We start from the raw sequence: 115,343 nt of genomic DNA, 5'->3' as shown, positions 1-115,343 counted from the left end.
AATGGAAAGGCCACTTTCCAAGCGACAATCGAAGTGGCGGAACTGATGGGTGCTGAGACGTATTTATACGCAGCGTTGAATGGACATGATTTCATCGCAAGAATCGATTCCGACACATCGATCCGTCCATCGGACACGATTCCGCTCGCATTCGACATGGAAAAAGCACATTTCTTCGATGCGGAAACAGAAGAACGCATATATTAATAAATTGGAAAAGGGTTGCTCTCATGTTGAGAAGCAACCCTTATTTTGTATAGTAACTTTTATTGTTGAAGTTTATGTCCATCTAAAGATCCGTGATCCGGATTCTATTGAAAATGATCAATGCCGCGGTCATTTTCCACTGGATGTCTTCTATCCTTAAGCAACGCAAGCCCTACCTTCTCTTGCGTCCTTGCGACCCTTTAGCCGCGCCAGTGTGAATAAGTGTCCTCAAAAACAGTACGTAGAATGCCATGTCAAATTAAAAGTTACTATGGCGTTAACTAATTAACTATAACATACATTCAAGTAAAAGACAAGCATTGTGTGAAAATGAGCATGGAAGTTAGACATATTCCCCGGGAAATATGCTTTTTCCGACGAATTTCTACTTGTTTTATAAATTAAGAATTTCATTAAATAATTGATTGGGGGAAATATCTTTAGCTGGAAAAATAGTATATTTTTATAATGGGATAAATTGATGGTTACGGATATAACCTGCAAGCAAGCCAGTTATCGCAATAGTATTGTCACTAATTCTACATCATTCTTGTTGTTTACATGACTCTATTTCCTATATAATAAAAATATCTTTCTTAAGGGAGTTGGGGATGGCTTGAAGCCGAATTCAAAATTTGCAACGAAGATTGTCGTCCTTGTCGTTTTGGTCATTGGAATTGCAGCAAGTGTCGGATGGTATGTCTCGGGTGCAAATAAAGGAATGAATGTGTCGTTTTCTGAATTTGAGAAGACGATTCAGGCTCAAGAAGGAAAGCCGTTGTCCTTGAAGGAAAAGGCTGATGGCAGTTTGCATCTGGAAACGAATGATGGACTGTATGTAACACAAGTCCGTCCACAAAGCCAACTTGCAGAACAATTAGTTGAAAAATATAATCTTTCATATACATTTGCCGATGCAAGCCAATATAATGGTTTGATTATCGGTGGTTTAATCTTAGCAGCTTTTTTGACATTGGTTATTCTACACAAGAAAGGGAAGCTCGGGGTCGGCGTTTCTTCGATGAAGAACGGAGCTTCGAAGGCGACACCACTTCCTAATATTACGCTGAACGATATCGGTGGGCTTCCGGAAGAGATGAAGGAAGAGATTCACCAGACGCTTTCGATCATCAAAGATCCGAAACGTGCAACACAAGTCGGTATTCAAGCGCCAAAAGGGATTCTTCTGTATGGGCCTCCGGGGACTGGAAAAACATTGCTTGCCCAAGCAATCGCCCGTGAAATCGGTGCTACTTTCTACTCTTCCAGCGGATCTGCATTCACGGAGCTGTTTGTCGGGGTCGGCGCTTCTCGCGTGCGCACATTATTCCAAAATGCCCGTAAAAATCGTCCGGCCGTAATTTTTATCGATGAAGTTGACGCGTTAGCAGGCAAACGGAAAGAGCATGGCGGTGAAGAGTCCGAAAAGACATTGACGGAGCTGCTTGTACAGTTGGATGGCGGCAACGATAATGATGGGATCTTGTTCATCGCGGCGACGAACCGTAAAGACATGCTAGATGAAGCGTTCCTTCGTCCCGGTCGTATCGATTATACATTCAATGTACCGCTACCGGACACGCATGGCCGTCGTGAAATTATCGACATCCATACGAAAGGCCGACTGTTAGCTCAAGAAGTGTATGCATCATTGGATGTATTGGCTGAGAGCACGTCAGGTTTCTCCGGCGCGGAGTTAAGTTCTTTATTTGAAACAGCGAGCAAACGGGCAATCCGTGACGGCCGTGATGAGATTGGTAAAGGCGACCTCGATTTCGCAATCGATAGGACGATTCTTGGCAGCACGTCGCGAACGTTGAACGATCCTGATACGAAAAGAAGAGTCGCGATCCATGAAGCGGGCCATGCGTTAATCGCAGCGCTAACAAAGCCGGGTTCTGTCCGGAAAGCGACAATTATTCCGCGTGGACAAGCGCTTGGCTATGTGGCTCCGATTCAGAAGGAGCTGCATTTGCAGACAGCAAGCGAGCTGCTCGATCAAGTGAGCATGATTCTAGCGGGGGGCGTTGCGGAGCGGCTTTACCTCGGAGAGCATAGCATCGGCGTAAGTGGCGATGTACAGCAGGCGAAGGATATTATTGAGCGGATGGTAGACACGGGCTTGCTTCAAGAAGGGTTCATGCTGACGTTCAATAAAGGTGAAAAGGAATTGAAAATGCAAGCTCTCTTCGGTGAAGCATTGCAAAAAACTGAAACGCTTATCCAGGAAAATGCTGCGCAGTTTGAGGAATTGGTCAATGTCTTATTCCAAAAAGAGACATTGGATGGCTCTGAAGTCCAGGAAATTGTTGATGGCAAAGGTGTAGAAGAAGCGAAAGAGCTTTTTACCGTATAATTGAAAACTCCTTAGTCCGATTGGGCTAAGGAGTTTTTTGGTTACAAAAATAGGACTACTCGCAACGAAATCAACGCGGCTCACAACGCATTCAAACTCGCGCAACACAACCAACGCCCCACGCAACACAATCAAACTCGAGCAACACAATCAACATGGCCTGCAACGCAATCAACGTAGCTCACAACACAATCAACGCGGCTCACAACGCAATCAAACTCGCGCAACACAATCAAACTCAGTCCCCAACACAATCAACGCCCCACGCAACGCAACTAACAATCCCATTGCCATTGCGCCTAATCTCACAAATCCATCCGTGAAAAATATGTCGAAAGTTTGATGTAATAATAGCGAAATATTACAAAAAGTCGCATGGTCTCACTATAGATGCAATGATACGATAGGTGTGCAGTCTATTAGTCTACTAAACTTTTATGGGAAGGGAGCGGTTTGCGGTCAATCTCCACGCAGTTCACCATATTTTCAAAGATGAAGGGAGAATGGTTTTATGCGTAGTAAAAGGTGGAAGAAGCATTTAAATGCTTTTTTGGCGGCTGGACTTGCTACAACGGTTGTTGTGCCGTCAATTCCTGCCGTTGCTAATGCGGAGTCGGTGGCAACGGATCTTATCATTTCTGAATACGTTGAAGGCAGCAGTTTCAACAAAGCGATTGAACTTTATAACGGAACGGGACAGGCTGTTGATTTGAGCAGTTATTCGCTGGAGCTGTATGCGAACGGTGCAACTGCGGCGACTGCGAAACTGGCATTGTCAGGTACATTGAATGATGGGGAGACGTATGTTTTATACCATCGTGATGCAGCTTCGGAAATAAAGGATAAAGGAAATTTTGAAAACACGAGCGTCATTAATTTCAATGGAGATGATGCGCTCGTTCTTAAAAAAGGCGGCACGGCCATTGATTCATTCGGTCAAGTTGGGGTGCGGTCAAACTGGGGAACGGATGTGACACTCATTCGGAACGCTTCCATAACGAGCGGAGATACGAATCCTGGGGATGCATTTAGCAGCGGTGATGAGTGGACGGCTTATCCGAAAGATACATTCAATTATTTAGGTGCTCATGAAATGGACGGTTCAGAACCTGGCGAACCGGGAGATCCTGAAGAGCCAGGCGATGACATTTCAACAATCGGAGATGCACGCACGAAGGCACTTGGAGAAACGGTAACAATCAAAGGAACTGTTGCGGCCAAATTGAAAAATACGATTTCAGTGCAGGATGAGACAGGTGGAATCGCTGTCAGGCCGACAAGTTTGAATGTGCAAGTCGGTGATGAAGTCACATTAACGGGAAAGCTAGCCGATTACCGTGGCTTGCTGCAGTTGGATGGCGCAACGATTATTGATGTTACCGCAGGAACCGGAACTCCTGAACCTATTATCATTACTGGATCAGAAGTCGGTGAAGCTACGGAATCGCAACTTGTCACTGTAAATAACGCCATACTATCGGATGAACAAGCTGGCAGCGGCTGGGCAAATTTTACAGCGACAGATGGAACGGGTGAATTCATCGTTCGTGATGAGACGGCGTCACTAGGACTCACTGTCGGGACAGCTTATGATTCAATCACTGGAATCGTCCAGCAGTTCGACAATGATTATCAGATTATACCGCGTTCGACGTTGGATATTATCGTAGACAGCTCGGTCATCCAACCCGTCAATGCGAATCCAGCTAGCGGAACGTTCGTAGGTGGTGTGAAGGTTTCCTTGACGACATCTATGCCTGGCGCAAAAATTTTGTACACATTGGATGGAACGAATCCGATCGAAAACGGGGTAACATATTCTTCGCCGATTGATATCCATGAAGACACGACAGTGAAGGCAGTCGTGAAAACGGATGATGGGCGTTTTGGCGACGTATCGACTTTCACGTATACCATTACGGAAAGCCTGCAAATCCATGATATACAAGGAGAAGGACATACATCTCCATTTGACGGGCAAGTTGTTGAAGGTATCGAAGGGATTGTCACGTACAAATATGAGCTGAACGGCTCGACATATTATCACATCCAAACTCCCGATGATAAGCGAGACGGCGATTTAAATACGTCCGAAGCGATCGTATTGTATAGTGGCAGGGATGCTTGGAATCTAGCGATAGGAGATTTAGTTTCCGTCACTGGATCAGTGAGCGAATATGCAATCGATGGATATGCGGACCGCCAGGAAACGGACTTGAAAACGACACAGATCAACGTCCGTGACGACCGTGGAGGCAAGGTGCGGATTATCGAGCGCAATGTCCCGCTTCCAACTCCATTCATTATCAATGAAGAGAATTTGCCACAAGAGAAAATTGCCAGCCATCAGTTGACTGAATTTGATCCGACAACATATGCCGCTGATTTCTGGGAAAGCCGTGAAGCGATGCTCGTACAAGTCGGCAACGTGAAAGCGGTAGCGCCTCAAGAACATGGCGACCTTGTAACGGTATTTGAAAATACCGCAACAGAAACAATACATGGCGGCCTCCTTTACAAGGAAAATGATCAAAATGCTGAGAGGGTGCAATTCAGACTCGAGCCAAACGGGCCGGCACGTGATTTCGAAGTTGCAACAGGAGACCGATTCGAAGGACCGATTACAGGAGTAGTCGGCTATTCATTCCAAAACTACAAAATCTACACTTCTTTGAGTGACATGCAGCAAGCGCATTCGAAAGGTGCAGCTATTCCGGAGAAGACGACGATTGTGAAAGATGCTGACAAGCTGACGATTGCCTCCTACAACTTGGAGAACTTCTCGAACAATACAAAAACGACATCAAATGACAAAGCGAAGAAATTAGCTAGAGCATTTGTACAGGACATGCAAAATCCTGACATTATCGGCGTAACCGAAGTACAGGATAATAATGGACCGGACGCAGGCGATTCCCGTGCGAATGAAAGCTATGAACGCCTCATTCAAGCGATTGTCGATGCGGGTGGTGTCCAGTATGAATATGTCAATATCGACCCGGTAAACAACGAGGATGGCGGACAGCCAAACGCCAATATCCGCGTCGGCTTCCTATACAATCCTGCACGCGTTTCGTTGACAGAAGGCAATCCGAGCGGGAATGCAACGACAGCGGCTCACTATGAGGACGGCAAGTTGACACTTAATCCTGGGCGTATCGCTCCGAATGATCCAGCGTTCAACAGCAGCCGGAAGCCGCTCGCTGCACAATTTGATTTCCAAGGCGAGTCGGTCATCACAATCGTGAACCATTGGAATTCCAAATCAGGAGATACTCCTTTATTCGGATCCATTCAGCCGCCGGTCTATGGAAGCGAAGTGCAGCGGAAACAGATTGCACAGCTTGTTTATGATTTCATTACTGAAATTAAAACAGATAATCCGGAAGCGAATATCGTCTCCCTCGGAGATTTCAATGACTACCAATTCGCGGATGCATTGAAAATCCACGAAGGAAGCTTAATGACGAATATGATCAACCACGTCGAACCGGCTGACCGCTATTCGTACGTTTATCAAGGAAACTCTCAAGTACTCGACCATATTTTAGTGTCGAATAATTTGGTTGATCAAACAGAAATCGACATTTTACACATTAACGCAGACTTTACGGACATGGCGGGACGTGCAAGTGATCATGATCCTGTCATGGTGCAAATCGGCTTCGAAGCTCCAGTCGTTTGGGAGCCTGTTCCAATTAAAAAAGTATACAATCTCATCAATGAACATAAAAAGCAAATTATGATTGCGGAGCCGAGTGTCTCTGTTTATATGGACGCGCAATCATCATTGAAGGACGGCATGTACTTGAAAGGGGACTATGCCGAACTGACGGGTGAAGGGTTCAAAACGAATACCGTCATTTTGCAGCCAAAGAAAAAAGGCTTGATCGTTGACATGAAAGGGACGGAAATGGGCCATGTCATCGTAGAAGGCACACATCCTCTCGAAATTCGAGGTGCTGAAAATATTAAGAAAATCGATTTTGTCAAAGGTGCAAACCAATCTGACATCATTTTTTACAACTCGAAAGGCAAGAGAATTAATGTGCCGGCAGTGAACAACGCGCCTATTATTACGAAACCGATTCCGAACAAGCAAGCAAAAGTCGGCGAGGCGATTTCAATCGCTCTCTCTGAATATTTCACTGACCCGGACGGCGACAAGCTGACATTTTCCGCGACGAAAGGGACAATCGATTTAAATACGAACATCTTGACTTTGCAATTGGAGGAAGGAACGCACATCGTCGGAGTGACGGCGAAAGATGGGGATAAATCCGTAACGGCAAGCTTCTCAGTCACTGTCACAAAAGTGGAAGTGCCTGCGGATGGCTATTACAAAAATGCAATTGGCAAAGAAGGGCAGGAATTGAAGGCGGCTCTTCACGATATCATTTCCGATCACCGCCAGCTATCCTATGCAGAAGTATGGGAAGCGTTGAAGGAGACGGATAAAGATCCTAACAACCCGAATAACGTTATTCTGTTCTATTCAGGTGAACCCCGCTCCAAAGATCGGAATGGCGGAAATGTAGGCGACTGGAATCGGGAGCATGTATGGGCTAAATCGCACGGCGACTTCGGCACAAGCAAAGGGCCTGGAACGGATATCCACCATTTGCGTCCGACCGACGTCCAAGTGAACAGTGCACGCGGCAACTTGGATTTCGACTATGGCGGCAGCTCGGTGAAGGGCTGTGATGGGTGTTTCAAAACCGCCAATTCATGGGAACCACCGGATCGTGTAAAAGGTGATGTAGCGAGGATGCTGTTCTATATGGCAACCCGTTACGAAGCGGGCGACCGTGTTGATTTGGAGTTGAATGAACTGCTCAACAATGGCAGCAATCCATATCATGGAAAACTTTCCGTACTATTGGAATGGCATGAAATGGATCCGGTAGATGCATTTGAAATGAACAGAAACAATGTGATCGAGCAAATTCAAGGCAACCGGAATCCTTTCATCGATCATCCTGAATGGGTGCAGTCAATCTGGCAAACTGCCGGTTCTAGCAATCTGAAAAAAGCATCATAATAAAGAGTGGACCAGGGGTGAAATATACTCTGGTCCTTTTTTGTCCCTCTAAAAGTACTTTACTATTTCATTTAAATTTCCAACACATATAGCTACATTCCTATACAAAAATAACGATAAGAATCCTTCTAGCATACAAAAAAAGCAATTTAGCCAGCATTACAATAGTCTTGAAATAAGTTATCTTAAATTCTAGATTTTCAAATTATGGAAAATGATTCATTAGTTGCGAAACGTATCGAAAATTATGCTATTCGACCTTATTTTCCATTGTAGGATTAAAAGTGAAAGCCTTTTGGTAAATCTTTCAAAGTTACAATTTCCCTTTGGTCCAATGACTATTGTCTTAGTGGAATTCGAGTGCATCCGTCACTGTTTTGACATACATTCTTCACAATGATATTAATTATGAACATAGGAATCTGCCAATCGGATGAAAGACGGAAGGTTTCTGGATTTCGGTAGGATGAAAGAGGGATTGGGATGTTAGAGGCAAAGAGGCGTGCAGCTATATTTTTGATATTGGCCTTCATATTAGCTGCTGTGACAGGTTATCTCGTGCTGGAAAAGGTCAAAGAATTGAATGCGGAGTTAGGGGGCATGACATCGATTTATATTGCGAAAGGGTCGATTCCTTCCCGTTCACCGATTGAAGCTTCACAAGTGACGAAAATGGATATCCCCAATAAGTTCGTAACGGACAGCCATATTCTTTCCGCAGATGAATTCGAACATCAAGTATCAATCGTTCCATTGAATCCAGGGGATATCATTACAAAAAACATGATCAAACCAGTTTCTAATCTGCAGGATGCCAATAATCGCCTCGTCACGATGTATCGGACGGATAAGATCCAGTTCGATCAAGTGCTGACGGCTTTGGACCGCGTCGATATCATCGTATCGACAAATAACAATGGGAAGAAAAAGACAGAGGTCTTCATGAAAGACGTGTTAGTCGCATATGCGCAAGGGACGAATGACAGCTTCTCCGGCATCGCAGTAGAAGTGACGGCTGATGAGGCACCAAGTTTAATACATATGCAAAATTACGCAGAACATATCCGTGTGTTGAAGGCAAACGTCGGACAGGCTTCGTCATTTGGAGACGAAATAGAGACTTCTGAAGGTGACGGAAAATCGGAAGTGAAGGAAGAACCGAAAGAGAAGCCTGAAGAAGAGACGGAAGGTTCGGCAGCGAAAGAACCAGAGAATAAAGAAGGTACTACTGATAAAACGGAGCAAGCAACAAAACAGAAGACGGAAGATTCAGGAGAATAAAGGTGAACAGTCACTTATCGAAGGGTGAGGCAGTTGGAAAATAAGTTGAATATTATGATCGTCTCCGATGAGGATGCACTCATGTCGCAGTTAAAGACCATTGCCGAGACAAAGTCGGAGCAAGTCATTGGTGTACGTTCGAACGAAGCAGTGAGGGAAATGAACCGGGAAATGGCGCATATCGTCGTTTTTGGCCAAACGGATACCGATACATCCGTCGAAGTTGTTCAAATGCTGAAGATCATCAATCCGAATGCACTCATCCTGTTCATAGCGAATGAATCCGACTTCGGCTTACTTCGCAACATGACGAGGGCTGGTGCTGATGAATTCTTCGTCTTTCCTGAAGAGGCAGGCCTCTTCTCAAGCAGATTCCCGAATATCGTCAAAAGCTATGCCACTAAACAAACAAAGAACGAAGAGTCGGCTACACCGACTTTCGGTCGCGGTAGAGGGAAGATCATTTCGTTTTATAGCGGGAAAGGCGGAAGCGGTTGTTCATTACTTGCCGCTTCATTTGCCCAGACGATGAAACTCGAGTCATCTGCAGAAGTGATACTCATCGATTTGAACGGGCAATTCGGTGGCGTGGAAACGTTGCTCTCCATTGAATCAAACCGTTCACTTGCAGACTTGCAACCGGTTATTGAAGAGTTGAATGAAAGCCATATTAGAAACGTCTCTCAAACGCAGGAGCATTCAAAAATGGAAGTGCTGATCAGTCCGTGTGATGCAGAAATATTGGAAACGCTAGATGAGGAATTCATCGCAAGACTGCTTAGAACGTGCAGGAGATCATTCGATTATGTTGTTGTCGATTTGCCTTCCACCATCAATGGACTAGTCGTAACAGCGATGGAGGAGTCGGATAAGATCTATTATGTTCTTACTCCGGACACCCCTTCATTGAAAATTATGAAGCAGTACGAGGAGCTGTCCGAAAGACTTGGGCTCGTCCTTACGAGCAGGATGGAAATCGCTCTGAATAAATTATCGAAGAACTACGAAGTGAAACAGAAGGATTTAAAAAATGTATTGCGCTACCCAATTATCGCTTCGATCAGGCAGGATACAAAAGGTCTTCAATCATTCATTAATCAGGGGCAGCCAATACGGAAGCAAGCTAAGGAAAGAAAACTGATCCCGTTTGCAAAAGATATTCGGAAATTCGCCCGTCAAGTCGCAAAGCAGTAGGAGGTGGTGAAGGATGAGCTCTTTATTCGAACGGCGCAAAGAGAAGTTGGCAAAACAGAGTTCAACGAATTACAAGTATGAAAATCATCTAGTCGATGAATTGGTCGACCATTACAAAGCGAGATTGCTGAGAGATACGAATCTGGAGGCGCTAACCCAATTGTCATCAGGGGAAATGCGTCTACGAATCGAGCAATATGTCTCCCATTTCATGTCCGAAGAGAAAGTGATCATCTCACGGAATGATAAAGATCTGTTGATTACAAGAATTCTCGACGAAGCGGTCGGATATGGGCCGCTGGAGCCGCTCATCAAAGATCCAACGATAACGGAAATCCTTATCAACGGATTCGATGAGGTGTATATCGAAAGAGCGGGTCGCCTTGAAATGGTGGATGTCGCATTCAGAGACGATGAACACGTCAGGCATATCGTCGATCGGATTGTTGCCCCATTAGGAAGGCGTGTCGATGAAAGCTCCCCGATGGTTGACGCCAGATTGCCCGACGGCAGCCGTGTTAACGCCGTCATTGCGCCAGTCAGCCTATCAGGAACATTAGTCTCAATCCGGAAATTCCGGGAAGAACCTTTCCAAATGGAGGATCTGCTCAGGTTCGATTCATTGAATGAAACGATGGCAAAGTTCCTGCAAGGTGTCGTGAAAGGAAAGATGAACACCCTTATTTCCGGAGGTACGGGCTCAGGGAAGACGACATTATTGAACGTCGTCGCTACAGCTATTCCGCATGGCGAACGGGTCATCACAATTGAAGACTCCGCCGAGCTACGCCTCGACCGGCCGAATGTCGTTGGGATGGAAGCGCGGCCAGCGAACGTGGAAGGCCGTGGAGAAGTAACGATTCGTAATCTCGTACGGAACGCTCTGCGGATGCGTCCAGACCGAATCATCGTCGGAGAGGTCCGAAGCGGGGAAGCGTTCGATATGCTTCAGGCAATGAATACGGGACATGAAGGGTCCTTGACAACAGTGCATGCTAACTCCCCTGCAGATGCGATGCGACGTGTTGAGTCCATGGTCATCATGGCAGGAATGGATCTCCCATCGACTGTCATTCGTGAATACATCGTCGGAGCGCTTGATATCATCATCCAGGCGACTCGCTTAACAGACGGTACCCGTAAAATCATCTCGATTTCGGAAGTGCAGAAAAATGAAGACGATGGCACGTTTCGGATTGTTGAAATCTTTAAATTTAAGCGGACCGGCATGCTGGAAGACGGGACAGTCCTTGGACACTTCACAGCAACCGGCGAAATTCCTGCTTGCCTTGATCGCCTCAAGATTTTCGGCATCCATATGGATAAGTCGGACTTCAGAGTGAAAGAGGAGGTTGCGACATGGTAGCAGCATTCGTTGCCGCTGCGACTGTCTTCATATTCCTGATTGCAGTCTATTTCTTGCTGGATTACCGAAAGTCGAAAAGAGAGTGGCGGAAGGAAGTCGAACAGTTTTATTTGGATGGTGAAAAGCGAAAAAGTGTCATTATCTTAATCGGTACGAAATTTGATGAGACAGAGACTGCGAAGGAATTGGAGCCGAAACTCGCGGACGCCAACATTCCATTCACCCCATCCGAGTTCTTTGGTGCTCTTATTGTCGGGTACATGGGAATCGTCTTCATGCTAGTCAACTTATTCAACCTGGATTTATTGCCAGCCCTGGTTATTGGAATGCTGCTTATTGAAGGGGCACGACGGCTTCTATTCCTACTACGAAAAAACAAGAAGAAACAGATGCTCATTGACCAGTTGCCCGAAATATGCAGAATACTCGCAAATTCAACCCGGTCAGGGATGACATTGAATCAGGGAATTCAACTGGTCACGCAGGAAATCAATGAGCCGGCAAAAAGAGAGTTCAAACGGATGGCCCATGAATTATCGTTAGGCATTGAATTCCCTGTAGCGCTTAGAACGATGGAAAGACGGATTGACCATAAGGAATTCCAACTGTTCGCAGCTACGATGCTTATCCAAAAAAAAGCGGGAGGCAACTTGTCCGCAGTGCTTGAGGAAATGAGCCAAACGTTGGATGAACGGAAGCTTTTAAAGCAAGAAGTGAAGACGATGACCGCGGAGCAACGATATGTATCTACACTCGTTCCGATTATCCCGATCTTCCTAGTGCTTATGATGAACAATATTATTGAAGGTTTCCTTGATCCATTATTTTCAGGAATCGGATTGATCCTATTGACGTTCTTCCTCTTCGGGACGGTCCTGACATTTGTCATCGTCAGGAAAATTACGAATATCAGGGTGTGAATGAATGGATGGCGTAATTGCATTATTTACTTTTTTAGTTATAGCAACAATCGGAATCTCGTTACGAGCTTACTATGTATATTTGAATGCAAAACGTAGTTTACGTGAAGAAATTACCGAGTCAGTCTACATCGAAACATGGATCCGTAAAAAGAAATCACGTAAAGAAAAAATATTGGAGAAATTATTTAAGTTTGCTGATGACTTTTCCGATCTCGGGCAACGTATCAATTTCTTCAGTGAAAACGAAGAGGTAAAAAAGCTGCTCATTCAAGCAGGATATCCGTATGGATTGACTGTCGCACGTTTCCAAGGGTTGAAGATTTTCATGCTGATTGCAGGATTTTTCATGGGAGGCATTTTATTCATCCTCGGATTTCCGATGTCCCAATTTATGCTAATTCTTATGCCGATTGCGGGTTTTGTAGGGACTGTCTTTTGGCTCCGATCGAAGGCGAATAAAAGGCAAGAGGAGATTTCATACCAGCTTCCTGACTTCCTCGATACGATGAGTGTCACGTTACAAGCGGGGGTTGGGATGGATCAGGCGCTTCGCGACATCGTTCATTATTTCGAAGGGCCGGTCAAAGAGGAATTTGGTCGCTTCATCCAAGAATTGAGTGTCGGTGTTCCACGGGCAGAGGCTTATAAATCATTGCTTGAGCGGAATGACAGCAAGGAATTTCAGATACTAATCAAATCCTTAATGCAAGGGGAGCGCCTAGGTGTTCCGATTGCGGACACGTTTAAACAACAAGCCGAAGAGATGAGGAAACTGAAAAAAGAGATGATCAAGGAGAAGGCGGCTAAAGCTTCGCCGAAAGTGACGTTAGTGACTACTTTCCTCGTACTGCCTTCTGCCCTCGTCCTTATCGGAGGCTTGATGATTATAAATATATTCAATCAGAACAAAGGGATTTTTGAGTTATTCAACTAAAATACATTTATTTCAAGGAGAGAATTGAAAATGAAAGAAAAATTGATGATGGCTTGGACAAAAATGATGTTTCCGGTAAAAAACGAAAGAGGAGCGCAGTCGCTTGAATGGTTAGGGATTGCGGCTTTGCTAATTTTGGTGTTAGGTATTCTATCGACTGCATTGAGTGGTGAGAAGGAGAGTATCGGTAAATTGGTAACGAAGATCGTTACAAAAATTGACGGTATGGTAGGTGGAGATTAATACGAATCGCAAGGGATAAGGAGTAGTCATGAATAGAAAAAGATATGTTGCATTCATCCTCATGCTCATGCTCCTTTTAGTGTTAGCAGCATGCAGTGATAATAAGAAGGAAAATGAAAAAGTTGTCGCAGATGAGCCAACAACGTCAGACAAAATCGATGACAACGGAGAGAGCGAAGGAAATGCCGAAGATGATAAGGTATCCGAGGAAGATGCAGTTGAAGAAGTGGCTGCGGCTCCTCTGCCCCAATCATTGGCGGAACTTGAGGCATTGCCTGCTGGATACACGGAATTTATCTCTATCCTCGATGAAGAGGGACAAAAGAAAATTGATGAGTTGACGGAGCATTTGCCTGACATTTCAGGAGAGCGTTCCCAAAATGAATTGGATCATTATTACAATGAATTGCTCGCAGTCTTCCAACAAGATTACAAAGGTCCTGATGAGCTGATCGCAAAATTGAAATTCCAGTCGATTGGCAGCCCGGATATTGAGAATCCGCGAATGCAATTCAAGGAAAATATGAATGTTCTCGTCATTTTAGATGGTTCTGGCAGCATGGGGAAAAATATCGGTGGCCAAACACAAATGGAAGCGGCGAAAAAGGCAATCGTCCAATTCGTCGAAAATCTGCCGAAGGAAGCGAATGTCGGTCTTCGTGTTTATGGACACAAAGGGACTGGAAGCTCTGCCGACAAGGCGATGTCCTGCTCGAGCAGCGACTTGCTCTACCAACTACAACCTTATGAAAAAAGTGCATTCAAACAATCTCTCGATCAAGTGAAGCCGGCAGGTTGGACGCCGACTGAGCTTGCCATAACAGAAGCACAGAAGGACTTAGCTAATTTCAACGGAGAAAATAACACGAATATCGTTTATCTCGTCAGTGACGGCATATCGACGTGCGATGATGATCCGGTTGCGGCTGCGAAAGCTCTATATGATTCCGAAATCACGCCAATTATCAATGTTATTGGATTCAATGTCGATCATGATGGACAACGCCAATTGAAAGAGGTTGCCAATGCGGTTGAAGGGACATATCAAGACGTTCAAGATGCTGCTTCCCTTCAAAAAGAGTTGGATCAAGCGAACGAAATAGCAAATCAGTGGGCAGCGTGGAAAAAGAAGGAGACAACCAGTCTGGAACATCAGAAGCTGAAAAAAGGATTGGAGATATCTGGTTATGACGTGGATGAATACAGAAAAAGTTTAGACGAGAGATCTCAAGTCGGCTTCACACTGCAATATTTCTATCAGACGAAGAAAATCATGTCCCGTGAAAGTCATGATTATCTCCGTTCAAAAAACTCGGAATACCATGATTGGATTGAATCACAATACGATGCTCTTAAAGCCGATTTAAAGCAGATGAATGAAATGGAATACAGCAAAGCGATTCAAGCACTCGAAGAAAAGTATTTACAAAACTCTCCTGATTAAGAAAGGAGGATGAACTTGAATAGTAGACGGATAAGGAGATTCTACGCCATATTCATGCTGACAATCATCTTGTCATGGACAGTATTGCCTGGAATAGCAATGGCAGACTGGTTGAAAGCTGGAAAAGCAATTGATATTACAGAACCGATTACCGGGGGCGAGCCAATCACGGGTGTTCAGCCTATGACAGTCGGCGAATTCATGGCCCCTGGAGAGGTCTACAAATATGGCAACTCATTTGAGGGCAACTTTACTCTAACTTCTGGGACGATCATCGTTCCTATAACCGCACAGAACAATGGATTATTTTTGATTCCTAGTACATTGAACGGTACAGAATACGGTGAATTCCTAAAAGCAGGAGATAACATTTCGGGAGGACAGACGCCGACTGACGGGCAAGTTCCAAACTTTAACGGAAAACCCCCTGCAACCGGAGAAGTGGTGAGCGGCGGTGAAGGCCCGAATGGAGGGAACTCCGGCAACTCTGGTGACAATATAACTGGCGGGAACGGTCCAAACGGCGGTAATGGTCCTTCCGGAGGCGATGGTCCAAACGGCGGTAACGCTGGAACCGGCGGCAACGGTCCGGAAGGAGGCAATGGCCCGAACAGCGGTGATGGTCCCAATGGAGGAGATGGCTCCACCGGAGGCGACGGTCCAAATGGTGGTAACGGTCCGAATAACGGAGACGGTTCTAACGGAGGCGACGGTCCGAATGGCGGAGACGGTTCTACTGGAGGCGACGGTCCAAACGGCGGGGAAGGCTCGACGGGAGGCGACGGCCCGAATGGAGGAGATGGATCCACCGGAGGCGACGGCCTGAATGGCGGAGACGGTTCCACTGGTGGTAACGGTCCGAATGGTGGAGACGGTTCTACAGGAGGAGATGGCCCGAACGGAAATGGATCCACTGAAGGCAACGGTCCGAACAGTGGTGACAGTTCAGGTGACGGAACAGATTCATCTGGCGGTTCAACTGGTTCGGGTGACGGGACTTCCGGTAATTCGACAGGTGGAGGTCCTACTAGAGAAAATGCCCCTCCGGATAGCGAGGAAAAAAGTCTTGCAGAGCATGCCAAGTCTTTAAATAGTTATCAAAAAAGTTTTTTTAAAGCTTTAGATGGTACGTTATCGATGATTGCAGGATTCAAGATTACAGATTTGAAAACGCACAAGGGAAATCGAAATCTGTATCGCGTTAATGGAAAGGCCCAAATTCTAAAAGGCGACAATCGTTTTAGCAAATGGGTGAATAAGCGGTACTCTGATTATCTTAACTCATTTGACAATAGGAAAGACGTCATCATCGGTAATAACGATGGAGTATATAAGCCTCGGGATGGTAAAGAGATCAAGAAGAAACACATAAGTGGATTCATGAAGGAAATCGGATCACCAAAAAAGATTGTTAATGATGTCAAATCATATTTTAAGAACAACTGGGTGCCGAACAAAGATTTCTTCAAAATGAAGACAATTATGAAAGGCAATGGCATATTGAATGTTGCATTAAGTGTCACCAGCAATCTTTCTCAAGGTAAGACAGGTACCTCTTTGGCAGCTGGTATAACAAAGGACGTTATCGTAGGGGCTGCTACAACAGCAGTTAGTGCTGCTGCCGGTGTAGGAGCTGCAGCTCTATCTGGAGCTGCGTTTGGAAGTGTTGTTCCAGGACTAGGTACGGTAGTAGGGGTCGGAGCGGGACTTGCATTTGGATTACTTACCCAAACGAATACGGGCAAAAAGATTACAGGTGCAATCGAAGCAGGTGCAAAGAAGGTATTCGACGGAGCAGTAAATATGGGGAAAAGCTTGTTTAAGAAGTTCGGTTGGGGGTCATAGGGAATGGGAAATCCGTTCAAGGCAATGATAATGGGATACTTTCTTCCACTACTAGCGGCATCGATTGTAATATTTATACCAGATTACGATAGCAATGCACTAGTATGGACTATAGCGATTTTTGTTATATTGCTAACGATGCCAATACTATTATCATTCCGATTCCCGACCAATAGGGAGAAAGCGTATAAATTGACACTCACGTATCAATTGTACGCTTTCACCTTCTTTTTCGCATTCCCATTGCTCAGAGTGTTGCAGGATCATATTGTAATTCAATTACTTTTAATTGGTGTATTTGTCGGCATGTACTTTGTAGCACGTATTGATCAACGATCAGAGATTCCAGTCGTTTACCCTGATTCGGACAAGGTGAAGTGGATCGCCTACCCTTTTTATACAATACCTTTCGTGCTTGCAATTCTTGGAGTAGGGGGTAATATTTCGGCAATCAGGATTTTATTCGATTACTTTGGTACAACTACAATGATGCCTTATTTTTCTACCATTATTTATCTGTTTTCATGTTGGCTCATGTTTCTATTTAGCTCACTTGCCTATAAGTCCCATGTAAAGGAAGGGTATTTGGAAAAATGAAATATATACAAGTTCTCGGCATTGTAACATTGGCAATGATTGTATTCAGCTTCATTATGGTTCTCGCTATTCCGAACTTTTTGGTTCATTCGACGGTTGTCATGATTTTTTCATACGGATTATTAGGGTATTTGACTAGGTCATTTCATTTTCCATACTTTTCTGCTTATATGTTGGCATGCGCATTAGTTGTTTTTAATACCCTGTTTTCTCAATTCTTTTATGGCCTTCCAATGTTGTTTGAACCGGATATTGCGCTGTTTAGTTTTGTGAATGCGACTGCAATTGCAATAGCGAGTGTGTTCGTTTTTAGGAAGGTAGAAGCAAGGAGGGCTCATAGTTGAGAGAGGCTGCATTTTATTACAATGAACAGCTACTAAAGATTATCGGGTACGGTATTTTGGTGATGGTTCCGGTTTGGCTGGTTTTCTCCAATTATAGCTTAACCTTGTTATCTGTCGATTGGGGCGGAAGGGAAAGCCTCGTTAACCTATTGTTGAATATCCTGCTATTTGCTATTTTCGTACATCCATTGTACTTACTATATAAAAAAGTAAGTGTGGATGAAGAAATGGAATTTAAGGAAATGGTGAAAAGCTTTGTTTGGTCGATTGGACCGATTTTAGTAGTAGGCATTTTAATTTCTGCTTTGGTGTATGGTGGTATTTTCGCATTTTATATTCCGGGGTTTGTAATTGCCCCGCTGTTGTTCATATTGCCTTTCATGTATCAGCACGATACTTCATTACACAATTGGATAAAGACATCCATTGAATTTTACCTAAACAATTTTGCGCAAGTATGGATTCAAATCATCATTTGGTCATGTTTTACTACATTATTATGGTTTGGCGTACTTTATATCACTTCTTTCTTGGAAATGAATTATGTTGCATTCAACGTAACAAGGCTGGTGTTTTCATTAGTGGTTTTTCCTTTTGTAGTATTCTCTTTATCTGAAAAACTACTAAGCATGACTGAAGAGGTGGAAGAAGAATGGGCGAACTGACATTTAAAAAGACAAATACTGCGATTGCTGTTTTGTTGACAAATGTGACAATGGGCGTATATTTGCCGTATTGGTTCATTTCAAGGAGAGATTCGATCAGCCAACTTGGAAAAGTGCAACTGAATTACAACTGGTTAAAATTCCTGTTTGTCATGTATGCGTTTCTCGCATTCTATTTTGTCATCGGAGGCGCATTCCTGACTGAGATGGGTGTTGATTTTATGGATACATTCAATATTATCATCACATTCATCGGACTTGGCATTACATATTATTCTGTGTTTCGTGTTGCAGAGGCGATTGAAGAGAAAGCCGGGGAAGAGATTTTCAACCGTGTGCTTTTGATTTTATTTCACATCTGGTATTTGCAATACAAAATCAACAGATATGAGTGATTGAAGGGGTGTTTACGCTGAAAAAATTCAAATCCATCCGCAATGAAAGAGGATCGATGAGCATCGAGTTCATAGGCATTCTCCCTTTTTATTTCCTGTTTTTCCTATTGCTTTGGCAAGTCGTCGCTTCGGGTTATGCGGTGCTCAGTTTGAAATCCGCTGCGAATGATGGGGCGCAAGTGTATGCATTGACGGGCAGTGAGATCAAAGCGAGGGAAGCTGTAAACGAATCGATCGGCAATAGCAGCTTGCTTACAAATGCGACTGTCACTGTCTCTTCCGGTGGGAACGGCCTTTTCGACTTGAAAATTTCAGCGAAGCATCCTCTAGTGTTCATCCCTGAAAAGTGGAAGACGACAATGTCTGTTGCGATTGACTCCAAAGCTGCAGGCAAGGTGATGCTCGAATGAAGCATTTGAATAATGAACGGGGCAACGGACTAGTTTATATGCTTTGGATCATGGTCGTATCGATCGCCATCTGCGTCATCGTCTTGAACATTGCGAAAGTTTATGCCGTGAAGCAACAGGCGGCAAATGCTACACAATTGGCTGCACTTGCCGGAACATCTGTATTGGTGAACGCCGCGAAGGATGCGATAGAGGAATTTGACTTGCAGTTCGATGCTGAGGATGTGAAATTGCAATTAGAAGTAGACGATGGAAAATCTATTGGTGTTCTTGTTGACGAAAAGGCAGAAGAGTATCAGAATAATGGGCTGGCAAAGGATATTGCATATATCAATGCTATGAATGATATTCTGACGCCAAGGATGGCCGCATATGGTCTGTTAAAATCCAAGATGGATATTCATGTAGGTGGAGTCCATGGAAAGTTCAAACAGACGGTACGCGACGTAGTTGAGAAAAACGGCGGCAACGAGGATCGGATTGTAGTTACCTTCACAACTGACTTCCGTGTAGAAGTGGAAGCAGACGTAACATATGAATCGATTACAGACAGTACCGAGCAATACATCAAAAAGATGACAGATGAAGTACCTCAAAAAGGTTATGGCCCGTCATTAAAGTTTTTACAAGGTGTATCGACCGGTGGATGAAAAAGATGAAGGAAAACATTACATTTTCCCTCATCTTTTTTAATTTGCTAGTTAATTTTAATAACCATGCGACTTGCCGGAAGTGTCGGCATGCGGACAAGATCGATTGACAAATCCTGGTCTTCAACGACTGTATAATCAAGTTCATTTACAAGAAATGAAAGACTTGCTTTCATAATCGCGACGGTTATATCCTCGCCTGGACAACGGTGTCCCCGCGCAGGATCTCCACCGCCTTGCGGAACAAAGTTATAAAGTGTCACTTTCTCCTCGAAAAAGCGCTCTGGCCTGAACACCTCAGGATTCTTCCAACTCTTCGGATCGTGATTTGTTCCGTACATATCGACAAGCACCGTATCGCCTTTCGAGAATTGGCATCCTTTCCATTCAAAATCATGGCGGACCATCGCACCTAGAAAAGGTGTAAAAGGGTAGTAGCGTCGAACTTCCTGAGCAAACGCCTCAAAATAATTATCATCTGCTCCATTCAACCTTTCACGGAATTGTGGATATTCATGCAGAGCGAGTGCTTCGAATACAATGAACCGGGCAACCGCCACGATTGGACGCAGGACACTGATCAATTCGACCGCTGCAATTTGCGCATCCAGCAACTGCCCATTCTCGTCACGGTGAGTAGCAATAACTTCTAGCGCGTCATTGGCACCGGTGACTGCCCCCGAACGAAACTCCTCAATTAGTGAACGGATCCAGTCTTCAGTCCGTTTCCGTGCATTCCGCCCTTCCCGATATCTTGGTCCGACTCCACCAAATGCGTCAATCATTGCTCCTAAGTCATAGGCTCTTTGTGACACTTCCGACTCTTTCAGCGGAACACCCGCCCATAAACAAGCGACCTTACAGAGGACCTCCTCGGCTTCATCGAATAAAACGATATTCTGCCCGTTTCTCCACTGCCTTGTACGTGATCTCCATTGCTCGAGCGTCAATTCATGCACTCGCTTTATTGCATTGTCCGTCATAAGCGATAAAAACATCAATTTCCGAACTTGATGCGCCGTTCCATCGAGCGTCTGCACACCGCCTTCCCCGAACAACGATTTCTGTATCCGCTTCGGAACAGCACCTGACCGTTGGAACCGCGAAGCATCATACATTAATTCCACTGCATCCGGACCTGTCATACAAATCATCTTTTTCCCCATCAATCTCGTCTCAAAAATATCGCTTCCAAGTTCATCAAAACGATTCCGCATAAAATGATACCCTTCCGTCAGTAAATCGAAAGTATGATCAAGGCCTTTGTCTATAGGTATTGACATTCAAATTTCCAACTCCTATTCACACTGTGATGATGTAAATATTCCCTGTTTTATGAGTTGTTAACATTGAAAACAATGTATTGATGCTTAAATACTAGTCAGAAATGATTAATTCATCAAACTCATTTTTATATTCTAAAAACATATTGTGTTTCGATGTAACTTCATTTAAGATTGTTAATAATTATTCACGAAAAAGTGAATTAATAGTTTACTAGGGGGGCAGAGGATGAAAAAAAGAAATCTACTATTTTTCGCAGGCACGCTTGTAATGATGCTACTTTTAGCTGCGTGCAGTGGTGGGGGAGAAAGTTCGACCGACGGTGGAAGCGGAGATTCATCCGCAGGAAAGAGCGATGATAATCGTACGTTAACGATTGCAATGGGGTCGGATATTGTAAGTTTTGATATCCACAATCATAACAATACATCGACAGAAGCAGTTCACGACAATATGTTCAACTATCTTTTCAAGAGGGATGATAACAACGTCATCCAACCGGAATTGGTGGATACATTTGAACAGTTGGATGAATTGACGGTACAAATGAAATTGAAGGAGGGCGTGAAATTTCATAATGGTGATCCGCTCACTTCTGAAGACGTCAAATTCACTCTTGAGCGTGTTGCAACAGACGATACATTGAAGGAATATCCGAACTATAAGCAAATTAAACAAGTCGATATTGTAGATGAATTAACTTTCAATGTTGTGACGCATGCTCCTGAGCCATCTTTGTTCCATAGATTATCAAGATTAGGCTCTGGAATGCTTCCAAAGAATTATATTGAGGAAAATGGCTGGGATCACTTCCTTTCTAATCCAGTTGGAACAGGTCCATATAAATTCAAAGAGTGGATTCGGGACGACCGGATCGTAATGGTTCCTTTTGAAGATTATTACGAAGGAAAAGAAGATGAGTGGGACGAGGTTGTCTTCCGCGTCATTCCAGAAAACTCTACAAGGGTTTCCGAGCTATTGACAGGAGGAGTCGACATCGCTGTCAACGTTCCACCTAGTGATTGGGATCGTGTAGATAAAAATGACGGTACGTCAATGAAGAAACAAACTTCGAACCGTACGATTATGTTGATTCTACGTGCGACAGAGGGCTATCCGACTGCTGATGTCCGAGTTCGTCAGGCGATTGATTATGCCATCGATGATGGTTCGCTTGCTGAGCATGCATTGAAGGGAGGCGGAATTCCGACGCGAACACGGGTTGGCCCTGGAAACTTCGGACATAACCCTAAATTATATGACACCTATAATTATGACCTCGATAAAGCGAAATCGCTTCTTGCAGAAGCGGGCTATCCGGACGGTTTTGAAATGACTTTGCATTCGCCTCGCGGGCGTTATTTGCAAGATGCCGAAGTAACTGAAATGATTGCTGGCATGCTTTCACAAGCAGGCATTAAAGTTAACATCGAATTCATGGAATGGAGCAATTTCGTTGAAATGCGAACCGCTAAGAAGAATAAAGATGCATATCTTCTTGGTTTAGGCAACTCCATGTTCGATGGTGCCTATTCAGTTGACTGGTATCGTGCAGAACGTTTCGAAGGAGAAACTGATTATAAGAACGATGAAATTGAGGAATTGCTAAACGCATCGGCAACAAATATGAATCCTGATGAACGTGAAGCACAAATCCAAAAAATTGAGGAAATCGCGGCAGAGGATGTGCCACATGTCCAGCTTTACCAAGAAACAATTAACACTGGGGTGAGCGACCGAATTGAATTCAATCCTACTCAGGATGAAATGATTTACGTTCCGAAAATCAAACGGAAATAAAACCTGATTGCCTGGGCCGGGGAGAAAATTTCCTGGCCCATGTATTTTATTATGGCGACACGTCATGTAATCGAATAAAGGAGGCCACTATGATTAAATTTCTTCTGAAACGGATTCTTGAATTCATACCCGTTCTGCTGATCATCTCATTCATTGTCTTTTCGCTTGTTTTCGTAGCGGGAAATCCTGTGGCCTTAATGCTTCCAGAGGATGCGAGTCAGGAGGACATTGAACAATTGACGATAGCGTTAGGGCTTGATCAGCCGTTTATCGTCCAATATGGCAAGTATATGTTAGGTCTAGTTCAAGGGGATTTCGGAAAATCATTCAGATACAATACGGATGCTTTACCGTTAGTACTTGAACGATTGCCAGCCACATTGGAATTGGCGGCGGCTTCTATGATTATTGCTATCATCATAGCAATTCCACTTGGCATATGGTCTGCAACAAAGAAAAACTCTTCGTTGGATCTACTTGCTACGGGTGGTGCTGTAATTGGTAAAGCAATGCCAAACTTTTGGCTTGGAATCATGCTTATATTGTTGTTCTCTGTCACTCTTGGATGGTTTCCCGTATCGGGTAGAGGAACAATCGCGCATTTGATACTGCCCGCAATCACACTTGGAACTGGGATTGCAGCAGAAATGACGAGACTTATCCGATCTAGCATGGTGGAAATCTTAAGCCAGGATTATGTAAGAACCGCAAAAAGTAAAGGGCTTCGCGATTTCTTTGTTGTCTATAAACATGCTTTCAGAAACTCTCTCATTCCAGTAGTCACGATTACTGCCTTGCAAACGTCAACACTAGTTGGTGGGGCATTAATTACCGAGACGGTATTTTCTTGGCCAGGTCTTGGCCAGCTCCTCATTCAGGCTGTAAATACGAGAGACATGGCAATCGTGCAGGCGAGCGTTTTCATTATCGCTATACTAGTTATCTTTATGAATCTATTAGCAGATGTTGTCTATCGAATTTTGGATCCGCGGATCAAGTACAGTTAAGGAGGGTTTTCAAATGTCTGCAAATCTACAATCACATGCTGCGGAAAGCCATGCCGGTGTACTAAAAAGCAAAAAGGAGAATATACTTGTCCGGTGGACGAAACTGCTCTTAAAAAGCAAGACAGGAACAGTAGGTTTTATTATTGTCTTGTTTGTATGTTTAGTGGCGACATTCGCTAATTTCTTGGCTCCGCATGATCCTGCTGCCATTAATCCCGCCAAAATGTTAAAGCCCCCGTCCTGGTTGGAGGGTGGAGAAAAGGCACATCTTCTAGGCACAGATAATCTCGGCCGGGATATATTAAGCAGAATCATCTACGGATCGAGGGTCTCCTTGCTCGTAGGCATTGCATCGGTTATCCTTGCGGGAATCATCGGTATCGTCGTTGGCCTAGCATCAGGGTATTATGGCGGCTGGTTGGATACAATCCTCATGAGAATTGTGGATTCCTTCCTATCCATTCCCAATATTTTGTTCGCATTGGTTTTCTTGGCAGTCTTCGGACCGAGCGTACCGACACTCATCATCGTTCTCGGAGTGACGAACTGGGTCGCATACGCCAGGATTGTGAGGGGAGAAACGCTTTCCATAAAGGAAAGGGAATTTGTAAGGGCAGCACGTTCAATTGGAGTGCGCAACGTCAAGATTATTAGTCGTCATGTGCTTCCAAACGTCATATCCTCATTTATTGTCATATCGACATTGAGTGTAGCGACAACAATTATATTAGAAGCTTCTTTGAGTTTCCTAGGACTAGGCGTTCAACCTCCAACCGTTTCATGGGGAGGGATCTTAAGCGATGGGCGTGACTATCTTGCGACAAGCTGGTGGTTGGCAACGTTCCCTGGGGTTGCCATTACAATTACTGTTTTAGGAATTATTTTCTTAGGCGATTGGCTCCGAGACGTGTTGGATCCACGTTCGCAAAGCAGAGGTTAAGGAGGTGCAGTGAGATGAAGACAGGAACAGCAATATTGGATGTGGATAATCTACATACCTATTTCAGGACAGAGCATGGTGTCATACCTTCTGTAAATGGGGTGTCTTTTGAAGTAAGGGAAGGTGAAACGCTTGCTATCGTAGGTGAGTCCGGATCGGGTAAGAGTGTCACTTCGCTTTCCATTATGGGATTGATTGATTCACCTGGAAAAGTGGAGAAAGGGAGCATTCTTTTTGAAGGCAAAAATTTAACGACACTCGGAAAAAAAGAGTATCGAAAGTTGAGAGGCAATGAGATAGCTATGATATTCCAAGAACCCCTTTCTTCTTTAAATCCTTTATTCACTATAGGGAACCAATTATCCGAGTCTATTAAATTGCACCAGAAAGTAGACAAAAAAACAGCAAAAGTGAAAAGCATTGAAATGCTTCGCCATGTCGGTATCCCACGTGCGGAGAAAGTTTTCAATTCTTTTCCACACGTATTAAGTGGCGGTATGAGGCAACGCGTCATGATTGCTATGGCTCTATCATGCAATCCGAAATTATTAATTGCGGATGAACCGACAACAGCATTGGATGTAACGATTCAAGCACAAATATTGGAGCTAATGAAGAAACTGGCAAAAGAAAACAGTACGGCTATCCTCTTGATCACACATGATCTTGGCGTTGTCGCCGAAATGGCGGATAAAGTCGTTGTTATGTATGCAGGCCAAGTTGTAGAGCATACAGACGTTTATACATTATTCAGCAATCCAAAACATCCTTACACAAAAGGTCTGCTCAATAGTACTCCGAAATTTCATGAAACAGAAGAGGTTCTTGCCTCCATTACTGGAACGGTCCCGACACCGTCAAATATGCCGAAAGGATGCAAGTTTCATCCGCGTTGTCCGTTTGCGACCGACTTATGTTCATTAAAGGAGCCGGTATTGAAAGAAGTCGCTTATGAGCATAAAGTTAGATGCTGGTTGTATGAGGAAAAGGAGGATGCTATTTAATATGATGACGAGCATAGAACATCCGCCTTTATTGACAGTCGAAGGATTGAAAAAGCATTTTGAGCTATCGGAGGGCTTCGGCAAAAAGAAGCTGCTGAAAGCTGTTGATGGAATCGATTTTACCGTCGTTGAGGGTGAAACGTTAGGAATCGTCGGCGAGTCGGGCTGTGGAAAGTCAACAACCGGAAATTTACTGATCAATTTGCTCGAAAAGACGGAAGGCAAAATCATCTTCAACGGAAAAGATATGGACAGCCTTTCGAAAGAAGAGGTTCGGAAATCACGTGCCGACATACAAATGATCTTCCAAGATCCGTTTTCTTCATTGAACCCGCGTATGAGGGTCGTAGATATTATCGGAGAACCGTTAAAAACTCACACGAACATGAAGAGAAATGAAATCCGCGAAGAAGTTTTTAGGCTGATGGATGCTGTGGGGCTCGACAGGACGTATGGAAAACGGTTTCCGCATGAATTCAGCGGCGGGCAACGGCAACGTATTGGAATTGCTCGTGCGATTGCATTGCGCCCTAAATTAATTATTTGTGATGAACCAGTCTCCGCTTTGGACGTCTCTATACAAGCACAGATTTTAAATCTTTTGATTAAACTGCAAAAGGAATATAAGTTAACATTTATTTTTATTGCCCACGGCTTGCCTGCAGTTAAATATATAAGCGATCGGATTGCCGTCATGTATTTAGGGAAAATAGTAGAAATTACTACGAAAGCACAACTCTTTACTAAACCAATGCATCCCTACACGGTTAGCCTTGTTTCTGCAGTGCCGCTTCCTGATCCTTACATTAGGGATCGGGAAAGGGTGATTCTTGAAGGAGATATCCCAAGTAATGTGGATATCCCGGCAGGCTGCAGGTTTCGGACAAGATGTCCCTATGCGGAGAAAAAATGTGAATTAGTTGAACCGGAACTGATGGAATTGGAAGCCGGACATTTCGCGGCTTGCCATTTCCCGTTGAACACGGATGCCTCTACTGTACAGACGGGGGAAGAAGGGATGGGAAATCATGAAGGAATTTTTGCAAACGAAACAAACTGAGATGCTTTCACTATTAGAGAAGCTTGTCAATATCGATTCCGGCTCAAATCACAAAACAGGAATTGATAAAGTGGGTGGAATATTAAAAGAGGCTTATGAAGAATTAGGTTTTGCTGTCGAGGTCATTGAAGAGGCTGAAAACGGGAATAACATGGTGATTACGTATCAAGGCAGCGAAAGCCCAACAATGCTAGCTGTTGCACATATGGATACAGTTTTCCGGAACGGGACAGCGAGTGAAAGGCCGTTTACGATCGAAGGAGACCGAGCGTATGGACCTGGTGTTATTGATATGAAAGCGAGCCAAGTATCACTTCTATATGCACTTAAGGCACTGAAGAAAAATAACCAAGGTGCTCTTGAAAAGGTACAAATTGTCTTAAATGGTGATGAAGAAATCGGCTCGCATACATCAAGACCAATCATTGAGAAATATGCAGAGGGGAAAAAATACGCACTAATTATGGAGCCGGCAAGGAAGGATGGTTCACTCGTAACCGCACGTCGTGGAGCAGGTCGTTATTCCGTTTATGTGACTGGAAAAGGCGCACACTCAGGCATTGAACCGCAAAATGGCATTAGTGCAATTGAAGAGCTTGCCCACAAAATCATCAAATTACACGCATTGACTAATCACGAAGAAGGGATTAGTGTAAGCGTCGGTTTAATTGAAGGAGGGGAGTCAGTCAATACGATTGCTCCGTCAGCAGCTGCCCATGTGGATGTGCGAATCACATATGCGGAACAAGCGGAAGTGATTGATCGAAAGGTAAGGGAGATATGTGCATCATCGGATGTTGCTGGCACGACAATCAAGCTGGAAGGCGGCATTAATCGCCCTCCAATGGTGAAAAACGAGCAAACGATTCAGTTCCTTGAACTTATTAAGGAGACGGGTGACGAGTTAGGAATCACAATAACTGATGTTGCAACAGGCGGAGGATCAGATGCCTCTTTCACTTCAGCAATGGGAGTTTCAACGATAGACGGTTTAGGTCCTGTTGGCGGAAACGCACATAGTGTAGATGAGTATTTAGAAATTCCTACCCTAGTAGAAAGAACGAACTTACTAGCAGAAGTGATTCGTAAACTTGCAAATAAATAATGAAAAAAGAGGTTCCCGACAATCAATGTCAGGGAGCCTCTTCAACTTTCTCATAAATCCCTTCATTTACATAATAAAAGAAATTATCATCAGACATGAGCAATCTCAATTCAGTATCACCTTCAACGCTGTTTACAGTACCGTAAATGAGCAATTGACCGTTTTCAGGTGAGAAAAAGTAATCAGCATCACCTTCTGGATTCCTATAATGGTCACCTTTAAATTTACTGCTGATTTCGTTAAGGTCTTCTTCATCTGCATCTACTGCTATAAATGTCAGCTTTTCATCGAAGTAACCGACCGTCATGCCGAGAGCAGGGTAGTAATGATATGTGTCTGCATCTCCCATTGGCTCTTCCTCCAAGATTTCCGGATCTCCCCATATCGCCTGTGCATCTGATGGTGAATCGCCCAAAGTCAGTCCATACACTACTAAATTGTCATCATCCATATTAAAGATGGGCGGCTTATTTTCCGCGCCAATATTTTGGTTGGTGTCTTCTTCATCTTGACCTTCTTCGTCCTGCACTTCTTCTTCAACTTCTAATTCATCTTCCTCAGTGATTGGCGTTTGTTCAGTTTTTTCTTTTGAACAACCGGCAACAAGTAGTATTGAAGCTAGCAATAAAAACCATAGCGTACGCTTCATTTATATACCTCCTTCAATAAAGATATAGGAACCAGGTTCTAATAAGATTATCCAATACCTCCGCCGGCTTATCAAACAAAACTAAAAAAGCAGCCCGTCATGATTGCGGGCTGCAATGTCAATTCATTTCCAAATGGGTCCTCAACTCGTTCTTCACATCTTCAAGCTCATCGGAATCCGTCATATAATACCAAATACCATCCATCCGTATCCCTTCGCCTTTCTCAAATCGTATCTGTTCGACAGACTTTGCGGCGTCCCGGTAGTTTTTTTGTACGTCAACCATTTCATCGAACGTCATATTTGTTCTTACATTATTGCCGATTGCCTCAAAAATACTTTTATATTTCAACAAACTCGAGAGCGTCGCACCTTTTTGTAAAATACCTTGAATGACTTGTTTTTGCCTGTCTTGCCGTCCGAAATCTCCTCGTGGGTCATCCATTCGCATGCGGACAAAAACGAGTGCTTCCTCTCCATTCAATGAAAGTTCACCTTTTGGAAATGAATACTGATCGACATTAAATTCGAGCGAATTCGTGACAGATACTCCACCGACAGCATCAATGATTTCCTTGAAGCTTTCCATATTCACTTGGACAACATAGTCGATCGGAATGTCGAGAAAATGCTCTACAGTCGCTAATGACATTTCGATGCCGCCAAATGCATAGGCATGATTCAGTTTATCTTCGAACCCCATCCCGACAATCTCACTATATGTATCCCGCGGGATGCTCAGCATTTTCGTGGATTGAATGGTTGGATTGACGGTCAGGACAATCATCGTGTCGGAACGGCCTTTGTCTCCCTCTCTTTCGTCCACACCTAATATGAGAACGGAGAAGGGGTCTTTTTCTTGAATGATGATTGGGTCCTCCCGTTTTTCGGAGAAAGTACGCTCAATTGGCTCATGGATCTCTTTCGCCGTTTCCGTCAATTCATTCACGAAAAACAGAGCGTAGCAAACGATGATGACAAAAAGAAGACAGACAATCCCTCCCAACCAAAATAAAAGCTTTCTATACGTTTTTTTCTTCACTTTCGTCATTTATCTCTCCCGCCGCTCTTTTAGAATAAATAGAAATGCTTCTTAGCAGTTTACGCGGAGAATAAAAGAAATAGACACTTGCGACGTTGTCGGAATATTAACTATATATATTGTAATCTGAAATATCACTTGCTAGAATATGAATTAGACAGTGAAAAGTAAAGGGGAGATTGTCCATGTTCATGACGGAAGTGTTGGGGGAATACGCAAAAAGTCAACCGGATAAAATTTTCACGGTATATAACGGCAGAGAGTGGACGTATAGCGAGTTTTATGAGAATGCGAAGAAAGTGGCGGGGCATTTCCAAGCGGAGGGGTACGAAAAAGGGGATATTATCGCACTTTATGCGTTGAATTCCGACCTCTTTCTCGTCAGTTATTTTGGCATTCAATTGGGCGGGTTTACCGTCATGCCTGTCAATACGAAATTGACCCCGAGAGAAGTGGAATACATTTACAACCATTCAGAGGCAAAAGCGATTATTTATGATAAAAGATTGGAAGACAGCGTCCAACAGTCGAAGCATCCGTTCAAAGAAAAATTATCGATCGGGGGAGAAGGGGATATCGATCGATTGCTCGCAAGTGATGCTAAAGCGTATGAGCCTGTAACATTGAACGGGGAAGATACAACAGTCGTCATGTATACGTCCGGGACGACGGGCAAGCCGAAAGGGGTCATGCTGACGCATCAAAACATCATTTCGACCGCAGAAATTTGGTCGGAAGCAATGTCAATTACAGAAGCCGACAGGATGATTATTTCAACGCCGCTATTTCATTGCGCAGCCTCCCATGTGTTCATGATTCCTGTAACGTATAAAGGTGGGACGGTCATTATCGAGGAAGCCTTTTCGCCGAAAGGAACGCTTGATTTATTGCAAAAAACAGCGCCAACGATGTTTTTCGGTGTTCCGGCGATGTATACCATTATGTTGAACTTGCCGGAAATAAAAGACTTGGACCTTTCATCATTACGACTGTTCTGCTACGGAGCCGCACCGATGCCGTATGAAATGGTGAAAAAGCTGAAAGAAACATTCCCGAATGTGAAAGTGCAAAATCTGTATGGACAAACGGAGAATTCGCCAGCAGCTTCGACGTTGAAAGATCATTTGGCGCTCGACAAAATCGGCTCAGTCGGAGAAGCATTGCCACAAACTGAAATCCAAGTTGTCGATGAATTCGGAGAACCGCTTCCGACGGGTCAAGTCGGGGAAATTGTCATGCGTGGTCCTCAAGTGATGAAAGGCTATTTAAAAGACGAGGAAGAAACGAAAAGGACGATTAAAGGTGGCTGGCTTTATACAGGTGATCTAGGCAAGCTGGATGAAGACGGGCTTCTCTATATCGTTGATCGGAAGAAAGATATGATTATCCGCGGTGGGGAAAACGTCTATCCTGTGGAAGTGGAAGAAGTGCTATATCAAATTCCAGGACTGTTCGAAGCGGCAGTCGTAGGCGTTCCGCATGAAGTGCTAGGTGAAGTTCCGAAAGCGTACGTCGTCGTAAAAGATGGAGCGACCCTCACTGAGGCAGACGTAATCAGCTATTGCTCAAAAAATCTAGCGAAATATAAAGTCCCTGTAGACATCGAATTTTTGGCTGAACTTCCGAGGAATGCGTCAGGAAAAGTGTTGAAGCATACATTGCGTTCCAACGTACACTCCACAATATAATAAAGGGGCCCCTTTTTAAGTCAAGGGGCTCCTCTAATTTCAAAAACGCATAATAGTCGTGTCTATATCTTTTACATTCCTTTCAATTTATCCGCGAAGTCCTTCAAACTCATATTCGAATGGACGCGCTGCCGGTTCAGTGCATAAATCGAATCGCCACGATGGACATTGCCTTCCTCGATTGTGAAAGCGATGGAGATGCCGGCATCTTTCAACGCTTGGACGGCTTGAGGGCTATTTTTTCCGTATGGATATGCGTGCGCTCGCACTTTATGACCGCCCAATATTTCTTCGATCGCATCATTCGCTTCTTTCAGGTCCGCACCGATGGAATAGCGGGATTCCGACTGCATATAGCTCAAGCCGGTACGAGAATTGAACATATGGAAAGAATGTGTATGATTTTCATAGGAATATACGTCTGTTGTCTTTTGCAGATCATATTCGGAAACCATTCCTGGCTTGCCGATTCTGCTTGTGATCAGAAAAGAAGTCGCCTTGAGTCCGTTGCGCTTCAGAATAGGATAACCCAATTCGATTGTTGATTCATAGCCGTCATCAAATGTAATGAGGACGGATTTTTCGGGGAGATTGAGCTTGCCTTGCACCCATAATTCCAATTGCCTCGGCGTAATTGTTGTCCAATTGTTCTTCTTCAAATAAGCCATCTGCTCCTCGAAGTTCTTCACTTCCAGTACGGATACATTATCGCTCAGTTTGACTCTCGTCAAATCATGGTACATAAGTACAGGAATTCCTGAGTCAATCTCGATATCCTTCTTTTCAATATAAGCCGTCTTTCCACCGAAATTGATTGGATAATAATTGCCTTGAGCCCGTTGAAGGTGAATGGTCAGATTTGGCTGCAACTGTCCGATCGCCTTTGCCTTCTTGTTGGGTGAGTTCAAAATCGGGACATGCTTTTTCGTATTTGCCCGGACAGGATAGGCACCTTTCAAAGAACCATAGCTATCTTTGACGGCCTTCGCACGCTTCTTTGAAAACATTACTTCATCGCCGCCGATAACCGTGTGATAATAACGGTCCGTTTCCTTCACGATGGAAGTGGAAGTGCCTTTCATGAAAACTGCGACTTTCTGTGATTGGTTATAAACTGGTGTCGTTTCTGTGATGTTGACGGTTTGTACGCTTCCCGCTTCTGGCAACAAAGGAAACGCCAGCACGAATAGAAACGTCAACCAAAAAACTCTCTTCAAAATTCTTACTCCCTTTCATTTCCCAGCCCGATGATGAACATGGAAAAACCTTTGTGAACAAGTTATCTTGTCCACAAAGGTTTCATGCACAATCATCTAGGTACGATATTCACAGTCCGTGCTGCGCCGATCTGTTTACCATCACGGTCATATGCTAGGAACTGTGCTTCTTTATAATATTGAATATTTTCCATTTCATTAATGCCTCGGATGAATCGATAATTGTTCTGTCCTCGATGTACCAATTCATAATCGATATACCCTTTTGTCGATTCAAATCGGACGATGACTTTTGCAATTTCACCGCAAGTCTCGCGGATATCCGTCTCCATGAAAACGTCGTTCGCTGTAATCTTCACGGAAGGAGATACGAATATTTGGCTTGCTGATGAACATGTCGGCAGCTTTACACCACAAGTGATTTCATCCAAAATCGATTGATAGACGAGTCCAAGGTCGATGCTGTCTGATATGTGGTAATAAGATCCGCCTGTATCAGCTGCGATTTTTTTAAGAAGTGCAGTGTTCAAATTCTTCTCATTGCCTAGTCCGACTGTGAATACTGTGATGTCCTTCGATTTTGCTAAAGCTAACGCGGTAGCAATCTGTTTCTCGCTCGACTTGCCGTCCGTCAATAAAATCGCAACTTTTCTGCCGCTGCTATTCATTCTGTTGAATGCATCTGTCATCCCGGCGCCGATATTTGTCCCGCCATTTTCACGGACTCGGTAAATTTGCGATTGTACACGTACCCAATTGCCTTTTTCAAGATATTGCGCCGAGGAGTTAAAAGCGGTCGCGACATTGCTTGATGCTTGCAAGCTTCCAATCAGTTCTTCTGTTTTCGATACTCTTAACCGATTCCGATCATTCTTCTTCATGCTTCCGGAAGAATCAATGATAAACGCCATTTCAGGCATTTCCGCAGTACAGCTCGGATTGATACGTAACCTTGCATCATGCGACACTTCTATACTATGGCTTTCATTCAAGACCCCGATCAGTTCGTTAGGATATCGCGAATCCGATGGAATCGCTTCGGCGATAATTATGTCCCGCGTAGGCTGTGCCGTTTGGATAGCAGATACAGAAGTTGTTGCAACACCATTCCAGAAAGAGACGGTGTCAGATGAAAAACGTAATCCACCTGTTGAACGGAAATGCACTTTTCCGTTAAAGTTACGAACAATTTCCCCACCCGGCAAAGCAACAGTTGCCCGGATAGTAGTCCGTTTCTCGTAAATCGGTGTGCCATCGTTTTCAGATCCGATATACACATCATAGGTTCCTGCATTTTCCAATCGCACTTCCGCTTTCGGAACATAAGATAAATCCACATGAACCGATTTCGTCAAACAAGCTGTATTTCCAAATGCATCCCGATCCAACACTTCAAATGTGAGTGTGTCATTTAAGTAGGTTTTAGAAGGGGGTGCAGTCACTTTAACTGTAATATCAGGTCCATCAGTTCCACTAATGATGGAAGTCCGCCCTCTATTATAATAGTTATTTGATTTTTGATCGTAATAATATTCTCCGTCTAATGCTGCACCTGCACTCGATGTAACTCGCACAGACATTGACCGATCGTACGGTATCGTTTCCCCGTTGCAACCTCTAAAGGAAACAGTGACATATGTCGAATCGACGCCATTCGCAATCAATTCACTTTTCTCCACGTCAATCTCCGCTGTTTCAATCGGATTGAACACGACAGGCGGTTTCGTTTGCCCGCCTGGAGCAGGGAAGTAAACCGTTCCATCGTCCTTGAAGTTTTGTGGAAGTGGATAACTGCCATTATCGCTTCCCGACGCTTTTTTCTTCAATCCGATAAGGTCGGATGACCCCGTTTTCGAAAGACGATGCAAAAGTTCTACAGCTTCTGCGCGTGTGAGGGATTCATTCGGACTAAAATCCTTGAACGTATTTTTTCCGGTCCGGCCGGTTGCCAAGTCTTCTGAGTACAAATAATAGACGGCCTGTGCTTCGCTTAGGTCATATCCGTTGAAAGCTGCGATGATTCGTGCTGCCGTTCCTTTTTTTACCGCCCAATCCCGTGCGAACGTCCTTGAGACGCCTTCGAGAGGCATATGTTTACCTGCTAAATAGCGATAGTTACCGCTCGATTTATGTTCACCCTTATTGGCAGGGAAGGCGTCCGGCGACGTGGTATCGAACCGTACGAGCATCATGACGAGCTGAGCTTCTGTAATCGGCTTATCAGGTGCAAATGTGCCGTCCGGATAGCCGCTCGTCAATTTTTGTGAATACGCCCAATCGACGGATTCGAACGCCCAATGTCCGGGCTTCACGTCCTTGAATGGGCTAGCGGCTTCGGTCGCTGCAGGTGGCAATGTAAGAATCATCACTACCGCCAGCAGTAAAGCCAATATCTGTTTCCATTTCATCCAATTCCCCGCCTTTCTTAATTAAAAAACAGGATGTCGTCCCGGTAATTTTGCTGCAGATCGTTTTCAAGGAATTGAAGGAAACGGTCTGTCAATGCCGCTGCTTGGGCACGTGTCAACGGTTGTTGCGGGTTGAAACGGTTGTATTCATCCCCTGACACGAGTCCGAGTTCCGTGGCGACGTAGACACTGTCTTTCGCCCAATCCGAGATTTTATGATCGTCCTTGTAATGAGTACGGAAGCCGGGGCTCGGTGCGCGGCCTTCCATCCCTAAGGCCCGAACGAGAATTGCGACTGCTTGCACACGTGTTAATGGTGCGTCCGGATTGAACTTATCTGGAGTGACCCCAGTTGTAATTCCTTTTTCCACAGCGCTTTCGATATATAAATAATCTGGGTCTTTCACATTTAAATCACTGAAAATCGGCTTCTTCGGCGTTTTCTTTTTGCTTTTAGGCTCTTCAAGAACGCGGATGTCGACAGCTTTCAATATGCCAACTGTATATTGATATCGTTTCATCGGTGTGTTTGGTGAGAAAAATTGCGTTGATTCATCAAATACACCAAGGGAATAGAGCTTTTCGATATGATCTTTCGCCCAATGTTTATTCAAATCACGGAACTTCGGAACGATGAGTCGCTCAATCTTCGGCGTACGCTCCTGATTCAAATGGATTGTCCCGGTTCCGCGCCCAAATGGAAGATTATACGTATACTCGCCAATCATATTCGATTCGCTGACAACAGCGTGTCCGCCTGTGAAGCTCGAAAGGGAAGGATCATGCGGTTCGTACTGCAACAATCGGCTTTTGCTGTCGGATACTTTGCTCGTCACAAACCCTGATTGACCGTTCGACTTTACAATTTCATAGTCAATCAATTGTGTTTCAGTAGCTCCCCAGAAATTTTCATAGCCCATATCTCTACCAGTGAAATGAACAGTGATCAAGTCTTCGGTCTTCGAGGAACCTTCCTTGACTTTATAAATTTTTCTTCCAACGACATTGCCGGAATAATAATCGGAAGCAGGGCGGTTATCAATGACAGTACCTTGCGAAAATTGGTAGTCGTCAAGCGTATATGTCGTTTTATTCGGCAAGGTGATTTTTTCGGAATAGCTTTTTATGGAGCCATTCGATGTCGTCTGTCCTTTATCTTCACGCTTTTCAAGATCGGCGACATAGACAACGCTCCTAGTTAACTTCTCACCTTTGCTACCAGTCAATGTGAATTTATACGTTGAAGAAATCGTTCCTTTATTCTCTTTTTCAGTGATTGTCGCTTTTCCGGAAAAGCGGATGGGATCTCCTGTTAAAAAGAACACTTCTTCATATGTATACTCGTTCGCGACACCGCCGTTATAATCTGGCGGTTTCGCTTCCGCCCTCGGTACGAGGAGGATGAGGGAGATGAGAAAGGCACACGCAAACGCCAAACGCCGATTCAATTTTTTGTGGGAATTAATAAACATAATTTTTTCGATCCGCCCTTTTCATAGAATCGGAAGCGGCCAATAGAGAGCCGCTTCCATTCATTATTAATCAACTAAAATGATACGTCCCTTTACGGTCGATTCATGCAAAATATATAATCTATCATTTGCTTTCAATTCTTTTGCAGAAATGACTTTACCATTTCGAATGATTGTCGCTTGTTCGATGTCCATCCGGTAAATGCTTCCTACTTCTTTCCAAGCCATTTGCTGCCAGCGACTTACATTACGGACGTTGATGACGCTCGGGTAAGTTGTAGAGACACTTTCCAGCCTGCCAACTGATACCATCGGGGCGGCTGTATATTGCCATAGCCTATTTTCTATTAAATGCAATGCGACGACATCGCCGTTCTTCACATAGAAATAGCCGTATCTGCCTGTCTCAAATTTCAAGTCCATTTTCGGAATGAGGCTCAAGACAGAATTGTTCTTATCTTCAACAGCGACGGTGTCATTGCTGAACGAGAAGGAAGCGCCAGATGCATACGTCCATCCATTGTTCTTCAACTCGTACGCATTGCCAATCGTCAATCCGTAATCGCTAACGGATGAAATTGATCCGAAATAGATTTGATGATCGATGAGGTTCGGACTATCCAAACCGTCATTCGCAATATGGATTACATTTGCGTAACGGCTTTTATTCAATCCGTCCGTCAGAACGAAAGCAGTGCCTGCTGCCTGCAATACTGCTGGGTCGACCAGTCGCCCGTTTCGGATGAGGATCGTTCCATCATGATATTTGAAAATGCCGGATTGGCGGAGGCCGATTTCCTTTTTCTTCGTATTGACGGAGGCTAAAGGTTCATTGAATGTACGCTCGTTCTCTTTTTGGATTACCATTCGTTCAATGACTTCCTTGCCGAATTGCTTAATTGTGACAAAATGGATTTCTTGGCCGGCATAGTAGCGAAGCCGGTCAGAACGGATCGGTTCATTGCCGACGTAGATCGGCGTCTTTGTCGAATACGTATAACTGCTTGTGCTCTTATATGTATGATCTCGCCAATGCCAGTTCTCGAAAACCTTTTCGTCTTTTAATAGAAGTTTATGATTCGTCTGGTCGATCCTTTGGATAGTGCCTTTATACAATCCTTCAATTTTAATGCCTTGTTCGATGATTTCGACGGTACTTAACCGGTTCGTATTATATTCCGGCAACGTAAGTTTAACGCGGTCACCTTCGAAAAGGACGCTCAAATCCTTTAACGTAGTCCCTTTAAAAAATTCAGTCCGGTTTGAAATGAAATATGTACTTTCTCTTCCATCATCGAGTTTAACGGAAATGAATTTTCCGCTACGGTCAATTTGTGTAACTGTCGCAGTAATCACTTTGTCGCGTTCGTTAATGACAGCTGATTGTGTACCGGTTTTTCCGTGCATCGCTTTCACGCGGCGCAAATTGACGTCTGCTTCAATCTCCATTCCAAGTTTGAATGCCTCGATTTTTACGGGGCGGGAATCAATCGTCAACTTTGCGAACGAATCGATATTCAGTGTGATTTCCCGTCCTTGATCATTCCGGATCGTCACATCTTTCAATCTTCGTTCTGTTTTGTCTTTATCAAGTTGGACTTCGTCATATGTTACTCCTACAAATGTCCCCTTAACAGGAGCGTTTGCTTTTACTTCGCTAATTGGCGCTAGCCCTGCTATGAAAAGAAAGATAACAATGTAGAAAGAAAACTTTTTAAGCACTATGCCACCTCCAGATTAAGTATCTTTAGTCTATTTACTATATCGGTCAAAAGCAGCTAATTGTTAGATGGATTTTGGATTCGAATATTTAGGTCGTTAATAGAGTAATAGAAATTGGCTTGCATTCTGAAAATTTGTGCTGTATTATTGTGAAAGTTATTAGATAATTAGTAGGGAAGGATGATACATATGAAGGCAAGGAAGTATGGACTATTAATTGGAAGCGCTTTATTGGGTGCTTCGATACTTGCAGCATGCGGTGATTCAGACAAAGAAGGAGATGCTGGCAGCAAAGGAAGCGCCGATGGACTTGAAACAAGAATCGTAACAATTGCAACTGGTGGATCATCGGGCCCATATAACATTATCGGAACAACCTTGGCAAATGAGTACTCGAATGAATTCGGGGTGAACTCAAAACCACAGTCAACCGGTGCGTCTGTTGAAAACATCAACTTGATAAAAGAAGGCAAAGTTGAAATGGCGTTTGTCATGAGTGACGTATTGACTGAAGCAGCTGAAGGAGTTGGAAATTTCCCTGAAAAAGTCGATAAGGTTCAACAAATTGCTGCTCTATATCCAAACTATGTACAAATCGTAACGACTGCGGATTCTGGCATCAAGTCAATTGAAGATTTGAAAGGCAAACGTGTTGCTGTCGGTGATCAAAACTCAGGCGTTGAAGTGAATGCCCGCAATTTACTTAATGGATTCGGAATTACGTATGATGATTTGAAAGTCGATTACCTTGGTTATGCAGAAGCGGCTGACGGTCTTAAATCAGGGAGTATTGATGCAGCATTCCTTACGAGTGGACTACCGAACTCTTCAGTGATGGAGCTTTCTGCGAGTATCGATTTAGCTTTAGTATCCGTTGACCCGTCAAAAGTTGAAGAAATTGCAAAAGATCAACCGTATTTCGTCTCCTTAGATATTCCTGCCGATACATACGGAAATGCGGAAGCGATTCCGACTGCGGCAATTATGAATGCATTGGTCGTCAGCAGCGATTTAAGCGAAGATGATGTATATAAATTGACGAAGAAGTTTTTTGAAAGCTTGGACACTCTTGGAAACTCCCACCAAGCTGCAACTGAAATTACTCTTGAAGGTGCTCAGCAAGGCATGGTAGCACCTGTTCACCCAGGTGCTCAAAAGTATTACGATGAGCAAAAGTAAGATTTTCCTAAGCGGGAGCATGGTCGTATTCATGCTCCTTCTTTCTCTTTTTTTGATTAGAATCCCTACTATTCAACTTTCTTATATTGGTGGTAGTTTTTATTTATACGAGGATGAGTTTGAACTAGGTTGGATCCATTCGGTCGAAAAGGAGCCTTGGTTCGAAACATATGAACGGCAGGGTAATGATCTTTATTTGACAACTACGAAGTTCAAGACATTCGGTGCAGGTGTTCCCTCATCGAAAGAAGTGATCGAAATGGAGGACGGATTTGTCCATATGATCGTTAATGAAAAAATGGATGAAATCCGGCTGGCGGTTTCAAAAAATGTCCAGACCACTTTGTACACGAAAAATAGTGAAATCCATTTATATGAACTTGTTAATGACTACGACACAATTGTTATCCAAGTCGTTAAAGCGTCATTATGGAATTTATTAAGAGGTGAAAAAATTGACTAAACAAGCAAACAGGCCTCCAGTTTTAGAAGAAACCGAAGTGCTAACTGAAGAACAGCAGGCGGAGCTTCTCGAGAAGTTTGATACGGAATCGAAAGTAAGAAAACTTACTGGGAAGAAAGTCGCGATTTTCGTTTCGGTCATTGCTGTCTTTTATTCTCTTTTCCATTTATACATCACGTTCTATCCAATGCCTGCACTCCAACAGCGTGCAGTTCACGTTGCTGTCGGTATAGCGCTGATCTATCTTATTTATCCAACTTATAGCAAGCAGAACCGGAGCAAAGTAGCAGTATACGATTGGTTGCTATTCATATTAAGTTTGGCGACTGCAGGTTATTTAATAAAAGAATATACAGCCATTGTGACAACACGTGGTGGAATACCTAATACGATGGATATTGTTATGGCAATTTTAACAGTCGTACTTATTTTGGAAGCTGCTCGCCGGGTAACGGGGTGGATCCTGCCTGTATTAGCGCTCATCTTTTTGTCTTACCCATTCTTCAGCCATATGAGTTGGGTACCGACAAAAATGGCAACACGTCCATATGACTTGGGCGATATTTTTGGTCAGATGTATTTGAAAACGGAAGGTCTCTATTCAACAGCGATTGGTGCTTCCGTATCGTTCATTTTCCTTTTTATCCTCTTTGGTGCCTTTTTGGCAAAGTCGGGAATGGGACAATTTTTCAACGACTTGGCTCTTGCACTTGCCGGTCATAAGCAAGGCGGACCAGCAAAAGTAGCGGTCATCTCTAGTGGTTTCATGGGAAGTATAAACGGGGCCGCCGTAGCGAATGTCGTCGGTACTGGTGCGTTCACAATTCCTATGATGAAACGGGTCGGTTATTCAAAAAACTTTGCAGGTGCGGTTGAAGCAAGTGCTTCAATCGGAGGGCAAATCTTGCCCCCAATCATGGGAGCGAGTGCTTTCATCATGGCGGAAACAACAGGTGTGAAATATGGGACAATCGCTTTGGCTGCCCTTATTCCTGCTGTCTTATATTTCCTTGCGGTTATCATGCAAGTGCACTTTCGGGCTGGCAAGGAAAATTTAAAAGGGATTCCGAAACCGGATCTACCAAGAGTAAAAGAAGTCATGAAGGAACGCGGACATCTATTGATTCCGATTGTTTATCTTATTTTCCTTCTTTATCGTAACGTTCCAATCGGCCATGCAGCATTTTATACAATCGTTGCAACGGTCATCGTTGCGGCACTTAGAAAAACGACACGGATGTCCATTAAGGATATTGTTGCTGCGCTGGATAGCGGTGCGCGCCAATCACTTTCTGTCATGGTTGCATGTGCGGTCGTTGGTGTCATTATCGGGGTAGTAAGCTTGACAAGCTTTGGGAATGTCATGACTTCTTCAATCGCAAGCCTTGGAGCAGGTTCGTTATTGCTGACGTTATTCTTTACAATGCTGGCATCCATGATCCTTGGCATGGGACTTCCTTCCATTCCGGCGTATATTATTACTGCGACAATGGCAGCGCCTGCTTTGGCGGCATTTGACGTGCCAATCCTAGTTGCGCATATGTTCGTATTCTATTTTGGTATCTTCGCGAACATTACACCGCCTGTTGCATTAGCAGCATTTGCAGGGGCGGGCATTTCGGGTGGAGATCCGATGAGAACCGGCTTTACAGCGCTTAAACTTTCTGCTGCCGGCTTCCTCATCCCATACATGTTCGTTTATAATCCTGCCATGTTGATGATCGATACGACTGGAGTGGCTATGAACGCACGAGAATTCCCGGTTGCGGCAACGATGGATATCGCGATAATTACAATAACGGCAATCATTGGCGTTATCGGGTTAAGTGCTGCAATTGAAGGGTATTTCAAAACAAACTTGAATTCACTCTGGCGAATCGTACTGGCAGCAGGAGCGCTTATGATGATAATTCCGGAAACAATAACGGATATTGTCGGAATCATAATTGTTGGAGCTATGTTTGCATTGAATTATATGAAAAACAAAAAAGAAGAATCGGCTTCGTTGCAAACGAAATGAGAATTATAGAAAAGCACACCGCTCGTCAACCATTTTCATAGGTTGATTGGTGGTGTGTTTTCTTTTGCAATGCTATCGAATATTACTTACGGAATCTACTGACAACAAGTATAATAGTAGAAACTCTATTCAGAAACGGGGAACATAACTTGTTAAGAATTCAAATGCAACGCTTCATCATGCTGTTTGCCATTCTTTTTATCATGCTGCCGCTCACACATGTCGCTGCAGCAGAACCGATTGATGAGATTCGGCAGCTTATTAAAACATATTATATTGATAATGTTCCTGAATCGGTATTATCGAGAAGCACCGGAAAAGAGATAACAAATGGACTGGACCCGCATTCCGAATACATGTCCAAGCAGGAATATGAAGCATTCATTAACGGAATCGAGCAACGTATCGTCGGGATCGGTGTCGTACTGGAGGAAAGTGAAAGAGGCATAAAGGTGATATCGGTCATTACGGACGGCCCGGCTTTTAAGGCAGGAATTGTTCCCGGCGACGTCATTACGCATGTAGACGGGAAATCGCTGAAAGGGAAGTCGGTGCAAGCGGCAGTGCCGTTGATCAGCGGAAAAGAAAACACGGATGTCACCCTCACAATTGAAAAAGAAAAATCGGAAAAGCTTTCGAAAATGACGATTCGTCGGGCTGAAATCCATTTGCCGACGGTCGAGTCGGAAATGCTCGGTGGCAATATCGGCTATATAAGACTTAACAGTTTTGCAACAGAATCGAGCAGCGAAATGGAAAAAGCCGTTCGGTCCCTTGCTGGCGCTGACGGGTTCATCGTTGACATCAGGAATAACGGGGGTGGCTATATTACCGCTGCGCAGGAAATCGCAGGATTCTTCCCGGGAGTAGAGCAAGCTTTCCAATTGCGAGAGAAAAACAAAAAGCCCAAAATTTATCCGTCTGTATATCAAAAACAGAAAATCGAAGGGCCTGTATCATTGCTTGTCAATGAATATAGTGCAAGTGCATCTGAAATGCTAGCGGTCAACTTGAAAGAGCAAAAGGCTGCTACACTGTATGGAGAAAACACATACGGAAAAGGGACGATGCAATCGATGTTCGAGTTCACCGACGGCAGTGTGTTGAAAATGACAACTGCCCGTTTTTATTCACCGCACGGCATTGCAGTGGATAAAGTCGGCGTCGCGCCACACGTTAAGACACCTGAAAATGAAGAATTGTCCACGGCGCATTATGACCAGCTGCTAGCTGCATTGAACGGCTATACGAAATTTCCTGCATTGGAAAACGTAAAGCCGACGAAAAGATTTACTGTGACGATGACGAAGGAAATGGATTGGAGTCAGCTCGGAAACCGATCGGTCAAGTTAATTGAAATTGGTGGTAAAGAGAGCAGTGTCCGTATTGAAGAGAAGGATGGCAAGACGATTGAAGTGATTCCTGAAGTGCCATTGCTTTCTGGCAAAAAGTATATGCTGATTATCCATCCGGCTTGGAAGGATAAGCTTGGAAATGGAATGAAGAAAGGGATCTATTTGGATGTGACAGTAAAATAAAGAAGGGAGTGAGAGCTTGTCCGTTAATGAATGGATGGGCTCTCATTTTCATTATAGGGAGACTCTGTATCTCGCTTAGAGAAACGGATGGATCGACGCTTTATCTCTTTTTCCAGAAGAGTGATGAATTGCGGGCAAAGATTTAGTGCAATCGCTTTTTTATACGAGTCCAAAAGAAAATCATCCGGTATACTGTACAATTTGGGTCTCCTCCTTGTCATCATATCGTTTCCGGTTGCATATCTTGAAGTTTGGCTCTTTTACCTTATCAAATTTCAATTGTAAGAACAACCGTTCCGATATCCACAGTTGACAGTGGATAAGTTGTGGTTAACTTGTTTGTAAATAGCATAAGTCAAGCGTAGTAAGGTGGATAACGTGGACAATTTTATCCACAGATATGGATAAGCGCGAAAAATGTCGAAAGATTTTTCTGAAATTGCATATTTGTGTGAAATCCTATTGATGTTATGACGCAATTCACATAATATTATATAAAAACTAAAAAGGAAGTGGGAAAGTGTTTCAGTTCGACACACTTGGCCAGGAAATTGTAGAAGAGCTCTCCCACTTGATACAGGAACAAGTGATTCTGACGGATCGCCGAGGTTTCATCCAAGCAAGTACCGATCCGGAAAGGTTGAACCAATTCCACGAAGGTGCGCTGTTAAGCTTGCGGGAAAAAAAGATTCTTCATATGACGGATAAGGAGCTCAACCAGTTACAAGGTGTGCGTAAAGGCGTTGTCCTGCCGATTGTCATTGAAGGGAATCCGATTGCCGTACTCGGTATAACGGGGGATCCACAGCATATCCATCCCCAGGCACAGCTCATTTTGCGGGTTGCGGAGCTGTTCATCCAAGATGCAATGAAGAGAAAGCAGAAAGAGGAGAAAGTGCGCGACTTGGAGTTTTTTGTGTTTGACTGGCTCACCTCATCAAATAAAGATATCCGTTTTCGTGAACGGGGAGCTGTGCTTGGCATCGATGTCAATATCTATGTGCAAGTCGCCGTCATTGAGGTGATGAACACGGAAGACCAGTTTACAATTGACGAAGTGGATAGTTTCAAATCCAATCAAAACATCCATCCCGATCTGCAAATGATCAGATGGGGACAAGATAAGATCCTTATACTGTTGCCGGATATGAATCAGGACATGCTTAAAAGCGAACTTGAATATTTCCTATTATCTATTAAGAGGAGAAAAAAGATAATCGTCGCGGCAGGAATCGGTGGAAAAACCGATTGCTTTAATTTATCGAAGTCATTCCTTCAAGCGGAAAGGGCGGCGAATGCTTCGAAGAAATTGAATCGAGTTCTTTTCGAACATGAGCTTCGCTTTGAGTTGATCCTACAAAGCATCGATGAATCGACACGCGAGGAATTTATTCAGCGTACTATTGCTCCGCTGCTTGAGGATAGGGAGCTCCTTCATAATCTCCAAGTTTGGTTCAATGAAAACCAATCGATGCAAAATACCGCGCAAAAACTGCATATCCATAAAAACACACTTTCATATCGATTGCAAAAAGTCGAGCAACTAACCGGATTATCCGTTTCGAATGTCCATGACGTTCTTCTCCTTTATTTTGGAATCCGACTGCTGGATGAAAGGAAATAAAGAGGTCCCTTTTGAATTCAAAGGGATCTTTTTTTATATGCCAAAATATTCTACTTAGTATGGATTTTTTGTTTGTAAGAACAAAAAAATGTCGAAATAAGAGTGAAAGGTTGTGCATGCACCTATATCTTCCTAATCGTTGCACTATTAAAATTAGACAAAGAATTAGAAATTTGAAGGAGGCTGCTTCATGGATGTGCAAGTGAAGGAGCAATTGATTGCCATTACTGGCAGTGCTCATGCAAGGACGACAGTAGCGCAGAAATTGGCGTATTCCTATGATGCGACCGCCAACTTCCAAGCATTGCCGGATTTAGTCCTTTCTCCTGCTTCCATTGAGGAAATTCAAGAGATTGTGAGAGTTTGCAGTGAATACGGCGTGCCGATCGTTTCCCGTGGGTCTGGAACGAATCTTGCAGCGGGGACGACGCCGACTTCAGGGGGGGTCGTTATTCTATTCCACCGGATGAATCGAATTTTAGAGTTGGATGAAGAGAATTTAACGTTGACCGTCCAGCCGGGTGTCATCACGCAAGCGATCAATGAAAAGGTTGCGGAAAAAGGGTTGTTTTATCCTCCCGATCCGAGTTCGATGAGCATCTCAACAATTGGAGGGAATGTGAGCGAGAACTCAGGCGGCTTGCGAGGATTGAAATATGGCGTTACACGCGATTACGTGAAAGCATTGAAAGTCGTACTGCCAAGCGGTGAATTGCTTACGACGGGCGGTAAACTTGCAAAAGATGTGGCTGGTTATGATTTGACGAGCCTGTTTGTCGGTTCGGAAGGGACACTCGGAATAATTGTGGAAATTACATTAGGTCTAATACCGGCACCTGAAACGAAAAAGACGTTATTAGTGTTTTACGACACACTTGAAGAGGCTGCGCAGACGGTTTCATCAATTATAGCGGCAAAAATTGTGCCTGCGACGCTTGAGTTTATGGACCAAGGAACAATTGAAGCGGTTGAGGAGTTCATGAAAATCGGCTTGCCGACGAATTGCGAAGCGATGCTTCTGATTGAACAGGATGGGGACCCTGCAATCGTCGAAAGAGATATGGAGCTCGTTCATAAATTGTGCATGGAGCACGGTGCGACGTCGACGCAAATGGCGAAAACGATTGAGGAGGCAGCGCAGTTGAGCATTGCGCGAAGAGTCGCTTTATCCGCCCTCGCGAGGAAACGGCCGACGACTATTCTTGAAGATGCGACCGTACCTCGTTCCGAAATTGCGAAGATGGTGAAGGCAGTACAAGAAATCGCTGTGAAATATGATCTGCTTATCTGCACATTCGGCCACGCGGGAGATGGCAATTTGCATCCGACCATTTTGACAGATGTGAGGGATGATGCAGAAATGGCAAGGGTCGAAATGGCGTTCGCGGAAATCTTTGACCACGCTATCAAACTTGGCGGCACGATTACAGGTGAACACGGAGTCGGGGAAATGAAAGCGCCCTATCTGGAATGGAAAATCGGCAAGGCAGGAATTGACACGATGAAAAGCATAAAGCAGGCAATCGATCCGCTCAATATTATGAACCCGGGGAAAATATTCGCCAAATCCTCGAAGAAAAGGGTAGTGGTGCATCATGAGTAGTGCACAGGCTGAGCTGATCCGGCAATCATTCGTTACGCATGTTGATGAAAACAGGTTGATGGACTGCATGCGCTGCGGCTTCTGTTTGCCGGCCTGCCCGACATATATCCATTCCGGATACGACGAAACCCAGTCGCCCCGAGGAAGGATTGCCCTTATGAAAGCGGTGCGAGATGGGAACGTCGAATGGGATGGTTCCATTGAAGAGGCTTTCGACCTTTGTCTAGGCTGCAGGGCGTGCGAACCTGCATGTCCCGCCGGTGTCCAATACGGAACGCTTATCGAGGAGACACGTGAGGCGATTGTATCCGTCAAATCGCAATCATTGAAAGAGAAAGCAATCCGTAAAGGAGCATTCGATCATCTTTTCGCAGACCAGCGAAAGATGAAAACGGCAGTGAAACTGGTGACATTCTATCAAAAATCGGGATTGCAGAAAGTCGTGCGGAAGGTCGGTTTCATGGAGCTTTTCCCGCCATTCATGAAAGATATGGAAAAGTCGCTGCCAGAACCGCCGAGAAAGCGACGAGTACAAGCTGCATCAATCGAAAAGAAAACGACGGTCGCCTTTTTCGCAGGTTGCCTTATGGATACGATGTTTCAAGAGACAAATCGGAATACGATCGACTTGTTGGAACGGCTTGGCTGCGAAGTCATCATTCCTAAAGGTCAACAATGCTGCGGGGCCTTGCAAGGACATAGCGGCGAAATGGACCGGGCAAGGCGAAACGCAAAAGCGAATCTTGAAGCATTCAATCTTAACGGTATTGACTACATCGTCAACAATGCAGGAGGTTGTGGTGCGTTTTTATCGGAATATGACAGGTTGTTTGACCAGGATCCGGCGCTGTTCGCGACGGCACAGCAATTCGTAGAAAAGCAGATTGACATATCCTCGCTGCTCGTGAAGCTTGGCATTATTGAGGAACTGTTAAAGCAACCGACAGCAAATACGACAGAAATCGTCACTTATCAAGATTCATGCCATTTACGGAATGTGAATGGGGTGAAGGATGAGCCAAGGGAAATGCTGAAAGCGGCTCAAGGTAGTTTATTCGTTGAAATGCCCGGTGCGCATTTATGCTGTGGTTCCGCCGGTGTATATAATTTACTTCAACCAGAAATGGCTTCACGAATTCTTGGTTCGAAAATGGAAGAGGTGAAACAGGTTCAAGCAACGACAATCATTACAACGAATCCAGGATGTTTGCTGCAAATGAAAGTCGGCGTCGAAAGGGAAGGATTATCTGGAACTGCACGCGCCATGCATGTTGTCGATTTTATTCACGAAAAAATAATGGGATCCAATGGAGGGAAATGAAATGAAGTTAAAAAAAGGTAGAATTTTAGGGGCAATCGGTCTAACGGCAATGCTCATGCTCGGTGCATGTTCAAAAGATGATACGGGCAGTGCAGCAAGTGATAAAAAATACAATTTGAAAATGTCTGTAACAGTAAATGACTCTTCAACATGGTACCAAGCTGCAGAGAAGCTTGCCAATGACTTAAGGGACGAGACGGACGGCAGGATCAATATCGATGTGTTCCCGAATGAGCAATTATCAGGCGGCGACCAAGGGAAAGGCGTCGAGTTGCTCGCAAAAGGGCAAACAGATCTAAGCGTCCACTCCACAATCATCTATTCCATTTTGGATGATCGATTTGGGGTAGCAAGTGCTCCATTCCTTTTCAGCGAACATGCGCAAGCGGATAAGGTATTTGCTGGAAAAGGCGGAGAAATGATCGGTGACATCTTGAATGAAAAAGGCGTTGAATTGCTTGGTTTCGGAGAAAACGGCTTCCGCCAACTGACGAACAGCAAGCAGGAAATCAAATCGCCTGCAGATATGAAGGGTATGAAAATTCGCATCCCGGGCATTAACATGTACACCGATTTGTATCGCGCATTAGGTGCTGACCCGACGACAATGGCTTTCTCTGAAGTATTCACATCATTACAGCAAGGAACAATCAATGGACAAGAAAATCCGATCGACGTCATCCATTCATCCAAGTTGAATGAAGTACAAGATTATTTGACGGAGTGGAACTATTCCTATGACCCATTAGTGTTTGGTATTAATAAAAAGCTTTTCGACTCAATGAGCAAGGAAGACCAAGAACTGTTCAAAAAGTTAGGGAAAGAAGCCGCGGCGTACCAAGTCGAGCTTGCACGTGAAAAAGAAGCGAAGCAAATTGAAGAATTAAAAGCAGCCGGCATGCAATTCTATCAGCCTACAGACGCTGAAATGGAAGAATTTAAGGCAGCAGTTCAGCCGCTTTACGAAAAATATACAGATATCTGGGGCGAAGATTTGCTGAAGGCGTTCCAAGATTATTAATTAAGTGGGGGAGAACATAAATGGAAAGAGTGATTAGCAGATTAGAAGAGTGGATTGTTGTAATCGTTTTGTCCATTATGTCCACCATCGCCTTTGTCAATATCGTTTCGAGGGGTCTTCTAGGCCACTCGTTCTCCTTTGCTGAGGAAGTTACAGTGAACTTGTTTGTAGCACTCACTTTCGTCGGGACAGCCATAGGTGTGCGTCAATACGCACACCTTGGCTTTACGCTTATTTATGATCTGGCGAATATTGTTGTTAAAAATATCATTACGATTCTTGTTGGCGTGTTGATGTCGCTGTTATTTGTCATTCTTATTTATTTTGGAATCCAAATGCTAATGTTCCAGATTGAAATGGGACAGAAAACACCGGCACTTGGATGGCCGCAATGGGTGTTCTCAATGGCAATGCCGATTGGGGCGGCTTTGTGCCTATTCAGGACAGTGCAAGCGACAATCAAAGAATATCGCGAGCAAAATAGGAAAGGGGAGCAATCGGTATGATGGCATTAATTTTATTTGGTCTCTTTTTCTTGCTCGTAATGCTGCGGCTGCCGATTGCTGTTGCGCTTGCTATTTCGTCCATTGCTGTGCTGTTTACAGGCAGCGGGATGTTCGGCCTTGAACTGGTTGCAGATATTATGTATTCAAGCGTGTCCAAGTTTACGTTGCTTGCTATCCCGTTTTTCATTTTGGCGGGGGTCATTATGGAGCAGGCGGGCATTTCAAAAAGGTTGATAGATTTTGCGCAAGCATTAGTAGGACATCGAAAAAGCGGTATCGTCTTCGTTACCGTTATGACCGCAATCTTCTTTGCAGCGATCTCTGGATCAGGTCCGGCGACAGTCGCCGCAATCGGAGGAATCCTAATTCCAGCCATGGTGAAGAACGGTTATAAAAAGGAAACTGCGGGCGGCCTAATTGCAAGCTCGGGCGCAATCGGCATCATTATTCCTCCAAGTATCGCCTTCATCGTGTTTGCTGTCGTTGCGGGGGATCAGATTCCGGTTTCGATCGGACGCCTATTTATCGCTGGTATCGTCCCGGGGTTATTGCTAGGCGGCGCTTTCATCTTTGCAGCGATGTATGTCAGATGGAAGCAAGAGCGCAAAGAAGGTCCTATTCAAGGAATTGTCCTAAATCAGAAAGCTACCGGCAAAGAGCGAGTAAAGGCGTTTGTCGATGCACTTTGGGGATTATTGATTCCCGTCATCATTTTAGGTGGGATTTATGGCGGCTACTTCACACCGACAGAAGCTGCGGTCGTCGCAGTGTTTTACGGTCTTTTCGTCGGCTTCGTCATCTATCGTGAACTGAATTTGAAAAAGCTCTATGACATTTTAGTGGCGGCTTCCGTTCAGACTGCGACAGTTATGTTCATCGTCAGTGCGGCGTCTGTCTATGCGTATATCATTACGACGGAGCAGATTGCGAGACAAATATCTGATGCAATGCTTAGTATTTCGGAAAATCCGATCATCATCCTGTTGCTCGTCAACGTCTTGCTGTTGATTGCAGGGATGTTCATCGATGCGATTTCGGCCTACTATATTTTCGTTCCGATTTTATTGCCGATTATGCTTCTATTGAACGTAGATCCGACCGTTTTCGGCGTATTCATGACCGTCAACTTGGCGATCGGTTTATTCACACCGCCAGTAGGGTTGAATCTGTTCGTCGCGGCAGGCATATCAGATACATCGATCGGAAGGCTATCGATTGGGGTACTTCCTTTTATCGTCGCTTCGCTCATCATTCTAATGCTCATAACGTTTATACCGCAAATATCGACATTTTTACCAGATCTGTTAAACGTCAAATAGGGGGAGTTTGGCATGAAACTTAAGGGGCAGACAGCAATCATTACGGGAGCGGCGAGCGGCATCGGTGCCGAATCCGCCATCCGTCTTGCAAGAGAAGGTGCAAATATCGTCCTGATCGATTTGAATCCTTGCAGCAAAACGGCAGATTCCATCCAATCGGAAAGCCCAGACTCGAAAGTTTTGGAATGTCTAGGAGATATCCGCGACCCGGAATTTGTAAAAGCGGCAGTGGCACGGTCTTCGGATTTGTTCGGAGAACTGCATATTTTAGTGAACAATGCGGGGACTTGCGGAAGATTGGGCATTGACACGATGACGCTAGATACTTGGGACCGTGACATGGACACGAATGTCAAAGCCGCATTTCTGTTCATCCAGGCGGTCGTATATCCGCATATGGTTGAACAGCAATATGGAAGAATCATCAATATCAGTTCTGTTTCTGGGATAAACGGCGGAGTCACTTCCGGCGATGGTGCGAATGGCCGTTCCGGGCCAGCTTATGCTGCATCGAAAGGGGCAGTTATTGCCTTGACGAAATGGACTGCAAAAGAATTAGGTCCTCTCAATATTACGTGCAATTCCGTGGCACCGGGAGCAACTGAGACGGGGATTACTTCGGGGATTCCTTATGATGTCAGTCAGCAAGTGATCAAACGGATGGGATCGCCCGCAGATATCGCGGAAGCGGTCCTATACTTCGCATTGCCGGAATCCGGCTACACGACCGGACAAGTTTTAAAGGTGGATGGGGGCTATAGCTTTGGATAAGCGAATTCGAGCTGTACATGATAAGACATCTAATCGGATTGCCGGGCGTTTAATGAAAGGAATAGATCTATTTGAAGGCATCATAGGTGCTTGTAAGGAGTTCGGGGTGGAAGCGGCTCAGTTTCAATGCCTTGGATCTCTTCAGCACGCGACATATGTCCAGCTGGATCAAAATGAAGATGGAAGTTTGCAATACTCATCAGAAGTTGTAACCGATACACCTGTAGAACTGTTGTCTGGTACAGGTTTTGTCGGTCTTGATATGGAAGGGGAAATGGAAGTCCATTTTCATGGCATGTTTGTCGATTGCAATAAGAGCTTAAACGGCGGGCATTTTATTGACGGAAAGAATCCGGTCGCTGTCACGATCGAGTTCGTACTATTTCCATTGAATGACATACGGATGCAACGGGGATTGGATGAAATTTACGGCATTCCTGTTTTTCAATTTAGGGAGAAGGAGTGAGGCACATGGAAACATTGGGGAAGTTGGCAATGAAATCAGCCGCCGCCTATCCTGACAAGGTGGCAATAAAAGATAAAGACCGGTCAATTACATACCGGGAAATGATGAAACGGGTTTTTGCCCTAACGTCATTTTTCCATGAGCAGGGGTTGAAAAAAGGAGATCGAGTCGGAATTTTAATGGCGAATCGTCTCGAACATATTGAACTTGATGTTGCGACAGCGCTTGCAGGAGTCATTAAAGTCCCATTGAATTATCGTCTTCATCCGAAAGAGCATGAATATATGCTGAAGGATGCCGATGTAAGTCTCATTATCGGCGATAAAGGATTAATTGAACCAATCGGGACGGGTGTCGCTGTATTGCCAATCGGTGAGGAATACGAAAAAGCGGTCGATGCGCATATCGGAAGAAGTCATTTGGAGGAAGTCGGAGAAGACGATCTGTTTGCGATTATGTATACATCGGGAACGACTGGCAATCCGAAAGGCGTCATGCTGTCACACCGCAATATGATATCCGGCGCTTTATCGCTAGCAATCGCTTGCGATACGACCTACGACGATATAATTGGGCATGTTGCTCCATTGACGCACGGAAGCAACTTTTTATCGCATGTCGCCTGGCTGTATGGCTTGACACAAGTCGTATTCGATAAATTCGAACCTGAAGAGTTCGTCAATGACTTGGCTCGAGAACAGGTATCGACGATTTTCCTTGTGCCAACGATGGTGAACTTAATGATTCAGCATCCGAATTTCAATCCGACAAAGTTATCGACATTGAAAACAATCAATATGGCAGGATCGGCAATTGCAGCGAGTAAACTTGAACAGGCATTATCACTCGCCGGTCCGATTTTTGCCCAAACATACGGGCAAGTAGAAGCGCCGATGTGCATTACGATGATGCCGAAGAATGAAATGGGGAAGAGGCTTGAGTCGTGTGGCCGTACAGGACTTTTCGTCGACGTGAAAATCGTCGATGACGAAGGGAATGAAGTCGCAGACGGAGAAGTGGGCGAGATTATTTGCAAAGGGTCCCTCGTCATGCAGGGCTATTGGAATAATACGAAGGCGACCGAAGAAACATTGAAGGACGGTTGGCTCCATACAGGCGATTTAGGTTGGAAAAGTGCAGAAGGATATCTCCATATTGTCGATCGGAAAAAAGACGTCATCATTTCAGGAGGCGTTAATATTTATCCGCGTGAAGTGGAAGAGGTTCTCAATTTGCATGCCGGCGTGAAGGAGACTTGTGTCATCGGCGTTCCCGATGAGAAATGGGGCGAGAATGTCGTCGCGTATGTCGTATTGAATGGAACCGAGGAAGTAACAGAAGAGGAACTTGTTGCCTTATGTATCGAAAACATGGCAAGCTTCAAAAAGCCAAAGGAAATCCATATCGTGAATGAATTGCCTAAGAGCTCATACGGAAAAATCCTGAAACGGGAACTCCGAAACAAGCATGAGGAGGTAAAGGCATGACAAATGTATATGTCCACGGTATCGGGATGACTCAATTCGGGACGTTCGTCGACCGTTCAATGAAGGAAATGCTCTTGGAAGCTTGCATCCAAGCGTTGGAGGATGCGGGCAACCCGAAAGTCGATGCTGTATTCGTCGGTAATTTCATGGGGGGTGCCATTTACAATCAAGAGATCCTCGGTGCCATCGTCGCTAATGAACTTGGTCTAGGTTTCATTCCGACAGCGAAAGTCGAAGGGGCTTGCGCTTCAGGCGGGATTGCTTTGCGGCAAGGAATCATGGGGATTTTGAGCGGGGAATATGAAACTGTCCTAGTGGCAGGTGTGGAGAAGATGAAACACGCATCAACATCTGATGTCACACAGGCGATTAATGCCGCGATGGACAATGATTCAAATGAAAAGCAGGCGGGGTTGACGTTCCCAGGATTTTTTGGTGTCTTGGCAAACCGTTATTTCTACGAAACCGGTGCTTCGAAAAAACATTTAGCGATGGTTGCGTTGAAGAATCGTGAGCATGCGCTAAATAATCCGCTTGCGCAATTCCAAAAGCCGGCGACGCTTGATGAAATCATGAACGCACGAATCATCACGAATCCATTAGGCCTATTCGACTGCTCGCCGATGACGGATGGTGCAGCAGCGCTCGTCATCTCGAAGAAGAAATCGGACGTTCATATCCGTTCATCCGCACAGAGCTCGGGACCGACGCAAATGCAGGATGCGGCTGATCTACTATCGATTCCCGCCATCCGGGAATCGGGACGCCTCGCTTATGAAAAAGCAGGTGTCGGGCCGGAAGATATCGATGTCGTTGAAATCCATGATTGCTTTTCAATGACGGAAGTGCTCGCAATCGAGGAATTGGGCTTCTTCAAAAGCCGCGAAGGATGGAAGGCGGTTGAAGAGGGACGGACAAAATCGACAGGGGATAAACCGGTCAATACGAGCGGTGGATTGCTGTCGCGCGGTCATCCAATTGGGGCGACAGGAATCGCCCAAATTTATCACCTTGTGAGGCAGCTTCGAGGTACGGCTCCGAACCAAGTAGATGGAGCGAGGCTTGCATTGGCGCAAAACTTGGGCGGTACTGGTTCGTATTCAACTGTGCATATTTTGGAGAGGATGTGATGATATGAAGATATTCAAATGCAATTCATGCAATTACGGAAGTGTCTCGTCGAAATATACATGCCCCGAATGCAGAACCGGCAAGCTTGAAGAGAAGGAAGTATCTCCGAAAGGAACTGTTTTCAGCTTTACGGATATTCATATCGCTCCGGCGGAATTTGCTGGCATCGCTCCTTACACGATCGCTCTCATTCAGCTCGACGAGGCCGATGTGAAAGTGACTGCCAGAATGGATAGCCCCGTGCAGATCGGTGATAATGTCGACTTGGAAAAGGTCGAGAATGGCGCTTATTTATATACGAAAATATGAGGGCTTGTGCTTGAAATCGGCTTGGTCGATTTTAGGCACATGTCTTTTTATAAAGGAGAGAATCCGTTGAAAGCTTTGCAAGTGGCGACAGGAATCGTATCGAAATATTTGCCTGTATGGATTGTCCTTCTATCTGTAATCGCATACTTGGTCCCTGATTTCTTTATCCTGATCCGCGGTTTGACAGGTGTTGGGCTCGGAACGATCTTTCTTCTGATGGGACTGTCTTTGTCGACAGATAAACTAATGGCGGTCATTAAAAATCCGAAATTCGCCTTTATCGGCGTCTTCCTCAAGTGGACGATGACAGTCGGTGTATCGATAGCGATCGCTTATCTGTTCTTTAAAGATGAAGCGGAAATTGCGACAGGCGTCATTTTGGCGGGGACCGTTCCAAGTGGTACGTCCGCCAACATTTACACATTTATCGCAGGTGGCGAAGTGGCATTGAGTATAACAATGGCAACGATGGATACATTTATCTCGCCGGTCTTGACACCGACTCTCGTTCAAGTGTTTGCGGGGAAGTTAATACCGATCGCATTTTGGCCATTGTTCCTCAATATCATTTACATTGTGTTCATTCCATTATTGGCTGGATTGTTCATTCAATGGAAGTGGACAAAAAAGGTAGAAGCCGTCAAACCATATACATCGGTCCTCTCCCAGCTCGCTTTATTTATCGTTATCTTGTCAGTCATTTCTAGTGCACAGCAATCATTGCAACAAAATTTATCAGTATTGCCATTGGTGTTCGTAGCAGTTGTGCTCCAAGTGTGCATTCCGATGGCCGGCGGCTATTTCATTGCGAAGTTATTGAAGGTCGCTGAGCAGAATGCGCGCGCTATTCTGTTCCATACGGGCATATGCAATACTGCGCTTGCGGCGACACTCGCAATGGAGCATGTCAGCTCACTCGCCGCCGTGCCGGCCGTCGCCAATATGGTCGTCAATCTGACTGTTGGAGCGCTCGTCGCAAGTCTATTTGATAACAAATTTAAATTGCCGAAGACTGAATCTGTAGTTATGAGTAAATGAATTCAGCACGACGGAGTATGCAGCCCCTTGATAGTTCATACGTTAAAGTATTAGCTATCAGGGGGTTGCATGTTGAAAAAAAGGATAATGAACGTTGTGGCAGTCATTTTACTATTGCTCATCATGGCGTCTTGCGGAGGGAAATCAGCAGTCGGTCAATCTGCCTTAACCCCGAAGGACGCTGTCGAACTGGCAACCGCATGGACAGGAGCAGAAGCGATTATTAAGGCCGGTGGATTATACAAGGAAGGTGAATATAAGACATTTGCCTACAAAGGTTCGGAATATCGTTATTTGGCGTCCTACTTGGATACCAAGAAAAAATTGAGAGCAGAGTTGCAGCAATTCGTGACGAAGAAGAAAGCGAAGCGGTTCTTGAAAGAAAACGGCGTTTTGAAACATGAAGGGAAGTTGGCGTCACCAGAAACCGAGGCGCCAGCCGACTCATTGCTGCTATGGGATATTGCAACGGCTAGGGAGCTGAAGTCGAAGAAAAGAAAGATGATATTAGAAATTACAATCCCAATCGGCGACACCCGAACCGCTGAAAAAATGATTGTCAGCTACGTCTATGTGAAAAAATCTGGCTGGCGCATCGATAAATTTAATGAATGAATAGCAGTCTCTTTTATTCCATCAAAAATCTTACTGAAAATCGCCATTCCACCAAACGATCTTCTTCCATTACTCCAAATTTTACTCATTAACCATTCTAGTCAACAACGAAATAAAAAATATTTTCAAATTGTCATATTTCCTTCAATATGCAATATATCGCTAATGTAAGCGGATACAAAATTAATCATAATTCATAATTGAACAATAATTATAAAAAGACTGTTGACGGGAGCAAAAATCCGATATATGATAGCAACAATCTATTTAGATATGTGATTCATTTCACATAATTCATTCAGTTCGTAAGGTCTTGGATGATTTGATTAGGAGAGATTGCAATGAGAAGTGACATGATTAAAAAAGGGATCGACCGTGCGCCACATAGAAGTCTGCTTTATGCGACTGGCGTCAAAACGAAAGATTTGGAGAAACCTTTCATCGGCGTCTGTAATTCATATATTGATATTATTCCAGGCCATAAACATTTGAATAAATTTGCTGAAATTGTTAAAGAGGCAATTTGGGAAGCAGGAGGAGTTCCGTTCGAATTCAACACGATTGGTGTAGATGATGGAATCGCGATGGGGCATATCGGAATGCGTTACTCGTTGCCGAGCCGCGAACTGATTGCCGATTCTGCCGAAACGGTCATTAATGCACACTGGTTCGATGGAGTGTTCTACATTCCAAACTGTGACAAGATTACGCCAGGCATGCTAATGGCGGCAGTCCGGACGAATGTTCCTTCTGTATTCGTCTCCGGCGGACCGATGGAAGCCGGTGTCTCGTCATCAGGTGCTCCTCTCTCCTTAACTTCTGTATTCGAAGGGGTCGGCGCATACAAATCCGGCAAGATGACAGCGGAAGAGCTTCTCGACATTGAAAACAATGCATGTCCGACTTGTGGATCGTGTTCGGGAATGTTTACTGCGAACTCTATGAACTGTCTCATGGAGATGCTAGGATTAGCGCTTCCGGGCAATGGAACAATCGTCGCCACTTCCGATGAGCGTCATAAACTCATCAAAGATGCGGCAAAGCACTTGGTCCGCATGGTGAAAGAGGGAGTTAAACCACGGGATATCGTCACGAAAGAAGCGATCGATGATGCTTTTGCACTCGATATGGCGATGGGTGGATCGACCAATACAGTTTTACATACATTGGCGATTGCACACGAAGCGGAAATCGAATATAGCGTCCAAGATATTAACAAAGTTGCCGAACGGGTTCCGTATTTAGCGAAAATCATGCCGGCATCTGATATATCAATGGATGATATTTTTAAAGCAGGCGGAGTCAGTGCCATCATCAATGAGCTTACAAAAATACCCGGAGCCATCCATCCAGATCGAATCACCATTACTGGGAAAACGATGAGGGAAGATGTCAAGGACTATCATATTACAAACGATCAAGTCATCCGGACGAAAGATAATCCATACAGTCCGGTAGGCGGCTTGTCTGTCCTATTTGGAAATATCGCTCCAGACGGCGGAGTCATCAAAGTTGGAGCAGTTGATCCATCCATCAAGCAATTCACTGGTGAAGCGATCGTCTTTGATTCCCAAGAGGCTGCGCAGGAAAACATCGACAACGGTACTGTCCGTGAAGGGCATGTCGTCGTCATCCGATATGAAGGTCCGAAAGGTGGGCCGGGAATGCCGGAAATGCTAGCTCCAACGTCGGCCATTCAAGGAAGAGGTTTAGGAACGAAAGTGGCGCTCATTACAGATGGCCGTTTCTCCGGTGCATCCCGAGGAATTTCCATCGGCCATATTTCTCCGGAAGCAGCTGAAGGGGGTCCAATCGCGTTAGTCGAAGATGGAGATATTATAGACATCGATTTAACGAACCGCACAATCGAGCTGAAAGTTACAGAAGAAGTGCTGGCGGAGCGTAAAGCGAAGCTGCAGCCATTTGAACCGAAAATTAAAAAAGGCTATTTAGCCAGATATTCCAAACTCGTTACGTCCGCAAGTACAGGCGGCGTCATGAAGATATAATAATTCGATGATGGGGCAAAAGGGGATAGATTCTTGCATTCACAGAGAGCCGGTCGTGCTGGAAGCCGGCAATGCAACTATCCACGATATCACCCCGGAGTGGAGTGCTGAAAAGGAAACTTAGTAGGCAGTCCCGGGCTTGTTAACAGCAGGCTCGTTATCAGCGAATGGTTGTTATTTAACGGCCATTCACGAGGCGGCGGATGCTGCGAACAAGGGTGGTACCATGAAAAGCTTTTTCATCCCTTATACGAAGAACAAGGTTTCTTTGTGTGGGGAGAAAAGGCTTTTTCTTTTTAAATAAAATAATCAAATAGAAAAGTAAGGAGGAGTCCGTATATGAGTGCGGAAGTTCAAACGAAGCAGGCAGTAATGGAAATGGCGCCTGAGTCTACAGGTGAAAGACGGAATATTCAACCGATGGATGGTTCTGCTGTCTTGATTCAAGGGTTAAAAGACCAAGGTGTCGAAGTTATTTTCGGCTACCCCGGAGGAGCTGTCCTACCAATTTACGATGCATTATACAAGGATCCGATTCCACACGTGCTTGCCCGTCATGAACAGGGAGCCATCCATGCTGCGGAAGGCTATGCGCGAGTATCCGGCAAACCGGGCGTTGTCATTGCGACATCTGGACCTGGCGCGACAAATTTGGTGACAGGAATTACGGATGCGATGATGGATTCATTGCCGCTCGTTGTTTTCACGGGGCAGGTGGCTAGCACCGTCATCGGGACGGATGCATTCCAAGAGGCAGATGTCATCGGCATTACGCAGCCAATTACAAAACATAACTACCAAGTGCAGGACGTCAAGGATCTCCCGCGGATCATCAAAGAGGCATTCCATATCGCTTCAACAGGCAGACGCGGCCCAGTTGTCGTCGACATTCCGAAAAACGTGGCTACAGAAATTTTCGTCACGGAGGAGGAGCGCAATGCCGAGGTGAATCTGCCAGGATACCAACCGACGACTACTCCGAATTACTTGCAAATACAAAAGGCGGCAGAAGCGATCCGCTTTGCACGGAAACCGCTTATCCTCGCTGGTGCGGGCGTACTGCACGGCCAGGCGATGGAAGAACTGAAAACATTGGTTGAAACGAAACGGATTCCAGTAACGAACACATTGCTTGGTCTTGGCAGCATTGCAGGAGATCATGAATACTTCCTTGGCATGGCAGGCATGCATGGAACATACACGGCAAACATAGCGATTAGCGAATGCGACGTGCTGATCAATGTCGGCGCTCGATTCGACGATCGGTTGACTGGCAATCTGAAATCATTCGCACCGCATGCAAAAGTGATACACGTCGACATCGACCCTGCGGAAATCGGAAAGAACGTACCGACAGACATCCCGATTGTGGCGGATTCGAAAGAAGCATTGAAAGCATTGCTCAACCAGGAATTCGAAGCACCGGACACTGCAGATTGGCTATCATACTTGAGCGGCTTACAAGAAGAGGCGCCGTTATGGTACAACACCGATGAGCATGAAATCTTGCCGCAAGAAGCCATCCAAATGATCCATCGCATAACGAAGGGCGATGCAATCGTCACGACGGATGTCGGACAGCACCAAATGTGGGCGGCTCAATATTATTCATTGAACAATCCCGATCATTGGGTTACGTCAGGCGGTCTCGGAACAATGGGCTTCGGATTTCCTGCAGCAATCGGAGCGCAAATCGCGAAGCCGAATGAACGGGTCGTCGCAATCGTCGGCGATGGCGGATTCCAAATGACAGCACAAGAACTATCTCTTTTACAAGAGATGAGGATCCCGGTAAAAGTCGTGATTTTGAACAACGGAGCGCTCGGAATGGTGCGCCAATGGCAAGAGACATTCTACGACGAACGCTACTCGCAGTCATTGATTCCCGTCCAGCCGGACTTCGTCAAGCTAGCGGAAGCGTATGACTTGAAAGGGTACCGCATTACGAAAAAAGAGGACGCTGAACAGATCTTCCGGGAAGCCCTCCTATCAGATGAACCGGTGCTGATCGATTGCCGAGTAAAAATGTTGGAGAACGTCTATCCGATGGTAGCGCCAGGAAAAGGACTACAAGATATGATCGGAGTGAAGAGCAAATGAAAAGAGTCATTACGGTTACAGTCATTAATCAAAGCGGAGTATTGAACCGGGTGACAGGATTGCTAATGAAACGGCAATTCAATATCGAAAGCATCACCGTCGGTCATTCCGAACAGCCGGGCATGTCGAAAATGACGTTCATCGTCCATGTGGAGGATGAACAGAAAATCGAACAGCTCGTCAAGCAGCTGCAAAAGCAGATTGATGTCATCAAAGTGAATGACATTACTGATAAAGCGATCGTCATGCGGGAACTCGCACTTGTAAAAGTCGTCTCACCGCCGCATGCGCGCAGTGAAATTAACAGCATCGTCGAACCGTTCCGCGCAACGGTCATCGACTCAGGGAAAAACGTCGTCACCTACCAAGTGACCGGCGCACCGGAAAAGATCGAGGCATTCATCGATCTCGTCAAGCCTTATGGCATCAAAGAATTAGCTAGGACCGGAGCAACGGCATTCACCCGTGAAATCCAAAAGGTCAACTCACCACAGTTATCCATTTTAAAATAATAGATAAACCCAAAATCGAGGAGGAACTAACAATGGCTAAAATGTATTACAACCAGGATATCAATGAAGGACTACTACAAGGAAAAACGATCGCGGTTATCGGCTACGGCTCACAAGGGCACGCACATGCACAAAACTTGAAAGAATCAGGACATAACGTAGTTGTCGGCGTCCGCCCAGGTAAATCTTTTGATCAAGCAAAAGAAGACGGACTTAATGTAAAAACAGTTGCCGAAGCGGCAGAACAAGCAGACATCATCATGATCTTGCTTCCAGACGAAAGACAAAAGCAAGTGTATGACGAAGAAATCAAACCAGCATTAAAAGCAGGCAAATCACTCGTGTTCGCACACGGATTCAACGTCCACTTCGGACAAATCGTGCCACCAGCAGACGTTGACGTATTCCTCGTAGCGCCAAAAGGACCAGGACATCTCGTCCGCAGAACTTATGAAGCAGGCGCTGGCGTACCGGCACTATTCGCAGTATTCCAAGACGTTTCAGGCCAAGCGAAAGATGTAGCGCTTGCTTACGCAAAAGGAATCGGCGCTGCGCGTGCTGGCGTACTTGAAACTTCATTCAAAGAAGAAACAGAGACGGATCTATTCGGCGAGCAGGCGGTGCTTTGCGGCGGATTGACTTCACTCGTCAAGGCAGGTTTCGAGACATTGGTGGAAGCAGGTTATCAGCCTGAACTTGCCTATTTCGAAACGATGCACGAACTGAAACTGATCGTTGACCTCATGTATGAAGGCGGCATGTCCGGAATGCGCTATTCGATTTCCGACACTGCTGAATGGGGCGATTACGTATCGGGACCTCGTGTCGTTGATGCGGACACGAAAGCTCGCATGAAAGACATTCTGACGGATATCCAAGAAGGGAAATTCGCGGAAGGCTGGATTGCTGAAAACGAAAACGGACGTCCAAATTACAATTCGTATGAGGAGTCGGAAGCGAAGCACCAAATCGAAGTAGTTGGAGAAAAGCTACGTGAGATGATGCCGTTCGTAAATAGTGGCAAGAAAACAAAACAGGAGGAAGTGGTGGGTAGTGCGAAAAATTGACATCTTTGATACGACACTTCGTGATGGTGAACAATCAGCCGGCATTAATCTGAACACGGCAGAAAAGATGGAAATTGCCCGCCAACTAGAACGTTTTGGCGCTACGGTGATCGAAGCAGGATTCCCTGCTTCCTCACCTGGTGATTTCGAAGCAGTGCAGCGCATTGCAAATACAGTAAAGAATTCGACAGTGACTGGCCTTGCCCGCGCCATGAAAAGTGATATCGATACATCATGGGAAGCGCTGAAAGGCGGACAGCAACCACATCTCCACGTGTTTTTGGCAACTTCTCCGATCCATATGAAGCATAAATTGATGAAGACGCCTGACCAAGTCGTGGATATTGCAGTGGAGGCCGTAAAATACGCAAAAAAATTCTTTCCTCTCGTTCAATGGTCAGCAGAAGACGCATTCCGTTCCGACCCTGCATTCCTCGTCCGGATCATCAATGATGTAATCAAAGCCGGTGCGACAACGATTAATATCCCTGACACGGTCGGTTATGCAACGCCGCAAGAATACGGTGCTCTATTCAAATTCTTAAAGGAGAATGTGACGGGCATTGAGCGCGTAAAGCTATCTGCACATTGCCATAACGATCTAGGAATGGCTGTCGCAAACTCCATCGCAGCGATTGAAAATGGTGCCGATCAAGTCGAAGGCACGATTAACGGGATCGGTGAACGGGCTGGAAATGCAGCGCTCGAAGAAATTGCAGTCGCCCTCCATATCCGCAAAGATATTTATGGATTTGAAACAGGCGTCAATTTACAGGAAATCAAACGCACAAGCCAATTGGTCAGCCAATTGACAGGCGTCGTCATCCAGCCGAATAAGGCGGTCGTCGGAAAGAACGCGTTCGCACACGAATCAGGCATCCACCAAGACGGCATGCTGAAAAACCGGGAAACATATGAAATCATCACTCCGGAACTGATCGGTGAAACGACAGCTCCTCTAGCACTTGGAAAGCACTCCGGACGCCACGCATTCAAGGATCGCGCCATCACGATGGGATTCGAGTTAAGCGACGCACAATTGAATGAAGCTTTCGCGGAGTTCAAGAAGCTCGCAGATCGCAAAAAGGAAATTACCGAAGACGATCTATTTGTTCTCTTCACAGGAAAGCAAATTGCGAACGCTGATGCGGACATTTATGAACTGACAAATGTGCAAGTGCAATACGGAACTTCCAACGTTCCAACAGCGACCATTTCAGCGAATATCCCTTCCGGGGAGAACGTCGTTGTTGCAACAACAGGCGCAGGCTCCGTCGAAGCAATCTTCAATGCACTCGAGCTGCTCGTGAAAGGGCAAGTCAACATACTGGATTACCGCGTAACTTCTATCGGCAAAGGGCGAGATGCTCTAGGGGAAGCCGTCGTCAATTTGCGTTTCAACGGCGAAACATTCACTGGGCGCGACATCTCCCAAGACGTCCTGGAAGCATCGGCAAAAGCATACTTGAACGCGATTAATAGGAAATTAGTGAAAGATCAAGTGAAAGTGTTGGAAACAGTCAGTCAATAACGATTTTATACATCATTGAGTCGGAAGATTATGCAAACGGGAATGACAACAAGGAGGAGAAGTTCAATGGAAAAAAGAGTAGCTGTACTACAGGGCGATGGAATTGGACCAGAAGTGACGTCGGCGGCTGTGCGTGTTCTTGAAGTGGTTGCAAGACGATTCAACCACACATTCCAATTTAATTACGGTTCAATCGGAGGAGCGGCTATTGATTCATTCAATAATCCGCTTCCGAAGGAGACAGTAGAACTCTGTGAATCAAGTGATGCAGTACTCTTAGGGGCAGTCGGTGGTCCTAAATGGGATAACAACCCTTCGGAATTGCGTCCTGAAAAAGGATTGCTCGCCATTAGGAAGCATTTCGACCTATTTGCGAACTTAAGACCGGTAAAAGCAGTCCCTTCCTTGCTCCAAGCTTCTCCGCTCAAAGAGGAAATCGTTCAAGAAGTCGATATGATGATCGTCCGTGAATTGACGGGCGGCATCTACTTCGGCAAACCGAGCCGCAAAACAGAAACATCCGCAGTCGATACGCTCGTCTATACACGTGAAGAAATCGAACGCATCGTTGAAAAGGCATTTGAGCTCGCACGATTAAGACGAGGAAAGGTTACATCCGTCGACAAGGCGAATGTATTGGAGTCTAGCAAGCTTTGGCGCGAAGTCGTTGAAGAGAAGCGGAAAGGCTATCCGGATGTCGAAGTAGAGCATCAACTCGTCGACTCGGCTGCCATGAAGTTGATTACGAACCCGAAAGCCTTTGATGTTGTCGTTACTGAAAATATGTTTGGCGACATTTTGAGCGATGAGGCTTCCGTCATTACCGGATCGCTTGGCCTGCTTCCATCCGCAAGTGTTCGCTCGGATGGGTTCGGTCTTTATGAACCGGTCCATGGTTCGGCGCCAGATGTTGCCGGCAAAGGGGTTGCGAATCCGGCAGCAGCCATATTATCAGCCGCAATGATGTTGCGGTATTCATTCGGAATGGAAACGGAAGCGGCAGCGATTGAAAAAGCAGTCGACACAGTGTTCGAGGATGGTCATTTTACGATTGACCTAGCGGGAGACTCAGACCGTGCCCTTTCAACAACAGAATGGACGGATAAAGTGATTAACGAGCTTGATCTGCAGTTCGTCTCAAATAGCATCATGTTTTCCTACGTGTAATGTATATAAGAAAAGCAAAATGAATGAGAAAGGAGATGCTCAAATGCCGAAGACGATCATCGAAAAAATTTGGGATCAACACGTTGTATACGAAGAACAGGGGAAACCTGACCTATTATATATCGACCTTCATTTATTGCATGAAGTGACTTCTCCGCAAGCGTTTGAAGGCTTGCGGCTGGCAGGGCGGAAAGTGCGCCGTCCAGACCTCTGCTTCGCGACAATGGACCATAACGTTCCAACTCGGAACTTGCCGACAATCAACGATCCGATTGCTAAAAAGCAAATTACGACATTGGAGAAAAACTGTGAGGAGTTTGGCATTGCACTTGCGGACATGGAGCATCCGGATCAGGGAATCGTCCATATTATTGGCCCAGAGCTCGGTTTGACGCAGCCCGGGAAGACGATTGTTTGCGGAGATAGCCATACTTCGACGCACGGTGCATTCGGAGCCATCGCCTTCGGAATCGGCACGAGCGAAGTTGAACACGTCCTTTCGACACAGACGTTGTGGCAATCAAAACCAAAAACGATGGAAATACGGATCAATGGAAAGCTTGGCTTTGGTGTCACTGCAAAAGACGTCATCCTTGCGATCATCTCGAAATTCGGCATTGACGTCGGAACAGGACATATCGCCGAGTATACAGGCGAAGCAATCCGCTCCATGACGATGGAGGAACGCATGACCATTTGCAATATGTCAATTGAAGCAGGGGCGAAAGCCGGTTTGATCAGCCCGGACGAGACGACAATCGAATATTTGAGGGGACGTCGTCATGTCCCTGAAGGAGAAGCGTTTGAAAAGGCAGCCGAGCAATGGCTATCTTTGGCAACTGATGAAGGAGCAGTATACGATACAGTTCTTGAAATCGATGCAGATGAAATCGAGCCATTCGTTACGTGGGGCACGAATCCTTCTATGGGTTCAGGCATAAGCGCGCATGTCCCGTCAGCTGATGATTTTGACAATGAATCCGATAAAGAAGCACTGAAAAAAGCGCTCGCTTATATGGGGCTTGAAGAGGGAACACCGCTCTCTTCGATAGAAATCCAACACGTCTTCATCGGTTCCTGCACGAACGCCCGATTAAGCGATTTACGGGCTGCTGCGGAAGTCATTACGGGACAGAAGGTGCATCCGAATGTGACAGCAATCGTCGTTCCAGGTTCACGCACGGTGAAACGGCAGGCGGAAGAGGAAGGTTTGGATAAAATCTTCATAGAATCAGGATTCGAATGGCGCGAATCTGGTTGCAGCATGTGCCTCGCAATGAACGATGATGTCGTTCCAGCAGGCGAAAGATGTGCATCGACATCGAACCGAAATTTCGAAGGCAGACAAGGCGCTGGCTCCCGCACTCATCTAATGAGCCCTGCAATGGCGGCGGCGGCAGCGATTTCGGGACGTTTCACAGATGTTCGGGAAATGAAATTGGCCCACGTCTAATAAACAAAAGCAGCTAGCGCCCATAGCTGGATGAAGAAAGGATGATTCCATGAAACCGATTAATGAAGTGCGCAGCGTCATGACCCCGCTCGATCGAAAAAATGTAGATACAGACCAAATCATATCGAAGGAATTTCTGAAACGGATTGAACGGACCGGCTTCGGAAAATACCTTTTCTATCATTGGCGTTTCCAAGCCGACGGCACAGAAAACAGGGAATTCGTCTTGAACGACGACCGTTTCAAAGACTCGAAAATACTCGTCGCGCACGATAATTTCGGCTGCGGTTCCTCCCGGGAGCACGCGCCATGGGCAATCCTTGACTATGGATTCGAAGTCGTCATCGCACCGTCATTCGCGGATATTTTCCATAACAATTGCTTTAAGAACGGCATCTTGCCGATTCGTCTACGCGTTGAGGAAGTCGAAGAGCTGTTGTCAAAAGGCCAATCAGATTCGTATTCGTTGGAAATCAATCTAGAACAGCAGACGGTAAAAGGCGAGGACGGCAAAACATATTCATTTGATATCGACCCTTACTATAAACAAATGCTATTGAATGGTTGGGATGAAATCGCATTGACATTCCAATACGAAGAACATATCTCCGAATACGAAAAACAGCATGCATAATTACAAATCCACCTTCCATCACTGCGGGAGGTGGATTTTTGAATGAAGTTCTTTATTCTCGTAATAAGTTTTAAAAATAGTTCTCATTTTCGACATCTAATCTATTACATTCTCTGTCTACTACTGTCGAAATAGTGTACAATGGATAAAAACATGCAGATAAATGACTATGACATATATACTAATTTAACAAGGGGTGGGCATGTGTTTGTTTCTGTATTAAATGATCGACAATCCTTCTCGATGCAAGTCCGGGATACGAATAGCACGTCAGGCGACGGGTGGAGAAAAGTGTGGGGCAAGGAAGCTGCCGCCATCAATCCGCTAGCGGCTGTGAACCAAGGACGGAATTCCCTAATCCTAGAGGCAGTGCGTACAAATGATTGGTCGGACTACCATAACTTCCAAGCAAAACAGCATCCTGCCTGGTATGACAACGTCGGCGGAGTCATGAAGCAAAATAAGCTCTATTACGGCAATCTCATCGATGTGCAAAACCGTTCGTTAAAAGAAGCGATCCAATCAGGCGATAAGGAGGAAATTGCAAAACGGCAAGCGCACATGAAAGAGCTAATTGCCGATTTCAAAAACGCTCCGGGAGAAGTGCCGCACGTTATTGCATTCGCTCAAGACCCGGCATTGGCAGAAGCGCATGGCATTCCGAAGCCATCGAGTGCTTGGTTTAACTCACCTTACAATAATGCACTTGCTGCGTCACAAGGACGTTTTGAAGATAAATACTGGTATGAAAACCCTTATTTCGCGGATCATCCAGACGAAATGAACTTTGCATTAGAAGCTGTGAAAGAATATAGACCGGACATCGCAAAAATTGCAGCCTCCATTAATAAAGGCGCTTATGAGCGAAATGTTGCATCTTCTTCATTTAACGCGAAGCCGGTCGAACAAGTAGTTATTGAAGAAGTAAAAGAAAATAATCAAGTGGAAACTGCTGGAGTTGTGGAGCAAGCTTCAACTGCACTTGCCGAAGCGACTGCAGTGAAAGTGGAGCAATTTGCACGCCAGTTCAGCACACAAAATCTTGCGATGGAGATGTTTGCGAAAAAAGAGCAGTCACATACGCAAACAACCTTCGATGCTTTGCGAGACAGGTTAAATCAACAAGCGGCCGAACGAAAATATAGCATTGTATGACAAGAAACGTGCAAGCTGACCAGCTTGCACGTTTTACATGACTCGAATAATTACGCAGAAAATCAGCAATATAAATATAAATACCGCGAAAAAAGCATAAATGAATCGAAAGAAGCATAAACGCATTTGAAAATGCATAATTCGCCAAAAAAGCTCATAAACGCCTATACATGCGCATAAACAGTCAGAAAAACTCATAACGCATAGAGAACTAACTAGCAACCTCCTAAAATCTAGGGGGTTTTTGTGTCGAATTTTATGGTATGATAGGACAAGATTTACGATAAGGAATGTAGTAGGAGGGTGAAAAAGTAGTGACGAAAAAGAGAATGACGACGGTCGTGCTAACGAGCGTATTATCTTTAGCGTTATTGTTATTCGGATGCAGCCCAACGGATGCGAATACAATAACGATCGACCAAAACTTTTCTGACATACATAATGAGTTTTGGGCTAAAAACGAAGTGACGCAGCTTGTCGATATGGGCATTATTAATGGATATCCTGACAAGCAGTTCAGACCGGCTCTTGAAGTATCGCGTGGTCAGGCGGCGAATCTCCTGTCAAGCGCGCTTCAATTACCGGAAGCCCCGTATGAACCTGTTTTCAAGGACGTCAGCAGCAAGTCTTCCCATTTAAAAGGGGCGATGACTACATATAAGGCTGGGATATTCCTTGGAAAAGAGGACGGTACATTCGGCGTCGCTGATTCTTTGACACGTGAACAAATGGCGACGGTTATCGTGCGTGCCTTCGACCTGCAAGATACAGGCGAAGAAATCCACTTTAAAGACGAAAACCGGATTAGCGCATCGCATAAAGACGGTGTAAGAATCCTTGCACAGCACGGAATTACGACCGGAAAAGAAGATGGCACATTCGATCCGAAAACAGCGGTAAACCGTGCAACATATGTCGTTTTCCTTCATCGTGCGATGGTAGAAACCGGAAAGATCGAAGAAAGCAAAGAGATCGTCTTTAATAAGCCACAAACGCTTGGAAACTATGAAACGGTCCGATATGAACAAAATTTTGTTGAAGTACCGATTTCAGGGGAAAATAAAACATATCTTCGTTCCAATTATTATTTACAATTTGCTGGTGAAAAAACGAGAAAGCACGCCCATTCAACAGATACAACTTACACATATAAAGTGGGCGGATTGTCTCCAGCCGAAGTTAATGTAACAAAACGTCTCCTCGAAAACGGCGACTATTTCATTTTCACGGAACTGAGAAATTCTCAACGAATGCCGATTACAATCGATGTCATCCAGACGGAAGGCAATGTAGAAAAAGGAATACTACGGGAATACAGCCGCTATCCGATTAAAAAAGAAACAGACGGCACTTTTGGTTTCGATCTGACGACGTATCCGACAGGCGTATTTGAAAAAACAACAGAAAATGGTGACAAAGCGCAACGGATGATCGGTAAAGCATACCGCTCAAAAGAGCTGACAAAAACGTATCCGAACGGCGCAAGCAGCCATACGCGCGAGTTGTTGAATGAAAGCGAGTCTTTCAGCGGCATCCTTCTTGGAGATACACAGCTTTCTGTCTATACGTTGAAGTCGAGCGGGTATGATATTGTCGATCAATGGCTTCTCGTTTCCGACGAGCTGCTCTTCTCCAGCCATCAAAGTATGGATCGATGGATGCTTGAATCCGCTACTTATTATAAGAAGCGTAATAAATGGTATACAGCAAACGGACCGTACAATAAGATGGCGACGACTATTGAACCGATGCCTAAATCAGGCAGAGGATATGGCCGTAACTTGCTGCTCGTGAAAGAAGATCGTACGATGGCGATGTATAATGAAACGAAAGAGCGCTACTTTGAAAGCTTACTATACAATTCATTCGCGAACCTCGATATTTTCCGTGGAGACCGAACGTATTGGGAAACCGAAGTAACGAGCACATACTTAAAAAATCTGTTCGGCATTACAGCTCCATTCGTGGATACAAGATTCAACGAACAGATCGCTTTATTCCTTTATAATGGAGGGAAGGCGTTTGGACATGACGACTATACGGTCGGCTTGAAAAATTATGCAAACCTTCTCGTATCGCAAAAAGGGAAAGGCAATATTATTAAAGTCGATGCAAATTCGTTTTACATCCAAGATTACTTCCCGGCGAAGCAAAACGTGAAGACACATAGCTCGATGAACCATCTGCTTGGGGGAATGAACATCCTGTTGCTTGCTTACAAGGAACTTGGCGATCCTGTCTACTTGCAAACAGCGGAAAGCATTCAATCCGCGCTTGAGAAGGATGCCAATAAATGGATTCGACCGAACGGTGATATTTGGTACAAAATTTCGCCGGACCATACATTTGTCGGAGAGGATTATGTGCATTTGACATTGGAAGATCTTATCCATTCATATGAAATGTGGTCCGATATCGATCCATCCAAAACGGCGGTCTTTGAAAAGTTGATCCGCTCGAAGGCGGGCTATATGGATAAGAATAATAAAGGTTACACAACGAAAATTAAGGAAGGCCTCGACCGTATCGGCATGCCGGAATTATTGCCAGCAGGTGTTGAGCATACGGACGCACTATAAAGCGTAGGGCGACCAAAGCTGGATTGACCATAATAAAAATAGAAAGTCCCGTACGATGAAAATATCGTACGGGACTTTTTTTAGTTGATTTTATTCACTAGGTCGGAGCGGATCCATCCATAATCGGACGGAGGGTTAATATCCGCTAACACTTTATACCATACATATCCGTCGCTGCCCGCGACTTCTTCGACGATGACGACTGGATAGCCGAATGCCGCATTTAAGCCAGGATTTTTCGGTTTGTAAGTAAATAACTTGTTGTCAGAACGGACTTCAGGGCTCGTTCTTACATTGACCCCTTCAGGGCCGGTATAATTAATGCTGCCTAGTTGTACCTGATTATAATCACGTCCGCCGAGGAATGTATCCATTTTCCACATATGGCCCGCGATTTTACTGCCCCAGTTCGGGTCGGATGCGTATCTCACGTTGATGCCGACAGCTTTATTGCCCGGTACCGCGCCGTTCGCATGGGCGCCAAGCGGATTCGCATAATTCAAGTTCATATAGCGTTGGATGAACGCATTGACACTATTTTCAGGAGTCGCATATACTTCTCCCATTTCAGGGGAAGAATCAAAGACTCTGATTCCGAAAATATTATTCTTCGTCTGTGCATTGGGACTGATGCCGTAATCACTTTCATGGATTGCCGCAGCAAGGATGAACATTGCGTTGACACGATATGTCTCTTCCACTGATTTCAAATAATCCCCTAAGCCGATCAGCTTTGATTTGACCGTCGCATCTTTGTAGCGTGCGATGCCCGTGCTTTGACGGTCTGCAAGCGCCCAATTGATGTACGAATCAAGTTCGGCAGCTGTATAGGACGTCGGCTGCCTTACGGATTGGAATTGGAAATATGGGTAATAGGTGATGACATTCTTCGATCCGACTTCTGCGAAATGGACGCCATCGAAACTAGTATACTTCTTCCCGTTTGCCATGCCAGGTCCTGCAGGGCCGACGTTGTAAACGCCTCTCGTCTTGTTGAGATTATCATAGGTTGAGTGCGTCAGTACGCCGTTGATTACTTCATAGAAATCATAGCCCGTAACAAGTTCTGTCGGGACGAGGTCAACTTCATTATGCCTAGCGTAGAATGTAGAACCCGCAAATTCAACGATTGCATAATCAGCACCGCTTCCGATGTATTTCATCTCGCGGCCTTTCGTAATATACGTCACTTCATTCCGCAATGTCTTATCACTGTAAAGGGATGTGTATTGCTTCGAGTTTTGCGCGCCAAATGCACGGCCCGCCTTCATTTTAATGACATCGCTTCCTTTTTGGATGACCCGAATGGATGAAGATGCATTGTAGACTGCCAATGCATCTTCATATGTTTTGTACAATGCGATTGTTGGGACGACTTGACCATTAGAAATCGAGCTTACTTTGTAAATTTCCGGATCCACTTCAGGCGTCTCCGGCACTGAAGGATCTGTCGGTTCAGTCGGCTTCAAAAGCTCTGCCGCTGCATTCATTCTGAAAAGGAATGCTGCCGCATGGGCGATTGTTGCGCTGTCTTGCGGTTTGAAATAAACACCGTTCTTCTGATGATCTCCTCGGATAATGCCTAAGTACACTGCCGCTGATACAGCTTCGCGGAAGTTAGGCGAAATCTTATGGGTATCTTTGAATGTGAAGTTCGTCTTTTGAATAGGAAGATCCATATAACGGAATGCTTTATATATCATTCCCGCCATTTGTTGACGAGTGATCTTATCATTCGGTCTGAACGTTCCATCGGGATAGCCTGAAAGCAAACCCGCTCCAGCCGCGTTTTGGATTTCGATTGTCAAACCTGAACCTGCTTTTAAATCTTTGAACGTATATTTCGTAGATGCAGGCAATTCCAAAGCGCGTGCGAGATACGAAGCAAATTCGCCTCGAGTGACAGCTTTATTCGGATTGAATTTACTGTCTGTCCGAATAACATTTTTCTGGATCCAATAATTTAACTCCGTTTCCATTTGGTGTCCCGAGACAGAGCTCGCTTCCACCGGATTTTGGAATAGAGGAGCAAACATTAGTAGCATGATCAAGGCAAAAGTTATTATTTTTTTCACCGATAAACCTCCTTTTGTACATCATCTATTATAATATCAGATTCTTTATGAAATAATAAGGTGTAATTTGGTGAGATTTACCGATTTACTAGAAATGAATTGTTCGGATAGTTTGCTAGGAGTGAAAAGGAGAGGGTTTTTGGCAAGTTCATGTCGATTTTTTTGAAAATGCAACTAAACGGTAAGCCGCAACGTCGTATAAGATGCTATAATGACTAAGGGTCATGCCCATTAACCTATTGGAGATCATTCGTGGAAAGGGTTTTATTGTTAATGACAACACTTACAAACAAATTGAAGGAAAAAGATACAGTTTATTTCTTAGTTGCATTGGCGGTCGTCGTGGTCGCACTTTTCCTTCCATCGTCCATTGCACTCGTCGCGACATCATTGTTTTTTGTTCTTTTTGCATTTTTCAGGCCACAGCAAAGCCTATTATTTCTCGTCATCTATGTAAGCATCCGCCCGTTGCTCGTGGAAGTGAACTCAGGGCTGAAGTTGATCGGTGATTTGATCACTTTCATAGCGTTCATCAAGATTGTCATTTCAAGCGGACGTAATTGGAAAACATTGTTTTCATTCAAATGGTTCGAATGGGCGTTTTTCGCACTACTGATCGCAGGATCGATCAGCGGATTGCTTCAAGACGTTCTGCCGCAAGCGATCATCTTCCAAGTTCGGACATTTGTCATTATGTACTTGCTTTATTACATCATCGCAAGAATGACGTTGCCAGATGACTGGTTGAAAAGACTCGCTTGGGTAACGGTTTGGACGAGCATGATTTCCTCCATCCACGGCCTCATTGAAAAGCTTTCGATGCGCCAGTTGCTATTGCCCGATGTGTGGAAATATAAAACGTTAAGCTCAACGAACTTCGTGCGCATTTACGGATTGCCAGGCAATCCGAACTCAATGGCATTATTATTGCTTTTCGGAATTATGTCGTTGCTATTTTTACAACACATTTATAAAGGCGAAAAATATAAGTGGTTCTTGAACATCAACCTAGTGCTGTTCGTCGGGGTCTTCATCTTAACGTATTCACGAGGAACATGGATTTCTGCTTTTGTTCTTGGAGCGATTTTCATTCTGATGACCAAGAATTGGCATTTGCTGAAAAAGCTTGTTATCGCAGGTATCGCTGCAATTATCCTCATCTACTATCCGGTGAATTTAGGCGTTAGCTTTGTCGCAAAACTTGGGGTTGAACCGCCGGAAGATCCGGCAGGCAGCATCGCCGGACGTTTCGGCGAGACGTTTAACGAGCAAAACTTGGCGCTCATGTCTGAAAGCGGCCGTTTCTTCTATATTAAGAAAGGCTTTGAAATCTTCAAGGAATATCCGGTCGCAGGTTCAGGATTCGGCTCGTTCGGCGGATCCGCTACATTATCGTATGGATCGCCGATTTACGATCATTACGGAATCCGTTCGGATATTTACGGAGGCAAGTATTTCTATTCGGATAACCAATATATTCAAATCATTACGGAGACAGGAATTATCGGCGTAATCTTATTCGCAGCCTTTCTGCTCGGCATGCTGTACCTGTTCTGGAAGGAACGGAAAACACCGATGGGCAAATTCATGATTGCGCTTTGGTTCGCAACTGGCTTCTCCGGCTTTTACTATAATATATGGGAGCTGAAGCTTTACACGATGTTCTACTTCATCCTGTTCGGCGTCTTCGCTTCCATGACGAATCAATACACGAAATTCAAAACGAAAGATATTTGACTACTCACCATCCGGCCACTTCGCCGGGTGGTCTTTTTTATATAATGAAAAAATCTACTATAATTCCATTCTAAAAAATCCTCAGTTAGTCTCCTAGTATTGTAAGCAATAATGACGATTTCTTCCTGAATCAAACAGTATTTACCAATCGAATTACGTCGGAATCTAGACAGGACAACACTTTGTCCGCTATTTCCTTCTTATGGATTATAGTAATTTGTCGAAACGTTTGGTAAGCTGGACATTGATTCATAGAAAGGAAGGTGTCGACTTATCATTAATAAAGTAGATTCATTGAAAAATTTCGGGAAAAAGGTCGCGATGACAGCGGCTGCTGTTTCACTTTTAGTGGCAGTGCCAGCTGGAGCATCTGCGAACACGCAGACAGTGGATAGCTATCCGGTTTCTTCCGGAGTGACGTATACGCATTACACACATTCGGGCACGAACCATATTAATCATGTAAGTGTCAATTTGAATGACCCTTACACGAAGCTCGATGTCGGATTGCCATCCCCGCTAGCAAAACGGGACGCGACGACAACACTTGCAAATCGGGATACACGTGATGGGAATCGTGTAGTTGGAGCAGTGAATGCATCATTTTTCGACATGAAGTCAGGATTGCCAATGTATTTGATTTCGCAAGGAAATGAAATCATCAACGGCGGCGTCATTTCAAGTTCCCGTGAATATTATGTGAGCAAGCCTATTGCCTTTGGTGTCATGAATGACGGCCGTGCAGAAATTGATGAGTTCAATTTCGACATTCGCATCAACCATCAAGGCACGGATTACAAGATGACCGGGTTGAACCGCGAAAGGCAAGCTGATGAAACCATTGTATTTACACCACAACATATTTCATCTACGACCGGGTCTAATGAATTCGGTATCGAAATCGTCGTAGATACCGGTGAACCAATTACGTCTACATATTATGGGCAGCAATTGACTGGAAAAGTTGTGCAAGTGAGAGATTATGGATCAAAAGAAAAAGTCACGATTCCAAAAACAGGATTTGTCATTTCCGCACATGGATTGAAGCCGTTGGAACGATTAAAAGGGATTAAAGTTGGGGAGACCGTTTCTCTTAACTTATCAATAGACTCGAAGTGGATGGATTCATCTTTCATGTTGGCAAGTGGGCCAATGCTGTTAAAGGACGGCAAGCCATACATTACGATGGATACATCGAACTGGCGTGCAAAAGCGATGACGGCACGCACGGCAATTGCCATCAGCAAAGATAAAAAGAAAGTCGACCTCATCACAGTGGATAACAAAAGCGGATATAGCAACGGCATGACACTGACACAGTTCGCGAATTATTTGGCATCCCAAGGTTACGACCGTGCCATCAACTTTGACGGCGGAGGTTCGACGACGATGGGCATCCGCAAACATGGCAGCAATACGGTCGTTCTTGCAAACCGGACGACTGATACTAGCCAGCGGAAAGTATCAGCGATCATTGAAGCGATTAGCACTGCACCGCTCAGCGATCCAGCGCATATTAGTGTTTCACGTGGACAAGTTGGTGAAATGCTCGTTGGTGCTAGCGTTCCGTTGACAATCAACTACGTGTTGGATACGTATTACAATCCGTTGAAAGTGGATGCATCCCAATTGTCAATTACGTCCGCTAACGGCAAAGCATCCGTTTCAGGTACGACATTTACGGCAACAGCAGCAGGAACTGATCGCATTAACGTCCAATACGGCACTGCAACGCAATCATTCCCGATTACGATTGTTGATGCACCTGCAAAGTTGACGATTTCACCAAGTACTTCGTCAATCGAACCTGGATCGACAGTGACTTTCAAAGCAACGGCAACCGATGCACAAGGAAAGCCGGTCATTTATTCTCCTGAACAATTGACATGGAGCGTAAGCGGTGATGTCGGTGCTATTACAGAAACAGGAACGTTCAAAGCGTCTAAAGTGCCTGGCAAAGGGTCCGTAAACGTGAAGCTCGGAACGAAAACAGCATCACTTCCAATCGAGTTGTCCGATGGAATGCCTGCATTCACGGATATCCCGTCAGATTATGCATACTATACGGAAATCCGTTTCTTGAAAGACCTCGGTTATATTAAAGGAGATCTGGACGGCAAGTTCAACCCTGGCCAGACGTTATCAAGGGAACACGCCGCTGTTATTTTAAGCCGCGTCTTCAACTTGGATACTTCTGTTAAAGGAGCTCAAAAGTTCAGTGACGTTCCGACGACGCATCGTTACTTCAACGAAATCAACGCCATCGCTGAAGCGAAACTCGTCGGAGGTAAAGGGGACGGTACATTCGATCCTGCTGGTCAGTTGACGCGTGCACAAATGGCTGCAATTCTCGTGAAAGCTTACGAGTTGCAAGGGGAGTCCGAGAAGAAATTCAAAGACGTGCCTTCAAGCCACTGGGCATACAAACAAGTTCATATCCTTGCAAACCATAAAATTACGACAGGGAATGAAAAAGGGAACTTCGAACCGAATAAACCGGTAAACCGCGCACAATTCAGCGCATTCCTATACCGCGCCATTAATAAATAATCATGAAAATGCCGTCGGATCGTTTATACGGTCCGCGGCATTTTTTTCTTTACAATCGAAGCATGATATAATAAGTACATTATTTGTAGAAGGATGTTGGATTATGAAAATAGGAATTGTAGGGAATTATGGAAACGATAATAACGGGGACGAAGCGATCTTGCTTAGTCTTGTAAAACAAGTAACATCCACTTTCGATATTAATACGTCTCAGCTCACCATTTTCAGCAATAATCCGCAACAGACGGCCGAGAGATACGGTGTGGAAAGTTATCCGCTCTATTATAAAAAAGGGAATGCTGTCAAGACGTTCATCGAGACATTCCGCCAAAATAAGAGAGTCGTGAAAAAGCTGGACTTGCTCATTATCGGTGGAGGCGGCATCTTGATGGACTTGTACCGCCGGGAAGCGCCGTTGTACGGATCGTATGCGATGATGGCGAAACAGTCGAAAACGCCATATGTCATATATGGATGCGGGGCAGGCCCATTGCATACGTCGTTAGGAAAATGGTTCATCCGCTATATGTGCAAACATGCTGAAAGTGTTTCTGTCAGGGATCCGGAGTCTGCACAGTTATTGCGGTCTATCGGTGTCAACGAACAAGTAGATGTGATCGGCGATCCTGCGTTTTCATTACGTGAAGAAGGCGCTTCAGATAAATCTATTGTACCGACTAAAATTGGTGTCACTGCTGTCCCTTATTACAACGCCGACTACTGGCCGGAAGGGAATCCTGATATTTATCAGAAATACGTTGAAGGCATGGCGAAAAATCTAGATAAGCTCGCATCTGGGCGTGACGTCGAAATTTCATTTTTCGCAACGAAGTTTCCGCAGGACGCCAATGTGACAAAGGATATTCAGGAGTTGATGACTGAGCGTTCGAAAACGACAATCATCGATGAAAACTTATTGCCTTCTAAAATATTGGAAGTGACAGAGCAGCAAGATATCGTCATCGGAACTCGGTTGCACTCATTAATATTAGCGACGTGCACCGAAACTCCAGTAATGGCGATTTCATACCATCATAAAGTGAAAGACTTCATGAGTTTGGCTGGGCTGGACCGTTTTTCATTCCCAATCGATGAACTTCATGAAAACGACGAGTACTTCCTCGGTGCGTTCAATGAAATGAATTCTGATTGGAAGGAGACTTTGCAGCAAACCGAACAGCTATCGAAGAAGCTGTATGATGAAGCGATGAATGGAACTGTTCAATTTACGAATGCGTTGAATAAATGATAGAGTGTGCCGCCGGATAAATAATTATCCGGCGGCTTTTTATTGAGTAAGTGCACAAGAAATCAAATCAGCGCTCAAGAAGTTCGTCTTCGCGCTCAAAAAATCCACCCGCGCTCAAGAAATCAATTCGGCGCTCAAGAAGTCCACCCGCGCGCTCAAGAAGTCCACCCGCGCGCTCAAGAAATCGAATCGGCGCTCAAGAAGTCCACCCACGCGCTCAAGAAAACAAATCCGCGCTCAAGAAGTCCACTCGCGCGCTCAAGAAAACAAATCCGCGCTCAAGAAGTCCGTCCCCGCGCTCAAGAAATCGAATCGGCGCTCAAGGTTCCGCCCCCGCGCTCAAGAAATCGAATTTGCGCTCAAGAAGTCCACCCTCGCGCTCAAAATACCACCTTTTGCGCTCAAAGCCGCAACCTAACACGCTAAAACTCCCACCATCAAAACCCCAGCACACACTTCACATCATTCACATACGATTGGCTCACCGGCAATCCTGTACCATCCACTAACGTCACAACGAGATTCGACGAGAAATCGCGCGAAATCCGTGAAATCTTAGCTGTGTTCACAATATAAGAGCGGTGAATGCGCAAGAAGATTTCAGGCAGCCGCTTTTCCAATTCTTTCAGCGTGCTCGACACACTGAATTGACCGTCCTCTGTATAGAAGAAAGTCTTTTTCTGATAGCTTTCGATATGGGTGATCTGTTCAATCGGTACAGGGTACCATTCGTCGTCGAGCTTTCCGGTGAGAATCCGTAATGGATTAATTTGATCAGGAGTAAGGATGACGACAAGTGCAGCTTGTTCCCCGTTTATTTCAATCGGCATCCAATCCCCTTGCAGACTAGTTATTTGATGCAAGATATCCGCACGTAATTTTTTCTCCATTCATTTATCTTCCCCTTCATCGATTTCATCACGCTATTTTCTCATTCATCCTCTAAAACTGCCTTTTTGTCGGAATGCACAGACAGTTTTAATATTCTGTTATATAGTAATGTATAACAACTTTAACTGTTGTGGAACAGTAAGAAAGTATCAATTACTCTATTAATCGAAAGGTGTGGTGTGAAATGGCGAAACAAAAAGGACGAATGGAACAAATTGAGCAGTTGGAAAGAAGCTGGCAGGAGGAAGAACGTTGGTCGGGAATCGAGCGTGGATACAATGCCGAGGACGTCATCAAATTACGGGGATCTGTTCAAGTTGAGCATACGTTGGCGAAAAGAGGAGCAGAGCGGCTCTGGAAATCACTTCACGAAGAGGATTTCATCGCTGCGCTTGGCGCACTGACGGGCAATCAAGCCGTACAGCAAGTGAAAGCGGGGCTCCAAGCGATTTACTTAAGCGGTTGGCAAGTGGCGGCGGATGCGAATATGGCGGGACAGATGTATCCCGATCAAAGCCTCTACCCGGTGAACAGCGTGCCGAATGTCGTGAAGCGTATCAATCAAGCGTTGCAGCGCGCAGATCAGATTGATTATGCGGAAGGCAGGACGGACGAATTTGATTGGTTCGCTCCGATTGTCGCTGACGCGGAAGCGGGATTTGGAGGTCCACTAAATGTGTTCGAATTAATGAAAGCGATGATTGAAGCGGGAGCTGCAGGCGTCCATTTTGAAGATCAACTTGCCTCCGAAAAGAAATGCGGTCACCTTGGAGGAAAGGTGCTTCTACCGACGCAGAACGCAGTCCGGAATTTGATTTCGGCGAGACTAGCAGCTGACGTATTAGGCGTTCCAACAATCATCATTGCGAGGACAGATGCCGATGCAGCGGATCTGATTACGAGCGACATCGATGAGCGCGACCACGCGTTCATTACTGGAGAGCGGACGCCGGAAGGATTTTACCGGACGAAAGCCGGTATTGAACAGGCGATAGCCCGCGGCCTTGCATACGCGCCATACGCCGATCTCATCTGGTGTGAAACGTCGACGCCAGATCTTGAAGAAGCGAAACTTTTTGCGGATGCCATCCATGAAAAGTTTCCAGGCAAAATGCTCGCCTATAACTGTTCGCCATCATTCAACTGGAAAACGAATTTGGATGACGAAACAATCGCCAAATTCCAACGGGAGCTCGGCAAGATGGGCTATAAATTCCAATTCGTTACGTTGGCAGGCTTCCATTCATTGAACCATAGCATGTTTGAATTGGCCCACGGTTATAAAACTGAAGGGATGGCTGCTTATTCAAAGCTGCAGGAAGCTGAATTTGCGAATGAATCAAAAGGATATACGGCAACCCGTCATCAGCGCGAAGTCGGAACGGGCTATTTCGATGAAGTTGCGCAAGTTATCTCGGGAGGCACGTCTTCAACGACGGCTATGAAAGGGTCAACGGAAGAGGCGCAGTTCGTCTAATCCAAATCCATACATGATACGAAAGGATGATTCAACTGACTACTCAACGGACGCGTTTCAATTTGGATGTGCTTGGTGAGATGACTGTAGCAACGGAGGAGATTTTAACACCGGAAGCGCTTGAATTCATTTATAGCTTGCATGAACAATTCAATGGTCGGAGGAAAGAATTGCTTGCAGCGAGGGAATTGAGGCAACAAAGATTTGATGCTGGCGAGAAACCTCGCTTTCTGGAGGAAACGAAGCATATTCGTGAGGGAGATTGGACGATTGCACCGATTCCATCTGATTTGCAAGATCGGCGGGTTGAAATTACAGGACCTGTCGATCGGAAAATGATCATCAACGCACTTAATTCCGGGGCAAAAGCGTTCATGGCGGATTTTGAAGATGCAACTTCGCCTACTTGGTCGAATATGGTTGATGGACAGCTCAATCTGAAAGACGCTGTGAGACGGACGATTTCATTTGAGCAGGCGTCCAATGGAAAGAATTATTCTTTGAATGAAGAAACAGCTGTGTTAATGGTAAGGGCACGTGGACTGCATTTGGACGAAAAGCATATTCATATCGACGGCGAGCCGATGGCGGGAGGGTTTTTCGATTTCGGACTTTATTTCTTTCATAACGCAAAAGAATTGATGGAGCAGGGCACAGGTCCGTACTTTTATTTACCGAAGCTCGAAAGCCATTTGGAGGCGAGGCTGTGGAATGAAGTATTTATCTTCGCACAGGAAAAGTTAGGTATACCGACAGGCACGATCAGGGCGACGGTGTTAATTGAAACAATTCCGGCTGCATTCGAGATGGATGAAATTTTGTATGAATTGCGTGAACACATAACGGGGCTGAACTGCGGTCGTTGGGATTATATTTTTAGTTTCATTAAAAGACTTCAGCGACATCCCGATGTCATCTTGCCGGATCGCAGTCAAGTTACGATGACTTCACCCTTTATGAGAGCTTATACACAGCTTTGCATCCAGACATGCCACCGGCGGAACGCATTTGCGATGGGAGGGATGGCGGCACAAATTCCTATACGCAATAATCCTGAAGCAAACGAGGAAGCATTCAAAAAGGTCGCGGAAGATAAGCGCCGTGAAGTGACGGATGGACATGATGGAACATGGGTCGCACATCCCGGGCTTGTCCCGGTGGCGATGGCTGAATTCGATGCGCATATGAAAACGCCGAATCAAGTCCACAGGAAACGTGAAGATGTGCAATTGACCGCGTCAGATTTGCTGGAAGTGCCGTCTGGGACGATAACGGAGGAGGGATTGCGGATGAATTGCAGCGTCGGCGTCCAGTATATTGCTTCTTGGTTGAAAGGGAATGGAGCTGTTCCAATCAATCATTTAATGGAAGATGCAGCGACTGCGGAAATTTCCCGCTCCCAAGTATGGCAATGGATCCGTCATCCTCAAGGTCGCCTAGTGGACGGCAGGAAAATCAATATGGAATTGTTCAAGGAAATATTTGCAGATGAAATGAAAAAATTAAAAGAAGCAGTAGGCGAAAAGGAGTTCCGTTTCGGCAAATTTAACGAGGCAGCCGATCTGTTCGTCGAATTGACGTTGCAAGATGAGTTCGAGGAATTTCTGACGCTGCCTGGCTATACAAAATTATCATAGGAAAAGGAGGAGGTTCATAATGGTGAAAACGACAGGCGTGAATAGGAAATCGAAAAAGTATTGCCAAGAATGCGGGTGCGAAATCGTCGAGAAAGTTGAATCCCTGCTCTATGAGTGCGAGCGCTGCATCGGCAAACATAAAGAATAATGACGTGGCCCGGTCTCCTTGTTAGGAGAGCGGGTCATTTTAATAAAAGGGTTTCACTCCCTCTCTGACGAATGATGATGATATGATAGAAGGGAAAATAAAACGTAAAGGGGATGTTAGGATGCGCAATGAAGAGATGCTTTTAATTCCTGGACCTACACCGGTCGTCGATTCAATTTACGATGCAATGGCAAGTGAGACGAGAGGGCATACGGATCCTCGCTTCGTCGAAATTTACAAGCGTTCGATTGAGCGGACGCGCGAGATGTTCAATACGGACGGGGAAGTATTTGTCATCGCCGGATCGGGGACAATCGGGATGGAAATGGCGCTCGTTAATACGGTGGGTGCCGGAGAGCGGCTCTTAGTCATCAGCCATGGTTATTTCGGAGACCGTTTCATCCAGCTCGGGAAGGCATTCGGAATTGAAATCGATGTCCTCCAAGCTGAGTGGGGCAAACAAGTTGCGGCTGAAGAAGTGGAGCGTCAATTATCGGAGCATACATACAAGGCGGTGACGATCACGCATGCAGATACGTCCACCGGAGTGGCTGCCGACTTGGAGATGCTTGTCCCGATCGTGAAAAAGCACGGAGCGCTCGTCATTTTGGACGGGGTTTGCGCAACTGCTGCGATGGAAGAGGATATGAGCAAAGAGTATGGCGAAGCAGGATATAAGATTGACGTCGTCCTGACTGGCTCCCAAAAAGCAATTGGTGTTCCACCGGGACTTGCGATTGTCGCATTCAACCAAACTGCATTGGAAGCGCGTAAACAGCTCGGACGTATTCCTGCCTATTACTGCGATATTGAAAATTGGATTCCAATCATGCATGATCCGTCCAAATATTTCGCAACTCCTCCCGTAAACTTGATTTATGCTTATGACGAGGGGATGAAGCTTGTCCTTGAAGAAGGATTGGAAAAGCGTTATGCAAGGCATGAGGCATATGGACGCGGTGTGCGCGCCGCACTACGGGAATATGGCATGGCGCCATTGGCGGACGAAGAAGTTGCCGCTTCGACATTGAGCTGCTTCCATTACCCGGAAGGGGTCAATGACGCTGAATTCCGTGCTGCTTTGGCCAAGGAAGGACTCGTTGTCGCAGGCGCGTTGGCGCACTTGGCGGGTAAAGCATTCCGCATGGGCCATATGGGCAACACATCGGAACAAATGCTCATTTCAGCAATCGAAAAAATCGGCGAAGCGTTGAAAGAAACCGGTCGCGATGTGTCGATCGACCAAGCAGTGAATCAATTCAAACAAGCAACAGCATCGCTTGTTTAATAAAATTAAGCCCCCCAATTTCCTTCACTTGGAAATTGGGGGGCTTTTCAATCCTCCTGAAACTCCTTCAACACTTTAACCGCCACATCCGGCACATCTGTAAATATCCCGTCTGCACCGATTTCAATCATATGTTTAATGTCCTTTTCTTCATTCACCGTGAAAGGGTGGACATGCAGTCCTTCTTCGTGTGCAGTCTTCACTAACTCTTCTGTTGCTACTGTCTTATCGATACCGATGCCAGAAGCATACTTGGCGACTTTCCCCAATCTCTTTTTCGTTAGCATCGTTTCATTTTTCGCCGAATACAGTTGTATAAGCGGAATGGCCTGCTCCTGCTCATGGATTTTCTTCAAAGAGATGGCATCGAATGATTGCAGAATCACTTTTGGCATGTCTGCGTCATCCAAAGGTAACAGCCCGAACTCCAGCAGCTGCCCAAGCAACGCTTCCTCGATTCCAGGGTAAGAGGCAGGTGTTTTCAGTTCGATATAGTAATTGACGTCATCTTGGAAATACGAAAAAATCTCCTCTGTACTGACAATCCGCAACGAGTCAAAATCCAGTGGGAAAGAAACGGGCAGCTTACCGTCGTAACTCGACTCGCGCTGTATGTCCTTCAACTCTTGAAATTCGACCTGTGCTACAGTCTTGTTACCGTTCGGCGTATGCACAATCGAATCGTGCATCGAAACAAGCTCCCCATCTTTCGTCATATGAACATCCAATTCAATATAATCGGCTTCCATTTGGACTGCCAATCCATAGGATAATAAGGAATGCTCCGGCGCGTAGGCGGAAGCCCCGCGGTGAGCAATCACTAGAAATTTATCTTCAGGTAAAGAAGCCGCTTTCGAGGTAGTTGAACAAGCTGCTAGAAGGGCAAGTAAGACAAAAAGTATCCCTTTTTTCACGAATATTTCCTCCTTGATCGTAAAGTAATTGTAAAGAATGAGAAAAAAGGAAGGAATTGTGACTTCTTTTAGCGAAGTGTGTTGTAAGACTACTTTTTCAGATTACTAGAAAATTTTAGCGGAAAGGATTTTGATCAATGAAACAGGTTGAACTGATAGACGTCTCTAAATCATACGATAAACAAGTGGACGTTATATCCAATATAAACGTAACAATCGAGCCCGGCGAATTTTTTGTACTTGTCGGTCCTTCAGGCTGCGGTAAAAGTACGATGCTCCGTATGATTGCTGGCCTTGAAGAAATTACAGGAGGAACACTAAAAATCGGCGATAAAGTCGCGAATAATCTATCACCTGATAAACGTGACCTTTCTATGGTTTTCCAGAACTATGCGCTTTATCCGCATTTGTCGGTCCAGCAAAACATTACATTCGGCCTCGATGTAAAAAAGATGAAAAAGGAGGAACAGCGGAAAAAGGCGAAAGAAGTGGCAGAAATGCTAGGCTTGACCGAATATCTAGACCGGAAGCCGCGAGAACTTTCCGGTGGCCAGCGTCAACGGGTAGCCTTAGCTCGAGCGATTGTCAGTGAAACGCCAATTTGTCTCATGGATGAGCCGCTCTCGAATCTTGACGCGAAGCTGCGTGCCCATATGCGTTCCGAAATTAGAAGGATCCAAAGAAGTCTCGGCATTACGATGATTTACGTCACCCATGATCAAGTGGAAGCGATGACGATGGGTGATCGAATCATGATCCTCCATGAAGGGAAGATTCAGCAAATCGGCAAGCCGATCGACATTTACAATTATCCTGCAAATCCATTCGTCGCGACGTTCATCGGATCGCCTCCTATGAATCTCGCAAAGGCGGAATACAATGAATCGACTAGACAGCTTGATATCGGAAATGATTTCAAGCTGAATGTCCCTGTCGATGAAATCGGAACATTGCCAAGGACATCCATGACAGTCGGAGTTCGTCCTGAAAACCTCCATCCTGTAACGCCTGAAACTGCGACAGAGGACGTTTTCCATGTCGAAGTGACGAACGTTGAAATCCTAGGGAATGAAACCGTCTTTTCATTCAAACTCGGCGAGGAGGAATGGATGGCTAAATGGACCGGCCAATGGCATATCGGCATCGGCGATCGCCTGCCAGTTCGGATGGAATTTGAATCATTGTCCATCTTTGACGAACAGAGTGGAGAGCTTGTTAAGAAAACAATTGACTATGGCAACTATGTTACGCAGCAAGAGGTGTCGCCATGACACGGTTTGCAACAATGTGGAGGAAATCCATAGACGGCCGGACAGCTGCCCTTTATTTATTGCCATCTATCATTCTGTTTTCCATTTTCGTATTTTATCCGATGTTTCGGACGCTCTATTTAAGCTTTTTCCTGACAGATCAAACGGGTAATGCCGCCATCATGGTCGGGTTTGAAAACTTTCAATATTTGCTCGGATCATCTGAATTCCAGAATAGCATGAAAGCGACAGGGCTGTTTGTATTGTATACTGTTCCGATTACAATCATCCTGGCGTTGTTCTTTGCATTACTTGCCAATGAAAAATTGAAGGGAATTGGATTTTTCCGGACGATGTATTCATCGACGATGGGTATCTCCGTCGCTGCGTCATCCGTCATTTGGCTGTTCATGTTCAACCCGAGCATCGGGATGTTCAACCGTTTGCTGAGCGTCTTTAATTTCCCGCAAATCCAATGGCTTCTCGATCCGGAATGGGCACTGTTATCCGTGTCGATTTCGACAATTTGGATGAATATCGGTTTTTCATTCCTCATTCTTTTAGGTGGTTTGCAAAACATCGACGAGCATCTTTACGAGAGCTCGAGAATCGACGGAGCGGGCTATTTCTATCGGTTGAGACGCATTACGTTGCCGATGCTGTCACCGACGCTGTTTTTCATCATTACGATTTCCTTGATTAACGCGTTCCAGACATTCGGCCAGATCGATATTTTGACGAAAGGCGGACCTTCGCAGTCGACGAACTTGATCGTCTACTCGATCTATCGGGAGGCGTTCATCAACTATCAGTTCGGGACTGCCAGTGCGCAAGCCATCATTTTATTCCTCATCATATTAGTTGTCACCATCCTCCAATTCAAATTGGGTGAAAGGAAGGTGCACTACCAATGAAAATGGGGCTCGCTTCGAAAATATGGATTTATTTCTTATTAATTATCACTTCGGCATTCGTCTTCTTCCCGGTATTGTACGCATTCATGATTTCATTCATGACGGGTCCGGAGATCATCCAAGGAAAGTTTTTCCCGGAATCGATCAACTTTGACAATTACGTTAAAGTGTTCAGCCGGTTGCCGTTGCTGAACTACTTGCTGAACAGCTTTATCGTCTCTGTGAGCGTCATGCTCGGTCAGCTTGTCGTCTGCAGTCTTGCTGCATATGCGTTTGTCTTCTTTAAGTTCAAAGGGAGGGATTTCATTTTCTTCCTGTTCATATCGACGATGATGATCCCGTGGGAAGCGACGATGATTCCGAACGTGTTCACGATCCGCAAGCTCGATTGGTTCAATACGTATCAAGGGCTCACATTACCGTTTTTTGCGCTTGCATTCGGCACATTCCTTCTTCGCCAGCATTTTCTTACGATACCGAAGGAACTGCATGAAGCTTCTCAAATCGCAGGGCTCAGCCGATTCCGCTTTTTCTGGCGGGTCGTCCTCCCGATTTCGAAAACAAGCCTTGTCACGTTGGGCGCGTACGGCTTCCTGACAACTTGGAATATGTATTTATGGCCGCTGCTCATAACGACAAACCAATCTGTTCGGACTGTACAAATCGGCCTGAAGCAGCTGCAGTCCCAAGAAATCGCAACCGAATGGGGGGTGGTCATGGCAGGAGTCATTGTAGTCATCATACCGACGCTGCTTTTACTGTTCATCGGACAGAAGCAGCTGCAAAAAGGGTTATCCCAAGGTGCGTTAAAATGATCAATTCTACCAATTAAAAGGGGTGCATGTAATTTGAAGAAACTACTCAGTTCTTCTCTATTTTGGATGCTGATTCTTGCGGTTGCGATTTTGACGGCTTGTACGAACAGCGACAGCGATAAAAAGACGGATGAACCAACAACAAATGACTCGTCATCCGGAACGGAAGGGACGAATGCTGATAGCGCTGCAACCGGCGAAAAAGTGACAATCGAATTCTGGCATGCGATGTCAGGCACTGGGCAAGAGTCAATTGACGCCATCGTTAAAGGGTTCAATGAATCCCAAGACAAATACGAAGTGAAGGCGGAATTCCAAGGATCCTATGAGGAATCGTTGACAAAGCTACGTGGAGTCGGCGGAACGAAAGATGCTCCAGCCATTACACAAGTGTTTGAAGTAGGAACAAAATATATGATCGACAGCGGCTATATCGAGCCGATGCAGAAATTCATCGATGAAGATAATTATGATCTTTCCCAGCTTGAGGAAAATATTTTGAACTACTACCGTGTAGACGGCGAGTTATATTCAATGCCATTCAACTCCTCAACGCCGGTAATGATCTATAACAAAGATGCATTCAAAGCAGCTGGACTCGATCCTGAAAAGGCACCGGAAACGTTCTCAGAAGTGATTGATGCGGCGGCGAAGCTGAAAACAGATGAAATGTATGGATTTTCCATGTTGACGTACGGTTGGTTTTTCGAGCAGCTCGTTGCGACGCAAGGCGGCTTGTATGTCAATGAAGACAACGGAAGATCTGGAGACGCGACAGAAGCTTTATTCAATGGACCTGAAGGGCTGAATGTATTCCGATTCCTCGATACGATGAACAAAGCTGGCACATTCGGTAACTTCGGAACAAACTGGGATGATATCCGTTCCGCATTTGCAACGGGCAAAGTAGCGATGTATATGGATTCGTCTGCTGGTGTAGCGGGAGCTATCAAAAACGCTCCGTTTGAAGTAGGGGTCGCTTATATTCCGCATGCAGATGAAGTTCAACGTAATGGCGTTGTCATCGGCGGTGCTTCGTTATGGATGTCGAAGGGCATTGCAGAAGAAGAGCAGGAAGCGGCTTGGGAGTTCATGAAATACTTGACTACACCTGAAGTCCAAGCGAAATGGCATCTCGATACAGGCTACTTCGCTATCAACCCTGCAGCCTATGACGAGCAAAGCGTTAAGGATAAGTGGGCGGAATTCCCACAATACAAAGTAACAGTGGATCAGCTTCAAGACACGATTCCTGGCCTTGCAACTCAAGGCGCGCTTATTTCTGTTTTCCCTGAATCGAGACAGCAGATCGTAACGGCCTTGGAAGAACTATACCAAGGAAAAGATCCGCAAGAAGTGCTTGATAAAGCTGCAGAAGGAACAAATCGTGCGATGGAAATTGCGAACAAGACAAAACAATGACAATAGGCTGTCCGGTAATCGATTGTTGATTGCCGGACGGCTTTTTCGGGATGAAATGAGTGAATGTGAATTCATCCCTATTTCCAATTATGATATTGTATAGAATAGTAGATTACTAGAAATGGTTTTACGTGCAATATCGCACTTAAAATAAAAATTACAGTAGGGGAGATGGAATCATGTCTTTCATTCGAAAAGCGGGAATGTGGATTGCTGTCATGGCACTTGCATTCAGCGGTTTTTCAATGTCTGTCGCAAAAGCGGCGGGAGCTCAAGATGTGACACGCGGGGAATTCATAGCAGCCGTCGTGGAAGCGCTTGAACTGGAATTGGGAGATGGAAGCACGATCGAATTTACGGATGTCGACGAATCGTTGGCTCCTATCATTGAAGCGGCACAACAACACGGACTTATAAAAGGTGCCACTTCGACCGAGTTCAAACCTGATGAGAAGCTGACTCGTGAGCATGCGTTTCTAATCGCATCGCGTGCAGTGAAGTCGGAGGAAACCTATCCGGTCACGTTATTAGATCGTTTCAAAGATAAGGCGGACTTCAAAACTGATGAACTAGAAGAACTGGCGAAAAGTGTCGGTTTGGATCTGTTCAGAGGTTATGAGGATGGTACTGCGAAGCCGCAGCAAATCGTAACAAATGGACAGGTGAAGAAAATCATCGACAGGATGCTCGCAGTATATAACGCAGCACCTGAAGTGGATGAAACAAATAAGGACGCAATCGCTCTTCGTATACTCGGCACGAGCGATTTGCATACGAACTTCGTAAACTATGATTATTATCAGGACAAGCCGACGAATGAATTCGGATTGGCGAAGACTGCTCTTCTCATTGAAGCAGCTCGTGCAGAAAACCCGAACAGTCTATTATTCGATAACGGTGACTTGATTCAAGGAACTCCGCTTGGCGGATATAAAGTGTCTGTCGATCCGTTGGAAAAAGGAGAGTTGCATCCTGCATTAGCAGCACTGCAAGCTCTTGACTTTGATGCTAGCACTTTAGGTAACCATGAGTTCAACTACGGACTCGACTATTTGGATCTAGTATTGGCAGAATCGCCATTCCCAATAGTAAATGCGAATGTCTATGATGCTGAAACAGGAAAGAACCGCTATACGCCTTACGTCATCATGGACAAAGAAGTCGTGGATGGCAATGGGGAAACCCATGTGCTGAAAGTCGGCGTCATCGGAGTAGTAGCTCCAGGCATCATGCGTTGGGACCGTTCCCATCTTGAAGGGAAAGTGACGGCAGAAGACGCGGCAGATACGGTTGGAAAATTCGTTCCAGAAATGAAAGAAGCAGGAGCAGATGTCGTCATCGTACTTTCCCACTCAGGTATGGGAGATGAAATCCATACGAAAGAGGAAGACGATGTTGCCTACCAAATTACTGCAATCGACGGAGTCGACGCAGTTTTAACAGGCCATAACCACTCCGTATTCCCTGGCGATTATGCAGATCTGAAAAACGTTGACAGTGAAAATGGTACTGTCAATGGGACGCCGATCGTTATGCCAGGCAAATTCGGAAGCCATTTGGGTGTTATGGATCTAGTTCTTGAAAAAGATGGGGAAAGCTGGAAAGTAGTTAGCGGCAAAGGGTCACTACGTGAAATTGATTCCAAATCCGATGCTGCTTCGGAAAAAGTGATTGCAGCTGTGAAAGAAGCTCATGAAGGCACGATCGAGTATGTCCGCAGCCCTGTCGGCAAAACGACATCTGCAATAACGAGCTATTTTTCATTAGTGAAAGATGATCCTTCCATTCAAATCGTAACAAATGCACAAAAATGGTATGTAGAAGAGCAATTGAAAGGCACAGAGTATGAAAGCTTACCGATCCTTTCGGCAGGTGCACCATTCAAAGCGGGCGGACGCAATGGAGCAAACTATTATACTGACATTCCTGCGGGACAAGTTGCCATTAAGAACGTCGCTGATTTGTACGTATACGACAATACGGTGAATGCAATTGTTCTGACCGGTGCGGACGTGAAGGAATGGCTTGAAATGTCTGCGGGTCAATTCAATCAGATCGATCCTGCTTCAACAGAAGAGCAAGATTTGGTCAATCCTGAATTCCGTACGTACAATTTCGATGTGATTGATGGGGTGACATATGAAATTGACGTCACACAACCAGCGAAATATGATTATGCAGGCAAAACGGTCAATGCAGATGCAAACCGTATCGTCAATTTACAATACGACGGCAAGGAAATCGATCCTGAACAAAAATTTGTCGTTGTTACGAATAACTACCGTGCTAGCGGAAGCTTCCCGGGCGTCGTTAATGCAACCGATAAAATCGAATATGCATACGAAAACCGTGAAGCGATCATGGATTACATGATTGCAGAAGAAACGATCGACCCGTCAACGGATGACAATTGGAAGTTCGTTCCGGTCAAAGGCGATGTAAAAATCGTATTCGAAACAGCAGAGAAAGCGAAAGACCTCATTCCGACAGATAGCGGAATCGAATTCGTCGCACCGACGAAAGATGGCTTCGCGAACTTCTCCATCCAATTGAAATAAGGAAGTTGAATATGAAAGAGCAGGGGAAACCCCTGCTCTTTTTCTCATCTACATCTAAATTTCGGTAAGTGATCATAAATCTCTGCAAGTGATCATAAATCTCCGCAAGTGATCATAAATCTCGGTAAGTGATCATAAAACTCCGCAAGTGATCATAAATCTCCGCAAGTGATCATAAATCTCCACAAGTGATCATAAACCTCGCCTTTCTCTTCCTCCTACTGTCCCTTCGATTAAAAGACAGGATTATGGGTATCGTTAAGGTAAGAATGAAAATGGAGGAGCTGTTCACCATGAAAGACAACCGTTTTCAAACGAATCCTAATGATGAAAAGGGTGAAGGATTCACAGGAATGCCAAACGCTAAACGTTACCCGGACTTCGAGCCCGAACAGGACGCGGACAAGCAAATGATGCAATATCGTAATTCAACCGAATGCAGAGAACAGCCAACGGACCACAAATGGGAACAATAATACGAAGACCTATGCTTATTCCCGACGAAGCGTAGGTTTTTTTGCATCTTCCATATTTTTCAAAGTTGGAGTATAGTGTGAAAGAGACTACTACTTTACGACTGGGGATAGTTGTTTGAAACGTATTGCTATATTGTCCTTAGCATGCAGCTATTTATTAACTGGGTGTATGAAAAATAGAGAAGAAATCGTCCGTCCCGATGACTTTGCCTTACTGCAGTGCAATCCGTATGTCTTGGATTTACATGATAAATCATCCGACATGACAATCGGCATGATCGGGGACATCCTGTTGCATTATCCGCTCTATACATACGATAACTATGACAATTCCTTCAGTGCAGTGAAAGATGAGATGAGCGGAACCGACTTTCTGCTTGCGAATCAAGAATCGCTGCCAGGTGGAAAGGAGCTAGGTTTGTCCGGTTATCCGCTATTCAATAGCCCAAAGCATATTATTCGAGATTTGAAAGCGAGTGGGGTCGATATGCTATCTATCGCTAACAACCACACGCTTGACCAGAAGGAAAGCGGCCTATTGAAAGCAATCGGGCATTTGAATGAATATGAAATGCCGTATGTCGGTGCGTATAAGTCTATTGAGGACCGGGAAACTAAGCGGATCTTTGATGTGAAAGGCGTCCACATTGGCGTTTTGGCGTATACATACAGTTTGAATGGAGCTGCTATACCGAGAGGGAAGGGCCATTTAGTTTCATTAATTGACAAAGAACGCATAGAAACAGAAATTAAGGAAATGAAGGAAGAAGTCGATATTACAGTCGTCTCCATTCATTGGGGCGATGAATATGCGTTATATCCTTCTGCGCGCCAAAAGGAGCTTGCTGAGTGGCTTTCGTCGGAAGGGGTCGATATCATTTTCGGCCATCATCCTCATGTATTGCAGCATTACGAGAAAATAGGGAATACGGAAGTGTTTTATTCGCTAGGAAACTTTTATTCCGCCCAACAATTCGATTCGACAAATATCGGCGGTATTGCAAAAGTGCACGTATCAACTACCGAACTAGCAGGGAAACGCTTCGTGCAAATAGATAAATCGACATTTTATCCGACAGCTGTCGTCAAGGACGATAATAATAGATTTATAGTCGTACCGTTGAAGGATGCCAATACTCAATCTAATTTTAATGAAGAATGGGCGACGAACCATGTTGGCCTTCCATCTAAATAAAACATGCCCCCGCTCGCTCGCGAGAAGGGGCATGTTTTGTCTGTTACTCTGCTTTTTTCACTTGTTTCGTATTGTAAATATAATTCGAAACGATTTTTGCTGCTTGTTGATGCGTTGTGAATTGTTCTGGCATAAATTTACCTTCATAGCCTGAAGCAATTCCGAGCTCATGCAACATGGAGATTGCGTTTACCGCATCATCTGCATACTTTCCGAAATCGGAATAAGGTGCTTTCGCAGAAGCTGTATACTTCTCACCAGTGTAGTTTTCAAATGCACGCTCTAGTATTAAAGCAAATTGTGCACGCGTCACTTTATCGTTCGGGTTGAATTTACCGTCATTGCCTTTTACGATGCCGTTTTCGTAGGCAGCCGCAATATCAGCTTTCAAATCGTCGGATAGACCGTTGAGATCTGAGAATGGCGCTTGACCTTCAGCTTTTAATCCATTTGCTTTAACGATCCATGATACCATTTCAGCGCGAGTGATATGCTTACCAGGCTTGAACGTGGAATCTTTCGTCAAAATATCTCGATAGTAGAGATCAGAGATGTATGGATAAGCCCAATGGCCAAGTGATACATCTTTGTAAGGAACAGTCGCGATTATTCGACCTTCAATTCCTGTTGTAACTGTACCTAACGACTTAATATGATTTGCAAGGTTTTCCCAGTCGCTAAAACCAGGTTCGCTTGCACGGCCATCTTCGTATGCTTTGCCAAGAGCTTCAAAGCCGTCTCCACCTTTAGCAGTGAAAACGTTCGTTGCTGCTTTGTACATCTTGTCCGCTTCGACTTCTTCGCCATTGATTTTCAATGAAACGACTCGTTTTCCAGGCTCTGCAGTACCGTCAAAGACGACTTGCATGCCAGCGACGTGAAGAAAACCGCCACTTTCTTTCGGGTATTCCTTGACAGAATGCTCGAATGTTTCACGAAGCTCAGCTCCGGTCAATTCCATGATTGCAAGGCTGTTGCCGAATGGCAGGACAGTGAGGACCTCACCATAAGTGACTTCGCCCTTATCAATGGAAGTACGGATGCCACCGCCGTTTTGGAATGCTATGACAACTTCCGGATCGACTTCCTTCGCTTTTGCTAACATTCCGTCTGTAATGATGTTTCCAAGATTCGTTTCACCTGCACGGACGCCGCCCAAGTCGCGCAGCCCGCTTAGGAACACATCTGCAACTCCGCCAGTCGGTGAGTTTTTAATTGCTCCAACCTTATCGGCATATGGTTTTAGCTTCTCTTCTGCTTCAGCGTCTTTTTCTCCTTCTTTGGTGTCGACTGCATGAAGCACTCCATTGTACTCTTTAATAACTCCATTTTCATCGAATGTAATATCCAATTGTCCAAGGAATTTTTGATGTTCGTTTGCTTGTACAATGACGACAGGTCCTGCTTCTCCTTCATGTACAAACGGTTCATCTAATTTGGAATGCGTATGTCCGCCGACAATAATATCAATGCCTGGGACGTTAGCTGCGAGCAATTTATCATTATCGATAGCATCACTATCATTGAAGCCGATATGTGTCAAAGCAATGATTTTATTGACGCCAAGCTCTTCGAACGCTTCAACTGCTGCCTTTGCTTCAGTGATGTAATTCGTAAACTTTATTTCTTTCGGACTGGAAATATCGACAGTTTCTTCAGTCGTCAAACCAAATATTCCGATTTTCTCCCCATCAATTTCCTTTACAATTCCGTTAAAGATTTTGCCGTTTTCAGGCTCAGCCGTCACTTCTCGAAGCTGAAGGTCTTTGAAATTATTGTCGGCTGAGAAATCGACGTTTGCTGAAACGAATGGGAACTCTGCTTTCTTGATGAAGTCGGCAAGTCCTTTATGTCCGTCTTCCGAACTGCCTAGGTCAAATTCATGATTTCCAAAGGTCATTGCGTCATAACCAAAATAATTCATGAATGCTAGGTCCGCTTGTCCTAGGAATTCGTTGAAATAGAGGGAACCCGAGAACACATCACCAGCATGCAACAAGACATTGTGCGGCACTTCCGCACGTTTTGCTTTCAATAGTGCAGAGAAATAGGGGATGTTGTCCAACTGCGCATGGGTGTCATTCGTGTGGAACACAGTCATTGAGAAATCTTTTGACGCTTCTTCTGCGGAAACGGCAGCAGGGGTAATTCCCGCCATACTGAACAGCAACATGGACGCAGCCGCGCCTTTAAAATACTTCGTTGACATAATGCACCTTCCTTTTATGGGTTTTTCTTCATCAGTATTCCAATATAATTAACAGAGCTGGAATAATGATGAAAACTATTCATTTTAAGTTTATCATTATCATATTTAAAGGACAAACGAATTTTCCGTAAATATATAGATTCATAGAAAAAGCCGGAAAGAAGTACATTCACTTCTTTCCGGCATAATAGATCATTGTACTGCGTAATATTGTACAAGCCCTTGATAGATCGCTTCTGCGTAAATTTCTGCATATTGATCGCTCGATAACTTCTTGAAATCATCAGGATTCGTAATGAAACCGAGCTCAACAAGTACAGCGGCAACATTATTATTACGAATAACATAGAAACGTTGGTCGCGAACACCGCGATCGTTCATATTGGCGTTTTTCACAAGATTTGTTTGAATCTTGCTTGCCAACAGCTTGCTCTCAGAAGCATTCGGATTTGTGGAAGAGTCATAGTATACTTCCGATCCTTTTGCTGCTGATGAGCCAGCTGCATTCACATGGATGGAAACGAAAGCTTCTGCGTAATGCTTTTTAGCGAGTTCTGTCCGCTGTTCCAATGTCAAATACGTGTCATTTGAACGCGTCATCACTACTTTTGCGCCTGCATTCTTCAACTTGCTTTCTACAAGTTTACCAACCTTTAATACAACGGACTTTTCATTTAATTTATTGCTCGACGCGCCAGGGTCTTTTCCGCCATGGCCAGCATCGATAACGATGATTCGATCCTTCAACGGGTTGCCCGTCTGGTTGATAAGCTTCAAATAATTTTTATGGACATAACCAGAACCGCTTTGCAAATTGATTTTAGCCCAATTGCCGTTAATCGATTCGATATCCACTTTTTGATTGAGGGATAGCTTTCCTACAATTGCTGATGTGCCATCAGGTGATTTTCTGACATTCAAAACTTTAGTGGTAACTTTTCCGACCAATCCGCTTGATGGAGAGGAGTTGTCCCAATCTTCCTCAGGATCAGTTACTTCAGGATCAGTTACTTCAGGTTCTGATACTTCAGGTTGTTCTGGTTCCTCCATAGCTACATCATCGTCGGATGGTGTTTCAGTTCCGACTTCAACTGTGTAACGGCCATGGATATATCCGTTTTTACCGTCGATTAGGATAAGTAGCCAGTCGCCTGTCTGTCCAATAACTTCGACGATTTCACCGTCTTTCAATCGACTGACGACATCACCGGTAACTGCCGGATGAGTACGGACGTTCAAGTTGTCTCCGCCAGTTGACACTTTTGCAAAATACGTTCTCGAAGTTTGTTCAGGCAATTTGACCGTTAGCTTATAGTCGTCATTCAAAGCACGTGCTACAAACAATGCAAATTGCGAACGAGTTAACAGATCATTCGGCAGGAATTTGCCTGCATCTCCTTGTGTAACACCACCGTAGTACAATCCGTTAATTTGCTTTGCGTAAGCATGGTCTTTCATGTCGGTGAGCATTAACGGACGATCGACTGTCACATTCTCCGAAAGATTGAAAGCGACGGAAAGGGCATATCCCATTTCATCCCGTTTCAATTTTTCGTTCGGATCAAAGCTTCCGTCGGCTTTTTTCTTGAAATAGCCGAGTTCAACTGCACGGCTCGCAAATTCATACTGCTCAGTGCCTGGCTTTAGATCTTTGAACTGAATGTTTGGCGTAGGCATGTCCTTTTTGCCGGAAGCGATGACGAGCATCTTCGCCGCATGAGCACGTGTCAAATTGTTGCCGGGATTGAATTTTTCTGCTTGATTGACGATACCCAAATCAGCTATGTAATGTACTTGTTCGTAATACTCTTTCTGAGGTGAGATATCCGAGAATTGAAACTTTGCCGAAGAATGTCCAGGGACGATGGAAACAAGAGCGAAAAAAAGTAAAGCAACAGCTGCCCATTTAAACGTTTTCATGGTGTCCTCCTAAATAAGATGTAGATTAAGTTTACCAGTTTTATCAACGTAAATCTATAGAGGATTTACTATTTTAATAGAGTTATTCTGAAAAAAACCGAGTGTCCAATACTACGGAACACCCGGTTTTTAGGCTATCAATGAAGTCGATCAAGAATCTTTTGGAATTGCTTTTCAGTCAATTTATCGTTAAGACCGAAAGATCCATCTTCATATCCGCTTGCAATATGGTTATAGGCTAGTATATTAATATATTCATTAGCCCAATGATCTGCAGGAACATCAGTATAAGATGTATTTGTAGAACCTTGTAAATTGAAAGCTTCTACGATGACTTTTGCCATTTGCGCACGAGTCAATGAATCATTTGGATTGAATTTCCCGTCATTTCCGGTAAATAGCCCGGCACTTGCTACTTTCGAGATTGCCTCATATTGAGGATGATCTGCCGCTACGTCAGAGAATGATATATCAGTAGCGTTTGATTCCAGGCCAAGTTCAGTTACGAGCGTCTCTGCTATTTTAGCGCGAGATACATAGACAGGTGTAGTTGCCGTCGGTTCTTCGAAGGCGACTGTTTTTTCATTCTTGAAATCCGCGACGCGACGGGCGCCTAAATAACGTTTTCCCCAGTATGCAGGGTCGTTGACGGAAGAAATCATAACACCTTTGGATGTCGAAGCATGGATGAATCTGCTGGAACCGATATAGATTCCGACGTGTGAGACTCTGTTCCCGAAAGTGTTGAAGAAGACGAGGTCTCCAGTTTTAAGATCGCTTTTCTTAACAGCTGTTCCCATAGCAAACTGTTCGCCAGTCGATCTTGGAATATTGATGCCTTGCTTTTTAAAAACGAATTGTGTATATCCTGAGCAGTCGAATCCGGAAGTGGTTGTGCCTCCATAGGCATAAGGCGTTCCTATAAAGGTCCGCGCTGTACTGACGAGCGAAGTCGGTGAATTCGCTGAGGCCATGGCTGGTACGGACGTTGCTAACAAAAAGCATGCCAAAAACGAGAAAAACAGTTTCTTCATATGGTTCCCAAATTCCCCTTTCGCACGTTTACATACAGTGTGCTTTTATCTGAGAACATCCTACCATAGCTAAACCTTCATTTCGGTTACAGTTACATTACAATAACGTTACATTCTTCGACTAGTGTCGAAAAGGCGCTCATACCAACGTTTTATAAAGGGTGAATTTTGTAGGAAAGTTTAATTATAAAGACAATCTACTGTTATTTTTCAATTTTCATCAATATTTTAGGTATTTCACCCTGAGTTTCTTCGTAGCAAAAATGGTATATGACAGACATGTTACAAAAATGAAAGGAACATACTTATGGTATAATCGTTTAATGTGTATAGAGTACAGACTTACAGTAGATGGGATGAGAAATAAATGCGCAGAATCGCAGTTTTCAGTAATATGTACCCTTCGGAAAAGCACCCGACATACGGTATTTTCGTTAAAAATCAAGTGGAGCTGTTACGCTCAAAAGGAATTCAAGTCGATCTTATTGCAATCGATGAGCCGGGAAAAGGGAAAGCCGCCACTTTGAAAAAATATATGGCCTGGTTTCTGAAATCAATCGGCTTTTTATTACAGAATAAAAGGCATCTATCATTGACGCATGCACATTATGCATTTCCGACAGGAGTTCTTTCATTAATAGGGAAGAAGCTTTTCGGAATTCCATACGTTGTAACTGTGCATGGCGGTGATATTGATAAAATGGCCGCAAAAAGTGAACGTATCGCGGGTTATACGCGAAAGGTCCTGCAAGGGGCGGATGCAGTCATTACGGTAGGGGAACGATTGAAGAATGATGTCATTACAAGATTTGGTGTAAAGGAAGAGCAAGTCCATGTCATGAGCATGGGAGTCAACATGGAGATCTTCCAACCGATGCCGAAGGAAGATGCGCGTAAAGAGTTGGGCATCCCTTCGACCGAAAAACTTCTATTGTTCGTCGGGAATATGATCGAAGCGAAAGGCGTGCTCGACCTTGTCGATGCGTTCAACATCGTGCAAAAAGACCATCCTGAAGCTGCACTTCATATGATCGGATCGAGTAAAGACGAAAGATTCATGGAGACGTTGGCGAAGCGGCTGCTGTCGAATGGTGTCCGGATTTCCCATCAGGAACCGTTGCCTCAGAAGGACATTACAAAATGGATTGCAGCAGCGGATGTTTTCGTTTTGCCTTCCCACCATGAAGGCTTTGGTCTTGTTGCACTCGAAGCGATGGCGGTAGGTACAATGGTAGTTGGAACTGACGTCGGAGGCCTTTCATTCCTGCTTGGCAATGAAGCCGGTATTCTCGTTGAGCCGAAAAAACCGGAATCTCTAGCGGCCGGATTAAAACAAGCATTGGAAGAGCCGTCGGAAGCAGGAAAGAAAATTGCTGAAAAGAAAGTGGCGGAACATACGTATGATGTCATTGCCGAACGATTGACGGCAATCTATGATGCTGTGTCGAAAGGGAAGAATACAAATGAGTAAAATGATGAAAATCATCGGCACAGTTGCCATCATCAATATTGCAGCTCGGCTATTTGGCTTTTTGCGTGAAGTGGTCATCGGGAAACAGTTCGGGACAAGCGCAGCTGCGGATGCAATTGCTACTGCCTATACGATTCCGAATTTCATTTACCTCGTCGTAGGCGGCGGGTTGACGACGGCTTTCATTTCCGTCTATCATTCCTCCAAAACCGACAAAGCCATTTTCGTCAGAAGAATGTTTACGTCGGTATTGATGGCCGCAACAATTATCACGGTCCTTGCTGTCATTTTCGCAGGACCATTATTGCGGATCGCATTTAATGATTTAACGCCATCACAATTTGAATTGACATATACGCTATTCCTATGGATGATGCCTTCCACGATCATTCTTGTCCTTTCGACATGGATGAGCGGTTTATTGAATCTGAACGACAAATTTAAGCTGTCGAGTATTGCGATCCTCGTTTACAACGCTGCTTTCGTCATCATTTCTGCACCGCTTGTCAAATGGTACGGCCCGACTGCATACGGAATCGGAGCACTATTAGGTGCGGTGCTCATGGGCGTCTTTTTATTCGCAGGCATCAAAAAAAGCAAGCTTTATTCACTGAAGCCGACACTTGGCAAGTCGGAAGACGTGAAGCGAGTATGGATTATCGCATTGCCGATTCTACTAGGCGGCGCATCGATGCAATTCTATGCGTTCATCCATAGAATTGCTGCCGCAGGATTAAGCGAAGGCGTCATCTCAGCTGTCAACTACGCGTCCAAGCTGAGCAATTTCCCACAAGCGATTATGATGACAGCTGTCACGACTGTCATCTATCCGATGTTAAGCAAGAAGGAAGGCGAAGGGGATAATGAAACAGTTAAGAAACTGTATAAAAAAGGAATGCTCCTGCTAGCGGCATTAATTGCACCAGCCACTGCAGTCGCCTATTTCTTCGCTGATCCGCTCGTTCGACTCATTTTCGAACGTGGAGAATTCGACGAAGCATCGGTGTTAATTACAGTTCCGATTTTCAAGGTATTCGCGTTGTCAATGTTCTTCCTTGCGGCGAACACATATGTGACCCGTTTTTATTACGCAAAAGGCAACTCGATGCTGCCTGTTATTTTCAGTCTCATCAGTGTGCTAGGCATTAATATTGCTATCATTTATTTGTTCATCGATTCTCTCGGTCCTACAGCAATTGCATACGGAACCGTCATCAGCTCAGCTATCAACTTGCTCATGCTTGTTATTTATGCAAGAGTGAAATGGAAGCTGTAAACAAAATATCCCGCCGCAGAATCGACTGCGTGCGGGATATTTTTTTATCTATTATTCCAATTCGATTTGAGCTATTCTGAATAAAAGAAGAAACGAGAGTAGGAGAGATGACAATGTCCATTGAAAAACAGATAGGGGAATGGTTCGCCCATTTTCATACGAATCCTGAAATTAGTTGGAAAGAGGTTGAAACGACGAAGAAGATAGCTGAAATCCTAACGGAAATGAATGTGCAGCATCATACATTCGATGATGTGACAGGCGTGGTGGCGGAAATCGGGAGCGGGGATCGGATCATCGCAGTACGGGCCGATATGGATGCGCTATGGCAAGACGTGGATGGCGTATACCGGGCGAACCATTCGTGCGGGCATGATGCAAATATGTCGATGGTGCTCGGTGCGCTCTCCTATTTGCAAGAGCGGCAAATCGGCAGCCGCATCCGTTTCATTTTCCAGCCAGCGGAAGAGAAAGGGAATGGGGCTAAATCAATGATCGAAAGAGGAGCGATCGATGGCGTTTCCCATTTATTCGGCGTACATTTACGGCCACAGGAAGAGACCCCTTTCGGCAAAATCTCTCCTGCAATCCATCACGGGGCTGCGCTATTCCTTGAAGGGAAAGTTACAGGAGTAGATGCTCATGGTGCGCGGCCGCAGCAAGGAAAGAATGCGCTTGATCCGATATTCGCGATTGCGCAATTCCTGAAAACAATCCATTTCTCGCCATATGAAGCATATTCCGCAAAATTGACGAAAGTACAGGCGGGTGGCGAAAGCTTGAATATCATTCCGGGGAACGCAATGTTTGCGATTGATACACGGGCTCAGGCAAACTCAGTGCTGAATGAATTGAAGGAGCGCATCGATGCGGGAATCAAATCGATTGCACAGCTATACGGTGTACGTATCGATTTGAATTGGTCTGATTATACGCCTGCCGCAGAAGTGTCCGAAGAAGCCGCTTCAATAGCGAAAGAAGCGATTGTGGAGGCGCTTGGGGAAGAGGCGCTTGCACCTGCGATTATCACATCAGGCAGCGATGATTTCCATTTTTATACGATTCACAACCCTGAGTTGAAAGCAGCGATGATCGGGGTAGGAGCCGATTTAGGCCCGGGTCTCCACCACCCGAATATGACATTTAATCGAGATGCGCTCGACATGGGAGCGAAAGTGTTGGCGGCGACGTTGGCGAAAGCTTCATTTGAATAAAAACGAAAACTCTATCTACCGGACGATCGCCGGAAAGATGGAGTTTTTTAATTTATCATCTATTACGTTTAATCAGAATTAAGTGAAATTTAATTGCTTATTGAGCATATTTAAGTATAATTATTGGTAGACTCCTTTTTTCATAGCGTCAATACCTCTATAAGAGCTCCACTTTTCTTCATTTTTGTAAGCGCTTACGAGAAGGGAAAATGAAAAATGAGGGGGAACGACAGTGAAAAGAAATCGTGTAAAAGTTTTAGTGTTCATGCTGCTAGGTGCTTTGCTTGTGTTATCTGCATGTAGTGGTGGAGGGAAAAAGAATATTGCAATCGGCCCGCCGGCTAGTGAAACGAACAATGTATCCAAAATCATTTTGGATGCTTATGGAATTGGTGACGGCGACTATACAGCATTCCAAGAAGGCTTTGGAGATGCAGCTGACGGCGTACAAGACGGTAATATCGACATCTCAATCGGAATTTTAGGCCTTCCTGCGGCAAGCATTGAAAGCTTGCAAGCATCTGCCGGGGACGTGAAAATGCTAAGCCTATCAGATGAAGCGATTAAGAAGATCGAAGAAGAATCGGGCTACAAACGGTTCACAATCCCTAAGGAGTCCTATGAATTCCTGACAGAAGATGTGGAGACTGTAACAGCTTTCGCTATCTTAATGGGTAATACGGACACAATTGACGAAGAACTTGGCTATGAATTAGCGAAAAGCATGATTGAAAACGCAAGCGAAAATACGCATGCACAAGCAAAGCAAATGATTTTGGAAAATGCATTGAATGGTGCTGAAGGGCTGTTAATCCACCCTGGCGCGAAAAAGTATTACGAGGAACAAGGATTGACGGTCGACAATGAAGTGGCTGAATTGACAGCTACAGCAGGGAATCGAAAAGAAGAATTTACGCTAGGCACAGGAAGCCAAGGAGGAACGTATTACCCGCTTGGCGGTGAGATGGCAAACCTTTGGAATAAGTATATTGACGGTATTAACGTCACAAATATGGAAACAGGGGCTTCTGTAGAAAACTTATCGTCAATTAGCCAGGGCCAGATGGATTTAGGTATGACGGTCCATGTCCCTGCACTGAATGCTAGAAATGGAAAAGCTGATTTCGAAGGCAATCCTGTGGAAAACGCAGCGTTCATCGGACATATTTATCCGGAAGTTGTTCAAATCGTAACGAGAGAAAAAACAAAAATCAGCAGCTTTGAAGATGTGAAATAAAGGTCAATTTGCAAAGGGGAACCGGTTCATTCAACAGAATATAGTCAAGTCAAGAAAGGCGGCAAAATATGAAAAATCATAAGGTGGTAGATGCACAAGAGATACTTGAGAAATTTGACAAGGAAAGTCAATTCCGTGTTCAAATCGGTAGATGGGCATACGTCGTTACCTTTCTTGCAGTTTCACTCACGATTTTCCATCTATATACGGGGGCAACGAGTGTTCTGCCATCGCAACAGCAAGGAGCTATCCACCTTGGTACGGCTCTAGGAATCATATTCCTTCTTTATCCGGCAAAGAAGGCATGGAGGAAAACGCAGAAAAAAGTCCCTTGGTATGATGTGCTGTTGGCGTTTACAGCAATGTATGTGGCGTATCATAAAATATTTTTTTACGATTCAATTCTCCAAAGCAGGGTTTCGGGCTATAGCTCATTGAATATCATCATTTCAATCTTGGGCGTATTACTCGTATTGGAGGCCACTCGAAGGACAGTAGGTCTGCCAATCGTCATCGTTGCGAGCATTGCGATGTTATACGCAATGTATGGAAACCTCGTTCCGACTCGTATCTTATCCCACCAAGGATTTGCTCTCGATCGGACGATGACGAACCTTTGGTATCGTGAAAGCGGTGTTTTCGGAACTCCGATCCAAATTTCCGCGAAATTCATTTTCCTGTTTCTGTTTTTCGGGGTTCTTCTTGTCAATACACCGATCGGCAGGTTCTTCAATAATCTGGCGTTTTCATTAACCGGGCGTTATACAGGCGGAACCGCGAAGACAGCTGTTGTAGCAAGTGCACTTCAAGGAACGGTATCTGGAAGCTCTGTCGGAAACACTGTAGCGACTGGAAGCTTCACAATTCCGATGATGAAAAAGGCGGGTTTTAAGCCGGAATTCGCTGCAGCAACAGAAGCATCCGCTTCGACAGGAGGTCAAATCATGCCTCCTATGATGGGTGCTGCCGCTTTCATCATGATGGAGTACCTTGGCGTCAGCTACTCAACGATTATGCTGGCTGCTCTGATTCCAGCTATCCTGTACTTTACAGGGATTTTCATCGGAACGCATTTCGAGGCAAAACGGCTAAAAATTCATGGGCTGCCAAAGTCCGAGCTTCCGGTTTTCAAAAAGATATTTGTACGAGATGGTTATATGATCATTCCTCTCTTAGTCATCATCGTTACAATTATGTCGGGCTTTACGCCGCAACGCGCTGCATTATTCGGAATCCTATCGGCTGTTGTTATCTGGATTTTTAATGCGTTTTACAGAAAGGAATCCGAGTTTAGTGTAAAAAGAGTCATTTATGTACTTGAGCAAGGAGGTAGGGTCGCTCTTCCTGTCATATCGGCTGTCGCAACAGCCGGCATCATCGCCGGTGTTGTAAGTATGACGGGATTAGGCGCAAAATTTGCAGCGGGTATTATCGCCCTATCAAATGGCTATTTAATTTTGGCGCTATTCTTCACAATGATTGCTTGTATTGTGTTAGGAATGGGATTGCCGACAACCGCTAACTACGTTGTTACTGCAACGATTGCGGCTCCAGCGCTTATTAATGAATTCGGCATTGCGCCGATTGCTGCGCATATGTTCGTCTTCTATTTTGGTATCGTAGCGGACATAACGCCGCCGGTCTGCTTAGCGGCCTATGCAGGAGCAGGGATTGCCAAGGCGAACCCGTTCAAGACTGGAGTAACCGCTGTAAAGCTGGCGATTGCCGCTTTCATCATTCCATATATATTCATCTATAATCCGATTCTCGTATTTGTTGACGTCACTCCAGTGAAGCTCGTAATTTCCATCACAACCGCGTTAATTGGCATGATGGGAGTCAGCAGCGCCGTCATTGGATTCTTCGTACGGAATGCACGTATGTGGGAACGATTTGTCCTATTTGGTGCCGGTTTGATGCTTATCATCCCCGAGCTAGTATCAAGTGCTATTGGACTTCTGCTTATCGCAATCATCTGGTTCATTCAGAGGAAAAGACCGGAAGAAGAGGAAAAGCAGGCTATTAAAGAAGTTGTTGTATAAGATAAAAGCTGTCGCCCGAAAACAGGTGACAGCTTCAGAGTGTAGACAAAGTCGTTTTTGGACTTTGTCTACACTCTTTTTAAGGCAAGTGGCAATGTGCAGGAATTTCCTCAGCCTGATTGAAAACGCTTGCCAGCCTAGGCGCGAAGTCGAGCGAAGACGCGAATAGAACTAAAGTTCATGAGCGGACGAGCGAGACGAGCAACAACGGATGCGAGCGTTTGTCAACAGGCTGAAGCTGTCGCCCGAAACGAGGTGACAGCTTTTTACGTATTTTACATGAAGAAATTCTCTTCGCCTATACGGTTATACAATCCGCTCTTTTTGAACAAAGATAGTTTCTGCTTCGGCAATTTCTTCACAATGATTCTCACGTTCTTTTTGCTAGCGCTATCTAATAAAGCGGATAACGCAGCTTCGCCCGTCGCGTCGATCATTGATAAGTGCTCCAAATCTAAAATGATATTAGCCGTCCCATTCGAAAGGAGATCGGGCATCTTATCCTCAAACGTCTTAGCCGTACCGAAAAACAACGGTCCCTCGATACTATACTTCGTAACGTCTTCTCCGAACTTATGAATTTCGACATCGGAAACTTTATCCATCGCAATATGAAGCTTGCCACTCATCTTACGCAAGAAGGAAAGAGCAGCCAATAGGATCCCGACTTGAACAGCTACTGTCAAGTTAATAAATATAGTAAGTATAAATGTTATCAGCAAGACAATTGAATCGCTGGATCTGACAGATAAAATATGAATGAATGCTTTTCTTGCACTCATATTCCAAGCGACAAACATTAATATAGGAGCCATTGCTGCTAATGGGATATAGGAAGCAAACGGAGCAAATACTAAAATGAATAACAAGACGAAAACACTTTGGATCATGCCTGATACTGGACTGACAGCGCCTGATCGAATATTTGTCGCTGTTCGCGCAATCGCTCCCGTCGCGGGAATGCCACCGAATAACGGTGTAATGATATTCGCAATCCCTTGACCGAAAAGTTCCCGTTTCGAATCATGTTTCAGTCCTTCTTTCATGCCATCTGCAACGACTGCCGATAATAATGATTCAATTGCGCCTAGCGCGGCAATGATCAATGCAGGCTGCCAAAGGCTAACGAGTTTGGACAATGTGATTTGGGGAAGTTGAAATCCCGGCAATGATTGAGGAATACCGCCAAACGCTGTGCCGATCGTCTCCAGTTTTCCAGGATACAACAAGACGGATACGATGGTTGGAATTAAAAGAGCGAAGAGCAGCAACGGAATTCGAGGAGCGACTTTCGGCAAAATGAAAATCATAGCTAGACCAATTACAGCGGTAAGTACACTGAAGACATTCACCGTATGGAGATGCTTGGCGACATCGATCATATTTTCATGAAAGAATTCCTTGCTTTCCAAACCTGAAAGGCCGAGGAAGTTTCCGAATTGCCCTGTGAAAATGATAATTGCAATACCTGAAGTGAAACCGATCGTTACAGATCTTGGAACAAAATGAATGAGGTTGCTGACGCCTGCAAAACTCATGATCACTAGGAAAATACCAGCTAGAAACCCGGCAATTAATAGGTCTTCGTAGCCGTATTGAAGGACAATTGCTAGAAGGATAGGGATGAATGCACCCGTCGGACCGGCAATTTGAAAACGGGATCCACCTAAGAGGGCGACGAGAAAACCAGCAATGATCGTCGTATATAAACCATACTCAGGTTTAACGCCTGAGGCAATTGCAAAAGCCATCCCGAGTGGAATGGCTACGATACCGACAGTAATCCCTGAAAGTAAATCTTTCCGAAATCCCGACGCATTATAATCAACAAAACGCTGATCTTTGAACAAGGCGGTCACACTTCTTCCACTGTATTTGTAAAAATATTTCCTATCTTCATTATAAGTGAAAAATGCAGTGCTGACAAGGTCCCATGCTAAAAGTCAATGGTCCAAAGCTTACTACAACTGAGGGCAGCCGCAAAAGGTCAACTCTCCCTGACTTTCAGGGCAGCCCTTCAAAAATTACGCAAGTTCAGTTTCTTTCAATACAATATAATCATATCCCAATCGTTTCACTAGTTTCGTAACATGCGGCTGCTCGACCCGTGCAACCCGCAATGCTTCCTCCTGAGCAAACGCCTCGCGAGTCTCACCGTCGAAAAGCATTTCACCATTGCTGAAAATGATTGTACGCCCGAATGTTTCCGCGACAAAATCCATGTCATGCAAAATGCAGATGACAAGTTTGTCTTTTTCATAGAGCGAATGAATCATTTCTTTCACCTTCGCCTTCCCCCGTACATCCTGCCCCATCGTCGGTTCGTCGAAAATGACAATATCCGTATCCATCGCGAGTATCGACGCCATCGCAACCATTTTCCGTTCCGCAAGGCTCAAGTCATACGGATTTTCTTCCGCTTTATCGGCAAGACCAACTAGCGCAAGCATCTCTCTTGAATTTGCAAGAGCTTCTGCATCGGTTTGGCCGATATTCAATGGACCGAACATTACTTCATCAATCACTTTATGTTTGAATATCTGGTCGTTTGGATTTTGGAAGATGAGCCCGATTTGGCTTGCCAACTTTGCAGCGGTCATTGCAGATATTGGCATTCCATTCATTAATATTTCGCCGGAATCAGGTTTTAATAGTGCCTTTATTAGTTTAACGAACGTCGTTTTTCCTGCTCCGTTTTCCCCGATGATCGCAATTGGCTCACCACTCAACGAAACGTTCAGTCCGCGAATGACATCCCGTCCTTTTTCATAGCTGAAATGAAGATTCCGGACGGTGAGTGTCGGCGTCATTATTTTATGTGAATCCATTTGATCTACCGGCTTAAATTGAATTTCCCGATGCATTGGCATTTCATTCAGAGATATTGGATAATATCCGGTTGCATCATTTCGCAAGCCGAGAGCTCGTGCGATTTTTACATACATAGGAGGCTCGACTCCGAATGCATGCAAATCGTCTTTTGAAAAGACTTCGTCGGGCTTTCCGTCCTCGATTAACTTCCCATCATGCATCAAGAGAATCCTATCAGCGTATGCCGCAAGCTTTTCCATTTTCTGCTCCACCATAATGATCGTCATTCCTACATCTGCCAACTTTTCAACAATGCGGAACACTTCTTCAGCGCCTTGCGGATCAAGCTGGGAAGTCGGTTCGTCAAGAATGAGGATTTCAGGTTTCATGGCAATGACGCTAGCAATGGCGACACGCTGCATTTGTCCTCCAGATAACGAAAATGGATTCTTCTCTTGCAATCCTTCAATATTAAGCAGCTTCATACTTTCACGAATCCGTTCATGCATGACATGGCGCGGTACGCCTTGATTTTCCAATCCGAATGCAATTTCATCATAGACAGTGAACTTGGCTCCTGTCATTTGTGAAAAAGGATTTTCAAGCACAAGTCCGACTCGTGAGGTAATTTCACTTATGTCATGCGATAAAACATCCTTGCCGTCAATAAAAACATCTCCGCCATAGGAACCTTTAAAAAAGTGGGGGACAAGTCCGCTCAACGCGTAGCATAATGTCGTCTTTCCAGCCGTATTCATGCCGGCGACTCCAATGAACTCACCTTTTTCCACTGTAAATGAAATATTATCGAGTGCGAAATGGGGGCTATCCGGATACTTATATTTCAAATTCTCTACACGTAAAAGACTCATGAACTCACCCTCCATACGATGACAGCCAAAAAGAAGGCGATCAATGCAATCCGCATCGGCACCCCATATCGGTAGCTTGCCCTCTCATATAAAAACGTCCGTCTCACTTTGGCACTGAATCCGCGTATTTCTAATGCGATAGACCGTTCACGTGTTTCTGTAAGGGAATTCAGGACGACGGGACCTAGGAGGGGAAGGAATGACTTGAATCGCATCCAAAGTCCGCCTTCTGTCTCCATTCCACGAGCCCGCTGCGCATCAGTTATTTTGCCGGTTAGTGCGACCATTTGCGGGATGATCTGCAGAACTGACAGCAGCACATAACCGAACTTCGGCGACATACCTTTTTGAAGCAATGCCTCTACAAGATCATCAGGTTTTGTCGTTAAAATGAGCACACCGAAAGCCGCGACCATATTGACGACCCGGAGCGTGATAAGAAAGGCGATCGCAAAGCCTTCCTTATAAATCGTTATCGGGCCGATATCAAATAGAACCGTCATGCGATCAGGATGAAAGAAACCTTGAACGATGATGATGGATGCGATTAACAGAAAGCTGACCCCGATGATCGGCAAAATGTATTTGATTACTTTACCGATCATCAAGATGATGAAAGTGAACAGAAGGATTCCGAGCACGGCTAGATGGTCCGAGATGATATATGTTGATGCTATGGAAATGAAGACGAATAATAGCTTTGTCAAGGGATCCACGTTATGGACCGGTGAATTCCTATGCACGTACAATGTCATAATGTTCATTCGAATCCCTCCTGCAGGCAGTGCTTACAATCTTTCAATCTCACTTTGGTTGTTATACATAAGTTTCACGTTCTTCGGCAACCCTTTGAAGATCAAGAAACTGAGCAGTACTGTGACCACTTTGTCGGGTACATCGACGACGATGCTGTCCGCGAATGAAGCGAGCCAAAGCGGCATGTCTTTTGCAAGCATCGTTGCAAATAATGCATCGCCCCAAACGTTCCCTGTCGTCCCTTCCCAAAAAATAATATTGAGAGGAGTTGATACGATCGCCGCGATGAATCCAACGACGACCCCAAGAATGATTGCTTTGCCGATATTCGAAATCCACCCTCTATACGCCATGACCCCGACAACGATTCCGATGACTGCCTGGGTAATTGCATATACGAAAGATACTGGGTCCGTCGTGAACCCATAGACGATATTATTAACAATCCCGACAATGGCGCCGACAAGCGGACCTGCAAGCATACTCGCAAGTGCTGTCCCAATGGCATCGACCCATAATGGCAGCTTCAAAACGCTTGCAAACAGTTTTCCTAAAAAGTTGATGCCGACCGCTGCTGGAATTAATACAAACGCAGCCGTTGAAAATTGCAAAGACCACATACGCTTCTTTTTCATTCTTATTCTCCTTTTCTTTTGTAATCATGATAGATGTCAAGACACATGACTATACTAATCTAATATGAAGAAATAGGGAAGCGATTTTTAAAAATATCTCCTTATTCTCATCTTATGCGGGCACTTCTGCTTGGGCGTCTCGACTTACGGACAATAAAAAAGACCAAGAGAAGTTCATCTCTTGGTCTGATGCATATTATCTAACTGATTGAAGTTGAGTGAAGCGGGTGAAGCCGACGAATTTGTCTCTCCAGTAAGCGGAATCGACTGCCGCAATTTCAACTTTTTTTGTTCCGGCATGAATGAACTTGCCGTCACCTATATAAATACCCGCATGCGAAATGCCCTCGCGATACGTATTTTCAAAGAAAACGAGATCTCCTGGAACTGGCTCGTCCACATGCTGCGAATTCATGAACATGCTGATCGTGTCTAACCTCGGTAATTGAAGCCCTGCATTTGTAAACACATAATAGATGAAACCGCTGCAATCGAACCCTTCAGGCGTAACGCCGGCCCATACATAAGGTGTATCAAGAAGCGGCAGTGCCACTTCGACTGATGCAATTTGAATGTCTTGGGCTGATTTCGACAAGTTCGGTAAAAGGGGCTTGTCCTTTTCTTCGGCCGGTTTGAAGAAGCTTGTAGATGAAGTCGTCTTCGCGACTGTCAAGCTTTTATTGATTTCTTTCGTACTGATAGCGTTTTGTTTCTCTGGCTGCTTCGTCACAGCAGGCTTTTTTACAAGTAGTTTTTGAGAAACTTTTATGGAATCAGTCGTAAGATTGTTCATTTGTTTCAATTCGTCTACAGTCAACTTATGCAGGGAAGCGATTTTCCATAGGGAATCACCGGTTTTAACAGTGTACTCTTCAGTGGCGGCTTCCGCATTGCTGGCAGCGATGCATGTCGCAAGAGCAAAAGTGGCCATCACCGAAAAAACTTTCTTTTTCACTCATATTTCCCCCTCTTAGACAAACTTCTATAATTCTATTTTACTAGTAATCTATTCGTAACACAAGAGGGTAGAAAGCTGGCGAAACGTGAAATTCTGTGGAATAAAAAACGCTGTTTAATGTTTCGTAAACAGCGTGAACGTACTATTAGAATGTATATTGTTTTAATAAGTTTTCAAGCTTCAGCGCAAGACCGATATTTCCTTTCACTTTCAATTTTCCCATCATGAAAGCTGCGGTTGAATTCAAGTTGCCCTCAAGCAATTTCTTAAAGTCGCCAACACTCATCTTCAATGCACAATCGACGTCACCCGGGTCGCCATGAATAGTCTCCGCTTCACCATCTGCAAACTTCAAGCCGTACATGCCGCCATCCTCACCAGCTAAATCGAAAGAATATGACGCATTCATTCCCTCGATTGGTCCTTTATTAGCGCTCAGCTGTGAATCAATTTCAGTCCAAATCTCTTCCATCGTCAATTTTTCCAAATTCATTGGGGAACACCATCCTTACCGTTAAATGAGTGACTATTCATTCAGTATACCATATACTTCGAAAAGAATTATGTAAAAATACGTATTATCTCTCAAAAAAATTGGAATTTTGTCGATAGAAAGGGGTAGGTATAGTAGTAGGTAGAAAGGGGATGCATAACGCCGATGAATCGTACTCAAGAAGAACTCAACTTAATTTTAGAGGAGCTTCAAAAGAAGCAGGAATTCATATTTAAGCAGGCGAAGCAGTCGGACCTTTCACGAAAATCGATTGCCCCTGTCTTAGAAGAATTATGCATTCGCATATCAAAGATAATGGCTTGCGATCGTGTGAGCATTTGGTTATTTAATGAAAAACGAACGCTCTTGACCGCACAAAATACATTCCACAAAAATAGATCAACTCATACATCTGGAGAAATAATCCGTGCCGAAGAGTTGCCATCTTATTTTGAAGCGGTCCAACAAGAGCGGATATTAGCGATTTCAGACGTTTCAACAGATCAGGCAATGAAAGAATTGCTGCACAATCCATTTTACGCTGATAAGGAAGTGAAATCGCTTATTGACGCTACGATTATCTTAAGTAGAGGGATTGGTGGTGTTATCTGCTGCGAGTCGGTTCATTCGAGAACATGGACATATCTCGATAAAGTCCTAGTTGCATCCATTGCAGATATGCTCTCATTTATTTTTGACCGGCTTGAGAGAATCGAAGTGGAGGAACATGTGCATAGTCTTGCTTATGTCGATCCATTGACCGGGCTCAATAATCAATATTCATTCACAGAAAAGGTAATCGAGCAAATTGAAGGTTTCGAAAAAGGGCAGCGGGGAGTCTTCATATATCTAGTACTCGATCAATATACCAATATGCAAAGCGTGCTCGGACCTGATGGCGCAGATCAAATATTAATGATCACAGCGAATCGTTTGAAGAGATTGTTCCAATATCCTGCACAAACTGCAAGATTGGCTTTCGATCATTTCATCATTTTCCTTCCTTTTAGCGGAGAATTGGAAAGCGAAATGGAGAAGATCGAGCAGATTGTCAATCGATTGAAGCGTCCGATGCATGTAAGCGGACAAGAATTGTATTTGACTTTCAGCTATGGTGCCTCTGTCTATCCAGAGCATGCGACAAACGTGAAATATGGTGTTCAGGCGGCATATATGGCATTGCAATCAGGAAAAGAGGCGTTTGTCCGTAAAAGCGGGAGGCTTTACAATCCAGAGATGCATACATATTTGAAAGAGACGATGCTTTCGGAAATGAACTTGCGTAAAGGCCTCGATTTGAATGAATTCAAATTGCACTTTCAGCCGCAAGTGAATTGCCGGACGGGAGAAGTGATAGGCTTTGAAGCGTTGATCCGATGGCAGCATCCGGAACGCGGCCTCATTTTCCCAGGGGAGTTTATAGAGCTCGCCGAATCGACCGGACTTATCATACCGATTGGTGAATGGGTGATCAAGCAAGCAGCTGAACAGGTGCGGGAGTGGAAAGAGGAGGGGTTGAAGCATATAACGGTGTCGGTCAATTTATCACCAAGGCATTTCCTCCATCATAATCTTCCTTCCTATTTGGATACATGCATCGCTGAAGCGAACATTAAACCGAAAAATATTATGTTGGAAATAACAGAAAATGTCGCTTTGGAAGATACGGAAGCTGTCGCCAACCGGATTACTCTATTGCAAAAAATGGGTTATTCTGTTTCCATCGATGATTTTGGGAAAGGGTATTCTGCATTCATTTATTTACAGCATTTCCCGATCCAGCAAATTAAGATTGATCGCCAGTTCATCAATGGTCTCGGTAATGATCCGAAAAGTTCCGGCATCGTCCAAACGATCATTCATTTAGCCGAAATGCTCGGTCTGCAGACGATTGGTGAAGGTGTCGAAACGAAAGAGCAATGGGATCTTCTGAAGGAGTTCGGCTGTTCCGAGCTGCAAGGATATTATTTCAGCAAGCCTCTCCCTGTCGAAGAAATTAATGATTTGATCCACACTCATAGGCGAGGCAGAAAATTGCTTTTGCCTTCCGCGTTATAATGAAGATAAGCCTTACGCTACGGAAAATACCGAAGCGTAAGGCTTTATTATTGTTACAAACTTTATGCTCTTCGCTTTTGTATATTATCGCCCAATCGGCCAGTCGAATGGCAATGATCCCGGTGGGGAATGCTTAATAATGTCGAAGACTGGAATAGTATAAGCGAATAGGATAAGAGCGACTGTTATTCCGATCCATAAATACCAATTTTCCAAGATTTTTGGAGTCGGATCGGCGTCCACTTCTTCTTCCGCAATCGGGAATTCCTGAACGCCGCGTGGTGCAAAGAATGCGAGCTGGATGAAGATATAGATCATCATGATGATGCCGATGAAAAGAATTGTACCTCCGACAGCTTGCGCAATTTGATAGCTGATCCACGTATCGACTTGCGCGCCGCCAGCGTAAGTCGAAAAGTTTGAACGCCTCGGGCCGCCAAGGAGACCTTGAATATGCATAGATGTCGACATGATCGTCATCCCGACTGTCCAAACGATCGTTTGAATGATCCCAAGCTTGTTTAATTTCGGTGTTAATCTTCTTCCTGTCAAATGGGGAACGAGCCAATAGGCAATACCGAAATATGTTAAGATGACTGTCGTTGCAACCGTCAAGTGGAAATGTCCTGTCACCCATATCGTATTATGGATGAGCGTATTCATTTGGTGGGAAGCATTGACGATACCGCCAGCGCCGCCAGGAATGAATGCCACCATGCCGATGAATGGTGCAAGAAAACGAACGTCCTTCCAAGGCAAATGCTTGAACCAACCGAAAAGCCCTTTATGACCTTTCCGGCGGCCTGTCGTTTCAAATGTTGCAAAGATGGAAAACGCCGTCATTAAAGTC

92 protein-coding genes (2 of these 92 running past the window's edge) are annotated in these 115,343 nt (G+C 44.8%); 71 read left to right on the top strand and 21 right to left on the bottom strand.

The genetic code is table 11. The features are described 5' to 3' along the window. The 17 genes from ACR65H_RS09760 to ACR65H_RS09680 all read left to right on the top strand — a co-directional run. Nucleotides 1–207: the 3' portion of an ABC transporter ATP-binding protein gene (locus tag ACR65H_RS09760; protein WP_440500000.1), read on the top strand. It extends 891 nt beyond the left edge of the window; the window shows 207 of its 1,098 coding nt (coding positions 892–1,098); its start codon lies beyond the left edge, outside the window; its stop codon occupies nt 205–207. Nucleotides 208–823: 616 nt separating this feature from the next. Then, nucleotides 824–2,563, top strand: a complete 1,740-nt coding sequence (locus tag ACR65H_RS09755; RefSeq protein ID WP_440499999.1) for an AAA family ATPase — start codon at nt 824–826, stop codon at nt 2,561–2,563. 511 nt (nt 2,564–3,074) lie between these two features. Continuing rightward, on the top strand, nt 3,075–7,604 hold the full coding sequence (locus ACR65H_RS09750; protein WP_440499998.1) for an endonuclease: 4,530 nt from the start codon (nt 3,075–3,077) through the stop codon (nt 7,602–7,604). Nucleotides 7,605–8,087: 483 nt separating this feature from the next. Continuing rightward, nucleotides 8,088–8,885 (top strand): CpaB family protein, encoded by a 798-nt coding sequence (locus ACR65H_RS09745; protein WP_440499997.1) that lies wholly within the window; start codon nt 8,088–8,090, stop codon nt 8,883–8,885. Between the two features lie 33 nt (nt 8,886–8,918). Then, nucleotides 8,919–10,079 (top strand): AAA family ATPase, encoded by a 1,161-nt coding sequence (locus ACR65H_RS09740; protein ID WP_440499996.1) that lies wholly within the window; start codon nt 8,919–8,921, stop codon nt 10,077–10,079. Between the two features lie 13 nt (nt 10,080–10,092). Next, complete coding sequence (locus ACR65H_RS09735; protein ID WP_440499995.1) at nt 10,093–11,445, top strand: TadA family conjugal transfer-associated ATPase; 1,353 nt, start codon at nt 10,093–10,095, stop codon at nt 11,443–11,445. Then, entirely contained in the window at nt 11,439–12,365 is a 927-nt protein-coding gene (locus ACR65H_RS09730) for a type II secretion system F family protein (RefSeq protein ID WP_440499994.1), read from the top strand. The genes ACR65H_RS09735 and ACR65H_RS09730 overlap by 7 nt, the downstream gene beginning before the upstream one ends. A 4-nt stretch (nt 12,366–12,369) precedes the next feature. Continuing rightward, a complete protein-coding gene (locus ACR65H_RS09725) occupies nt 12,370–13,302 on the top strand; it encodes a type II secretion system F family protein (RefSeq protein ID WP_440499993.1) in 933 nt (310 codons plus the stop codon). A gap of 30 nt (nt 13,303–13,332) precedes the next feature. Next, nucleotides 13,333–13,545, top strand: coding sequence for a hypothetical protein (locus tag ACR65H_RS09720; RefSeq protein WP_440499992.1), 213 nt, complete (start codon nt 13,333–13,335; stop codon nt 13,543–13,545). A 28-nt stretch (nt 13,546–13,573) separates the two neighbouring features. Then, nucleotides 13,574–14,989, top strand: coding sequence for a vWA domain-containing protein (locus ACR65H_RS09715; RefSeq protein WP_440499991.1), 1,416 nt, complete (start codon nt 13,574–13,576; stop codon nt 14,987–14,989). A gap of 15 nt (nt 14,990–15,004) precedes the next feature. Then, nucleotides 15,005–16,834 (top strand): hypothetical protein, encoded by a 1,830-nt coding sequence (locus ACR65H_RS09710; protein WP_440499990.1) that lies wholly within the window; start codon nt 15,005–15,007, stop codon nt 16,832–16,834. Between the two features lie 3 nt (nt 16,835–16,837). Continuing rightward, nucleotides 16,838–17,431 (top strand): hypothetical protein, encoded by a 594-nt coding sequence (locus ACR65H_RS09705; protein WP_440499989.1) that lies wholly within the window; start codon nt 16,838–16,840, stop codon nt 17,429–17,431. Then, complete coding sequence (locus ACR65H_RS09700; RefSeq protein ID WP_440499988.1) at nt 17,428–17,775, top strand: hypothetical protein; 348 nt, start codon at nt 17,428–17,430, stop codon at nt 17,773–17,775. The genes ACR65H_RS09705 and ACR65H_RS09700 overlap by 4 nt, the downstream gene beginning before the upstream one ends. Then, nucleotides 17,772–18,440, top strand: a complete 669-nt coding sequence (locus ACR65H_RS09695; RefSeq protein ID WP_440499987.1) for a hypothetical protein — start codon at nt 17,772–17,774, stop codon at nt 18,438–18,440. The genes ACR65H_RS09700 and ACR65H_RS09695 overlap by 4 nt, the downstream gene beginning before the upstream one ends. Beyond that, the gene (locus ACR65H_RS09690) at nt 18,428–18,835 is read left to right on the top strand and encodes a hypothetical protein (protein ID WP_440499986.1); all 408 of its coding nucleotides are present in this window, start codon (nt 18,428–18,430) and stop codon (nt 18,833–18,835) included. Before ACR65H_RS09695 ends, ACR65H_RS09690 begins: the two co-directional genes overlap by 13 nt. A gap of 8 nt (nt 18,836–18,843) precedes the next feature. Next, complete coding sequence (locus ACR65H_RS09685) at nt 18,844–19,245, top strand: TadE/TadG family type IV pilus assembly protein (RefSeq protein WP_440499985.1); 402 nt, start codon at nt 18,844–18,846, stop codon at nt 19,243–19,245. Continuing rightward, nucleotides 19,242–19,895, top strand: a complete 654-nt coding sequence (locus ACR65H_RS09680) for a Tad domain-containing protein (protein WP_440499984.1) — start codon at nt 19,242–19,244, stop codon at nt 19,893–19,895. The genes ACR65H_RS09685 and ACR65H_RS09680 overlap by 4 nt, the downstream gene beginning before the upstream one ends. A 47-nt stretch (nt 19,896–19,942) precedes the next feature. On the opposite strand, the gene cypC is transcribed toward ACR65H_RS09680, so the two are convergent. Continuing rightward, nucleotides 19,943–21,178, bottom strand: a complete 1,236-nt coding sequence (gene cypC / locus ACR65H_RS09675) for a CYP152 family fatty-acid peroxygenase CypC (RefSeq protein ID WP_440499983.1) — start codon at nt 21,176–21,178, stop codon at nt 19,943–19,945. A 229-nt stretch (nt 21,179–21,407) separates the two neighbouring features. Here cypC and ACR65H_RS09670 point away from each other — a divergent pair, with 229 nt between their 5' ends. The 6 genes from ACR65H_RS09670 to ACR65H_RS09645 all read left to right on the top strand — a co-directional run bounded on the left by ACR65H_RS09670 (nt 21,408) and on the right by ACR65H_RS09645 (nt 28,095). After that, on the top strand, nt 21,408–22,979 hold the full coding sequence (locus tag ACR65H_RS09670) for an ABC transporter substrate-binding protein (RefSeq protein WP_440499982.1): 1,572 nt from the start codon (nt 21,408–21,410) through the stop codon (nt 22,977–22,979). A gap of 89 nt (nt 22,980–23,068) precedes the next feature. Next, nucleotides 23,069–23,986: an ABC transporter permease gene (locus ACR65H_RS09665; protein ID WP_440499981.1), complete on the top strand. Its 918-nt coding sequence runs from the start codon at nt 23,069–23,071 to the stop codon at nt 23,984–23,986. A gap of 13 nt (nt 23,987–23,999) precedes the next feature. Further along, a complete protein-coding gene (locus ACR65H_RS09660) occupies nt 24,000–24,926 on the top strand; it encodes an ABC transporter permease (RefSeq protein ID WP_440499980.1) in 927 nt (308 codons plus the stop codon). A gap of 14 nt (nt 24,927–24,940) precedes the next feature. Next, nucleotides 24,941–25,930 carry an ABC transporter ATP-binding protein gene (locus ACR65H_RS09655; RefSeq protein WP_440499979.1) on the top strand — a complete coding sequence of 330 codons (990 nt, stop codon included), beginning with the start codon at nt 24,941–24,943 and terminating at the stop codon, nt 25,928–25,930. A gap of 1 nt (nt 25,931) precedes the next feature. Continuing rightward, the gene (locus ACR65H_RS09650; RefSeq protein WP_440499978.1) at nt 25,932–26,990 is read left to right on the top strand and encodes an ABC transporter ATP-binding protein; all 1,059 of its coding nucleotides are present in this window, start codon (nt 25,932–25,934) and stop codon (nt 26,988–26,990) included. After that, nucleotides 26,959–28,095 carry a M20 family metallopeptidase gene (locus ACR65H_RS09645; RefSeq protein ID WP_440499977.1) on the top strand — a complete coding sequence of 379 codons (1,137 nt, stop codon included), beginning with the start codon at nt 26,959–26,961 and terminating at the stop codon, nt 28,093–28,095. The genes ACR65H_RS09650 and ACR65H_RS09645 overlap by 32 nt, the downstream gene beginning before the upstream one ends. A gap of 28 nt (nt 28,096–28,123) precedes the next feature. On the opposite strand, the gene ACR65H_RS09640 is transcribed toward ACR65H_RS09645, so the two are convergent. Together ACR65H_RS09640 and ACR65H_RS09635 are read right to left on the bottom strand one after the other, a co-directional pair. Then, a complete protein-coding gene (locus ACR65H_RS09640; protein WP_440499976.1) occupies nt 28,124–28,744 on the bottom strand; it encodes a hypothetical protein in 621 nt (206 codons plus the stop codon). A gap of 118 nt (nt 28,745–28,862) precedes the next feature. Then, nucleotides 28,863–29,795 carry an LCP family glycopolymer transferase gene (locus ACR65H_RS09635; protein WP_440499975.1) on the bottom strand — a complete coding sequence of 311 codons (933 nt, stop codon included), beginning with the start codon at nt 29,793–29,795 and terminating at the stop codon, nt 28,863–28,865. A gap of 176 nt (nt 29,796–29,971) precedes the next feature. Here ACR65H_RS09635 and ACR65H_RS09630 point away from each other — a divergent pair, with 176 nt between their 5' ends. Further along, nucleotides 29,972–31,474 (top strand): class I adenylate-forming enzyme family protein, encoded by a 1,503-nt coding sequence (locus ACR65H_RS09630; RefSeq protein WP_440499974.1) that lies wholly within the window; start codon nt 29,972–29,974, stop codon nt 31,472–31,474. Between the two features lie 71 nt (nt 31,475–31,545). Here ACR65H_RS09630 and ACR65H_RS09625 read toward each other — a convergent pair whose 3' ends face one another. The 4 genes from ACR65H_RS09625 to ACR65H_RS09610 form a co-directional block, all read right to left on the bottom strand. Then, nucleotides 31,546–32,691 (bottom strand): polysaccharide deacetylase family protein, encoded by a 1,146-nt coding sequence (locus ACR65H_RS09625; RefSeq protein ID WP_440499973.1) that lies wholly within the window; start codon nt 32,689–32,691, stop codon nt 31,546–31,548. A 92-nt stretch (nt 32,692–32,783) separates the two neighbouring features. Continuing rightward, a complete protein-coding gene (locus ACR65H_RS09620) occupies nt 32,784–35,099 on the bottom strand; it encodes an S-layer homology domain-containing protein (protein ID WP_440499972.1) in 2,316 nt (771 codons plus the stop codon). A 17-nt stretch (nt 35,100–35,116) separates the two neighbouring features. Then, the gene (locus ACR65H_RS09615) at nt 35,117–36,571 is read right to left on the bottom strand and encodes an S-layer homology domain-containing protein (RefSeq protein ID WP_440499971.1); all 1,455 of its coding nucleotides are present in this window, start codon (nt 36,569–36,571) and stop codon (nt 35,117–35,119) included. A 66-nt stretch (nt 36,572–36,637) separates the two neighbouring features. Then, nucleotides 36,638–38,293 carry a hypothetical protein gene (locus tag ACR65H_RS09610; RefSeq protein ID WP_440499970.1) on the bottom strand — a complete coding sequence of 552 codons (1,656 nt, stop codon included), beginning with the start codon at nt 38,291–38,293 and terminating at the stop codon, nt 36,638–36,640. Between the two features lie 189 nt (nt 38,294–38,482). Here ACR65H_RS09610 and ACR65H_RS09605 point away from each other — a divergent pair, with 189 nt between their 5' ends. The 4 genes from ACR65H_RS09605 (at nt 38,483) to ACR65H_RS09590 (ending at nt 43,493) form a co-directional block, all read left to right on the top strand. Then, nucleotides 38,483–39,472, top strand: a complete 990-nt coding sequence (locus tag ACR65H_RS09605; RefSeq protein WP_440499969.1) for a TAXI family TRAP transporter solute-binding subunit — start codon at nt 38,483–38,485, stop codon at nt 39,470–39,472. Then, on the top strand, nt 39,459–39,935 hold the full coding sequence (locus ACR65H_RS09600; protein ID WP_440499968.1) for a DUF1850 domain-containing protein: 477 nt from the start codon (nt 39,459–39,461) through the stop codon (nt 39,933–39,935). The genes ACR65H_RS09605 and ACR65H_RS09600 overlap by 14 nt, the downstream gene beginning before the upstream one ends. Continuing rightward, nucleotides 39,928–41,955 carry a TRAP transporter permease gene (locus ACR65H_RS09595; protein WP_440499967.1) on the top strand — a complete coding sequence of 676 codons (2,028 nt, stop codon included), beginning with the start codon at nt 39,928–39,930 and terminating at the stop codon, nt 41,953–41,955. Before ACR65H_RS09600 ends, ACR65H_RS09595 begins: the two co-directional genes overlap by 8 nt. A gap of 149 nt (nt 41,956–42,104) precedes the next feature. Continuing rightward, on the top strand, nt 42,105–43,493 hold the full coding sequence (locus ACR65H_RS09590) for a S41 family peptidase (protein ID WP_440499966.1): 1,389 nt from the start codon (nt 42,105–42,107) through the stop codon (nt 43,491–43,493). Between the two features lie 23 nt (nt 43,494–43,516). Here ACR65H_RS09590 and ACR65H_RS09585 read toward each other — a convergent pair whose 3' ends face one another. After that, nucleotides 43,517–43,714 (bottom strand): sporulation histidine kinase inhibitor Sda, encoded by a 198-nt coding sequence (locus ACR65H_RS09585; RefSeq protein WP_440499965.1) that lies wholly within the window; start codon nt 43,712–43,714, stop codon nt 43,517–43,519. 299 nt (nt 43,715–44,013) lie between these two features. On the opposite strand from ACR65H_RS09585, the gene ACR65H_RS09580 reads away from it, so the two are divergent. From ACR65H_RS09580 to ACR65H_RS09470, 23 genes are all read left to right on the top strand, one after another. Further along, nucleotides 44,014–45,117 (top strand): CdaR family transcriptional regulator, encoded by a 1,104-nt coding sequence (locus ACR65H_RS09580; protein ID WP_440499964.1) that lies wholly within the window; start codon nt 44,014–44,016, stop codon nt 45,115–45,117. A gap of 190 nt (nt 45,118–45,307) precedes the next feature. Beyond that, nucleotides 45,308–46,720: an FAD-linked oxidase C-terminal domain-containing protein gene (locus ACR65H_RS09575; protein WP_440499963.1), complete on the top strand. Its 1,413-nt coding sequence runs from the start codon at nt 45,308–45,310 to the stop codon at nt 46,718–46,720. Beyond that, nucleotides 46,713–48,041 (top strand): (Fe-S)-binding protein, encoded by a 1,329-nt coding sequence (locus ACR65H_RS09570; RefSeq protein ID WP_440499962.1) that lies wholly within the window; start codon nt 46,713–46,715, stop codon nt 48,039–48,041. The genes ACR65H_RS09575 and ACR65H_RS09570 overlap by 8 nt, the downstream gene beginning before the upstream one ends. A gap of 1 nt (nt 48,042) precedes the next feature. After that, entirely contained in the window at nt 48,043–49,062 is a 1,020-nt protein-coding gene (locus ACR65H_RS09565; RefSeq protein WP_440499961.1) for a DctP family TRAP transporter solute-binding subunit, read from the top strand. Nucleotides 49,063–49,082: 20 nt separating this feature from the next. After that, nucleotides 49,083–49,568: a TRAP transporter small permease gene (locus ACR65H_RS09560; RefSeq protein ID WP_440499960.1), complete on the top strand. Its 486-nt coding sequence runs from the start codon at nt 49,083–49,085 to the stop codon at nt 49,566–49,568. Then, entirely contained in the window at nt 49,565–50,887 is a 1,323-nt protein-coding gene (locus ACR65H_RS09555) for a TRAP transporter large permease (protein WP_440499958.1), read from the top strand. The genes ACR65H_RS09560 and ACR65H_RS09555 overlap by 4 nt, the downstream gene beginning before the upstream one ends. A gap of 12 nt (nt 50,888–50,899) precedes the next feature. Then, nucleotides 50,900–51,658, top strand: a complete 759-nt coding sequence (locus ACR65H_RS09550; protein ID WP_440499956.1) for an SDR family NAD(P)-dependent oxidoreductase — start codon at nt 50,900–50,902, stop codon at nt 51,656–51,658. Beyond that, the gene (locus tag ACR65H_RS09545; protein ID WP_440499955.1) at nt 51,651–52,124 is read left to right on the top strand and encodes a PPC domain-containing DNA-binding protein; all 474 of its coding nucleotides are present in this window, start codon (nt 51,651–51,653) and stop codon (nt 52,122–52,124) included. The genes ACR65H_RS09550 and ACR65H_RS09545 overlap by 8 nt, the downstream gene beginning before the upstream one ends. Before the next feature lie 5 nt (nt 52,125–52,129). Beyond that, nucleotides 52,130–53,611 carry a class I adenylate-forming enzyme family protein gene (locus ACR65H_RS09540; RefSeq protein ID WP_440499954.1) on the top strand — a complete coding sequence of 494 codons (1,482 nt, stop codon included), beginning with the start codon at nt 52,130–52,132 and terminating at the stop codon, nt 53,609–53,611. Beyond that, nucleotides 53,608–54,741 (top strand): thiolase C-terminal domain-containing protein, encoded by a 1,134-nt coding sequence (locus tag ACR65H_RS09535; RefSeq protein ID WP_440499952.1) that lies wholly within the window; start codon nt 53,608–53,610, stop codon nt 54,739–54,741. The genes ACR65H_RS09540 and ACR65H_RS09535 overlap by 4 nt, the downstream gene beginning before the upstream one ends. A 4-nt stretch (nt 54,742–54,745) precedes the next feature. Then, nucleotides 54,746–55,051: a Zn-ribbon domain-containing OB-fold protein gene (locus ACR65H_RS09530; protein WP_440499951.1), complete on the top strand. Its 306-nt coding sequence runs from the start codon at nt 54,746–54,748 to the stop codon at nt 55,049–55,051. 66 nt (nt 55,052–55,117) lie between these two features. Next, nucleotides 55,118–56,089: a bile acid:sodium symporter family protein gene (locus ACR65H_RS09525; protein ID WP_440499950.1), complete on the top strand. Its 972-nt coding sequence runs from the start codon at nt 55,118–55,120 to the stop codon at nt 56,087–56,089. A 72-nt stretch (nt 56,090–56,161) separates the two neighbouring features. Next, entirely contained in the window at nt 56,162–56,704 is a 543-nt protein-coding gene (locus ACR65H_RS09520) for a DL-endopeptidase inhibitor IseA family protein (protein WP_440499949.1), read from the top strand. A 341-nt stretch (nt 56,705–57,045) separates the two neighbouring features. Further along, nucleotides 57,046–58,713 carry a dihydroxy-acid dehydratase gene (gene ilvD / locus ACR65H_RS09515; protein ID WP_440499947.1) on the top strand — a complete coding sequence of 556 codons (1,668 nt, stop codon included), beginning with the start codon at nt 57,046–57,048 and terminating at the stop codon, nt 58,711–58,713. Nucleotides 58,714–59,052: 339 nt separating this feature from the next. After that, nucleotides 59,053–60,813 carry an acetolactate synthase large subunit gene (ilvB, locus tag ACR65H_RS09510; RefSeq protein ID WP_440499945.1) on the top strand — a complete coding sequence of 587 codons (1,761 nt, stop codon included), beginning with the start codon at nt 59,053–59,055 and terminating at the stop codon, nt 60,811–60,813. Then, the gene (gene ilvN / locus ACR65H_RS09505; RefSeq protein ID WP_440499944.1) at nt 60,810–61,325 is read left to right on the top strand and encodes an acetolactate synthase small subunit; all 516 of its coding nucleotides are present in this window, start codon (nt 60,810–60,812) and stop codon (nt 61,323–61,325) included. Before ilvB ends, ilvN begins: the two co-directional genes overlap by 4 nt. Before the next feature lie 32 nt (nt 61,326–61,357). Then, nucleotides 61,358–62,392, top strand: coding sequence for a ketol-acid reductoisomerase (gene ilvC / locus ACR65H_RS09500; protein WP_440499943.1), 1,035 nt, complete (start codon nt 61,358–61,360; stop codon nt 62,390–62,392). Next, nucleotides 62,379–63,923, top strand: coding sequence for a 2-isopropylmalate synthase (locus ACR65H_RS09495; RefSeq protein WP_440499942.1), 1,545 nt, complete (start codon nt 62,379–62,381; stop codon nt 63,921–63,923). The genes ilvC and ACR65H_RS09495 overlap by 14 nt, the downstream gene beginning before the upstream one ends. A gap of 66 nt (nt 63,924–63,989) precedes the next feature. Next, nucleotides 63,990–65,090 (top strand): 3-isopropylmalate dehydrogenase, encoded by a 1,101-nt coding sequence (gene leuB / locus ACR65H_RS09490; RefSeq protein WP_440499941.1) that lies wholly within the window; start codon nt 63,990–63,992, stop codon nt 65,088–65,090. 43 nt (nt 65,091–65,133) lie between these two features. After that, complete coding sequence (gene leuC / locus ACR65H_RS09485; RefSeq protein ID WP_440499939.1) at nt 65,134–66,543, top strand: 3-isopropylmalate dehydratase large subunit; 1,410 nt, start codon at nt 65,134–65,136, stop codon at nt 66,541–66,543. A 49-nt stretch (nt 66,544–66,592) separates the two neighbouring features. Beyond that, nucleotides 66,593–67,177, top strand: a complete 585-nt coding sequence (gene leuD / locus ACR65H_RS09480) for a 3-isopropylmalate dehydratase small subunit (RefSeq protein ID WP_440499938.1) — start codon at nt 66,593–66,595, stop codon at nt 67,175–67,177. Between the two features lie 204 nt (nt 67,178–67,381). After that, complete coding sequence (locus ACR65H_RS09475; protein WP_440499937.1) at nt 67,382–68,332, top strand: hypothetical protein; 951 nt, start codon at nt 67,382–67,384, stop codon at nt 68,330–68,332. Nucleotides 68,333–68,646: 314 nt separating this feature from the next. Further along, nucleotides 68,647–70,911, top strand: a complete 2,265-nt coding sequence (locus ACR65H_RS09470; RefSeq protein WP_440499935.1) for an S-layer homology domain-containing protein — start codon at nt 68,647–68,649, stop codon at nt 70,909–70,911. A gap of 80 nt (nt 70,912–70,991) precedes the next feature. Here ACR65H_RS09470 and ACR65H_RS09465 read toward each other — a convergent pair whose 3' ends face one another. Beyond that, nucleotides 70,992–72,986 (bottom strand): S-layer homology domain-containing protein, encoded by a 1,995-nt coding sequence (locus ACR65H_RS09465; RefSeq protein WP_440499933.1) that lies wholly within the window; start codon nt 72,984–72,986, stop codon nt 70,992–70,994. Nucleotides 72,987–73,259: 273 nt separating this feature from the next. Here ACR65H_RS09465 and ACR65H_RS09460 point away from each other — a divergent pair, with 273 nt between their 5' ends. The 3 genes from ACR65H_RS09460 to ACR65H_RS09450 all read left to right on the top strand — a co-directional run bounded on the left by ACR65H_RS09460 (nt 73,260) and on the right by ACR65H_RS09450 (nt 78,522). Next, nucleotides 73,260–74,723, top strand: a complete 1,464-nt coding sequence (locus ACR65H_RS09460; RefSeq protein ID WP_440499932.1) for an O-antigen ligase family protein — start codon at nt 73,260–73,262, stop codon at nt 74,721–74,723. Between the two features lie 321 nt (nt 74,724–75,044). Beyond that, nucleotides 75,045–77,273, top strand: a complete 2,229-nt coding sequence (locus ACR65H_RS09455) for an S-layer homology domain-containing protein (RefSeq protein WP_440499931.1) — start codon at nt 75,045–75,047, stop codon at nt 77,271–77,273. 103 nt (nt 77,274–77,376) lie between these two features. Then, entirely contained in the window at nt 77,377–78,522 is a 1,146-nt protein-coding gene (locus tag ACR65H_RS09450) for a polysaccharide pyruvyl transferase family protein (protein ID WP_440499930.1), read from the top strand. Between the two features lie 437 nt (nt 78,523–78,959). Here the strand turns inward: ACR65H_RS09450 and ACR65H_RS09445 are convergent, their stop codons facing one another. Then, entirely contained in the window at nt 78,960–79,412 is a 453-nt protein-coding gene (locus ACR65H_RS09445; protein ID WP_440499928.1) for a LytTR family DNA-binding domain-containing protein, read from the bottom strand. A gap of 185 nt (nt 79,413–79,597) precedes the next feature. Here ACR65H_RS09445 and aceA point away from each other — a divergent pair, with 185 nt between their 5' ends. The 4 genes from aceA (at nt 79,598) to ACR65H_RS09425 (ending at nt 83,963) form a co-directional block, all read left to right on the top strand. Then, nucleotides 79,598–80,890, top strand: a complete 1,293-nt coding sequence (aceA, locus tag ACR65H_RS09440; RefSeq protein WP_440499927.1) for an isocitrate lyase — start codon at nt 79,598–79,600, stop codon at nt 80,888–80,890. An 80-nt stretch (nt 80,891–80,970) separates the two neighbouring features. Next, entirely contained in the window at nt 80,971–82,527 is a 1,557-nt protein-coding gene (gene aceB / locus ACR65H_RS09435; RefSeq protein WP_440500099.1) for a malate synthase A, read from the top strand. 19 nt (nt 82,528–82,546) lie between these two features. Further along, nucleotides 82,547–82,675: a protein YhfH gene (locus ACR65H_RS09430; protein WP_440499926.1), complete on the top strand. Its 129-nt coding sequence runs from the start codon at nt 82,547–82,549 to the stop codon at nt 82,673–82,675. A 121-nt stretch (nt 82,676–82,796) separates the two neighbouring features. Continuing rightward, nucleotides 82,797–83,963, top strand: coding sequence for a pyridoxal-phosphate-dependent aminotransferase family protein (locus ACR65H_RS09425; RefSeq protein WP_440499925.1), 1,167 nt, complete (start codon nt 82,797–82,799; stop codon nt 83,961–83,963). A gap of 47 nt (nt 83,964–84,010) precedes the next feature. On the opposite strand, the gene ACR65H_RS09420 is transcribed toward ACR65H_RS09425, so the two are convergent. Further along, a complete protein-coding gene (locus tag ACR65H_RS09420) occupies nt 84,011–84,877 on the bottom strand; it encodes a glycerophosphodiester phosphodiesterase family protein (RefSeq protein ID WP_440499923.1) in 867 nt (288 codons plus the stop codon). Between the two features lie 137 nt (nt 84,878–85,014). On the opposite strand from ACR65H_RS09420, the gene ACR65H_RS09415 reads away from it, so the two are divergent. The 7 genes from ACR65H_RS09415 (at nt 85,015) to ACR65H_RS09385 (ending at nt 93,507) form a co-directional block, all read left to right on the top strand. Beyond that, complete coding sequence (locus ACR65H_RS09415) at nt 85,015–86,148, top strand: ABC transporter ATP-binding protein (protein WP_440499922.1); 1,134 nt, start codon at nt 85,015–85,017, stop codon at nt 86,146–86,148. Next, the gene (locus tag ACR65H_RS09410; protein WP_440499921.1) at nt 86,145–87,041 is read left to right on the top strand and encodes a carbohydrate ABC transporter permease; all 897 of its coding nucleotides are present in this window, start codon (nt 86,145–86,147) and stop codon (nt 87,039–87,041) included. The genes ACR65H_RS09415 and ACR65H_RS09410 overlap by 4 nt, the downstream gene beginning before the upstream one ends. Nucleotides 87,042–87,043: 2 nt before the next feature. Beyond that, on the top strand, nt 87,044–87,856 hold the full coding sequence (locus ACR65H_RS09405) for a carbohydrate ABC transporter permease (protein ID WP_440500098.1): 813 nt from the start codon (nt 87,044–87,046) through the stop codon (nt 87,854–87,856). A gap of 33 nt (nt 87,857–87,889) precedes the next feature. Continuing rightward, complete coding sequence (locus tag ACR65H_RS09400) at nt 87,890–89,278, top strand: ABC transporter substrate-binding protein (RefSeq protein ID WP_440499919.1); 1,389 nt, start codon at nt 87,890–87,892, stop codon at nt 89,276–89,278. A 179-nt stretch (nt 89,279–89,457) separates the two neighbouring features. Continuing rightward, nucleotides 89,458–91,836, top strand: coding sequence for a bifunctional 2',3'-cyclic-nucleotide 2'-phosphodiesterase/3'-nucleotidase (locus tag ACR65H_RS09395; protein WP_440499918.1), 2,379 nt, complete (start codon nt 89,458–89,460; stop codon nt 91,834–91,836). Nucleotides 91,837–92,129: 293 nt separating this feature from the next. Then, nucleotides 92,130–92,312, top strand: a complete 183-nt coding sequence (locus ACR65H_RS09390) for a hypothetical protein (protein ID WP_440499917.1) — start codon at nt 92,130–92,132, stop codon at nt 92,310–92,312. 115 nt (nt 92,313–92,427) lie between these two features. Continuing rightward, the gene (locus ACR65H_RS09385) at nt 92,428–93,507 is read left to right on the top strand and encodes a CapA family protein (protein ID WP_440499916.1); all 1,080 of its coding nucleotides are present in this window, start codon (nt 92,428–92,430) and stop codon (nt 93,505–93,507) included. 43 nt (nt 93,508–93,550) lie between these two features. On the opposite strand, the gene ACR65H_RS09380 is transcribed toward ACR65H_RS09385, so the two are convergent. From ACR65H_RS09380 to ACR65H_RS09370, 3 genes are all read right to left on the bottom strand, one after another. Beyond that, nucleotides 93,551–95,716, bottom strand: a complete 2,166-nt coding sequence (locus tag ACR65H_RS09380) for a 5'-nucleotidase C-terminal domain-containing protein (protein WP_440499915.1) — start codon at nt 95,714–95,716, stop codon at nt 93,551–93,553. A 192-nt stretch (nt 95,717–95,908) separates the two neighbouring features. Then, entirely contained in the window at nt 95,909–97,636 is a 1,728-nt protein-coding gene (locus ACR65H_RS09375; protein ID WP_440499914.1) for an N-acetylmuramoyl-L-alanine amidase, read from the bottom strand. A gap of 137 nt (nt 97,637–97,773) precedes the next feature. Then, nucleotides 97,774–98,670: a C40 family peptidase gene (locus ACR65H_RS09370; protein ID WP_440499913.1), complete on the bottom strand. Its 897-nt coding sequence runs from the start codon at nt 98,668–98,670 to the stop codon at nt 97,774–97,776. A 367-nt stretch (nt 98,671–99,037) separates the two neighbouring features. Between ACR65H_RS09370 and ACR65H_RS09365 the strand changes: the two genes are divergently transcribed. The 5 genes from ACR65H_RS09365 to ACR65H_RS09345 all read left to right on the top strand — a co-directional run bounded on the left by ACR65H_RS09365 (nt 99,038) and on the right by ACR65H_RS09345 (nt 105,910). Further along, nucleotides 99,038–100,141, top strand: a complete 1,104-nt coding sequence (locus ACR65H_RS09365; protein ID WP_440499912.1) for a glycosyltransferase — start codon at nt 99,038–99,040, stop codon at nt 100,139–100,141. After that, nucleotides 100,134–101,417, top strand: a complete 1,284-nt coding sequence (murJ, locus tag ACR65H_RS09360) for a murein biosynthesis integral membrane protein MurJ (protein WP_440499911.1) — start codon at nt 100,134–100,136, stop codon at nt 101,415–101,417. Before ACR65H_RS09365 ends, murJ begins: the two co-directional genes overlap by 8 nt. Before the next feature lie 113 nt (nt 101,418–101,530). Beyond that, nucleotides 101,531–102,631, top strand: coding sequence for an amidohydrolase (locus tag ACR65H_RS09355; RefSeq protein ID WP_440499909.1), 1,101 nt, complete (start codon nt 101,531–101,533; stop codon nt 102,629–102,631). 232 nt (nt 102,632–102,863) lie between these two features. After that, complete coding sequence (locus tag ACR65H_RS09350) at nt 102,864–103,868, top strand: TAXI family TRAP transporter solute-binding subunit (protein WP_440499908.1); 1,005 nt, start codon at nt 102,864–102,866, stop codon at nt 103,866–103,868. Between the two features lie 68 nt (nt 103,869–103,936). Continuing rightward, nucleotides 103,937–105,910 carry a TRAP transporter permease gene (locus tag ACR65H_RS09345; protein ID WP_440499906.1) on the top strand — a complete coding sequence of 658 codons (1,974 nt, stop codon included), beginning with the start codon at nt 103,937–103,939 and terminating at the stop codon, nt 105,908–105,910. 275 nt (nt 105,911–106,185) lie between these two features. Here the strand turns inward: ACR65H_RS09345 and ACR65H_RS09340 are convergent, their stop codons facing one another. The 6 genes from ACR65H_RS09340 to ACR65H_RS09315 all read right to left on the bottom strand — a co-directional run bounded on the left by ACR65H_RS09340 (nt 106,186) and on the right by ACR65H_RS09315 (nt 112,435). Further along, nucleotides 106,186–107,760 (bottom strand): SulP family inorganic anion transporter, encoded by a 1,575-nt coding sequence (locus ACR65H_RS09340; RefSeq protein ID WP_440499905.1) that lies wholly within the window; start codon nt 107,758–107,760, stop codon nt 106,186–106,188. Nucleotides 107,761–107,934: 174 nt separating this feature from the next. Then, the gene (locus tag ACR65H_RS09335) at nt 107,935–109,593 is read right to left on the bottom strand and encodes an ABC transporter ATP-binding protein (protein WP_440499904.1); all 1,659 of its coding nucleotides are present in this window, start codon (nt 109,591–109,593) and stop codon (nt 107,935–107,937) included. Next, nucleotides 109,590–110,357, bottom strand: a complete 768-nt coding sequence (locus tag ACR65H_RS09330; protein ID WP_440499903.1) for an energy-coupling factor transporter transmembrane component T family protein — start codon at nt 110,355–110,357, stop codon at nt 109,590–109,592. Before ACR65H_RS09330 ends, ACR65H_RS09335 begins: the two co-directional genes overlap by 4 nt. 24 nt (nt 110,358–110,381) lie before the next feature. Beyond that, entirely contained in the window at nt 110,382–110,984 is a 603-nt protein-coding gene (locus ACR65H_RS09325; RefSeq protein ID WP_440499902.1) for an ECF transporter S component, read from the bottom strand. Between the two features lie 196 nt (nt 110,985–111,180). Beyond that, nucleotides 111,181–111,939, bottom strand: a complete 759-nt coding sequence (locus tag ACR65H_RS09320) for a C40 family peptidase (RefSeq protein ID WP_440499901.1) — start codon at nt 111,937–111,939, stop codon at nt 111,181–111,183. Nucleotides 111,940–112,087: 148 nt separating this feature from the next. Further along, entirely contained in the window at nt 112,088–112,435 is a 348-nt protein-coding gene (locus ACR65H_RS09315) for an SCP2 sterol-binding domain-containing protein (protein ID WP_440499900.1), read from the bottom strand. Between the two features lie 165 nt (nt 112,436–112,600). Here ACR65H_RS09315 and ACR65H_RS09310 point away from each other — a divergent pair, with 165 nt between their 5' ends. After that, nucleotides 112,601–114,493: a sensor domain-containing phosphodiesterase gene (locus ACR65H_RS09310; protein WP_440499899.1), complete on the top strand. Its 1,893-nt coding sequence runs from the start codon at nt 112,601–112,603 to the stop codon at nt 114,491–114,493. Between the two features lie 84 nt (nt 114,494–114,577). Here ACR65H_RS09310 and ACR65H_RS09305 read toward each other — a convergent pair whose 3' ends face one another. After that, on the bottom strand, nt 114,578–115,343 hold the 3' portion of the coding sequence (locus ACR65H_RS09305) for a b(o/a)3-type cytochrome-c oxidase subunit 1 (protein WP_440499898.1). Its footprint extends 890 nt past the window's final position; 766 of the gene's 1,656 nt are visible here — the last part of the coding sequence; its start codon lies off the right edge, out of view; its stop codon occupies nt 114,578–114,580.

It is taken from the genome of Sporosarcina sp. SAFN-015 (assembly GCF_059415085.1).
This window is presented reverse-complemented; position numbering and strand designations above follow the sequence as displayed.

Coding starts and splice junctions, on each gene's coding strand:
- aceB (WP_440500099.1), top strand. CDS start 80,971: ATGACTGTAGCAACGGAGGAGATTTTAACACCGGAAGCGCTTGAATTC.
- ACR65H_RS09575 (WP_440499963.1), top strand. CDS start 45,308: ATGGATGTGCAAGTGAAGGAGCAATTGATTGCCATTACTGGCAGTGCT.
- ilvD (WP_440499947.1), top strand. CDS start 57,046: ATGAGAAGTGACATGATTAAAAAAGGGATCGACCGTGCGCCACATAGA.
- ACR65H_RS09680 (WP_440499984.1), top strand. CDS start 19,242: ATGAAGCATTTGAATAATGAACGGGGCAACGGACTAGTTTATATGCTT.
- ACR65H_RS09660 (WP_440499980.1), top strand. CDS start 24,000: ATGTCTGCAAATCTACAATCACATGCTGCGGAAAGCCATGCCGGTGTA.
- murJ (WP_440499911.1), top strand. CDS start 100,134: ATGAGTAAAATGATGAAAATCATCGGCACAGTTGCCATCATCAATATT.
- leuD (WP_440499938.1), top strand. CDS start 66,593: ATGAAACCGATTAATGAAGTGCGCAGCGTCATGACCCCGCTCGATCGA.
- ACR65H_RS09555 (WP_440499958.1), top strand. CDS start 49,565: ATGATGGCATTAATTTTATTTGGTCTCTTTTTCTTGCTCGTAATGCTG.
- ACR65H_RS09605 (WP_440499969.1), top strand. CDS start 38,483: ATGAAGGCAAGGAAGTATGGACTATTAATTGGAAGCGCTTTATTGGGT.
- ACR65H_RS09450 (WP_440499930.1), top strand. CDS start 77,377: ATGAAAATAGGAATTGTAGGGAATTATGGAAACGATAATAACGGGGAC.
- ACR65H_RS09640 (WP_440499976.1), bottom strand. CDS start 28,744: ATGAAGCGTACGCTATGGTTTTTATTGCTAGCTTCAATACTACTTGTT.
- ACR65H_RS09390 (WP_440499917.1), top strand. CDS start 92,130: ATGAAAGACAACCGTTTTCAAACGAATCCTAATGATGAAAAGGGTGAA.
- ACR65H_RS09410 (WP_440499921.1), top strand. CDS start 86,145: ATGACACGGTTTGCAACAATGTGGAGGAAATCCATAGACGGCCGGACA.
- ACR65H_RS09365 (WP_440499912.1), top strand. CDS start 99,038: ATGCGCAGAATCGCAGTTTTCAGTAATATGTACCCTTCGGAAAAGCAC.
- ACR65H_RS09325 (WP_440499902.1), bottom strand. CDS start 110,984: ATGAAAAAGAAGCGTATGTGGTCTTTGCAATTTTCAACGGCTGCGTTT.
- ACR65H_RS09650 (WP_440499978.1), top strand. CDS start 25,932: ATGATGACGAGCATAGAACATCCGCCTTTATTGACAGTCGAAGGATTG.
- ACR65H_RS09560 (WP_440499960.1), top strand. CDS start 49,083: ATGGAAAGAGTGATTAGCAGATTAGAAGAGTGGATTGTTGTAATCGTT.
- ACR65H_RS09430 (WP_440499926.1), top strand. CDS start 82,547: ATGGTGAAAACGACAGGCGTGAATAGGAAATCGAAAAAGTATTGCCAA.
- ACR65H_RS09585 (WP_440499965.1), bottom strand. CDS start 43,714: ATGACAAGGAGGAGACCCAAATTGTACAGTATACCGGATGATTTTCTT.
- ACR65H_RS09670 (WP_440499982.1), top strand. CDS start 21,408: ATGAAAAAAAGAAATCTACTATTTTTCGCAGGCACGCTTGTAATGATG.
- ACR65H_RS09565 (WP_440499961.1), top strand. CDS start 48,043: ATGAAGTTAAAAAAAGGTAGAATTTTAGGGGCAATCGGTCTAACGGCA.
- ACR65H_RS09715 (WP_440499991.1), top strand. CDS start 13,574: ATGAATAGAAAAAGATATGTTGCATTCATCCTCATGCTCATGCTCCTT.
- ACR65H_RS09750 (WP_440499998.1), top strand. CDS start 3,075: ATGCGTAGTAAAAGGTGGAAGAAGCATTTAAATGCTTTTTTGGCGGCT.
- ACR65H_RS09445 (WP_440499928.1), bottom strand. CDS start 79,412: ATGGAGAAAAAATTACGTGCGGATATCTTGCATCAAATAACTAGTCTG.
- ACR65H_RS09535 (WP_440499952.1), top strand. CDS start 53,608: ATGACAAATGTATATGTCCACGGTATCGGGATGACTCAATTCGGGACG.
- leuC (WP_440499939.1), top strand. CDS start 65,134: ATGCCGAAGACGATCATCGAAAAAATTTGGGATCAACACGTTGTATAC.
- ACR65H_RS09745 (WP_440499997.1), top strand. CDS start 8,088: ATGTTAGAGGCAAAGAGGCGTGCAGCTATATTTTTGATATTGGCCTTC.
- ACR65H_RS09370 (WP_440499913.1), bottom strand. CDS start 98,670: ATGAAGAAACTGTTTTTCTCGTTTTTGGCATGCTTTTTGTTAGCAACG.
- ACR65H_RS09335 (WP_440499904.1), bottom strand. CDS start 109,593: ATGAGTCTTTTACGTGTAGAGAATTTGAAATATAAGTATCCGGATAGC.
- ilvB (WP_440499945.1), top strand. CDS start 59,053: ATGAGTGCGGAAGTTCAAACGAAGCAGGCAGTAATGGAAATGGCGCCT.
- ACR65H_RS09700 (WP_440499988.1), top strand. CDS start 17,428: ATGAAATATATACAAGTTCTCGGCATTGTAACATTGGCAATGATTGTA.
- ACR65H_RS09620 (WP_440499972.1), bottom strand. CDS start 35,099: ATGAAATGGAAACAGATATTGGCTTTACTGCTGGCGGTAGTGATGATT.
- ACR65H_RS09730 (WP_440499994.1), top strand. CDS start 11,439: ATGGTAGCAGCATTCGTTGCCGCTGCGACTGTCTTCATATTCCTGATT.
- ACR65H_RS09425 (WP_440499925.1), top strand. CDS start 82,797: ATGCGCAATGAAGAGATGCTTTTAATTCCTGGACCTACACCGGTCGTC.
- ilvN (WP_440499944.1), top strand. CDS start 60,810: ATGAAAAGAGTCATTACGGTTACAGTCATTAATCAAAGCGGAGTATTG.
- ACR65H_RS09375 (WP_440499914.1), bottom strand. CDS start 97,636: ATGAAAACGTTTAAATGGGCAGCTGTTGCTTTACTTTTTTTCGCTCTT.
- ACR65H_RS09540 (WP_440499954.1), top strand. CDS start 52,130: ATGGAAACATTGGGGAAGTTGGCAATGAAATCAGCCGCCGCCTATCCT.
- ACR65H_RS09600 (WP_440499968.1), top strand. CDS start 39,459: ATGAGCAAAAGTAAGATTTTCCTAAGCGGGAGCATGGTCGTATTCATG.
- ACR65H_RS09550 (WP_440499956.1), top strand. CDS start 50,900: ATGAAACTTAAGGGGCAGACAGCAATCATTACGGGAGCGGCGAGCGGC.
- ACR65H_RS09380 (WP_440499915.1), bottom strand. CDS start 95,716: ATGTCAACGAAGTATTTTAAAGGCGCGGCTGCGTCCATGTTGCTGTTC.
- ACR65H_RS09635 (WP_440499975.1), bottom strand. CDS start 29,795: ATGACGAAAGTGAAGAAAAAAACGTATAGAAAGCTTTTATTTTGGTTG.
- ilvC (WP_440499943.1), top strand. CDS start 61,358: ATGGCTAAAATGTATTACAACCAGGATATCAATGAAGGACTACTACAA.
- ACR65H_RS09460 (WP_440499932.1), top strand. CDS start 73,260: ATGACAACACTTACAAACAAATTGAAGGAAAAAGATACAGTTTATTTC.
- ACR65H_RS09690 (WP_440499986.1), top strand. CDS start 18,428: ATGGGCGAACTGACATTTAAAAAGACAAATACTGCGATTGCTGTTTTG.
- ACR65H_RS09735 (WP_440499995.1), top strand. CDS start 10,093: ATGAGCTCTTTATTCGAACGGCGCAAAGAGAAGTTGGCAAAACAGAGT.
- ACR65H_RS09705 (WP_440499989.1), top strand. CDS start 16,838: ATGGGAAATCCGTTCAAGGCAATGATAATGGGATACTTTCTTCCACTA.
- aceA (WP_440499927.1), top strand. CDS start 79,598: ATGGCGAAACAAAAAGGACGAATGGAACAAATTGAGCAGTTGGAAAGA.
- ACR65H_RS09395 (WP_440499918.1), top strand. CDS start 89,458: ATGTCTTTCATTCGAAAAGCGGGAATGTGGATTGCTGTCATGGCACTT.
- ACR65H_RS09725 (WP_440499993.1), top strand. CDS start 12,370: ATGGATGGCGTAATTGCATTATTTACTTTTTTAGTTATAGCAACAATC.
- ACR65H_RS09310 (WP_440499899.1), top strand. CDS start 112,601: ATGAATCGTACTCAAGAAGAACTCAACTTAATTTTAGAGGAGCTTCAA.
- ACR65H_RS09315 (WP_440499900.1), bottom strand. CDS start 112,435: ATGAATTTGGAAAAATTGACGATGGAAGAGATTTGGACTGAAATTGAT.
- ACR65H_RS09615 (WP_440499971.1), bottom strand. CDS start 36,571: ATGTTTATTAATTCCCACAAAAAATTGAATCGGCGTTTGGCGTTTGCG.
- ACR65H_RS09355 (WP_440499909.1), top strand. CDS start 101,531: ATGTCCATTGAAAAACAGATAGGGGAATGGTTCGCCCATTTTCATACG.
- ACR65H_RS09415 (WP_440499922.1), top strand. CDS start 85,015: ATGAAACAGGTTGAACTGATAGACGTCTCTAAATCATACGATAAACAA.
- ACR65H_RS09405 (WP_440500098.1), top strand. CDS start 87,044: ATGGGGCTCGCTTCGAAAATATGGATTTATTTCTTATTAATTATCACT.
- ACR65H_RS09665 (WP_440499981.1), top strand. CDS start 23,069: ATGATTAAATTTCTTCTGAAACGGATTCTTGAATTCATACCCGTTCTG.
- cypC (WP_440499983.1), bottom strand. CDS start 21,178: ATGTCAATACCTATAGACAAAGGCCTTGATCATACTTTCGATTTACTG.
- ACR65H_RS09570 (WP_440499962.1), top strand. CDS start 46,713: ATGAGTAGTGCACAGGCTGAGCTGATCCGGCAATCATTCGTTACGCAT.
- ACR65H_RS09630 (WP_440499974.1), top strand. CDS start 29,972: ATGTTCATGACGGAAGTGTTGGGGGAATACGCAAAAAGTCAACCGGAT.
- ACR65H_RS09655 (WP_440499979.1), top strand. CDS start 24,941: ATGAAGACAGGAACAGCAATATTGGATGTGGATAATCTACATACCTAT.
- ACR65H_RS09345 (WP_440499906.1), top strand. CDS start 103,937: ATGAAAAATCATAAGGTGGTAGATGCACAAGAGATACTTGAGAAATTT.
- ACR65H_RS09455 (WP_440499931.1), top strand. CDS start 75,045: ATGACAGCGGCTGCTGTTTCACTTTTAGTGGCAGTGCCAGCTGGAGCA.
- ACR65H_RS09330 (WP_440499903.1), bottom strand. CDS start 110,357: ATGAACATTATGACATTGTACGTGCATAGGAATTCACCGGTCCATAAC.
- leuB (WP_440499941.1), top strand. CDS start 63,990: ATGGAAAAAAGAGTAGCTGTACTACAGGGCGATGGAATTGGACCAGAA.
- ACR65H_RS09530 (WP_440499951.1), top strand. CDS start 54,746: ATGAAGATATTCAAATGCAATTCATGCAATTACGGAAGTGTCTCGTCG.
- ACR65H_RS09645 (WP_440499977.1), top strand. CDS start 26,959: ATGAAGGAATTTTTGCAAACGAAACAAACTGAGATGCTTTCACTATTA.
- ACR65H_RS09720 (WP_440499992.1), top strand. CDS start 13,333: ATGAAAGAAAAATTGATGATGGCTTGGACAAAAATGATGTTTCCGGTA.